The following is a 113,120-nucleotide window of genomic DNA, read 5'->3' as shown; positions in this document are numbered from 1 at the left end:
AAGGGCCTGGTCACCAAGAGCAGGAACCCCGCGTCCGCCGAGTCGGTCCTCAAACCGATGCCGGGACAGACCGCGGCGCCCGCGGTGACCGACTCCTCGGCCGACCACTCCAGCGCCTACATCACCAAGTTCGCCGCCCTGGTCACCGGCCGCGCGGAGAAGGACGTCGAGCATCTGGACGAGTGGCTCGAGAACTGGCAGCAGGCATGGTCGGACGCCTTCGCGGACCTGCGGGCCTGGTTCGAGGAGCCGGCCACCATGCCCCTGCTCCGGGAGGCCTTCCTCACCCACCTCGGGGACCCCGCCCAGGTCGACCACCGGCTGTCGCTGCTGTGGACCGCGCTGGACCCCCGGTACGTGGTGAGCGGACTGGGCCGGCAGCACGAGGCCCTCCCCGAGGGCGAGGAGGACCTGGCGGCCCGGTTCCCGTTGCAGCCCGACCACGCGCTGCCCTGGCACCACCTCATGCCGGACCTCGACCCGATGACGGAGAGCCAGGAGCGCCACCCCCTGATCGTGACGCAGTTGCGGCAGTACGTGGCGGACGCGGCGGCCGCCATGGTCACCTCGCGGCTCAACCGGCTTCTCACCCCACGCCTGGACGCCCTCATCGCCTACTACGAGGAGGCGGCCCGGCTCCTGCCCGCCGAGGACGACCTGCGTCCCCCGCGCCGGCCCCTCGACCCCGGGGACCCGCGCGACGACGGCGACGACGACCAGGGGCCCGCCGCCGGCACCGCCCCGGACGGCCCGGACGGCCCGGACGGTTCCGGGGGCCACGGCCGCCAGCCCATCGACGAACTGATCAGCGACTGGAGGAACGCCTGATGGCCGCCCCGCACCTGACGTTCCGTGCTCCCGACTCCGCCACCGTGCCCGACGGGCACGTCGCGGTCACGGGGCACCGGTCCTTCTGCCTCTACGAGCACGAGGGCCGCTATCCGCTGCCGGTCGTCACGCTCAGCCCGGACCACGAGCCCGGCAGCTCCTACCTCAGGGTCCAGCTGCCCGGACGGCTGAGGGTGTACAGCACCGCCGGCACCGAGCTGCCGCCCGGGCTCGCCAGGGCGCTGCAGGTGGCCTGGTCCTCCGACGGTGACGCCAGCCGGCCCGTGATCGGCGATCTCGACCTGGTGCGGGAGGCGGCGATCGAGACCGTGCTGGTCCACCTCGCCCCCCGGCCCCGCGACGCCGCTCCGCGCGCCTACGGCGAGTCGCTGTTCGTCGATGTGTTCTGGGAGGTCGACGTCCAGGGACCCGAAGGGCACACCACCGTCGGCAGCAGCGTCATGCTCGAGTTCGCCGCGCCGGGCGTGGCACCGGAGTCGGCGCCGATGGGTGAACCGGAGCCGGAGTACCTCCCGCTGCGTCCACCGTCGGCCGACCACTTCCACGAGTTCGTGGTCGTCGACTTCGGCACCACCGCCTCGACCGTCACCCTGCACAGCGAGGGCAAGGTGGAGCGGCACCGGATCGACCAGGACCAGTGCGCCACGCTGGGGAGGTTCCTGACCGAGCTGATCGCGGCCGGCACCGAAGGGGCGCCAGGTGCCGCCGGTCCCGGGCCGTTCCGGGACGTTCCCGCCGAGTGGCGGGACGCCGTCCTGCCCCTGCTCGACCGGAAGGTGACACTCCGCGGTGCCACCGAGGAGACGATGACCGGCCGTGAGGCCCTGGCCCTGGTGGACGAGGGCAACGAGGACGCCGTCTCGGCGCTCCAACTGGAGGTGGAGCAGGAGTTCTCCACGGGCAGCAGGGAACTGCGCGCCTGGCTGGCGCCCCTGCTGCACGCCGGCTACACCCGGACGACGGAGACACCGGCGCTCGGACTGCACGGACTGCGCCCGGTGCCGTTCGTGGGCGAGAACAGCCGGACGACGTTCGCCCCGCCCAGCTCGCTGGTGGAGGTCGAGGGCGCGGGCGGCGAGGAGGAGGCCGCTCTCCCGGAGAACCGCGCGTTCCAGCTCGGGGGCGGACCCACGGCGATCACCGGACTCAAGCGTCTGGTGACCCGGGTGAAGGTGCCGCCGGTACCGGGCAGCGACCTGTCCGCGATCCATCTGACCCAGCATCTGTACCTGCGGCTGGTCGAGGCCGCCGAACGGCTCACGGCGGACAAGTCCCGTCCCGGCAGCACCGTGCAGACCGTGATCGTCACCTACCCGACGACGGCCCTGCCCGAGGTACGGCAGCGGCTCGGCGAACTGGTCGGGAAGGCACTCGGCGCGCCCCTGGTCATCACCGCCTACGACGAGGGCCTCGCCGCCGGACTGTTCTTCGTCATGCGGGAGCTGGCGGGCAACCAGAACCTCGGCCTCGAGGCCCTGCGCGCCCGGTCGCGCAGGGTGACCCGGACCCTCCCACCGGACCCGGGGACCGGACAGAGCCGCACCCTGCCGGTGTCGCCGCCGACCTGGCAGCGCACCATGCTGGTCATCGACATCGGTGGCGGCACCACGGACATCGCGCTGCTGCAGCTGGACCTGATCGACACCACGCCCGAGCTCCCCGACGAGGAGCGGACGGTCTCGGGGCGCCGCTACCGGCTGGAGCCGCTGCTGCTCGCCTCCACCGGCCACGAACAGCTGGGCGGTGACCTGCTGACCCTCCAGGTCTTCTACTGGCTGAAGGCGGTGCTGATCGACGCGCTGCGCGACGACGCAGAGGACGACGGGGAGGCCGGACCCGGTCCCGCGCGGCGCACCCTGGCCGCACAGGTGGCCGACCAGGCCGCCCGCTGCCTGGAGACGATCGTCCACCCGGACGTCAAGGAGACGCTGGACAGCTATCTGCCGACGGCCTGGGACACCTCGCTGCCGGACCACGAACAGACCAAGGAGCGTGACCGCTTCCGCGATCTGTGGCGGCTGGCCGAGGAGAAGAAGCAGGCGCTCGGTGCGGACGGCGAACGCACCGTGGTGCTGGAACCCCACGAGGTCGCCACGATCGTCCAGGGCCCCCCGGAACGGCTGCGTACCCCGTCCAGGGCGATCCCCCTGGACTCCGCGCAGTTCGAGAAGCTGATGCTGCCGGTCCTCCAGCGGGCCGCCGAGATGGGTGCCGATCTGGTCCGTACGACGTTCGAACGCCAGCGGCAGAACAACGAGGAGGCCGCGAAGGAAGGCGGGGAGACCGGCCCGGAACCCGTGCTCGACCAGGTGGTGCTCTCCGGCCGGACCAGCAGCATGAAACTCGTGGGCAGCACGGTGACCGACGTGCTGTCACGGGCCGACTCGGGGACCCGGCTGAAGTTCGGCTGGGTGCCGACGGCCCTGTCCATCGAGACCGAGTACGCGAAGCAGGCGACGTCCCTCGGCGCGGCCTGGGCACACAACGTGCGCAACCGGTGGCGCGTGGGTGAGACGGTGCGCGGCAACGGCCGGGCCGCCCACCAGCGCATGACCGATCTCGACATCGAGACGCGCGGACTGTTCTCCAGCCTGCCCTGCGACCTCGGGCCCCTGGCCGCGGCGAAGCGCCCCGTGGTGCTGCTGCGGGCCGGCGAGCCGTTCGTGGAGCTGGACGAACGGGGCACGCTCGGGGTCAGGTCCCCCCGGTGGAACCTGCTGCCGAGGCAGGTCGAGCTGCACCGGATCACCTCCGCCTCGCGGTCCATCCAGTGGGGAACCTTCGATCTGGCGCTCGCGGCGCGACGCGAGCGCATCGACCTGTCGAAGCCCGTCTGGCATCCGCAGCGCGAGGACGGTGTGCGGTACCTCATCGAGGTGGACCAGGAGCTGAGGCCGCAGATCCTGCTCTGCAACGGCGATCCGCACTACTACGTGGACGGAACCCGCCCCCACCTGAGGCTCGCCGAACTCATCGACGGCGCCTTCTTCGACGCCGACCTGGGGCGCTGCCGGCTGCCCGGGCGTCTGTGCGTCACCACGGAGAGCGGCGGGCTCGCCGAGGTGTTCCCCCAGCCTCCGCCCGGCGGTGAGGACGACTACTTCGACCAGTCCTTCCACCCCGACGCGGACACCACCCAGCGCCCGGTTCCGGGCCGGATCGCGTTCCTTCCGGTGCCGCCCATCGGAGGGCAGTACGAGTTCCATCTGGACAATGGCGACGGCAACCCCAGGCGGCTCGACGTCCTGAGCGTGCCCGACGCCGCCACCCACGGCCGTCAGCGTCGCCACACCGCGACGCTGGACGCCCGCGGTCATCTGTCCGTCTACCGGGGGGAGGTGCCGTTCGCCCCCGCGCTGAACCTGCGCGACGTCGAACGCGAGGCCGGCCGCGTGCACCGGCGGGCGATGGACAGGGGCCGCCCCGACTTCATCGACGAGTGGAACCCCTTCACCGGAGCGCACTGATGAGCGAGATTCCTCCGCCCGCGGCGGCACCGCCCACCCTCGAAGAGGCGGTGTCCGGTTTCGAGGCCACGGTACGGGCCCTGCTGGCCCACGACTCGCGGTGCCGTGACGTCTTCATCGAGGCGCTCAAGGACTTCCACCGCGCCCTCGGCGCCAGCCCGGCGTACGACGCCAGGTTCGCCGGGGACCCGACGGACACACCCCGCTGGCATCTGGATTCGGCCGCCCTCACGCTGGGCTGGCTCATCCACAAGCTGCAGGAGGAACCACGGGCCGCCGCCCCACCGGCCGGGGAGCCGGAGGCGGCCGCCCTCCCCGTGCAGGAGGCGGTGACGGTCACCGACGCCTCCGAGGAAGGCACCGACGGTACGGGGGACCCACCGGCAGACACGGAGCGGACGGACCTGAAGGGGGAATCGACGGAGGACCGGACGGAGGACCCGAGGGAGGACCCGACGGAGGACCCGACGGAGGTGACGGACGACGCGGAGGGCCCCGGACACGGCGAAGAGGTCCGGCACACCGCCGGGAAGGCCGCCGGGCGCGGAGGCGGGGAAGCCGTGCCGTCCTCCGCGGACCGGCTGGTCGGGGCGCTGGCCGGGATCCACGCCGAGCTGATGAAGATCCCTCAGCTGGACTCGCCCATCGACGCCCTCGTCCCGAGGGGCGAGTCGAGCACACCGCCGCCGGCCACGGCGCACGACTACTGGCGCCAGTCGTACATGGCCCTGCTCCGGCTCCCGGACAGACAACGGCGCGAGTGGCACCTGAAGCTGACGGACGCCGCGCGCGGAGGCGGCGGCGCGGTCCACGTCCCGCGGGAAGACGCGCTCGACGATCCCGAGGTGCTCGTGCCCGAGCTGCCCGGTCACCACATCGAAGTGCGGCTCAGCCTCCGGCCGGAGCCCGAGAAGCCCCTGCCGTCCCGCATGGAGGACTACATCACCGAGGCCGCGGGACTGCGGGGCGCGTCGGCCGGTGCGGACCGCCGCTGGTGGGCGCTGCGGGCCCACCACGCGCTGAGGCTGGTCGGCCTGGACCCGTCGCTGGTGTTCCGCTGGAAGGGCTTCACCTACGCCGGGAGCGACGACTACTTCCGGAAGACACTGTGCGAGCACCTGTCCCTCTGGGCGACTTCCGCCGGCGCGCAGCTGGACGCCCGGAACAGGTTCAGGATGCTGCACGACCTCGACGGCGTGATCGGGTCCGTCCTGCATTCCACGCCCGCGGCGCATGACAGCTGGTGGTGGCGCTGGCGGGCCGCGCCCTGGCAGGCGATGGCCGATGCCGCCAGGAGCACGGGCGTCGACTTCCCCCGGAACGTACAGACGCTGACGGGCAGGCAACTGCGGGAGCGCACCGACGAACGCATGGATGTGAAGGGCCGCGCCGGGCCCTCGGTACCGGTCCTGCAATGGGTGCTGCTGGCACCGGCCCGCACCCACGAGGGGATCGGGATCGGAGCCGTCGTCATCAAACCCGAAACGGCGCGGGGAGCACGATGACCGCCGTCCACCCGTCCGTACGCGCCCGGTGGGCCCCCGCGCTACGGCTGCTGTCCCGGACCGCCGCCGGGCGCATGGGCGGGGCGACACCGCAGCTCGCCGCCGACATGGCGGCCCTCGACGCCGAGGACGCCCCGGTGCGCCTGGGTGTGCTGCGCCCCGGCCCCGACCCCGGGGTGGTCGGGCTGCTCACCGGAGACCTGGACGCCACGGGGGCGGCGGGGCCCGCTCGGGCCGAGGTGCTGCCGCTGTGCCACGTGACGGACGGGGGCCCCGCGCGGCTGTCGATCGGTCCCGGCCAGGCAACCGTGCTGGAACGACTGGCCGGTCAGGCCCGCGACCGGGAACTGCCCCCGGCCACCCGGGCCTGGCTGCGGACCTGCCGCCGGACGGGACAGCCCTGCTTCCCCGCGCCCGGCGACGACTTCGGCGGTCCGCGGGACGCGGCCCGGGCCTGGCGGCGCGTCCAGGACCTCGCGGCGCACACCATCCGGTCCGGCGCGACCGCGACGAGCGACGCGGAGGCCGTGGAACCGCTGTTCGCCGAGCCGGTGGTGCGGCGCGGCGGGCACACCGGGCGGGCCCTGCTCGGCGACGAGCCGGGGCGCGTCGAACTGGTGGACATCCCGGCCCGGCTGCCGGGCGACGGCGCCGACGCCTCGGGCGCCGTACGGCGGTTGGCCGGCGCGTGCCACGCCGTCCTGGTGCTCTTCCCGGCGGCCGACGTGTCCACCGGCCCCGGCCCGCGAGCGCGGCACGGGCGGACGGTGCCGGACCGGAACGGCACCGTGACCTGGCTGCGTGCCTGGGCCGAGGTCCTGCGGACCTACCCGAACGGGCCCGCCACCGTGTACCTGGCCCTGTCCCGTTCACCGTCCGACGCCGTGCCGATGCCGGAACTGGCCCAGTGGCTGAGCGGGCGGCTGCCCCTCGTACTGGGTACGCCAAAGGCCCGGCCCCGGGTGTACGCACTGGCCGTGGCCGAGGCGCAGCAGGTGACGCGTGTTCTGGCCCGGCCGGAGCACGGGCCGACGGCAGTGGTGGAACAGGCGCGTGCGCATCGGGGCGCCTGCGGTCTCGAAGGGCTGGCCGACGGCGTGGCCGCGCTGGTGCGGGAACGCGTCGGAAGGCTTCCCGGGCTGACCCTTCGGCGGCTGTCCGCCGCTTTCGACGACACCCGGATGATCTGCCGCGACACGGCGCTGTCGCCGGACGGCGCGCCGTCCGACGCCACGCGGCTGTGGCACTGCCTGGAGACCCACGCGGTGGGTCTTCTCGCCACCCGCGCGGCGCGTTCCACGGACCGGCGCACCGCGGTGGCTCCGCGGCAGCCGGAGGGCCGGTCCGAACGCCCACAGGAGGAACATCCATGACCATCGTGCTCAGTGTGCTGCTCGTCCTGAGCGTGGGCGTGATCGCCCTGCTCGCCCGCAGCCGCCCGCGCAGGGGTGGGAACACCGCCCAAAGGGCCGTGACCGAGCGGGACCGTGCCCGGCGGGACCGGGCCGAGGCCCTCGCACGCCTCACCGAGTCGACGCGGCAGGCGGACACCGCCCGCACCGACGCGGACGGCGCCCGGGCCGCCGTGAACGAGGCCCGGGCGGCGGCGGACCGGGCTCGCGCGCAGGAGAACGGGGCCCGTGCGGAGGCGGCCCGGGCCCGTGAGGAGGCGGATCTGGCGCGGGCGGAGGCCGCGCGTCTGCTGGCGGAGGCGCAGGACCTGCGGGCGCGGACCGCACAGGCACAGCAGGCGGCCCGGCACGAGGCGGAGGCCGCGCGCCGGGCCCGGGAAGAGGCCGAGGAGAGCCGCAGGGAAGCGGAGGAGAGTCGCAGAGAGGCCGAGGAGAGCCGCAAGGCAGCGGAGGAGACCCGCAGGGAGGCCGAAGAGACGCGCAAGGCTTTCGAACCCATGGACGACGATCCGGACTGGGTGCAGTCCGAGCTCGACGAGATGCGGCGGCTGGCGGCGGACGGTGGCGCGCTGCCGCCGCTCGCCGAAGCCGACCAGCCGACGTGGGGCATTCCCCAGCAACTCCCGCTCAGTCCCGACGCCACGACCGACAGCGTCCTGGACGGAGCGGACCTGGGCGCGCTCGTGGTCCGGGCCGCCTCGGTGTGCGGCGACGGGCACCGCAGACGCCAGCAGCACCGCCGGGACGCGGTGCTGCTGCGGTTGCCGGTGGGCATGGGGCAGCCGACCCTGTTGAGCGCCACCGCGGCGGGCGTCCCCGACGGGGCCTGGTCCCAGTCGGCGGCGGCGCACGCGTGCCGGGCGCTGCTCGCCCAGGTGCAGAACCACGCGGCTGTTCTCGGACCGTGGCTGCACGAGGACGCCGTGGCCGACATGCCGGGTCCGGTCGCGGCGCTGCGCCTGGCGCTGAACGACGTGGGCCAGGCGATCCGGGTCGAGGCGAAGGGCCGCGGCTGGGTCTCGGACCAGGGAAAGCCCGACGACCGCGCGGTCGGTGTGGCGCTCACGGGTCTGCTGTCGCCGCTCGGCGACCGCGGGGCGCGTACCCATCTGGCGTTCGGCGTGGGTGACGGTCTCGTGCTGCGGCTGCGTGGCCGCACCTGGTCGCAGGTGTTTCCGGTCGACGAGCCGGGCTTCGACGCGGCCGAACTGCTGCCCGTCCGAGGGGCACCGGTGCGCTGGGCCGCCGTGGACACCCGGGAGGGCGACCTGCTCGCGGTGTGCACCCGGCCCACCGCCCGGCTGTTGCTGCACGAGGTGACGGGAAGCTGGTTCGCCGAACGCTGGACGGCGGGGCAGCCCCGGCTGACCTCGTTCCTGCTGCAGGTGAACGCCCGGATCCGGGCGGCCGTCGAGGACCGGACGCTCGTCTGTGTCTGGGACCACGGGTACGCCACGGAGGCGGCCCGGGCACGTTCCGCGGCGGGCGGGCAGCGGTGACTTCCGGGCGGTTTCCCGGCTGTTCTCACCGGATCGCCGGGCCGTCCCCTCCCACGGGGCCGTCCACCCCGTACTTCAGACGCAGTTCGTCGGCCTCGGCGTAACGCCCGTCCCGGTCGAGGATCTCGCTGAGGGTCTCCGCCGCCGTACGGCTCGCGGCATGCACGGGCAGCCTGTTCTCCAGGCAGCGCTCGAACGTCGCGAGCCCTTCCTTCCCCAGGGCCACGGCATCCACGTACGACTCCAGGTCGGCGTGATAGCCGGCCAGGTTCATCAGGGAGACGGCCAGCCGGGAGCCGAACGCCTGGAAGTTGTCCTGCGCGAGCCTCCGCCGGATGCCGACCGCGCGGTTGCCGTGGGACAGGGCCGTACGGAGCCTGCCCGATCTGGCCAGGGCGCGGGCCAGTTCGCTGTGGGCCTGGCTCTGCTCGGGCTCCAGACCGTGGCGGTGCTTGACGAGCCCGTCCAGGATCCGCACGGATTCCCGGCCCGCGGTCACCGACTCCTCCAGCCGTTCCTCGGCGACGAGCAGCCCGCCCAGCAGGGTCAGGGTGCCCGCGAGATCGGCGAGGTACCGCGGCTGGTCCCGCTGGAGGACCCGGAAGAGCTCCACGGACTCGGAGGCCGCCGTGACGGCGTCGGTCCACCGCCCCGCGCGGTAGCGGATACCGGCGGCATTGCGCAGGGCGTAGGCGAGTTCCGGCCGTACGCCCGGTGCGTCACCGGCCGAGCGCAGCAGCCGCAGGGCCTCCTCCACGGTCTCGGACGCGGTGTCCGTCAGGTGGACCATCGCCTGGCACTCCGCGTGGGTGGCGAGCGCACGGCCCAGGTCCCGGGTGTGGGCCGCCGCGTTGCGCTCGACGAGACGGCGCCACACGGCCACCGCGCTGCCGCTCTCGCTCAGCGCCTTGTCGCGTCTGCCGGTGCGGCTGCTGAGCCGGGCCCGGCGCTCGTGCAGCCGGGCGAGTTCGGGGCCGGAAACGGCGTGCTCCGCGTCGTACTCGGTCAGCCGTTCGGCCAGTGCGTGGGCGCCCACCTCCAGGTCCACGCCGCGCTCGGCGGGAATCCGGGAGCGGACGAGCCGCAGCAGGTCCTCGTTGTCGGTGGCGAGGTCGGCCAGCGCGGACAGGACACCGCCGCCGGCGGCGATGGCCAGCCCGGGGTGTTCCTCCAGCAGGGGGTACAGCTGCCCGTGGGCCACGTGCGCCCACCGGCGGGAGACCTCGATCAGGGTGGTCAGGGCGCGCCGCGTCCACGGGGGCGGATCGCCGGTCGCCGCGTCGGGTGCGAGCAGTTTCGTCACGAACGTCTCGGCGGCCGGGTATACCGGGTACTCCAGGCCGTGCCCCGGGATGGTCAGGGCCAGGAAGTCCTCGCCGAGCCGATCGGGGTAGAGCGGTTCGAGGACCGGGTTGCCGCGGGAGCCGCCCCGGGGCCGGTAGGGCACCGGATAGCACAGGGCGTGGTCGTGGGTGAGGTCCTGGCTCTTGCTCGCTGACAGTCCCAGGCGCCGCAGCGCATCCTCCCCCTGGGCGTACGAGGGCAGTCCGCCGGTCAGTGTGGCCACGAACACGGCGATGTCCATGTGCCTCGACTCGGGGTTGCCGCGCCGGCGGTCGATCAGGCCCCAGTGCAGCCGCTCGCGCCCCAGCAGGTAGCGCGAGACGTCCAGGGGGTCCGAGGGCGCCTCGTCACCGTCGAGTTCGGCCAGCACGGAGACCAGCGCGGCCATGTGGATGGTCAGCACCAGGTCGTAGGCGGGCAGCCGCCAGTCGTGTCGGCGGGGCGTGCCGGGCGGGGTTCCCGGCGCGGGCGTCGAGGGACCGCCCGTGCCGTCCGGTGACCGTCCGAGGACGGCGGCGAAGCAGGCCCGGGCCAGCTCGAACTCCTTCGGGCGCTGCGCGGGCTCGGGGGAGTGCGGTCCGAGGCGCCAGGTGTCGCAGGTGACACCGTGCTCGGTGAAGAGGGTCTCGACGTTCTGCCACCAGACTCCGGGGTGCCGGGCCAGCAGCAGGATGCGTACCGGCGCGCCCTGGACCTTGTGCACCAGGTCCAGCAGCGTGACCAGGACGTCGGCGTTCCACCGGTCGGCGTAGTCGACGATGATCAGTACGCCGCGCGAACCGCTCACCCGCAGCGTGGCGCTCTCGCCGTCGGCGGTGACGCCCGGCAGCCGCTCGTCGGTGAAGGTGCCCGACCGGTCCGGTGCGGCCGGGTCGGGAGCGGCCCAGACGGCCCAGCCGTCCTCGCGCCAGGTCCGGGCGAGGTGGTCGGCGAAGCGTGTCTTGCCCTGGCCACCGCCGCCTTGCAGCAAGCGGATGCGGACGCGGCTCCCCTGGCCACGCCAATCCAGGAAGACGTCCTGTTCGTGTTCACGTCCGTGGAAGCCGACCACGCCGTTGCCGGCCTTGAGCAGCAGACTGGGCTGGGCGCGCGCGTCGGCGCCGCTGAGCGGGCTGCGGGCGCCGGGCCAGGGGACGAGACGGTAGGTGCCGCCGCTGCCGATCCGGACGTCGTGCCCGGCGACGATGACCACGCTGTGGTCCCTCGCGTCGATGCTGTTCCAGCGGGTGCCGCCGGCGCTCGTCCACTGGGTGCCACCGTGCGTGCCGCGGACGTGTCCGTCACCGGGGTCCGCAGTGAAGGCGCCCGCTCTGTCGTGGGTCAGCCGCGGGTGTTCCAGTAGATGTTCTCTCCTGCCACCGCGGCCTGGCCATTTCCCGAGACGCTCAAATTGTTCACGAGGGTGACGACCTTCGCGCGCTGGTCCGGATCGGGCAGTCCGGGTGCGAGGTTCTCCCGGATCAGCCGCAGCACCTCGTCACGGGTCTCGGGGCCGGGAGCGTCGCGCAGCAGGGCGTGGAACAGACCCCGCCAGTCCTCTTCCAGCTCGCTGCCGCGGAGCTCGGCCGCCGGGTCGGAACGCACCCGCTCCGCCTCGTCGGTGGCCTCGTCGAGAGCCGCCTGGATGACCCGGGCACGCCGGGGGTTCACCCGCTGCCACACATCCAGCACCGCGTCGCGCGACGCCGCCCAGGCGTCCCCCATGATCGCGGCCACCAAGGCCGTCGCGGCTGTCGTCACCAATGGATCCATGGAATCCCCACCCCCGAGTGATGCCTTCAATCGGAACATTAGCCCAATTCCTGTTCTATGAGCACTCTTTGACGGTTTGTTCTCAGGCAGCGACGCAGAAAAAGTCCGTTGCGGCCGGGCTGTTCGCCGACCGACAGTTGTCCCATGACGACAGCCACCCCCCTTCCGCCCGGCCTGACCGTGCGCCCGGCCACGCTCGACGACGCGGAGGCGGTGTGCGCGCTGCTCAACGAGGTCGATCTCATGGAGATCGGCCGGGCGGACACCGGGCTCGCCGAGGTCCGGGCGGACCTCATCCATCCCGAGGTGGACCTGGAGCGCGACTCGTGGCTCGTGTTCGAGGGCGAGCGGCTCGTCGCGTACGGGCTGGTGTGGGACGACTCCGGCGGTGAGCGGATCGACATGGACCACTACACGCTGCCCGGCCGGACACAGGCCGCCCTGCACCTGTTCGACCTGATGGAGGCCCGCGCCGCGCGGCGGGCGGCCGGCAACGGGGCCGAGCGGGCCGTGGTGCACCTGCACCTCAACATCGCGCCCACGATGGACCTGGACGCCCTTCGGGGGCGCGGGTGGCGGACGGTCCGTCGCTACAACGTGATGGAGCGGCCCCTCGACCGGGCCGCCGATAGGCTGCCGTCGCCGCCCGACGGCGTGACCCTGCGCCCATGCCTCGCCGAGTCCGACCGCAGACAGGCCCACGCGCTGCTCCAGCAGTCCATGGTCGACCACTTCGACTTCCAGCCGCGTACGTACGAACAGTGGCTGGACGACATCGACGGCGGCTCCGCCGACTGGTCGCTGGTCTGGATCGCGCACGTCGACGGCCTCGGCGACGCGGGCCTCCTGCGCAGCCACAACGAACGCGCCTCGATGGCATGGGTCGGCAACCTCGCCGTCCTGCGCGAGGCCCGCGGCAAGGGCCTCGGCAGTCTCCTCCTGCGGCACGCCTTCGGGCACTACGCGGCGCTGGGACGCGACCGGATCGGCCTCGGCGTGGACACCGACAACAGCAGCGGGGCCCTGGCGCTGTACGAACGGCACGGCATGACGCTCGACTACGCCGTGGACACGTGGGAGTTGGTCCGCCCCGTCGGGGACCGGTCCGTCAGCGGATAGTGGCAGGCCGTGTGGCGGCCGGGGACGTCTCCGTCAGACGGGGGCGTTCCACCGCGCACCGGTCCCGGGCGTACGGGCAGCGGGTGTGGAACGCGCAGCCGGCCGGCTTGTCCACCGGGTTCGGCACGCCGCCGGTGAGGACGACGCGCTCCCGGCGCTCCGTACCCGCGGCGGCCGTGCCGTCGTCGATGTCCGGTGCCGCCGACATGATCCGGGACGTCCTGGCCCGGGTGCGGGGGACGGAACCGTCCTGACGGCTCACCCCGAGGGCTCTGTTACGGTGACGAGCATGTCGAGCCCCGAGTCGGACAGGCGCCGGCCACCGGTCGTTCCGGTGGCTTCTTCCCGCGCGCGCTGAGGAGTTGAGGCCTCACGGCCTCTGACGATCCGTCAATTCCTTTGGGCTTCAGCTGTCCGCGCGTCGCCACCGGGCTGCCGTTCTCCGGCCTTCCTGTCCTTTCGACGCGGTGCGTGGAGTACTCATGCCCATCCCTCTCTATCTGCTCGGCCTGGCCGTCTTCGCCCAGGGGACGTCCGAGTTCATGCTCTCCGGTCTGGTACCGGACATCGCCGGTGATCTGCACGTGTCCATCTCGGCCGCCGGCGCGCTCACGTCGGCGTTCGCCGTGGGAATGATCGTCGGGGCGCCGCTGATGGCGATCATCGGTCTGCGCCGGCCCATGAAGCGGACGCTGCTGGTTTGCCTGGCCGCCTTCATGCTGGTGCACGTCATCGGCGCGCTCACCACCAGTTTCGCCGTCCTCCTGGCCACACGGGTGCTCGGAGCGCTCGCCAACGCCGGGTTCCTGGCGGTCGGCCTCACGGCGGCGACCGGCATGGTCGCGCCCCACCTCAAGGGGCGGGCCACGTCCGTCCTGCTCGGCGGGGTCACCCTGGCGTGCGTCGCGGGCGTCCCGGCCGGTGCCCTGCTCGGCCAGCTCTGGGGCTGGCGCGCGGCGTTCTGGGCGGTGGCCCTCGCCTGCGCACCGGCCCTGCTCGCCGTGGCGTGGTCGGTGCCGGACACCTCGCCGGACGACCCGGCCACGGCACACGCGCCCAGCGCCCGCCGCGAACTGAGGGTGCTGCGCGGGCCCCGGCTGCTGGTGACGCTGAGCGTGGGCGCGCTGGTGAACGCGGCGACCTTCTGCACGTTCACGTACCTCGCGCCGCTCGCCACCAGCGTGGCCGGGGTGGGGGAGGCGTGGGTGCCGGCCCTGCTGGCGCTGTTCGGCATCGGGTCGTTCGCCGGGGTCACCGTCGCCGGACGGCTGTCCGACGCCCGCCCGGCGCTGGTCCTCGTCCCGGGTGGACTCGCGCTGCTCGCCGGCTGGTCGCTGCTCGCGGCGGCGGCGGGCAACCCGGCGGTGGTGGTCGTTCTCGTGCTGGTCCAGGGGGCGCTCTCGTTCGGGGTCGGCTCGACCCTGATCACACGGGCGCTGTACGCGGCGACGGAAGCGCCCTCGCTGGGCGGCTCGTTCGCGACCGCGGCCTTCAACGTGGGCGCCGCCCTCGGCCCGGCCCTGGGCGGCCTCACCATCGGCGCGGGCCTCGGCTACCGCTCCGCGGTGTGGACGAGTGCCCTGCTCGTGGCGCTGGCGTTCACCGCGGCGGGCCTGGCCCGGGGGACCCGGGGCACGAGGGTGCTGAGCTGAAGGTGCCGACCTGACGAAGGGGCGGGCCGCCGGCGCGGTGTCCGGCGGCCCGCCCCGGGGAAGGCGGCCAGCGGCCGCCGGCTGACGCAGGAGGTGTCGAGGCGGTTACAGGCCGCCGCGGTCCCTCACCGCCGTGCCATCGGGCTTGCCGCGCCCCGGTCGCCTGGGCGCACCGCGCCCGTACGCCCGCCTCGGGCGCGTCACACCCGCCGTCTACACTCGTCCCGCAAACGGCTGTTCGACCCAAGGCCGCAGCAGCCGTCCTCCTCGATTCCGAAGGATGTCCGGCGCTTTGATACGGATCGATTCAGTCACCAAGCGATACCCGGACGGCACGGTGGCGGTCGACAGACTGTCGCTGGAGATACCGGACCGCTCGATCACCGTCCTCGTCGGACCCTCGGGCTGCGGGAAGACGACGACCCTCCGGATGATCAACAGAATGGTCGAGCCGAGCGAGGGCACGATCCTCGTCGACGGCGTCGACATCCAGAAGCAGCCGGTCAACACCCTGCGCCGGTCCATGGGTTACGTCATCCAGAACGCCGGCCTCTTCCAGCACCGCACCATCGCCGACAACATCGCGACGGTGCCCCGCCTGCTCGGCTGGAGCAAGCAGAAGGCGAGGGCGCGGGCCGCGGAGCTGATGGAGCGGGTCGGCCTCGACGCCTCCCTCGCCCAGCGGTACCCGTACCAGCTGTCGGGCGGTCAGCAGCAACGCGTCGGCGTGGCCCGGGCGCTGGCCGCCGACCCGCCGGTGCTGCTGATGGACGAGCCGTTCTCGGCCGTCGACCCCGTCGTCCGCAAGGGACTGCAGGAGGAACTCCTGCGGATCCAGGGTGAGTTGGGCAAGACAATCGTCTTCGTCACCCATGACATCGACGAGGCGATCCGGCTGGGCACCAAGGTCGCGGTGATGCGTACCGGCGGCCGTCTCGCGCAGTTCGCCGAACCGGCCGAGCTGCTCAGCGACCCGGCCGACGCGTTCGTCGAGGACTTCCTCGGCGACGGCCGCGGCATCCGGCGGCTGTCGTTCTTCCCCTCCGCGGGCCTGGAACTGCTCACCGGCCCGGTCGTCGCGACCGACGCCACCGCCGAGCAGGTCGCCGCCCGCGACACCGCCGGGGCGCCGTACCTCCTCGTCACCGACGGCGACGGCAAGCCGCTCGGCTGGAGCGAGCCGGGCGACCTGCCGGGCGTGGCACCGGAGCGACTCCTGTCGCACGGGCGGCCGTTCGTCGCCGGTCAGGACTCCCTGCGGGTGGCCCTCGACTGCGCGGTGCTGTCGCCGACCGGCTGGGCCGTCGCCGTGGACGGCGACGGAAGGGCCGTCGGCGTCGTCTCGCAGGAGACGATCGGCGAGGCCATCCGCGGCGCCCACGCGGCGGGCCGGACGGTCGGAGCCGCGAACGGGTCGGGAGACGGCGCGATCCGCCCGGAGGACAGCACGGACCGGAAGGCGGACCTCTCCGGATGAGCGGGTTCTTCGACATCCCCAGCGACCTCCAGCACAGCTACTTCGGGCTGATCGGGCTGCACCTGAGGGAGGCGCTGCTGCCGGTGCTGGCCGGACTGGTCCTCGCCCTGCCGATCGCCCAGCTGTGCGTACGGCTGCGCTGGCTGTACCCGCCCGTGCTGTGGGTGACGACCGTGATCTACGCGATCCCCTCGCTGGCCTTCTTCGTCGTCCTCATCGACTACACCGGCCAGACCGAGCTCACCGTGATGATCCCGCTGACCCTCTACAGCCTGGTGGTGCTCGTCCCCGCCATCGTGGACGCGGTCCGCTCGGTGCCGCGGGAGACCCTCGCCGCCGCCACGGCCATGGGGTTCGGGCCCCTGCGCCGGTACGTCCAGGTGCAGTTGCCGATCGCCGTGCCCGCGATCATCGCCGGACTGCGCGTGGCGACCGTGTCCAGCATCTCCCTCGTCAGCGTCGGCACGCTCATCGGCAACCAGGGCGCCCTCGGCAACCTGCTCGCGGACGCCATGTTCTACCACCGGCCCGAGCTCGCGGTGACCTCGGTGGTCACCACCGCCGTCCTGGCCATCCTGGTGGACGCCCTGCTGGTGCTCCTGCGCGTTCTGCTGACGCCGTGGATGCCGCGCCGCACGCCCACGAAACCGAAGGCCGAGCAGCCCGACCCGGCCGCCCTCGCCCTGGAGGACACGGCCCGGTGAACGTCCTGCACTTCGTCAACGCCTTCTTCAGCGACAGCGCCCACTGGCACGGCTACGACGGCATCCCCACCCGCGTGTGGGAGCACATCCAGTACTCGCTGCTCGCCCTCGTCATCGCAGCGGCGATCGGCCTTCCCGTCGGGCTGGTCACCGGGCACACCGGCCGGGGCGGCAACACCCTCGCGTTCATCGCGACCGCCGCCCGCGCCCTGCCGAGCTTCGGTCTGCTGGTGCTGCTGTTCGTGCTGATCGGGCTCGGCATGCTGCCCGTGATGATCCCGCTCGTCGTGCTCGCGATCCCGCCCATCCTCGTGACGACGTACGAAGCCGTGCGCTCGGTCGACCCCTCACCGGTCGACGCGGCCCGGGGCATGGGCATGCCGGAGAGCAGGGTGCTGTTCCAGGTCGAACTGCCCGAGGCGCTGCCGCTGATCCTGAGCGGCCTGCGCTCGGCCGCCATCCAGATCGTCTCGACGGCCACCATCGCCGCGTACGTCAGCTTCGGCGGGCTCGGCCGGTACATCGTGGACGGTCTCTACCAGCGCGACTACGAGAAGGTGGTCGGCGGCGCCACGCTGACGGCCCTGATGGCGCTGGCGACGCTCGCGGTGTTCTGGGCGGTGTCGCGGATCGCGGTGTCGCCGGGGGTGCGCAGGAGCGGCTGACGGGCGCGGCGGCGCCGTCCCGGCGAGGACCGTGTCAACAGGCGCACCAGCGGTCGCGGTTGCTCTACCGCCGTTACTCGGTTGCCGAAGCGAAACGGTGATCAGTCCGTACTTGACGCGATGTGATTGATCCGGCTGGATGGGAGCAGAAGCAAGAAGAAGTTTCCCGTGAGCCCCGCAAGTCCCGAAAGCCCCGCAGACCGCGCGAGCCCCGCACACTGTGCATACCCCGCCCCCTCAGCCCCGGAACGGAATCGTGACTTCTACCGCCCCCAGACGCAGGTCCCTCCGGAGGCACCCCGCTGCCGCCGCCGTCGCGCTCGCCGCCACCGCGGCCCTGCTGGCGGGCTGCGGTTCCTCCGACGACAAGGCCGACAACCCGCTGGACGACAAGGCCTCCGGCGGCACCGTCGTCGTGGGCTCCAACAACTTCACCGAGAGCATCCTGCTCGCCGACATCTACGGCGAGGCCCTGAAAGCCGAGGGCATCAAGGTCACGTACAAGCACAACATCGGCAGCCGCGAGACCACGTACGGGCTGCTGAAGAACGGCTCCGTCACGGTCCTGCCCGAATACAACGGCTCGCTGCTGGCGTACCTGGACCCGAAGGCGGAGCAGAAGTCGGCCGAGGCCGTGAACGCCGCCGTCCAGGCCAAGCTCGACTCCAAGCTGACGCTGCTGGAGTCGTCGCCCGCCGAGGACAAGGACTCCGTCACGGTCAACGCCGAGACAGCCAAGAAGTACGGCCTCACCACCGAGTCCACCCTCGCGGACCTCAAGGACGCCGCCCCCGACCTGGTCATCGGCGGCTCCCCCGAGTTCCAGACCCGTCATCAGGGCCTGAAGGGGCTGGAGGCGGAGTACGGACTGAAGTTCAAGTCCTTCAAGGCGCTCGACGCGGGCGGTCCGCTGACCCAGGCGGCGCTGAAGAAGAACACCGTGCAGGCCGCGGACATCTTCACCACGGACCCGACCATCACCAAGGAGAAGTTCGTGGTCCTGCAGGACCCGAAGAACCTCTTCGGGTTCGCCAACGTGACCCCGCTGGTCAACAAGTCCGACCTCCCCCAGAAGGGCGTCGACGCCCTCAACGCCGTCTCGGCGAAGCTCGACACCAAGACACTCCTGGACCTCGACTCCCAGGTCCAACTGGAGAACAAGGACCCCTTGGACGTGGCCAGGTCCTGGCTGAAGACGGCGGGCCTGAGCTAGTAGGACTCCGTTGGGTTGTTCTGGTTCTCAGGTGCTGGCTGGTGGTTGATGCTCTGGGCAGGGGACGGCGGCAGGTGGACGCGGAATCCACGAGCAAGCCGTCGACCCGGCAGCCCTGACGGTCGGCACCGGCCCCTACCGGCACTCAGCGGCAACGGCCACCCGGCACGAGAAGACCGGTGAGTTCGGCGATCACCTCCGCTGGACGGCTTGAAGTAGCGGTGGACGTTCCAAGTCATCCTGGCCTGCACAAAAGGCACGCTCACCTTGTCATGTCAGGACCCGACACAGCTTCTCAACACGGACGGAGGTGGCATGCCGGCCCAGCACCCCGGAATGCGGGGGCTGTTCCTCCTGGTGGAGACGGTCCCGTCAACCGCGGGGGGAATGCGACGCGCGCCAGGTCCGAAGGCCCGACGGGCGGCTGCCCGCGCCGTCGCCTCCGTGATGGGCGGCTGGTTCTGCTCATCGGCGACGGTGGTGCTGGCGCGGGACGCGTGAAGGATTCCGGGCACCGTCAGCCTGCCTGCCTGCCCGCCGCGCCCGATCGAGGCAGCCGCAGGGTGAAGACGGATCCGGCTCCGGGTGTGCTGGTGACGTCGACCGTTCCGCCATGGGCGCGTACGAGCTGGAGGACGATGGAAAGCCCCAGGCCGCTGCCTCCCGCGTGGCGGCTGCGTGACTTCTCGGCACGCCAGAACCGCTCGAAGAGCATGGGCAGGTCATCGGCGTCGATGCCGGTGCCGGTGTCGGCCACCTCGATGACGACATCCTCACCGTCCACGTACGACGAGATGGTGACGCTGCCGCCCCGCCCTGTGTGGCGTACCGCGTTGGACACCAGGTTGCCGACGGCCTGGCGCAGTCGCGCGGGGTCGGCGATGAGCTGGACGCCGTCCTCGCCGCCGACCGTCAGCCGGATTCCCGCGGCGTCCGACGCGACCCGGTGCGCGGCGGCCACGTGATGCAGAATGTCGCCGAGCCGTACGGCTTCGGGACGGATGCTCAGCTTGCCGGCGTCGGCCGCCGCCAGGTCCTGGAGGTCGTCGATGATGTGCTGCAGCAGCAGTGCCTCCTCCAACAGGGAGGAGACCAGAGCCGGGTTCGGCGTGGCGATGCCGTCCTCGGTGGCCTCCAGCCCGTTGCGGATGTTGGTGAGGGGGGTGCGCAGTTCGTGGGCGACATCGCTGACCATGACCTTGCGCTGCTCCTCAAGGCGCTCCCGGCGTTCGGACATCTCGTTGAACGCCTGCGCGAGGTAGCCGATCTCGTCCTTCGTGCTCACCGGCACGCGCCGGTGCGGTCCGCTCGGGTTGCGTGCGGCGTCCGTCAGCGCCCGCAACGGGCGTACGAGCCGGGAGGCGATCACAGCGGTCACGCCGACGGTGAGTACCAGTACCAGGCCGGTGACGCCGATGATGCGGGTGCGGTTTCGCGCGGAGAGGTCGAACAGCGGTGCGTCGGTGCCGCCGGGAGTGGAGAGGTACAGCAGAGCGGCCGGTGCCACGTAGGTGCGCAGCTGCGCGCGGCGGCTTTCGGCGACGCAGTCCTCTATGACGTCGGTGTACTTGTCGGGCAGTTTCGTGGCCAAGGAGAAACCCGGCTCGACCCTGACCGCGTACTGGGGAGGCAGCGGCAGGTCAGGGTGCCGGGCGGCCAGGCAGGCAGCGGTCATGGTGTTGAGGCGGGCGAGGGGTTCGCGTTCGGTGGCGGTGGGCTGCTCGAGCGGGAGGTAGCACGCGTCGGACCCGGCGAGTGCGACGGGGTTGAACTTGACGGCCGGACGACCACTTGGGCGGTCGACGCGTTGAGCGTTGATCCCCCGGTCGCGCAGGCAACGGACCTGTTTGTCCGCCCGCCGGCGCAGTAAGGAGCGCTCCGCTCCGGGCAGCTGATAGGGGCCCGTGGCACGGGGATCGATACCGTCGCCGCCGACCGGGGCGCCGCTGCCGTGCAGCAGCCCCTGGCCCGTGCGAAGCGGGTCAATGACCGCGGAGGCCGTCGAGGGCGGTGGTGCGGCGGAGGCGGCGGAGTCCGCTATCGGGCGGCGGTTCTTCGAGGTCAGGACGACACGGCGTCCGGTCCGTTCCGCCAGGTCGCGTACGAGTGGCTCCACCCCGTCCCAGTCGCGGTGAACGGCCGCGTATCCCAGCAGTCGGTCGTAGACACTGGCGTCGTCGGCAAGGACCTGGCCCTGTTCCTGCTGGATCGCCCGGGTGGTGGTCTGCACCGCCAGCCAGGCGGTGGCGCCGATCGAACACACGGCGACCAGCACCGAGGTGGCCATCAGCCGCGCCAGCACGCTCTTGCGCAGCGGCACCCCGCGGCGGGGGAGCCGTGACCCCTTACGGCGAGACATGGCCGCCGCTCTCCGCGTGCCCCGTCCGGCCGTCCGCCAGCTTGTATCCGACGCCGAAGACGGTCAGCAGGTGGACCGGCCTCCGCGGATCCGGTTCGATCTTCTTGCGGAGGTTTCCCACATGCACATCGATGATGCGGCCGCTGATGTAGCGGTCGGAGCCTCGGGTCATTTCCAGGAGTTGCTCTCGCCGGAACACCCGGCCGGGCTGACCGGCCATCACGGCCAGGAGAGCGAACTCGCCGGGGGTGCAGACAACCGGCTGCCCCGCCATGAAGACCTCGTGGCGGACCGGGTCCACGGTCAGCGGGCCGACGCTCAGGATGTGGCGGTCCGCCGACGTGGCCTGGCGGGGTCTGCGTAACAGGGTCCGGATCCGGGCCATCAGCTCGCGGGGACTGTACGGCTTGGTCATGTAGTCGTCGGCACCCAGATCGAGGCCGCGTAGGAGGTCCTCCTCGGTGGAGCGGGCGGTCAGCATCAGCACCGGAAGATCCGTCTCGTACCGGAGAATGCGACAGACCTGCAGTCCGTCGAGGAGCGGCAGCATCACGTCCAGGACCAGCAGGTCAGGCGGCCGACGGCGGACCTCGTCGAGCGCGGCGAACCCGTCATGGACCTCGCTGGCCGTGTGACCGGCGTGCTCCAGATACTGGCGGATCACCTCGGCCTGCTTCTTGTCGTCTTCGGCGATCAAGACGTGTGCGCACATGGGTCGACCATAAGCCGCGCTCAAACCGATCAGTCAGGATCCTGATGTCGGCCTGTCCAGATCTTCATATCTGCCGTTCATAGTTGCGGCCATGTCGAACCTCATCTGCGGGCTGTGGACAGCCCGGCCGCCGCGCCTGCCCGCTCTCGCCCTCTCCGCCTCGTTTGCCGCTCTCGCCCTGATCACCGGCTGTGGTGGCGCGGGGGCGGGCGATGACAGTGGCGACAAGTCCGGCGTCGCCTCGCTCGACGACCCTGGCGACAAGCCGGGGAAGGCCGGTTCAGCGGACGAGAAGGAAACTGCTTCCGGTTCAGAGGAGGGTGTTCAGCTCCGGCTGGACAGCTCACAAGACGAACAGCGACTCGTCAACAATGCCTACTCGGCCTGCCTGAAGAAGAACGGTGTGCCCACGTACTCGAAGACGGGAAACGTCGAGGACCCCGGACACGCATGGGTGTATCCCGAGACCAAGTCGCCCGCCATGCGCGATGCCGCGGAGGCCTGCAAGGCCAAGAAGCCTCTTCTGCCGCCGGAGCTGGTGAAGGAAAAGAACCCGCACTATATGGACGACTTCCGCGAGCAGATCAAGTGCTTGAACAAGCGAGGAGTCAAGGTCAAGGGCCTCCCGGACGGAAGCGGCTACAACTACGACGGCTCACTGCCTCCCGACTATGTCCAGATCGAGAATGAGTGCAAGCTGGAGGCGTTCAGTGACAGGAAGTAGCCGAGCAAGCAGGCGAGCACGTGGGGGAGTTGCCTCGGAACCCGGCGAAGGTACGCCCGCGAGGGGCCCGCGGCGGTGGGTACTCGCCCTTTCCGCCGTCGCTGTGGCTGCGGCAGGTGTCGGTGCCGCGGGGTGGGCCGCCCGGGACAGCGGGGCGGACACCGGGGCCAAGAAGACGACGAAAGTACATGCCGTCGCCGTGGCCAGAGCGGATCTGTCCCAGGAGATGGAGCTGAGCGGCACCCTGGGTTACGGAACCCCGCTCAGCGTGCAGGGATCCGCGAGCGGCAGCGTTACCTGGCTGCCCGCCCCAGGCGCCAAGATCGAGCGGAACGAGCAGCTCTACCGCGTGGACGACCGGCCGGTACTCGTGTTCTATGGCCGTACGCCCATGTTCCGCCGACTGGACACACGTGGCCTGGTGGGCCGCGACATCAAGGTGGTCGCCGACAATCTTCGGGCGCTCGGATACGACATCGGCTCCCAGCCGGGTGTGGGCAGCACAGTCAGAAGGGCCGCCGCACCCACATCCACAGCCGAGTCCAAGCCCTCGCCCCCCAAGGATGCGCCGACGGCGCCCGAAGCACAGGCCAGCGGTGCCCCCGGCGGGCCGCAGGATGAGCCCGACGCGCAGTCGTCAGCGGCCTCCGCCCCCGAGGAGACAAAGGTGAAAGAAGGGGATGGGGTGCTCACCGCGTCTCTCATGAACGCGATCAGGCGCTGGCAGACCGCCAGGGGCGTGGCAGCGACCGGCGTGCTCGACGCGGGCGACATCGTGGTGACCGAGGGCGCCGTTCGCGTCAGCTCCGTCAAAGCCAAGCTCGGGGCCGACGCCACCGCCGGCGACTTGCTGGCTCTCACCGCGACCACCAAGTCCGTGACCGTGCCGGTGGACGCCACCGACGTCGGCTCGGTCGAACAGGGCGCCAAGGTGACGATCAAGCTGCCCGACGGCTCGACGGCGCCCGGCAAGGTGTCGGGTATCGCCACCGTCGTCCAGCCCGAGGAAGGACCTGAGGGAGCCAACGGGCCGGCCAGGGTGACGGTGACCGTCTCGCTGGACAGGGCGGGCGCCGACAAGGTGGCGGACATCGACTCCGCCGCGGTCCAGGTGCAGTTCAACGGGCAGACCAAGAAGGACGTACTGGCTGTTCCGGTAGCCGCCCTGCTGGCTCTGTCCGAGGGCGGCTACGCGGTACAGGTCGAGAACGGACCGCTCCGGCCCGTCGAGTTGGGGATGTTCGCCAAGGGCATGGTCGAGATCACCGGAACAAGTGTCAAAGAGGGCACCAAGGTGGTGACGGCCTCGTGAGTCCTCCCGCGGCCCCGCCGGTACTGGCCGTACACAACGTGAGCATGGCCTACCCCGGCGGAGTCACCGCACTGGACGAGGTCTCACTCATCATCGGCGAAGGCGAACTGGTCGCCATCGTGGGCCCCTCGGGGTCGGGGAAATCGACCCTCCTCAACGTCATGGGCACGCTGGACCGGCCGACCCACGGCACCGTGGAAATCGTCGGCCACGACATCGCCGCGCTTTCCGACCGGCAGCTGTCCGCCCTGCGTGGCCGCTGGCTCGGCTTCGTCTTTCAGCAGTTCCATCTCACCGATGGGCTCAGCGCCGCCGAGAACGTGGCCACCGGGCTGCTCTACGCCGGGGTGAGCCGCCGCCGGCGGCGTCCGCTGGCCATCGAGGCACTGGGCCGGGTCGGGCTCGCGCACCGGGTCGACCACCTGCCCCACCAGCTCTCCGGGGGAGAGCGGCAGCGGGTCGCCATCGCCCGCGCCCTCGTCAACGAACCGTCCCTGGTCCTGGCCGACGAGCCCACCGGAGCCCTGGACACCGCCAACGGCAGGACGGTCCTGGAGCTGCTGACCAGGCTGAACGAAGAGGGGACCACCATCGCGATCATCACCCACGACCGGGACATCGCCGCACAGTTGCCCCGCCGAGTGGAGATCCTCGACGGCCGGATCGTGGCCGACAGACTGATGCGGAGCCACGCATGAGGGAAGCACCGACGCAGCACACCACCCGGGAAGGCAAGGGAAGCCGCCGCCAGCCCCGAGGCGGGTCTTCCGGCCGGCGGTCCCGCCACGGGGCCGACACGGCGGGTGGTGGAAACCGGATCGTCTCAGGTACCAGGCCCGTACGGCTGGCACCGCGCGACCTGCTGGGCCTCGGACTTCTCGGCATCCGTACCCGCAAGGTCAGGGCGGCGCTGTCCGCCCTGGGCATCTCGATCGGCATCGCCACCATGATCGTCGTGACGGGGATTCCCGCCTCCAGCCAGAAGGCGCTGATGGAGGAACTCGCGGCGCTGGGAACCAACACGCTGCAGGCCGTGCCGACGCCGGGAGCCGAGCCGCCGGTGCTCCTCCCCGAGGAGTCGGTGAACATGGTCAGCCGCATCGGACCTGTCACCGTCAGCAGCGCCGTCGCCAACACCCACGCCGTCGTACACCGCTCCGACCGCGTCGACGCCGGCGACTTCAGCGGCCTGACCGTCCTGGCCACCAAGCGCAATCTACTGCAGTCGGTCAACGGCGCAGTCGGATCAGGACAGTTCCTGAACGCCGCCACCGAGAAGCTCCCTACTGCCGTCCTGGGCTCCGTGGCCGCCTCCCGGCTCGGATTCTCCGAGCTGAACCCGGACGAGCCCGCCCCACAGATCTACATCAACAAGCGCTGGTTCACGGTGATCGGGATCCTGGACCCGGTGACGCTGGCGGCCGACATCGACCGTTCGGTGATGGTCGGCTGGGAGGCGGCCGGTGACCAGCTCCGGTTCGACGGACACCCCACGGTGATCTACGTCAAGGCCAGAGAGGAAGCAATCGAGGACGTCCGCAAGGTACTGCCCGCCACCATCAATCCGCAGCTGCCCGGTGTCGTGCAGGTCAGCCGCCCCTCCGATGCCCTGGCCGCGAAACGGGCCACCGAGAACACCTTCTCGGCCCTGTTCCTGGGACTCGCGGGAGTCGCTCTGCTGGTGGGCGGTATCGGGGTGGCTAACACCATGTTCATATCCGTCCTCGAACGCCGCCGCGAGATAGGGCTGCGTCGAGCCCTTGGCGCCAACCGGGGCCAGATCAGAGGCCAGTTCCTCACCGAGTCCGTCGCCCTCTCCTCCCTGGGCGGCCTGGCGGGGACGCTGCTGGGCAGCCTGGCCGTTCTCGGTTACGCCGGCTACCAGGGCTGGCCGCCGGTCATTCCCCTGAACGCGGTCGGCGGCGGATTCGCAGGTGCGGTTCTGGTCGGCATGGCCGCCGGCGTCTATCCGTCGATCCGTGCCTCCCGGCTGACCCCCACCGAGGCACTGGCAACCACCTGAGCGAAGCTGGCCCACGCCGACGTGCACGCCTGCCGGGGTACGTCCTGCACCTGCGTGACCAGCCCCCACGCTCACCCGCGCCCGACGAACACCCAGACGTACTGCCGCGGCGCCCAACTGCGGGCGGGGGATGTCGAATCTGGTGGGTCCGGGTTCACTTGCCAGGTCGGCGGGTGGGCCGCCGAGCAGGGCGAGAGACACCTCTCCGGGGCAGTCGAGGCCCGCCCCTCGCGCAAGGCGGAGAGCAAGCCTCGCCAAGCCGCCCCGGTACCGGCCTCCTCAGCTACGAAGGCAGTCACCCCCTCCTGGGACCAGGCGCGCAGCCGTTCGGGCGTGAGATCCCGCTGCGGATGCGCGGACCGGAAGACGGTCGCGGGCCCAGAGGGCAGACCTGCTGCCTCCAGTCCTTCGAGGAAGCCGCGCTGACGGGTCCGCCGAGGCGGGCGCGTCGTCGTCCTCGCGGACGAGGACGATCCGTCGATGCCCCAACTCGGTCAGATTGCCCACGACTTCACGCGTGGCTTCGACATAGTCCGCGCCGACCCATGCCACGCCCTCCAGTTCCTCGCGGCGGCCCAGGTGCACGACCGGGAAGCCGTCCTCGACCAGCCGCCTGAGCTCCGCCCGGGGTGTGTGCCGACCGATGAAGAGACAGCCGTCCGCGAGTCGGACCCGGCTCAGGGCGTCGGGACCCGTGGCCCCCGCGCCGCCGGTGCTCGACCCGGTGAACAGCAACAGGTCGTAGCCGAGCGCCGCCGCCTCGCGCTCCACGCCGACCAGGAAGGGGTATTACGAGTGCTGCACATCGGTGGGGAACGTGGCGGTGAAGCTGAAGACGCCGAGGAGGTTGTTGCGGGCGGCGGCCAGACGTCGGGCGGCAGGGTCGGGCACGTAGCCGAGGCTGCGGGCCGTCTCCAGGACCCGCTGCCGGGTCTCCTCGGAAATGATGCGTCCCTTGGCGTCGGGCTTCGGGGGAGAACACCAGGGACACGGTCGCCTGCGACACCCCCGCGAGCCGAGCCACCTCGGCCTGCCGGGGCCGCGATGTACGACCGGCCGGAGCGGGCGTACGTCCGGGCCGGGTTCCACTCGGCCGGCTGGGCCAGGCTCCAGGTCGAAAACGGCAGGCCGTGCTCGGTGGACTTGGCGATCTTCTTGATCTCGCGCCGCTCGGGCATACTGAACGTTCTGGGCCGACCGCCCTTGTACTTGGGGTAGAGCGAGTCGAAGCCGTCGGCGTTGAAGTTGTGGATCACATCCCGGACCCGGTCCGCACTGGTGAACGTCACCTCGGCGATCTTCGCCACCGGCATACCCTGCGCGGATAACAGCACCATCTGGGCCCGCCGCCAAGTCACCACCGAACCGGTGCCTCGGCGGACGATCCGCAGCAGTCGCTGACCCTCGTCGTCATCGCATTCTCGGACTCGTACCCGTTCTTCCACTTGCACAGCTTGGCGCAGACGCGCCACCCGGACGGCGCGTCAGATCACAAGAGGGCGAACGTCGCCGGGCCTCCCCGGGGCCTAGGCACGACCTATCTGACACGACGCTGCCGACCTCAAGCCTGCGCGTGGCCGTATCGCGCCCTGGTTGAGGTCAGGTCGGGTTCGCCGAACCGGGCACGCAGAAGATCGAATGCGTGGACTTTGTCCGCGCCGAACTTCTCCACGTGCGCGGCGTAGGAGTCGGCGGTGAGGAACGTAGGTGGTGTCGTCTTGCTGTGGAACTTGTCCGCGTACATGACCAGTTGCTCTTCGATGGTCTCGGCCAGATAGTCGGCCTCGGGTATGGCGAGCTTCTGTTCGCGGATGTCGTGCCGGGTAAGACCAACTCCCGTGTGGCAGGAGCAGAAGCGGCGCAGGCGCTCCGGGAAGCCCTCCTCTTGGAGGATCTGGTGGCCGAGGACGCCATGGCGGATGTAGTTGCGGTGATCGAGCCGACCGGCTTGGTCGTATAGCCGGTAGACGCCGATGTCGTGGAGCAGGGCGCCAACACGGACGAGGTCGGCGTCGAGGGGGAGGTCTGTCTGTGCCACAAGCTGTTCGGCGATGCCGCAGACGATTTCGCAGTGGGTGAAGACGAAGTCCAGCGCCTCATGCGATGGCGCGTACCGCTCGTGCAGCGCGCGTACCTCATTGACGGTCGGAAGGATCACTCCGGCAGCGTACCTTCCCACCCACAAGCGATCGGCCGCCCAGACAGCCAGCCGGGCGCCGCGCAAGGGGTACCCCCCCGGCGGTGACAATGGGCCGACGGTGAGGACAGACCGACCCGGTTCTGGCTGTCCGACCTGCCCGACGACACCCCGGTCGCCGATGGTCCGGCTGGCAAAGATCCGCTGGCGCATCGAGCATGACTACCGGGAACTCAAACACGGCCTGGGCCTGGACCACTTCGAAGGCCGCTCCTGGATGGGCTGGCACCATCGCGCCACCCTGGTCACCGCCGCCCACGCGTTCCTCACCGAGCAGCGGCTGACCCCAAAAGCCGACACACCGGACTCACCCTCTACCAGATCCTCGACACCCTCCAAGACCTGCTGAACTGCTGGACCGGCACCTGCATCACCTGCCACCAACCCCTGCCCAGAAGGGCCACACCAAGACCAAGACAGACCTAACGGAGTCCTACTAGCGCAACCAGCCCCCGCGCCCGCTCAGGGGCGCGGGGAACTGCGCGAGCAACCACGAACAACCGGCACTCCGCAGCAAACCGAACCTCCGATGGCGAACCCCGGAACTACGCCGGCCGGACCGAGCGGAGCTCGGCCCGCGCCCGCGCCGCCGCACCGACGGCCACCGCGTCGCCCCCCAGCCGCGCCGGCATCACCCGCAGCGGATGCCCGCTGACCGGAGGCTCGTCGGCCAGCACGGCCAGGAGCGGCCGCTCCAGCAGATCCCAGGAGCGACTGACGCCCCCGCCGATCACACACGTGGTGACGTCCAGCAGCCCCGCCGTGATCAGCAGCGCACGCGCCACCGCGGCACCCGCTGCCCCGTACACGGCGAGCGCCTCCGGGGCGCCCCGTCCCGCCGCCTGGGCGACCTGCTGGGCGGTGACGGTCCGTCCGGTCCGCTCGCCGTACCGCGCGGCGATCGCGCGGCCGGACGCGAGGGTCTCCAGATGGCCACGGCCACCGCATGTGCACGGCAGATCGCCGAAGCCCGGCACGTGCCCGATCTCGCCCGCCGCGCCGTGCGGCCCCTCGTACAGCGCGCCGTCCAGCCACAGCGCCCCGCCGACCCCGGTGCCGAGGGTCATCCCCAGCACATGCCGCTCACCCGCGACCGCACCGGCCGTCGCCTCACCGCGCAGGAACGCGTTCACGTCGTTGTCCAGGAACGCCGGCACCCCCAGCGCCCCCTCCAGCGCGTCCGTCACCGCGAAGCCGGCCCAGTCGCTGAAGGAGTCGGTGGCCGTCAGGATCCGCCCCGCCCGCGTGTCCACGAGTCCCGCCGCGCCCACCCCGACGCCCCGCAGCCGCGCACCCGTACGGTCGAGCAGGCGCCGCAGGGCGTCGAGCGCGGCGTCGACCATCGCCTGCCCGCCGTCGGCCGCGGGGGTCGGCACCCCGAGACGGTCGACGACGCCGAGGTCCTCCTTGCAGAGCACCACCTGGGTGGTCGTACCGCCGATGTCGACACCGGCGACCGCTTCGGGGGCTTGCGTCACGCGGTGGCCTCCGTTCCGCCGACGATGAGGAATGCCCGCCGTTCCCCGCGCCGGCGGCGCTGCACCACCGGATACGGCACGGGCACGGCCGCGACGAGCCGGCGCGTGTACTCGCTCCGCGGAGCCAGGAGGGTCGTCATGGTCGGTCCATGTTCCTCGACGCGCCCGTCCCGCAGAACGACGACACGCTGCGCGAACTGCTGAACGACGGCAAGGTCGTGGGAGACGAACAGACAGGCGAACCCGAGATCCCGCTGCAGCTCGGCGATCACGTCGAGGACCGTCCGCTGCACACTCACGCGCACGCGCTGCAGGCGGTCACCAAGAACCGACTCTGACGTCTCGGAGTGCCTGGTCGGGCCTGGACGGTCCGATGCCCCGCACGATCGCTCTGGTCGTGTGGGGGCGGTGCCGTCCGACGCCGGATCGGGTGCCCCAGGGCGCGCCTGCCGCTCGCCACGGCGGCCGCGTCGTGGCGAGCGGCTTTTCTCCGCCAGGAGGTGCCGAACCCGTCCCGGAGCGGTCAGCTACCGTCACGCGTCGCCGCTACGTCCTCGCGCAGGGCGGGAAGGTCGCCGTAGAGCGTGGTGCCGGGGCACTCGGTGGTGAGCCAGTCACGGTGACCGCTGATCATCTGGACGTTCTTGGTGACGCCGTTGACGGGGTTGACGAAGGTGACGGCGGCCTGGGGGTCGAGGCCGTGGTAGTCCGACAGCGCCGCGAGCAGTGTGGTCAGCGACTGGCGGGCCGCGGCGGTCGGGGCCTGGTTCTCGAAGGTGCCGAGTACGGCGATGCCGAGGTTGCCGGAGTTGAAGCCGGAGGTGTGGAAGGCGGTCACCATCTTCCCGTCGGCGTTGTGCGCCGGGATGCCGTCCGTGCCCGTGTAACGACCCTCGTAGATGAGGCCCGCCTCGTCGATGAGGAAGTGGTAGCCGATGTCGCCCCAGTCGTTGGTGATCGCGTGCAGGTAGTAGTACGCACGGATGGTGGCGGCCGGGTCCAGGTCCCCGTTGGCGCCCGCAGTGTGATGCACCGTCAGCGTTTGGGCCGGGTAGTAGGTCTGCGGGGAGTTCTCGGTGCCGTCCGCCTTGAAGCGGAGGGATTCGTCGGCGCCCCAGCCCGCCCGGGTGATGTACTCGATGCCCTGTAACGACGCGGTCCTGGAGGCCACGGAGACGTTGGCGGTCGGACCGTGGACCGTGTCGATGGCGGTGGAACGTACATGGGTCGCCCCGTCCGGCATCCTGAGTTCGTAACCGGCGGCCCCGCCGGTCGGCACCAGTACGCTCACGTTCTTCGCGGGTTGCCCGGTGTCCCCGTCCGCCCCGGCCGCGCAGACCGGCTTCAGCGTCCGCCACGCGCCTGCCCTGCCGTCCTGGGCGAGCAGTCTGATCGCGGCACCGCGGTGGGCCCCGGTCCAGGTGACCCCGACGTACTCGACGGGGAAGCCCGGCTTCGCGGACCGCGCTGCCGCGCCCGAGAACGTCTTCGCCCTGGTACGGGGCACACGCTCCTGGCGCGTCGTGGCCTTGGTGGGGGCGGCCGAGGCGAGAACCGGTACCGCGGCGGCGGCTCCGGCCGCGAGGCCGGCCGCTCCGAGGACGGTGCGACGGGTCATGGCGCGCTTCTTGTGACGCAAGGACAGATCCCTTCGAAGTGTTCATGACGCGGTGAACGTGCTGTCCGGAGTCCCGGTTACCGCGCACATGGCCGCGAGACCGGGCGAAGACATCGCCACCTTGTTTCTCACCTGTCATACGAGTGGAGCGTCAGGAACGGTTGCTATGAGCTGGAGCACACGCGTCGCCACTCGGGGGATCGGGGCGGGTGTGGCCGAAGTCCGCGGCGGACAGCGGGAGTTCACGGAGGACGGCCGATCGGCGGCGGCGGGCGGCACCGACGTCGTACCCGCCCGTGCCGCACCTGGTGTTGCCCCGAGCACCGGTCCGGCGCCGACGATCGCGAGCGTGGTCATGCGCTCATCTCGGTGCTCACGGTGAGGTGCTCCCAGTCGGTGAAGTCCCGGCGCAGGGAGTCGAGCTTGCCGTGGGCGACCTGGAGGGCGGCCTTGCCGAGGAGCAGCCGCAGCGGGGGCTCCTCGGCCTCGAGAGCGGCGGTGACGGCCGCGGCGGCGCGGGCCGGGTCGCCCGGCTGGTTGCCGTAGGTGGCCAGCGTTGCCGCGCGGCGACGGCCGGCTGTTTCGGCGTAGTCGTCGACGCGGATCGCGGACTGCTTCATCGACGGGCCGGACCAGTTCGTGCGGAAGGCTCCCGGTTCGACGATGGTCACCCCGATTCCCAGGGGCGCGACCTCGGCGGCCAGGGACTCCGACAGTCCTTCCAGGGCGAACTTGGTGGCGTGGTAGTAGCCCGTGGCACCGAACGCGGCCAGACCGCCGAGGGAGGAGACGTTGACGATGTGTCCGGCCCGCCGGGCCCGCATGCCCGGCAGCACGGCCTTGGTCATCGCGACGACGCCGAAGACGTTGGTCTCGAACAGCGCCCGCACCTCGGCGTCCTCGCCCTCCTCGATGGCGGCCAGGTATCCGTAACCGGCGTTGTTGACCAGCACGTCGAGCCGCCCGAAGACATCTTCGGCCCGCTTGACCGTGCCCTTGACCTGCTCGGGGTCCGTGACGTCCAGCGGCAGGGCCAGCGCCCGGTCGCCGTGGCCGTCGACGATGTCGGCGACCGTCCGCGGGTCGCGGGCGGTGACCGCCGCACGCCCTCCGCGTTCCAGGACATGGGTGGCCAGCGCACGGCCGAGTCCGGTGGAGCATCCCGTGATGAACCAGACCGGGGAAGAGGGGAGTGTCATGAAGAGCTCCTGTGAGCAGAGGTCAGTGGTGATTGCCGGTGGGGCCGTCGGGGCCCACTCGCGCCCTGCGGACGATGAACGCGTCAGGTCGGCGATGGCCTTCGCCGCGGCCTCGACGGCCGGGTCGTCGGTGACGTCGAGGAGAACCAGCCATGCGCCCGGCCGCTCGGCGGCACGCCGGCCGCGCTCAAGGTCCCGACTGCGAAGGTAGATGGTGTGACCTGCTGCGATGAGCCGTCGCGCCGTCTCGCAACCGAGTCCCTTGTCGCTCCGGTGATCGGCGTTCTCGTCATGCCTCCAGGTTCCAGCCGTGGCATGCCGTCAACCAGTGGCCTTCTCTTCCTGGGACTCGCGGTACCAGGCAGGCCGGTTGGTGGGCGGTGCACACTGGTCGGCATGGCGACAGCGGAATTCGGGAAGGCAGTGCGCCGCTGGCGCGACCGGGTCTCGCCGGAGGCTGTAGGCCTGCCGGCGGGCGGACAGCGACGCGCGGCCGGGCTGCGCCGTGAGGAACTGGCCATGCTCGCCGGGATCTCCGCCGACTACATCACCCGCCTCGAACAGGGCCGCGCGTCCAACCCCTCGGCCCAAGTGATCGAAGCCCTGGCCAGAGCCCTTCGGCTGTCGCGGACCGAGCGGGCACACCTGTTCCACCTGGCCGGACTGACCCCGCCCGGCCCGGAGACGGTGCCCGCCCACATCACCCCGAGCGTCCAGCGGATGCTGGACCGCCTGACCGGGACACCCGTGGCGGTCTATGACGCGGCCTGGACGCTGCTGGTGGCCAACCCGCCGTACGCGGCGTTGATGGGCGATCCGTCCGGATGGCGCGGCAACCAGCGCAACGCGGTGTGGCGCAACCTGATCGGCCCGGGCACCCGGGTCCGGCACACGCCGGCGTCCCGGCGTGCCCTGGAGGCCACCCTCGTCGCCGACCTGCGCTCGGCCGCCGCCCGGTATCCGGCCGATCAGCGGGTTCGGCGGCTGGTTGCCGAACTGCGGGCCAACAGCGACCGGTTCGGCGAACTGTGGGACTCCGGCGCGGTCGGCCACCACAAGAGCGCGCGTAAAACCATCGACCACCCGCACGCAGGTCCCGTGACACTGGAGTGCGACACACTCACCGTGGGCGGCAGCGACCAGCGCATCATGCTCTACACCGCCGAGCCCGGCACCGAGGACGCCGAACGCCTCGCCCTGGTCACCGTCCTCGGCACCCGGGCACTCACCGGGTAGCCGCCCCGCTCGACCCGGCGTCACACCATGGTGGCCTGCGATGCCGAGGAGGTGGCACAGGCAGGCGCGGCACTGCCAGGCGGAGGGTCTATGCGCCGGGCCGGAGTGAGGCCCAGAAGTCGGTGAGGGTTCGGGCGCCGGCGGCCGGGTCCTGGGTGAGCCACCAGTGTCCGAGGCCGTCCAGCCGTACGAGGCGGGCTCCCGCGCGGCGGGCGGCGCGGGCTCTCTGCTCGTCGGTGCCGACCGCGTGGTCCCGGGTGGCGAGCAGTGCCAGGCCGGGACGCTGTGCCGCCCGCTCCAGGTGATGGCCGAGCTCGGCCATCACCGGCTGCGCGGCCGACCGGTACAGTGCGAGCACCGCCCGGCCCATGTCCTCGTTGACGGCCGGGGCGACCTGCTCAGCCACCGTCCGGCTCATGCCCCGTTCCGCCAGGAAGGCGGCGAGCCTGGCCACCGGAGCGCCGAACAGCCCGGCGACGGCAGCCTCACCGTCCGGGCCCTGCCACCGCTGAGCGAGCTCGTGCCAGACATAGCCGGGGTCGAAGACACCGACCACGTCGCTCACCCAGCTGCGCACCAGATCCGGGCGGCTCATCGCGACATTCACCACATGCCCGCCGCCCCAGTCGTGACCGACGAGGTCGACCGGCTCTCCCAAACCCTCCAACTCGGCCACGAGCCAGGCCCGGTAGTCCTCGACCGTCGCCCCGAACCCGTCCGGCAAGGGCGCACCGAATCCCGGTGGTGAAAGGCACAGCGTGTCGGTACGAGGCAACGCGGCCAGCAGGGGCCGCCATACGGCGGCGGTCTCGGGGTTCCCGTGCACGAACACCGCGGGCGGCATCGCTCACGCTCCCATCGGCACGGTCGGCTGGAGCACCGATTCCACCAGAGCCTGGCTGCGCAGATGAGTGACCGCCTGGTATTCGGGATCCCGGATCATGCTCACGAACGCCCTGCGGTCCGGATAGCGCACCAGCGCCACCATGTCCCACGCCTGCCCGTCCTCGGCGACCAGGGCGCGCCCGCCCTCGCCCAGGTACTCCACCTGCACGCCGTACCGGGCGCTGATCCCGCCGCGGAGGGCTTCCGCGTAGCGCTGGTAGCTCTCGCGGCCGCCGTCCGGGCGGAAGCGCAGCAGGTTCAGCATCACCACCGGGCCGCCGGGGTCCTCGGCGAGCATGGTGTCCATGGCGCGATCGTCGATCTCGATCATTCCAGCCTCCTGGGTCGTCCGAGCCGTCGCCACCCTCACATACTTGTTGTTCGACACGCAAGTTTGTTTGGTAGACTCCACCGCATGGCCACCCCCCGCCGGACCCAGCGAGAACGCCGCGAAAACACCGAAGCGGCCCTGCTCAACGCCGCCGCGCAACTGGTCGTCGAGCAGGGGGTGCGCTCGCTGACCCTGGCGCGTGTCGGCGAACGCGCGGGCTACAGCCGCGGGATCGTCACCCATCATTTCGGCGCCAAACAGGCACTGCTGGAACGGCTGGCCCGCACCGCGCAGACCGGCTTCGTGCCCGGACTGAGCGGCCTGTCACCGGGCCTGGACCGTCTCCTCGGGCTCGTCGACGGTTACATCGGCGCCCTCGGTGAAGCCGGCCTGATGCACCGGGCGTTCCTGTCGCTGTGGGCGCAGGCCGCCACGGCGTCGGAACTGGCTCCCGTCTTCCGTGACCGCGACGAAGCCTTCCGTGCCGACCTGCGCGACGACGTCGCCGCCGGCATCGCCGACGGCGACGTACGCCCCGATGCCGACCCCGCCGAGGTGGCCGTCGCCGTCGTCGGACAACTGCGCGGCATCGGCCTGCAGAACCTGCTGACCCCCGAAGCCGTCCACACCGACACACTGCGCCACAGCGTCACCGACCACTGGCGGCGAGCCCTGCGCGCCCCCTGAGCCGTACACCATCCGCGCGAGCGGCGCCGGCAAGGCAGAACCGGTGCGGACGGTGACGCTGGTCACCGGCGACGAGGCCCTGCTGGACACGACCGGCAAGGTCACCGGGGTGCAGCGGGCGAAGGGCAGGAGCGGGTGCCCTCTCGGTCCGGGAGGTCGTTACCGGACACACCCGGGTGGTGCCCGGTAACGACGAACCGTGATTGACGCAGGGGAAGTTGGGCGTCCGTGACGGCCTCGCCCACACGGGCGCCTTCCCCAGGCCGATCACCACGGCCGTCGGCCGCACCGCGTACTCGACCAGCAAGCCGGCCGCAGGCCGAGGGCCTGCAGCGGACCGGTGAGGGCGGGTTGCTCCAGCAGCTGACCAAGCGGCTGCTGGAGTCCGCCCTGGAGGGCGTGCTGACCGACGTGGGACCGGTGGAGACAGCCGTGCCCCGCTCCGGCTACGGCTTGCGCGCCACCGCCCCGTACATCGCGATGTCCTCGTCCCGTATCCCCTGCTCGCCCGTTCCGTCCGGATGCCACTTGTGGACCTGGACGATCCCCGGCTCGGCCAGCTCCAGCCCCTCGAAGAACTCGTGCGCCTCGTCGATCGTGCGCAGCCGCATCGGCATGCCGCGGGCGGCGTACTCGCGGGCGACGCGGCCCACCTCCTCCGGCGCGAACTCGGCGGTGCCGATGGTCATCGCGAGGTAGCTCCCGGACGGCAGCGGCTCCAGCAGGCGGCGGACGATACCCACCGCGTCGTCCTCGTCCAGGACGAAGTGGACGATCGCGATCACGGTCAGCGCCACCGGCTTGCCCAGGTCGAGGGTCTCCCGGAACTCGGGGGAGTTCAGGACGGCCTCCGGGTCCTGGAAGTCGGCCTCGATGTACGCCGTCTTCCCCTCGGGCGTGCTGGACAGCAGCCCCTGGGACAGGGTGAGGACGATCGGGTCGTTGTCGACGTAGACGACCCGGGACTCGGGCGCCACCGACTGGGCGATCTCGTGGAGGTTGGGCGAGGTGGGGATGCCCGTGCCGATGTCGAGGAACTGGCGCATGCCCGCCTCCTCGGCGAGCCAGCGCACGGCGCGGTTCATCCAGTCACGGTTGGCGCGCATGTGGATCGGCAGCGCGGGCCACTCCGCCGCCATGGCGTCGCCCGCCTCCTTGTCGGCGGGGTAGTAGTCCTTGCCGCCGAGGATGTAGTCGTAGATGCGGGCCGAGTGCGCGTTCTCGGTGTCGATCCGGTCGGCCGGCCATCCGTTGTTGTCGGGCAAAGCCGTCCCTCCCATTCAAAGTTGCGGTTCTTCAGTGAACGCTCGGTAAAAACAAGGGGGTTCAGAGGAGGAAGTCGGCGTCACCCGCCTTCACGCCGGTCAGGAAGCTCATCATCTCGTGCGGGGTGAAGACGAGGGCGGGGCCGTCGGGGTCGGTGGACTGGCGGAGGGCGACGCGGCCGTCGGCGAGCTTCTTCACCTCGACGCAGGCACCGCCGGCGTCGTCGCTCCAGGGCTTGGACCAGCCGTGGGTGCCGAGGTCACGGGACGGCATTCCGTTGCGTATGGAGTCGTGCGAGACGCGGTGGTGTGTGGGGTGGTGCGTGTGGTGGTGCATTCAGAGCTCCTTGCGTAGGGCACCGAGGAGTGCCTCGGTCTTTCTGGCGGGCGCCGACTGGGCGCCCAACCGGTCCAGGGCCTCGCGGTAGACCACGACGTCGTCCGACTTGTCGAGGTACACCGCGCCGACCAGGCCGCTGAGGTAGACGATGTCGGGCAGTTCGGGCGCCCTGAACCGGAAGAGATGGAACGCCCCGGCCCGCATGGCGGGGTGGGGGCCGTTGCTGAACGGCATGATCTGCAAAGTCACGTTCGGTAGCCGGTTGACCTCGATCAGATGGTCCACCTGCTCCCGCATCACCTCGGAGCCACCGACCGGCCAGCGCAGGACCGTTTCGTCCATGACGATCCACACACGCGGCGGACTGGGGCGGGTGAGGAGCTCCTGGCGCCGCATGCGCAGCGCCACCCGGCGTTCGGTGTCCTCGGGCGCGGCGTGCGGGTTGCCGGCGCTCAGCAGGGCACGCGCGTACGCCTCGGTCTGCAGCAGCCCGTGCACGAACTCCGCCTCGTACGCGCGGATCTGCAGGGCCGCCTGCTCCAGGCTCAGATACGCGGCGAACCAGTCCGGCAGGACGTCACGGTAGGTGTGCCACCAGCCGCGCTTGTTGGCCTCACGGGCCGAACTCAGGAAGGTGTCGATCTCCTGCTGGTCCGTCACGCCGTACACCTGGAGCAGCTTCTCGACGTCCGGGAGCCGCAGCCGGGCGACCTTCGCGGCCTCCAGCCGGCGGATCGTGGAGTGGCTGACGCCGATCGCCTCGCCCGCCTGCTCGAACGTCATACCGGCCCGGGTGCGCAGCTCCTCCAGCTGCCTTCCGAGGATCATCCGCAGCACGGAGGGGGCACCGCCCCAGTCGGTCTCCGCGGTCACACCGTCACCCCCTCACGTTTTCACGCCGGGCCTGTCGGTCGCAGTCTGTCACGATCACCCGCCGACCGAGCCGAAGCATGCACCCAACAAATTGCAATTTTCAACTTGCCGGTTGCGAGCCGTTGTTGGCAGGTGCCACAGTGGTCGTACCGTCCACGGCCGGAGAACGAAGGTCCGAGCAGCCCCGTTGGGGGAGATGGAGCTGCACAGGGGCCTCGTCCGTGGTGCGGAACCGGCACCGAACCAGGTGCGTAGGCAGACGAAAGGCGAACGGCGATGGCTCCGCCCTCCCTCCCCCAGCCTTTGGGCCGATTGCCTGGCGAACCCCCGTGGGACGACGACCAGTCATGGCAGGACGACCGTGGTCCTGGCCGGTCGCCCGAGCACGCGTACGCCGGCACACCCGGACACCGCCGCAGATCCGAGATGTTCGGCCTGCCCGCGACGCCCGCCTCGGTGGGGCAGGCCCGGGAGCACGTGCGCGAGGTACTGGACGCGTGGGGCGCCGACCGCGAACTGTGCGACGACGCCGTCCTGGTGATCTCCGAACTCGTCACCAACGCGCTCACCCACACGGGAAGCGACCGCGTCGTGTGCCGGCTCGGCCTCGGCGGCACACGGCTGCGTGTCGAGGTCGAGGACCAGAACCGCGGCGGGTCGCTCCCCGAGCGGCGGCAGCCCGACGCCGACGACCAGAACGGGCGCGGGCTGCTGCTGGTCGGCGCGCTCTCCAGCGACTGGGGGGTCGGCGCGAGCGCCCACGGTTCGGGCAGCGTCGTCTGGGCCGAACTGGCCTGGCAGCCGGCCGGACCGGCCCCGGAGGCCGTCGGAGCTCCGTCCCGGGAGGCCGACCCGCCCGCACCGCGGGCCGAACTCCCGGGCCGCGCCGCCGAGTCCGCCTCGGGTGCCACCGCGGCCACGGAGGCGGAGACAGGTGCGCGAATCCCGAGAGGCGGGCTCCTCGACTGGGAGGCCGGGCGCGAACTCCGTGCGTCCGAGCCGCCCTCGAACGCGGTGCGGCCGGTGCCGGGCGCGGCCACGCCACCCCCGGACGGCAGCGGGCCCGCACGGGCGGCCGCGCTGACGGTCCCCGCGGCCCGCCGAGCGGCGGTCACGTCCCCCCACGTCACCCGGCCCGTCTCCCGCTCGGCCGAAGGGCATCTGCCTCATGGAACTCCGGCACACCCGTGACCTGCGGGCGCGCACTCCCTTCGTTCCCCCTCCGCGTGCCCCCCGGCCCGCGCGACTGACCCTGCCCGCCGGGCTGTCCGCCGTTCTCGGGTACGACGCGGTCGGGACCTCCCGGGAGCACGGTGAGCGGATCATGGAGTGCCTGCCCCGGGTGGGGTGCGTCTTCGCCGACGACGAGCGCTGGTGGTGGATCGTGCCCGCCGACTCCCACATCGGCGTCACCTGGCCGGCCGGCACCCGCTACGCAGTCGGCGCCCGCGTGGCCGAGCCGTCGTGGACACGCGCCCGGCCGGACACCCGGCCCGTCGGCCCGCGCCTGATCCACGCCCCCGACGGCGACTCGCCCTACACCCCGCCCATCCCGCTGTACTTCCTCACCTGCCGCCTCGCCGGCAGCACTCCGCACTGGTCACTGGGTTCCGTGAACTGACCGTTCCCGCCGTACTCTTGGGCCGTGAGCGAGAGGAACACGCCGGGGGAGCGGGGCCCTTGGCCGACGACGCGGCCGGGACGGACGGCACGGGCGACGGGGTTACGAGGGCCACGAGGGGCGAGCTGACCCACATCCCCGCCGTCCCACCGGCCACCCGCGTCATCGACTCCACCGGCGCGGGTGACGCCTTCGCCGCGGGCTACCTCTTCGCACGGAGGCCACGCAGGCCACGCGGCCACGTCTCCGGTGAGCCCCCGCGGCGGTGCGGCCTGTACGGCACCATCGCCGGCGCCCACGCCCACGCCTGCACCGTCCCGGCCACCTGACCGACCCCGTTCGGCGGGACGAACTCCTCGCCGGGGCGGCCGGGCCGGCCGCCTGACGTTCAGGGGCCGATCGCCTGACGGTTCAGGGGCCGATCGTCGCGTGGTGGGCAGTCGCCCGCTTCTGCGCCGCTTCCAGGACCGCCATGAGCACCATCGTGCTGGAGCGGCGGTCGCGGACGTCACAGAGGACAACCGGCGTGGAGGAGTCCAGGTCGAGGGCGTGACGTACCTCTTCGGGGGTGGCGTCACGGCGGCCGTCGAAGCAGTTGACGCCCACGGCGAAGGGGATCTCACGTGCCTCGAAGAAGTCGATCGAGGCGAAGCACGCCTCCAGCCGGCGCGTGTCCGCCAGGACGACGGCCCCCAGCGCACCGGCGGACAGGTCGTCCCACATGAACCAGAAACGGTCCTGACCGGGCGTGCCGAACAGGTAGAGCACCAGCTCGGGGGAGATGGTGATCCGCCCGAAGTCCATGGCGACGGTGGTGGTGGTCTTCTTCTCCACACCGGCCAGGTCGTCCACGCCGACGCTCGCGGTGGTGATCCGCTCCTCGGTCTCCAGCGGCGCCACCTCGCTCACCGAGCCCACCATGGTGGTCTTCCCCACGCCGAATCCGCCCGCGATGAGGATCTTCAAGGCGGTGGGCATGACCGGCTGGGAGCTGACGGATCTCATCCCGCACCCTCTCGACGTGTTCCGCGCCTGGCCGCTCGCTCGGCGCGGGCCGGGACTGGACAGTGATCCCCGCGCGTGGCGAGTCCGGACACCTCACGTGTCCTGCACGTAGCCGAACGGGGTCTCCTCGCGCGGCGCGGCGGACAGGTGCTGGCCGACCTGCTTGACGAGCGTGCCCATCTCGAAGGCCATCACCCCGACGTCCACCTCCTCGGAGGCGATGGCGGCGAGCCGCGCGCCCTGTCCCGCGGCGGTGACGAACAGGAACGCCCGCTCCATCTGGATGACGGTCTGCTGGACCTCGCCGCCGTGGAAGTGGCGCGCGACGCCCCGGGCGAGGCTGTGCATGCCCGAGCCGACGGCGGAGAGGTGCTCGGCGTCGCCCCGGCGTATGTCCTTGGACTTGCCGATGAGGAGGCCGTCCCCGGACAGTACGACGGCGCAGCGGATCTCCGGTATCCGTTCCACCAGTCCGTCCAGGAGCCAGTCCAGCTGGGGACCGGGTGGTACCTGCTCACTCATTCCTGCATGTTCCTCACGGTCGGTCGGCGCCGTGGGTGCGCCGGTCAGGTGGCGCGTCGGGGTGCGCCAAGTCGCGGGGGTGCCGGGGCCGCCGGTCAGCGGACGCCGGGGCCGCACGGTGGCGGCGGTGCTCCTCGGCCGTCGTCCGGAGCGGGGCCGCATGCCTCTCCGCGACCGGACTGGCTTCTTTGTGCCGCCTCCGCGCGCAGTTGCCGGGTGAGGCTGGTTCCCCGGGACCGCCGCGGCAGGACCGGGGGAGTGACCGGCGGACCGGAACGGCCCTGCGGGAAGCCCCCGGTGGACGCGCGGCCGGACCGGCCGGACTCACCGTCCTGCAGGGCGGCGGTGGCACCGGGTCCCGCGCCGAGTCCCGTGCCGGTGTCGGGCTCCGTGGCCGTGCCGGCGACCAGGTCCCCCGGCACGGTGAACGGCACGGCGAGCGATGACCGGAGATTCTGGCGGGAGGCGGACCGATGACGTGTCCGCCAGTCGCGGGTGCCTGGCATCTGATTCCTCGTACGACAGCGAAACACTGGTGATGGTTCGGGCGTGGCGCACCGTGCCCGTGATCCCCCGCGCGTGTGTTGACAGAGCCTTCGCACATGTCAGCGACCGGGTGAACCGTACCAGGCCGTCGGCCTGCCGTCAGCAGTCGCCTGGACGCAACTGACAGGGTGCGCACCGCAGTTGAGGGGCCGCCCGAAGCTGACGGAGGGTGATCACATCGAGGACTCCCCCGTCGGCGAGCCGCGCGCTCTTCGCGCTCCACCGAAGATTTCACCTGTGGGGGTATGTCGCGGATTCCGTGTGGAGTGGTGGAGTTCTTGTGGCGGTCGGCGTCTCCGGCCAGGGCTCCGGTCAGGCTGGCCCCACGGCGGAAGAAGCCCTGGTGGAGACCCCTGCGAGGTCGCTGGTCGTCCAGGTCTCCGTGGCGCTGACATGTGTGCGTGAGGCCCCGGATCGGACGCCGTGCCCGGCCGGTATGTGGAGGGTCGACGTCCGGTTGTGGATCTTGCCCTGGCGGCGATGGGCCGACCCTTGGCATGGTCCGACTGGTCGCTGACCTGGCATCTCGCGCGACACCGGGGGCCTGGACCGCCCGTTGCGCCCGCAGTGGCCCTGTGTCACCCCAACGGTCTGTCGGTGGTGTCGCTGCGTCAAGTCCCCGAAAACAGCGTGCGGTTAGGTCCCGTAATGGCTGAATCGAACCCCTGTGCGCACTTTTGGGGGTCCACAGGTCGAGACCTCTGTCATGACGCATGGCTGACGCACGTTATCTTGGCCGAAAATCAATGGCCTGCCAGTTCAAACATGGACAAGGAGTGCGAGCGTGAGGGGCGGTCAGCGCTCACCCCTCGTTACTGGCGAATCAGGGAGTGCATCCCTGGTGGTCGAGCCAGTCGCTCCCCTCGGCCAAACGTTCAGGACCGGTCCAACTCGGTCTGAAAGGTATCACAATGTGGACAACCGATCTTTCATATCTCACATTCTCGCGCCAGTCGCAACGGCTTGGGTTTCAGCCAAACCACCTAAACGATCTTGGCGTGGAGGGTCGATTTGTAGACCATATTGCCGTCGGCCAGCCCCTGCCAGGATGCACGGCCCGACGTACAGCCTCCGCGCCGCTCTGGGCGCGGTGAAGCGCGGAGAAGGGCTTGTCGTGGAACACGTCTTCACCACCCAGGACCACGAGGATCTGCGACAGCGCGTACGCGATTTTGCCGAGCGCGACGTGCGACCGCTCATACCCGAGATGGAAGCCTCCCGCACCGCGACGGTCGAACTGTCCCGGTTGATCGCCAAACAGGGCTGGATCGGAGCCACGATCGACCCGTCGTACGGCGGCATGGGTGCGGGTCACCTTGCCAAGACCATCATCATCGAGGAGCTGTCCCGGGTCAGTGGCGCGATGGGCGCCATGGTCCAGGCCTCCCAGTTGGGCGTCGCCAAGATTATTCACTTCGGCAACGAGCTCCAGAAGCGGCAGTGGCTGCCCCCGATAGCCGACGGGCAGATCCTGCCGACGATCGCCGTCACCGAGCCGGTGTCGGGCGGCTTCGTGACCGACATGGAGAGCACCGCCGTCCGGGACGGCGACGACTACGTACTGAACGGGCGCAAGGTCTTCGTCGGCAACAGCCACGTCGGGGATCTGCACGGCGTCGTGGTGCGCACCGGCCCCGGCTCCAAGGGGCTGACCGCGTTCCTCGTCGAATCGACCAGGCCGGGCTTCTCCCTCGCGCCGCAGGTGCCCTCCATGGGGCTGCACGGCTTCAGTTTCGGGGAGCTCATCTTCGACAACTGCCGCGTACCGGCGGTCAATCGCCTTGGCGAGGAGGGGCAGGGGCTCGCCGTCGCCTACTCATCGTCGGTGCTCTACGGCCGGCCCAACCTCACCGCGGTGTCCCTGGGGATCCACCAGGCCGTCTTCGAGGAGACCTCCAGCTACTGCCAGGAGGTGTTCCGGCGGAGCAAACCTCTCGGGCAACTGCCCAATGTCAAGCTCAAGCTGGGCAGGATGCTGCAGAGGCTGACGCTGGCCCGGCAGAGTGCCTACCTGGCCGCACACCTGCTGGACCAGGGGCGTCCCTGCGACGTCGAGCTCATGACCGCCAAGCTCTTCAACGTCGAGTCCTCCATCGAGTCGGCCCAGGAGGCCATGGAGATACACGCCGCCGCCGGGCTGTTCACCGACCGGCCCATCGAGCGGTACCTCCGCGACGCCCTCCACATCTACGCGCCCGCGGGCACGTCCGACATCCAGGCCCTGCGGCTGGGCGAGTTCGCCCTGGGCGAGAACAAGGGCCAGTGGTCCCAGCGCCTCGCCGACCTCGTACGCAACCCCCGCTCGGTCCCCCTGCGGACGCGACCGGAGGCCGTCGGGGAGCTCGTGTAGCGGCACGGCGAAAAGGCCGGACCATGGGGGACGGGCGGGGGATCCGGTTCAGAGGCAGATGAGCCGCGGGCACCACACACGTGCCCGCGGCTTCGCCGTGTCGCAGCCGGCCGTACTCCTTCGTCCCAGGAACACCAGCGGCCGCCCGGTCACATGCCGCGGCCCTCCGCCCGGGCCTGGATCCAGTCGGCCATCTCCTGGGCCATGCTCTTGATGATCTCCAGGCGCTGCCGGCCCCACGGCCGGGCCTCGGTGTCCACGACGCAGATCGTCCCGAGGTTGATGCCCTCAAGCGTGTCCGCCAGGGGCGCCCCCATGTAGGAGCGGATGCCGATCTCGTCCACGACCGGATTCCCGGCGAACCGCGGGTAGTCGCAGACGTCGTCGAGCACCAGCGCCGCCGTCCGCTTGACGGTGTGCGGGCAGAAGCCGTGGTCCAGACTCATCTCCCGGCCCACGGGAGGAGCCTGGTCCTGCACCGACCGCTGTTCCACGCTCACCGCCCCGGCGTCGGGCGTGTAGAGCCCCGCGAAGAACTGACGCCGGTGGTCGATGAAGTTCACCATCGCGAACGGCGCGTCGAGTTCCGTGGCGAGGCGGCGCGCGAACTCGTCGAACTCGGGCAGGGGAGTGCTCCCGATTCCGAGCTGGGCGAGCCGGGCGGCCCGGTGCGGGCCGGCCGGGTCCTCGGGGGTCAGCAGCAGGCGGTCGAGGGGCTCGTACGTGGAGTAGGGATCTGTGCTGTGCATGTGAACTCCGTTCGGGTGTCGGCTGGGTCGAGCAGGGATCAACGGAGCACGTTGGCCTCCTGCGCCCCGGAGCCGTAGGTCAGGCTGAGCAGGTGCTCGACGAGGGTGAGGAGCACGCCCGTGCTGGAGCTGCACTGCCGGGCGTCGCAGAAGACGACGGGCGCGTCGGACTTGAGGCCGATGGCCTGGCGCACCTCCTCGTCGGTGTACCTGTAGGCACCGTCGAACTCGTTCACCCCCACGACGAACGGGATTCCGCGCAGCTCGAAGAAGTCGACCGCGGGGAAGCACGCGTCGAGTCTGCGGGTGTCGGCGAGAACGACCGCTCCCAGCGCGCCGTCCGACAACTCGTCCCACATGAACCAGAACCTCTCCTGCCCGGGTGTGCCGAACAGGTAGAGGACGTGTTCCGAGTCGAGGGTGATCCGCCCGAAGTCCATCGCCACGGTGGTGGTGGACTTGTCCTCGACACCGTCGAGGCTGTCCGTGCGGGCGCTGATCGTGGTGATGACCTCTTCGGTGTTCAGGGGAGCGATCTCGCTGGCCGCCCCGACGAAGGTCGTCTTGCCGACCCCGAACCCCCCGGCTATGAGGATCTTCAGGGCGGTCGGGAAGTGGTCAGAGCCGCGCGCGAAGACCATCGAGCACCGCCTCCAAAGTCTCTCGGTTGGCGGCCGTCGCCGCCTCAATGACACGTGGCGCCCGTGCGGTGAGCGCCTCCTGCTGTACAAGGTCGGACAGAAGGACCTTGGTGACGGCGACCGGGAGTTTCATGAGGGCCGCCAGCTCGACCACCGACACGGGGGTACTGCACAGGCTGAGCACCGTGTCGTGGTCGGGGCCGAGGTCGGCGGCCGGCCGTACGCCGGTGGACATCACCAGGGTGAGCATGTCGAAGTGCGTCGAGGGCCGAGTGCGTCCGTTGCTGACGGTGAAGGGCCTGACCAGGCGTCCGGCCTCCTCGTCCAGGAACATCTCGTCCGGCTCGTCCGGCATGTTCAGTTCCCCGCCCCGGAGGACGTGATGGTCGGCCGGCGCGCGGGGGTCGCGAGGAACGGCTGCACGGCCCGGATCAGCATGCCCATCTCGTAGCCCAGCGTCTCCGTGTGCGTCGTCGCGTCCGCCGTGACCGCGAGCACGGCACCGTGGCCCGCGGAGGCCACGATGAGGATGCCGTTGTTCAGCTCCACCACGACCTGGCGGACGGCGCCGCCGCCGCCCAGGATCCGGTCCTGGCCGTAGGAACGGCCCAGTGAGTTGAGGCCGGACGCTATGGCGGCGAGTCGGTCGGCGTCGTCGCTGGCGAGATCGGCGTGGGCTTTCCTCAAGCCGTCGGAGGAGAGCAGCAGCACCTGCCGCGTACCCGGCACGGTCTTCTTCAGGTTCTCCAGCAGCCAGTCGACGTTCTGGCCGGTGGGGTGGCTATCGCTCACCATGGTGCGGTTCTTCTCCTTGAGATTGATACGAGACCCAACGCGAGTCGCCCCCCGGGCTCACGTCGGACGAGGTGCCGGCGAGGTTCATCCCCCGGTTGATCCCGGCCAGGAGGCCGGGGTTGAACCCGGGCTCCTCCGCGGCCTCGTCCTGCCGGGAGAGGGGGCCGTCCCGGAGCTCCGGCGCAAGGTGGCTCTGCGGGCGGCGCTGCGGCAGTACGGGCCTGGGCTGCTGGGACCCGTGCGGCGCGGGAATCCCGGCGCCGGCCGACCGGCCGTCATGCCGGGCCTCGAACCGGGACTGGGCCATCACGGGCCGGGGCGCCGCGGGCTGCGGAGCCACCGGCTGCTGCGGCTGCGGCTGGTGCCGCGGGGCAGCGGCCGGCGTGCCCGGCGCGGACGACGCGGCCCACGTCTGCTGCGGTGCGGCGGGCGCGGGCGCCGGACGGGGTTCGGCGGGCATCGCCTGGGCCGGTGCCTGGCCCTCCTCGGCGCCGAGGAGCTGGTGCGGGAGCACCAGGATGGCCTGAACGCCGCCGTAGATGTTCCCGGTCAGCTTGACCGCGATGCCGTGCCTGCGGGCCAGCGACGAGACGACGAAGAGGCCGATGCGTCCGTCGGCGAGCAGCGTGGCGATGTCGACGTGACCCGGGTCCGCCAGCAGGGCGTTGATGCGGTCCTGGTCGTGCTGCGGAATCCCGAGGCCCCGGTCCTCGACCTCCACGGCGATACCGGCCGTGACCCGCCGCGAGCGCAGCAGGATCTGGGTGTCCGGCTTGGAGAACGCCGTGGCGTTCTCGACGAGCTCGGCCAGGAGGTGGATGACGTCGGCGACCGCGTGACCGCGCAGCGTGCCCTCGATGGGCGGTACGAGCTTGACGCGCGAGTACTGCTCGACCTCGGCGATGGAGGAGCGCAGCACCTCGGTCAGCGTCACCGGGTTGGTCCACTGACGGCGGGAGACCGCGCCGCCGAGCACCGCGAGGTTCTCCGCGTGCCGCCGGATGCGGGTGGCCAGGTGGTCGATGCCGAAGATGCGCCGCAGCAGGTCCGGGTCCTCGACCTGGTTCTCCAGGTCGTCCAGCTCACGGATCATGCGATGGACCAGGGACTGCAGCCGGCGGGCCAGGTTGACGAAGACCTCGACCTTGTCGTGGCTGTCCTCGGAGGCGGCCTCGGTGAGCCGCGCCGCCTGGACCAGAGCCTCGCGGGCGTTGTGCTGCGCCTCGGCGAGCTCGTACACGAGCACTTCCCGCGGGTCCCCCGAGCGGGGGGCCGGGTGGGTGAACACCCGCGGATGGAGCTGCTCACCCCGTTCGAGCGCGGCGAGGGCCTCGTCGAGCGGCCACTTGCCGTTCGTGACGGTCTGACGCAACGAGGCGATCTGTCGCGACTCCCTGCGGGCCTGGGAGCGGGCGGAGGAAACGGCGGCGGCTATGCAGCCGCACCCGAGGGCGGCGGCACTCGCCACGATGCCCCAGGTGGTGGCGTCGACAGCGCCCTGCTTCAGGTGCAGGACGAGGGAGGTGACGGCGGCGGTCGCCGTCGCTCCCATGAGCGACACGGGGAGAACCGCAAGCCGGACCAGACGGGACCGCACCTCGGGGGAGGGCGCGGGCTCCGAAGAGGGGGACTTGCCGTGCCGGTTGCGGGGCGGAGGCGTCACAGGGGCCGGCCGACCGCGTTCCGGGTTTGTGTCATAGGGCGGGGGTTCAGGCATCGGAGTCCTCTCGATCAGCCAGTACGCGACAGAGTAGCGAAAGACGTCAACCATCTGACCAGCCGCTCAAGTTGCTCCTGGAAGGGATTTTCACTTGAACACGCATCAAAGGCCGCGAGGCCCGGACGTGGCTCCGTCGGCCCCTCACAGGGAGTCACCCGACGCTTCGTCATCGGGGCTGCCGACCGAGCAACTTCAGCCACGGGACCAGCGGTTCGGCCCCAGGCGAAAGTGCCGTCGCACACTGTGCACAGGGGCTACCTGTAACATTCACAGCGCGTCGACGGCCCGGTGGGTTGACCCGTGTTCCCAACTGTCCTGTAAGGCAGTCGCGTCGAGGCCCGGGAGATGTCTCCCGCGTGTGCCCGCCGCTCCTCGCGCCACGATCGGCGTCTCCCGTGAGGACACGTGTCACCGGAGCAAGAACTGCCTATGCTCTGGTCAAGATTTCGAATTTCGCGGAATGCTGGAGGGGCCAGGGTGGGGGACTTGGGTCCGGGCGGTGAGCGGTCCTTGCGGAGCGAGCTCGACCGGGGGATCGGCCACTACATGGCTTCGGTCGCGGAGCACCTGCTGACCGAAGGGCTGCCGGTGAGCAGCATCGCTGTCTACAGCGACTTCACGGACGAGGCACAGAGCCGCCATCAGAAGGACGTCGAGGGCGCGATCTACTTCACCAGCAGGTTCGAGAGAGCCCTGCTGGACGGCCCGGGGACCGCGCAGCTCCACTGGTGCGCGGTCTCCGGCTGGTGTCTGGTCCTCATCCACGGCACCCCGTACGCCGAGAGCCGGACCTTCCGCTGGCTCGGTGAAGGGCTGTGGCCCGTGCGGGAGGCCGTCGCACGCTTCGTCCTGACCATGCGGGCCGATCCCCGCAGCAAGAGCAGCGAGCGTCCGCTGTACCGCTCGCCGGGGGCGGACCTGGAAGGCCTCGCCGGCCGTCTGCGGATGTTCGTGCCCGAGGCGGGCTCCCCGGGCGAGGACGACTACCTGTACCGGTTCGCCCGGCGGCTCAGCGAGACCTACCGGGACCGGATCGGGGAGGCGCTGCTGGCGCCGCAGCAGGACAGGGTGAAGGTCGTGCTCGCCAGCGGTGAGTTAGCGGCGCTCCGGCTCATGTCGGACTTCGTCGAGGCCACCGAGGTCGTCTCCGAGGGCGGCTCCCGGGCGCTGCCTCCCGGGCCCGGCTCGCTCGCCCACCTGCTGGCGAACGACCTGACCCGGCGTGGTCAGCACAGCGACAACCCGCAGGACGCCGCGGACACCTACCGGGAGGCCCAGGACCGGGCCATCGCGGATCGCAACAGCCTTCAGCGCCTGCCCAGATGAACCCGTCCAGCCGAACCCGCGACCGGCCCTGGCCGACTGGCCCCGTCCGACTGGTCCGGTCCGACTGGCCCGTCCACTGGCCCCGGGGCCCGGGCGGCTGCCGGCAGGAATGCCGCCCGCCCCCGGCGTGCGCTCGGCTCAGCGCGAGCGGTACCGCATGTCACGGGGACTCACGCCGTACCGCTGGCGGAACGCCGTGCTCAGCGTGCTCGCCGAGGAGAAGCCCGAGGCGTGGGCCAGGTCCGTGATCGTCAGGTGCTCGCAGTCCGCGCACCGGAGACGGTCGCGGACCAGCCGCAGACGCTCCTCGCGGATCAGATCGCGCGGTGTGGTGCCCGCGCGCTGCAGGGCGAGCTGTATCTGGCGCAGCGACCAGCCCAGGGCGCGCGCCATCGACGTACCCGTGAGGCCGGGGTCACAGGCGTGCTCGCGCACGTAGCGGCGGACCATCGCCTCGACCTCGCCGAGGTGGCCCGGCGCGCCGGGCCGGTCGTCACCGGCGGCGAGCATGCGGACCAGTTCGACGACGCGGTCCGAGACGGCGTTGAACTGCGGGTCGGTGAGGTGGTGGCGCTCCTCGTACAGGTCGCTCAGCATGGAGCGCACGATCCGGCCGAGGCCCTTGGTCAGGTCGAGTCCTGTCGCCACCGGTGACTTGCGGTTCAGCGGGCCGTCCACCTCGTGGGCCGGGATGGTGAGGATGAACGCCTGGGTGTTCGCGTCCTGGAGACACTGGAAGGGCTCCCCGAACGTGACCAGCGTGCCGGTCCCCGGTGTGAGCCTGGCCTCCTGGCCGTCCTGCCGCAGCACGATCTCGCCGCGCAGGGGAAGCAGCAGACGGTAGTCCTCGTCGGGGTCCTGCCGCACCTGGTGGGGGGTCCGGCTGTACTCGATCTCGTCCGAGGCGTACTTGACGAGTTGATAGGCCCCGGTGCGCTGGCGGACGGCCTCGCCGCGGAAGTTGTCGGTGCGCGCGTACCTGAAGTCCATCCGCGGCTGGTACGTCCCGACGCGCTCGCGCCAGAAGTCGGCGCGCTCGCGAGGATTGACCTCTCCCGTGCTCCGCGACTCGACGGTGTAGCTTCCCGCGGGCAACGATCCCCCTCCGTGGTGATGGGTCCCGACGGTTTCGTACATGCTGTTCCGTACGGTTCGGCGTCGTCTTCCGTTCGCGTGCGCCGGCCGTTACCCAGGGAAACCCTAGTGGCGCCCGGTTGCCCTCGCACACCACCCGTGCGTCCCTCGGCAACTTCTCTGCGCGTCACGGAAAGTGCACGCGCCGTCGCACAACTACCGTCGACGGCTCTGCCCACTCACGCCACCCGCGGCGACTTGAGGACATGGCGACCTGTGGACGTGACGTAAGGACTTGTGACCTCATGACCGAGCCCATACCGGAGGCGGTGACCTGGGGCCTGGCCGCACTGCTGGTGGTCACTGCCGTGCTTCTGGTGCGTCAGCACGGGATCACCCGCCGGCAGCGCGGACGCGGCGCGGATCTCGCGGACGGACTGCGCGCCCGGGACGAGGCACTGCGCCACCTGCTCCTGGTCCGCCTGCCCGCCCTCGCGGACGCCCCCCACCAGCCCGCCCCCAGCCCCGTGGACTCCCGCCTCGCCGACACGGAGTTCGCGAAGGGCCTGGAAGAGATCCTCGTCCGCTTCTCCAGCGCCGTGGAGCACGCGCAGGTGCGCGCCGACCAGTCCGCGAAGGCCGCGCTGAAGGCGTCGATGCGTTCCATCCAGGCCCTCGCCAACGAGCAGCAGGTGTCCATCTCCGAGATGCAGGAACGGCACGACCGCCCCGACGTGCTGCGCGACCTGCTGGAGATCGACCACACCAACGCCCAGTTCGGCCGCCGCGCCCAGGCCATCGCCGTGCTGTGCGGCTCCTGGCCGGGGCGCCAGCGCGCGACCTCGCCGCTGGTCGAGGTCGTCCGCGGCGCGACGTCCCGCATCCGCGACTACCGCCGTGTCCGCGTCACCGGCGAGGTCGACGTCGCCGTGGAGAGCCGCGCGGTGGAGCCGGTCGTCCTCGCCGTCGCCGAACTCCTCGACAACGCGGCCCGCCACTCGCAACCGGCCACCCACGTCGAGGTCAACGTCCAGGTGGTGCACAACGGCGCGTGCGTGGTCGTCGACGACGCCGGCGTCGGCATGGACGGGCAGGCCGTCGAGCGCGCGGGCGAACTGCTCAGCGGGCGCCGCGCGGTGGACGTGACCCGCCTCGACGACCCGCCCCAGTTCGGCTTCGCCGTCATCGGGGTCCTCGCCCGGCGCTACGGCTTCAGCGTCTCCGTGGACACGCGCTCACCGTACGGCGGTGTCCGTGCCGTCGTGTTCGTGCCGTCGACCCTGCTGACCCACGTCGAGTCCACTGCCCCCGAGCCCGCGGTGACCGAGCCCGACGCGCCGCGCACGCGGGCTCCCGAGCCGGCCCCGGAGCCCGCTCCCGAGGCCGCCGCCTCCGCATCGCCCTCAGCCGCTCCCGCTCCCGAGCCCTCGCCCTCGCCCGAGCGCGAGTTCGAGCCGCGTCCGGCGGAGCCCGTGGGCACCACGGCTGGTGGTCTGCCGAAGCGCCGCCGCCGTACTCCCTCGAAGCCGGCTGCCGCTCCCTCCGAGTCCGCCACTTCCGCGTCCGCCTCCACCGCGGCGGAGGACGTTCCCGCCCGCTCGCCCGAGGAGAACGCCCGCATCATGGGCGCCTTCGCCCGCGGCACCCGCGTCGGCCGCGAGGCGGGGGAGCGCGCGGCCGACGAGGCGACGCGGGGGGACGCGCCGGCGGACCCGGTACGGCCCGGTCCCGAGCCGCGGGAGGACCGGTACGCGTTCTCGTGGGAGACCGCGCGCGAGGAGGAGCCCGTACGGGAGGCGCCGCGGTACGAGCCCGTGTGGGAGGTCCTCGAGAAGGAACCGGAGCCGGAGCGCGACACCGGAGCCCTACGACGGGACGAGCCCGCCCCACAAGAACCCGCTGAAGCCGCTACAGCCGCTGAAGCCGCGCACGCGACGCCCCAGGAAGACGAAGGGACACCCCACGCATGATCGAGCCCACGACCAACGAGCTGGGCTGGATGCTCGACGAGGTGCTGAAGGTGCCCGAGGCGCGGCACGCGATCCTGCTCTCCGCCGACGGCATGCTGCGCGCCCACTCCGCCCACATCGGCCGGGACGACGCCGAGCGGCTCGCCGCGGGGCTCGCCGGGGTGCAGTCCATCAGCCGGAGCACGGCCGAGTTCTGCGGCACCCCGGACACCCCGTGGCGGCAGACGCTGATCGAGTTCGGGCACGGCTTCGTCTTCCTCGTCGCCGCCGGTGAGGGCGCCTACCTCGCGGTGTCCACGGGCGCGCACGTGGACATGGAGGCCGTCACGTACCGCATGCACAAGCTGGTCGACCGGCTCGGCAAGGAGCTGACCAGCCCGGCCCGGGTGGACACCGGCAGCCGCGCATGACCCCCCGGCGCCGCCCCCCGGGACGACTGGTGAGGTCGTACGTCGTCACGGACGGCCGCGCCTTCCCGTCCCGCAACACCCTGGACCTGGTCACCATGGTGGTCACCGGAGAGGACCTTCCGGTCACCGGTCTCAGTCCGGAGAAGCGCCGGGTGGTGGAGCTGTGCCGGCCCGGCGCCCTGTCCGTCGCCGAGGTGGCCGGGCACCTGGCGCTGCCGGTCAGCGTCACCAAGGTGCTGGTCGCCGACCTCATGGACAGCGGCCACCTCGTCACCCGCGCCCCCTACGTCCCGGCGAACCCGGCGTCCAACATCCGCATTCTCGAGGAGGTCCTCGATGGGCTCCGCGCCCGCCTCTGACGCCCTGTCCGCCGTCTATCTGCGGCCCACCGTGAAGACGGCGGCCAAGCTGCTGGTCGTCGGCCACTTCGCGGTCGGCAAGACCACGTTCGTCGGCGCGCTGTCCGAGATCCGGCCGCTGCGCACGGAGGAGGTCATGACCCAGGCGGGTGCCCTGGTCGACGACCTGGCCGGCACGCGCGACAAGACGACCACCACGGTCGCCCTCGACTTCGGCCGGCTCACCCTCAGCGACCACCTGGTGCTGTACCTGTTCGGCACGCCCGGCCAGCAGCGCTTCACCGAACTGTGGCAGGACATGACGAGGGGCGCCCTCGGCGCGCTCGTCCTCGCCGACACCCGGCGGCTCGACCAGTCCTTCGACGTGATGGGCGTCCTGGAGGAGCTGGGACTGCCGTACGCGGTCGCCGTCAACCACTTCGACGGCACGCCCCTGCACGAGCTGGACGAGGTCCGAGAGGCCCTCGACCTGCTGCCCGAGACACCGCTCGTCCGCTGCGACGCCCGCGACCGGGAGTCGTCCACGCGGGCGCTGATCGCCCTCGTCGAGTACCTGCTCGGCCGCACCGGCACCAGCGAACGGGAGCACGCGTGACCTCCGTACCACCTGTACCGCCTGTCCCGCCCTCCGTACCGCCCCCGGGGTGCCCGGCCCACGAGCCCCTGTACGGCCCCGAGTTCGCCTCCGACCCCGGCGCCGTCTACCAGCGGCTGCGGGCCAAGGGACCGACCGCGCCGGTCGAACTCGCCCCCGGTGTCCGGGCCAGGCTCGTCACGTCGTACGCCGCCGCCCTGCACGTCCTGCGCAGCCCGGAGACCTTCGCCAAGGACCCGCGCCGGTGGAACGACCTCGCCGACGGCACCGTCCCCATGGACAGCCCGGTCGTGCCGATGATGATGTACCGGCCCAACGCCCTGTTCACCGACGGCGAGGAGCACCGCCGGCTGCGCGGCGCCATCACCGACAGCCTGGCCCGCGTGGAGCCGAACACGCTGCGCGAGTACGTCGAGCGCAGCGCCGACACGCTCATCGACCGGTTCGCGCCGAGGGGGGAGGCGGACCTGCTCGGTGAGTACGCGCAGGTCCTGCCGCTGCTCGTGTTCAACCGCCTCTTCGGCTGCCCGGCGGACTACGGGGTGCGGCTGGTCGAGGGCATGTCCGGGATCTTCGACGGGGTGGACGCCGAGAAGGCCAACGAGCTGCTGACGAACACGCTGATCGAACTGGTCGAACTGAAACGGGCCCGACCCGGTCATGACGTGACGTCCTGGCTGCTGGCGCATCCGGCGCGGCTCGCGGACGACGAGATGGTCCACAGCCTCGTCGTGCTCATGGGCGCGGGCACCGAGCCGCAGCAGAACCTGATCGCCAACAGTCTGCGGCTGCTGCTGTCCGACGACCGGTTCGCGGGCAGTCTCTCCGGGGGGAGCCTGCCGGTGGAGGACTCCCTCGACGAGGTGCTGTGGACGGACCCGCCCATAGCCAACTACGCGGTGCACTACCCCAAGCACGACGTGATGTACGAGGGCACGCTGCTCAGGGCGGGCGATCCGCTCGTCGTCAGTCTCGCCGCCGCCAACACCGATCCGGCACTGGCGTCCGATCAGCGGGCGGGCAATCGTGCCCACTTGGCGTGGAGCGCCGGCCCGCACAACTGCCCGGCGCAGAGCGAGGCGCGGCTGATCGCGGCGGTGGCGGTGGAGAAGCTCCTCGACCGTCTGCCCGACGTCGAACTCGTCGTCTCCGTGGAGGAGTTGGAGTGGAGGCCCGGCCCCTTCCACCGGGCGCTCGCCGCGCTGCCGGTGACGTTTCCGGCGGCCGCGGCGGCCGCGCCGTCCTCGGACGACGCGCCGGCGACCCGGAGCCGGCCGGCGGCGGGCCCGTACGGCTCGGCCGCGGAGTACACGCTTCCGTCGTCCGAGGTGGGGCGCCGGAGCGCGAGTGGGTGGGGGCGGTTGCTGGCGTGGTGGCGGGGGGAGTGACGGGGCTTGGGCGGGGGTTTCCTCGCCCCCGCCGCCCCTACCCGTCCCATCCTGTCCTTCGGGGGCTGCGCCCCCAGACCCCCGCATAGGCCTGACGGCCTCGTCCTCAAACGCCGGACGGGCTGGATATGCCTGGCCTCGGCTGAACCCCAAGCCCCAGCCGGTCAAAGCCCAGCACGGCCTCGCCCCCCGCCAGCAACCCGCGCGCTCCAGCCCGGCCCGCACGCTCCAGCCCCGCCGCGCACCCTTCAGCCCCTCCGGCGTTTGAGGATCGGGGGTCCGGGGGCCGGCCCCCCGAAACGGGTCCGGGGCGGAGCCCCGAAAGGACGGGGGTCCAGGGGGCGCAGCCCCCTCGGCCGGGGTCGAAGGGGCAGCGCCCCCTGAGGACGGGACGGGTAGGGGTGGCGGGGGCGAGGAAAGCCCGGCTCAGCCCAGACGGAGAACCCCCGGCTCAGCCCAGACGGAGAACCCCCGGCTCAGCCCAGACGGACCGGCAGGTGGCGGTGGCCGTTGGAGATGAAGGAGTCCACGTGGCCCAACTCCTCCTCCGCCGCCGCGAGTTCCAGGGACGGGAACCGCTCGAAGAGCGCCGGCAGCGCGATCCTGGCCTCCAGACGGCCCAGCGGAGCGCCGAGGCAGTGGTGCACGCCGTACCCGAACGCCAGATGCTCCTTGTCGGCCCGCGTGACGTCGAAGACGTCCGCGTCCCCACCGTGCCGCCCGGGATCCCGCCCGGCAGCGGCGTACGCGGCCAGGATCGGTTCGCCCTTGCGGATCACCATGCCCTCCGGACCGCCGAGTTCACCGAGGGCGAGGTCCTCCACGGCGTACCGCAGCGGCAGGCTGGCGACGGGGGCGTCGCGCCGCAGGGTCTCCTCCACGACGTCGTCCCAGGAGGCCCGCCCCGACCGCACGTGCGCGAGCTGCTCGGGATGGGTGAGCAGGGCGTGGATCGCGTTGTCGAGGAGGTTGACCGTGGTCTCGTGCCCGGCGCTGATCAGCAGCACCAGGGTGTCCAGCAGTTCCTGCTCGCTGAGCCGGCTACCGCCCTTCTCGTCGCGGGCCGCTATCAGGCCGCTGGTCAGGTCGTCGCCCGGCGACTTCCGCTTGGCGGCCACGAGTTCGCCCAGCACGGTGTACAGGCGTTCGTAGGCGGCGGTCATCTCGCCCGGCTCGGCCGAGGTGTCGAAGACGCGGTCCACCAGCTCCCGCAGCTCGGGGCCGTTCTCGTCCGGCACGCCGAACAACTCGCTGATCACCCGGATCGGCAGCGGATAGCACAGCTCCTCGCGCAGGTCGACACGTCCGGCGCGGCGCCCGGCCTCCTCGATGGTGTCGAGCAGTTCCTTGGTGATCTCCTCGATGCGGGGCTGGAGCGCGGTCGTACGGCGTGCGGTGAAGGCCTTGGAGACGAGGAGGCGGAGGCGTTTGTGCTCGCCGCCGTACGCGGTGAACATGTTCCGCACGGCGACCCACGTGAACAGCGGCCACTCCGGGGTGATCCGGCCGTCGGCGAACCGCGGCCAGTGCCGCCGGGGGTCCTTCGACACCCGGGGATCGGTCAGCAGCCGCTTCAGCAGGTCGGTGCTGCTGACCGCCCACGCCTCGACCTCGCCGGGGAGTTCGACCCGGGTCACCGGCCCCCTCGCCCGGATCCGGGCGGCCTCACCGTGGATGTCACGGCCGGTCGCGTCAATCGCTAAGGGGGTTGGCTGTCCCATCGGGGCCTCCCGGGCACTCGAACCGTCGATACGGTCCGTCACGCTATGCCACCGCAGGGTTGCCGGCGAGATCGCATGGGGAGCGCTGCGTATGAGCGCAACTTCCCTGCGCGCGCCGACAACTGCCGTGCGCGCCGCGACAAGCCGGCGGCCCCAGGCGCTCCTTACGCTCGAAGAACCCTCCGTAAGGCCGGTGAGCGCGATGACGGACCGCAGGGTTCCGCGGTGGATGTCCCCCCACAGCGCCGAGGTGCGCACCGTGCCCGCCGGCTGCTGGTGGGACGCGGTGCGTGTGCCGGCCGCGCCGGGCGTCCGGGCGCTGGCCCTGCTCGGCGACAGGACCGGCGCGGTCATCAGGGACGGCTACGGCGGCATTCTCTACTGGCTGGTCCCGCCCGGTGAAACGGTGGGCCGGCACTTGACGGGCATCCAGGTCCTCGGGCACGGCAGCCATGTGGCCGTCCCGCCCGCACGCCGTACGAAGGGTCCCGGCCTGTACTGGCAGGTCCCCCTGGTGTACGGCCGCGAGTGCACGGACCCGGCCCGCCTCCACGCGGCCCTGTCGGCGGCCCTCTCCAGCGGGCCCGCCCGCTGACTACCCTGTCGTGCCGCGGGCCCACGTACGACATCCCCGTGCCCGGCTTCCGGCCGTGGGCCGCGAGGTCGGTACGGGGATGCGGTGGGGGGACGGGCTACGGGGTGGCGGCGGGGGACGCCTGGTCGCGATGGCGGCGCAGCAGGTGCCGCTTCTTGCGCGGTTCCTGGTCCGGCAGCCAGCCGAAGGCCATCACGCTGCCGGTGAGGCCGAGCACCAGCCCGATCACGAACCCTCCGATGTTGGAGGTGAGCCAGCTGCCGACCGAGAGCAGCGCGCCGATGATCGAGTAGAACAGCCGCTGTGAGGGGTTGAACATGATCAGCAGCCCGGAGATCATCATCACGGTGGGGATCAGGTACCCGGCGAGCCCCTGCATGCCGATGTGCAGGATGACCGGAAGGGGTGCCTTCATGGTCACCAGGATCTCGGCGCCGCCCAGGGTGAGCAGCAGCCCGCCCGCGAAGGGACGGTGCCCCCTCCACTCGCGGAAGCGGTTCACTGCGGGCAGCCCTTGTCGCCGAACCTCATGTGCAGGTCGGGCAGCTTGAAGACGGCGGCGGTGGCGGCGTAGTTGTGCTGGTACAGGTCGGTGATGACGACCTTGTCCGCCTGCTGGCCGTAGACGCCCTTGGGGCCCTTCTGGTCGACCTTGTCGAAGGTGCTGGAGTCGCGGCCGATCTCGATGTTGTTGAACGCCGCGTCGCCCTTGATCTCGTCCGAGTCGATGGCGAGGTTCTTCACGCTCACCGGCTTGGACCCGCCGCCGGCGGTGAGGACGAGCTTGATGCCGCCGAGGTCGACACTCTGGCAGAGGTTCTTCAGCTTGCCCTTCTTCACGACCGAGGTGACGACGAGGACCTGGCCGCCGGTCTCACCCTGGTTGGGGCTGTCCGGGATCATCTCGTCCAGCGAGCCGTACTGCGCGAACCCGTCGCCGTCGAGCCTGTCGGCCGTGACCACGAACGGCATGCCGGAGATGGCGAACTGGACGCCGAGAGCACCCTCGGCGGTGAGGATCATCAGAGCCGCGGTGAGCGCGGTGGCCGGCACGGCCATCACGGCGGCGCGGCGGGCACGGACCCGCCCGCGTCTGCCGGATCTCTCGGGGGTGGAATCGTTGGACGCCGTGGCGTCCGTGGGTGAGGCCATGTCTGCTCCCTGGGCACTCTCAACGCGATAGGCAGGAACTCAGGCGGCACGTTGTCCTGGCGCGGACAGCGCTTGCGGCGCCTGCCCCGTGCCTCCCGACAGCACAGGAGCTTGATTGCTACGCCGCAGTAGCCAGCCAGGAAGTTACCCGTGGTTACATTCAAGGGTCAAGGTACTTGTGGCAAAGGGATGTTGGTTGTGTCCTACCTGTGAAGAGGGGGAGCGCTCTCACCTCGGCATTCGTCGTTTTCTTTCAACGTCCGCTGGCGTGAGTGATCTTGACGCTGCGTCAGTAACCTATGTGACACTCCATCAACTTGGCTGCGATGCCTTGACGTTGGCTCTTCTCCAGGTCTACAACTCTCCCTGGTTTCCCCCGGATCCGTTGGCGCCGGATCCGTCGCGCAGCGCTTTCGACATCCCGAGCTGCGCATTCCGTCGCAGTCACCATCCCCCTCCACGGCACCGGCACGGTCGCCTTCCCTCCCTCTTGGGTCGTGTCCGGCCGCTCGGCTGCCGCTGCCGGCCCGTCGCGTACGGAGAAGGCGTCACGGGCCGGCAGCGGTGCGCCACATCGCCGTGCCCCCTTTCGCGCGCACCGAGTGCACCGAGTGCACCGCCGCGCGCACCCACCCGCAGCCCTCACTTCGAGAAGAGGCACCCCCATGCGTACGAAGTCCCTCATGGCCCTCGCCGGCACCGCCACCGCTCTCGTGCTGGCGGTCGGCGCCACCCCCGCCTCCGCCGCCGACACCGTCCTGACCACCGGCAGCGCGGGCGGCGACGCCGTCGCGGTCGGCGACGAGCTCAGCGCGTCGCTCGCCTCCGGCACCACCGCCAACTTCTACTCCAGCGCCACCGGCACCAGCGGCGTCTCCTGCGCCACCTCGACGTTCAAGGCCGACGTCACGGCCAACCCGGCGGCGCCCGGCACGGCCACCGAGTCGGTCAAGGAGCACACCTTCAGCAACTGCACCAGCAACGTCGTCGGCGTCCTCGGTGTCACCAGAGTCACCGTCGACAACCTGCCCTACACGGCCGCCGTGTCCTCGGACGGCGCCGTCTCCGTGACCCCGCGCGCGGGCTCGGTCATCCAGACCACCGTGGTCCTGCGCACCCTGCTCGGCAGCATCAACTGCGTCTACCAGTCGGCCGGCATCAGCGGCACGTCGAACAACGACGACAACAGCATCAACTTCACGGCCCAGGCGTTCACGAAGACCTCGGGCTCGTCCCTGTGCTTCAGCACCGGCTACTTCACGGCGAAGTACGCGCCCGTCACCGACACCACCCAGGGCGGCGCGACGGTCTTCACCAACTGAGTCACCAACCGAGTCACCAACCGAGCCGGCGGATGCGTCACCGGCTCGGGGCGCCTGTTCGGCTCACCGGCCCCTGAGCCGGCGCGACACCAGGGCGGCGCCCGCGGCGAGCACCAGGGCCGCGGCGCCGCCCCCCGCGATCAGCGACATCGACGGGCCCGAGTCGTCGCGCGTCGCCGAGGACACCGGGCTGCCCGGCACCGCCGTCCGGTCCGCGGAACCAGCGCCCTCCGCCCGCCCGCCGGCGGCGCCGCCGGCCTCCGCGGTACCGGTGGCGGTCCCGGTCGGCTCGACGGACGGACTCTTCCCGGCGCCCGTGCCGGACGACTCGCTCCGGCCGCCCCCGTCCTTCCCGTCCTTCCCGTCCTTCCCGGCCTTCTCGGTCTTCGGGAACACCACGTCCGAGCACGAGTAGTACGTGTCCACCGTGCTGGTGTTCTGCCAGATCGTGTACAGCACCTGGTGCCCGGACCGGTCGGACGGCAGCTTCGCCGAGAAGTGGTACGCGCCGTCCGTCAGCGGCGGGTCCTTGATCTCGGCGAACGGCTCCGCCGGCAGGTCGGACCAGGTGAGCGGCTTGCCGGGGTCGTAGCCCGGCTTCGTCAGATACAGCTTGAAGGTCCCCGTGTGCGGGATCGTCGACGCGTAGGTGAGGTTCAGCTTCGCGCCGGGCGACAGGCGGGTCGAGGGCCAGTCCGCTCGGGCCAGATCGAGGCCCTTGTAGGCGGGCAGGCCCCCGCTGCACAGCCTGCCGTCCGGGATCGTCTGCCGGTCACGGCCGTTCACGCCCGCCACCCGCAGGTTGTCCCAGGCCGTGAACGGGGCCCCGTTCGCCGCCACGGCCGCCTTGCACGCCGCGGACCTCGCCTGCGCCCCGCCCTGGGGCGAGCACGCCGACACCCGGCTCACCGGGTCGGTCGGCGCGCCGTGCGCCCAGGCCGGAGCGGCGGCCCACGTCGTGAGCAGCAGCGGGGCCGTGACGGCGACAGCGGCCGTGAGCGCGGTGCGGCACGCGGGGGGACGGTGCGGCGCGTTCGTGCGAATCCGATGTTTGCGGTCCATCCGGTGGACCCTCCTCGGCCGTCGACAGGGGCGGTGCACCCCGCGGGTGATGGCGCGGTGCACCGGTTCGTACGAGCCACCGCACGCGCGCGTTCAACACCGTCCGCCGTCCCCTCACGCAGGTCCGCGGGTGGGACCGGAACCCGCACCAAAGGGGAGCCACCAGACCTATGACCGGCCAATGGCCGGGCGACGAGGGTGAGTTCCCCGTCCGATCGAGGGTTTTCCCCGTATTCACGTGGCCGGGCCGCTGCCTATCGTTCCAGCCACAGCTGACCCACAGGTAACCCCGAAGAGGTCCGCTCACGCCAGGCCCGGCCCGTAACGCCGCACCTTTCCTGCACCCCCCGCCGCTTCGACGACGAAGCGTTCCCCCGCCGCTCCCCGCTGTCCGGAGCCGGCCACGAAAGGCAAGCCCTTGCGTACCTTCTCCTCCCGTCCCGCGAGACGGAAGCTCATAGCCGTCGCCGCCGTCTCCGCGGCCCTGATGGCCGGCATGACCACCACCGTCGCCGCGGCCCAGGCGCCCGCGGGGAAGACCGCCCCCGCCGCCGGCACCGCCCCCGCGCTCGCCGGGCCCGCCGAGGCCGCGCCCTCCGTTCCCGCCGAACGCCTCATCGTCGGCTACAAGTCGGGCGCCGCCGAGGCCAAGTCCAACAAGGCCGCCTCCGCCGACGCCGAGGCCAAGGGCAAGGAGGCCGGCGAGGACCTCGGCTTCCAGCGCCGCCTCGGCTCCGGCGCCGCCCTCATCGACCTGGGCGACGACCTCACCGCGAAGGACGTCTCCGACGTCATCGCCGAGTACCAGGCGGACCCGCAGGTCGCCTACGTCTCCCCGGACCGCCTCAACACGCCGCAGGCCGACCCGAACGACACCGAGTACGCCAAGCAGTGGGACCTCTTCGAGTCCACCGCGGGCATGCGCGTGCCGGGCGCCTGGGACGTCGCCACCGGCAGCGGCGTGACCGTCGCCGTCATCGACACCGGCTACGTCACCCACTCCGACCTCGCCGCGAACATCGTCGGCGGTTACGACTTCATCGCCGACACCGCGGTCTCCGTCGACGGCAACGGCCGCGACAGCAACCCGGCCGACCCGGGCGACTGGTACAACGCGAACGAGTGCGGCTCCGGCATCCCGGCCAGTGACTCCTCCTGGCACGGCACGCACGTCGCGGGCACGATCGCCGCGGTCACCAACAACAGCAAGGGCATCGCGGGCATCGCGTACGGCGCGAAGATCTCCCCGGTGCGCGTGCTCGGCAAGTGCGGCGGCTACGACTCCGACATCATCGACGCCATCACCTGGGCGTCCGGCGGCACCGTCTCCGGTGTCCCCGCCAACACCAACGTCGCCAAGGTCATCAACATGAGCCTCGGCGGTGGCGGAGCGTGCACCTCCGCCACCCAGAGCGCCATCAACGGCGCCGTGAACCGCGGCACCGCCGTCGTCGTCGCCGCGGGCAACAGCAACGACAACGCCGCCAACTACTCCCCGGCGAGCTGCTCCAACGTCATCACGGTCGCCGCGACCAACCGCTCCGGCGCCAGGGCCTCGTACTCCAACTACGGCTCCATCGTCGACATCGCGGCCCCCGGCGGCCAGACCAGCACCGGCACCGCGAACGGCATCCTGTCCACGCTGAACGCGGGCGCGAAGACGCCGACCACGGAGTCCTACGAGTACTACCAGGGCACCAGCATGGCCACCCCGCACATCGCGGGCCTGGCCGCGCTGATGAAGTCGGCGAACTCCTCGCTCACTCCCGCCCAGATCGAGTCGGCGATCAAGTCCAACGCCCGTGCCCTGCCCGGAGCGTGCTCGGGCGGCTGCGGCGCGGGGCTCGCCGACGCGGCCAAGACGGTGCAGGCGGTGAGCGGGTCCGGCGGCTCCACGGGGGGCACCACCTTCACCAGCACCTCCGCGGTCTCGATCCCGGACAACGGCGCGGCCGTCGAGTCCCCGATCACCGTCAGCGGCCGCAGCGGCAACGCGCCCTCCGCCCTCCCGGTCGGCGTCGACATCACCCACACCTACCGCGGTGACCTGGTGATCGACCTGGTCGCCCCGGACGGTTCGACGTACCGGCTGAAGGCCGCCAGCAACTCGGACTCCGCGGACAACGTCACCACCACCTACACGGTCAACGCGTCCGCCGAGACCGCGAACGGCACCTGGAAGCTGCGCGTCCAGGACACGGCAGCGCAGGACACCGGCACGATCAACAGCTGGAAGCTGACGTTCTGATCGGCCGGGCCGACTGATCCACCCCGGGTCCCGCCGACCAACAGGACCCGGGGTCTTCCGACCGCCACCCCCCACATGAAGCGGCCGGCCGGTGCGAGCGGGCACCGGCCGGCCGTTAGCGTAGGCGCATGGAGAGTGACGGGGCCCCAGAGCCCGCCCGAGCGAAGTGTCCCGGCTGCGGCGGATCCCAGGTCCGTACGGTCGAGGAGACCTGCGCCGACCCGGAGTCCGTACGCAGCGGCCTGTCCGACCGGCTGGCGAGGCAACCCGGCGTGGCGTCCCGCGGCGACTCCTGGCTGCACTTCGTCGAGGGCGCGCTGATGACCGGCGTGGGCGCCGGCCTCGCGTACAGCGGAGTGCAGGGCGGCAAGCCGCTCTACACGATCGGCGGTTCGCTGCTGGCGGTGCTGCTGCTCGCCGGCACCGTCGTCGTGATCCGCAGCGAGGCACGCGTGCGCGGTGTCGTGGCGGCGGGGGAGGACCGCGCCGGGGAACTGTGGCGTTCGGCGTGCCACTGCTCTGCCTGCGGGTCGGTGTTCTACCCCGGCGGCACCCCCTGGCAGGGCACCCTGACAGCCGAGCAGTTCCAGAAGTACCTGTGGACCGAGGCGGGTTACGGCGATCAGCTGGAGCAGAAGGTCAAGGACGTGGACCTGCCTCCCGGTATCCCGGTACACCAGGCGGGAGGCGGCGGCCATGCCTGACGCCCCCGTCATCCACAGCGCCGATCCGGCGTCCTTCCCGCACAGCGTCCTGGCCGAGCGCCACCCCGCGCTCATCCGCAAGGTGCGGGACGCCTTCCCGTACGGCCCGGCACAGCACCGGGCGCTCGACGCACTGCTGAGGAGCGCGGTCGAGGGCGCGATCGAACCCCTGGACGGCGACGCCTGGTGGGACGCGTGGGGCGTGGACGCGTACGTGGGCCGGTCCTGGTTCGAGGTGCCGTTCCTTTGGTCGGAGAGCTACTTCTACCGCAGGCTGCTGCTCGCGGTCGGCTACTTCGGGTCCGGGCCGTGGCAGGGCGTCGATCCGTTCCGCCCGTTCAAGCTCGCCGAGCTCGACACACCGGAGGCGGCACAGGAGATCGCCGCGCTCGACCGGCTGGACGGCCGGCCCGTCGAGGAACAGCGCCGGGCCCTGCTGCACGGCTCGCTGTGGGGCAACCGGGCCGACCTCGGCTTCCGCATCCAGTCCGGCGACGAGAAGTCCGCGACCCCCGAACTCGTGGCGGACGACAGCGAGTCGCTGTGGCCCCTGCTGACCGGAGGCACCCTGGCCGTCGTCGCCGACAACGCGGGCCGCGAACTCATCCCCGACCTGCTGCTCGTCGACCACCTCCTCCGGCACGACCGCATCGGGCGGGCCGTCCTGCACCTCAAGCCGTACCCGTACTACGTCTCCGACGCCACGACCGCCGACGTCGTCGACGCCGTACGCCACCTGGTGGCCGCCGAGGCGCCCGCCGGCCGGCGCCTGTGGTCCGCCCTGACCGACGGCCGCCTCCTGCTCCGCGCCCACGCCTTCTCCTGCGGCCCGCTGCCGTACGCCGACATCCCCGGCGACCTCCGCGAGGAGTTCGCGGAAGCGGACCTCACGATCATGAAGGGCGACCTCAACTACCGCCGCCTGGTGGGCGACCGCCTGTGGCCGCCGACCACCCCGTTCGCGACACCGACGGCGTACTTCCCCGGCCCGGTGGCGGCCCTGCGCACCCTCAAGTCGGACGTGATCACCGGCCTCGACGCGCGCACGGAGTCGGCTCTCGACGCCGCGGAGGGCCGGCGGTGGCGAACGAGCGGGACGCACGCGCTGATCCAGGTGAGGCCGTGAGCCACCGCGGCCTCGGAACCGGTGACGACAGGCCCTAGGGGTCCTGACCGGAGCGCAGGAAGTCCTCCACGACGCGGAGCAGGTCCAGGGGCGCCTCATCCATCGCGTAGTGCCCTGCACACCGAAGTTCGAAGAGCTCCCCGCGCGGGTACCAGCGCATCCAGGTCTCCCGCATCAGCCCGGCCGGCAGCGCTGGGTCGAGACCTCCCGTCACCGCCAGTGCCGGTACCGGGGCGCCCTCGACCTCGGCGTGGAAGTCCTCCCCGGCCCATGAGTCCAGCCAGGCGCGGAACGCCTTCCGGTCGCTGACCGCCAGGGAGCGGGCGACCATCCGGTCCAGCCAGGTCTCGTGGCGGCGGCCGCCCGTGGTGACGTCGATGATGGTGTGCCGGTCGGGGCGAAGACGGTCTCGTACAGGCTCGTGCCGAGCAGCCGCTCCAGGCGGGCCACCAGATCCGCCACACCCGGTGTGTCCCGGGCGAGTTCGGCGTCGGTCTCGGCGAGTACGGCGGTCAGGTGGGCGATCAGCGGGACGTCGGTGAGGCGTTCGAGCCGGTCGGGCAGGATCACCGGCCCGTTGGGGGCTCTCCACCCAGGTCCACCGCTGGAGCTGCTCGAGCGGGAACGGCTCCCGCATCGGCCCGTACGGCCCCATGCCGCCCTGCTCGCACGGCCCGGCGCAGACGGGGAGCAGTTCGAAGACGGCCTCGACCACCGCGGCGATCCTCGTCTCGTCGTTGTCGTCGTCGGTCTCCGGTTCGCAGAACACGTTGTGGTGCACGAGCCTGCCGACCTCGCTGGTGGACGCCGCGGTGTGCACGTCCCGCTCGACGCGGCGGACCGTGCTCTTGTCCAGCGCGGTGCACACCTCGTCGTGTACGTAGTGCCTACCAGGACATCGGGCGGAGGGGTGGCGGGTGGGCGCACCACCATGAAGTCGAAGACGGGTTGCTGCACGCTCGAGTCGGCCATCGTGTCCCCCAAGTACGGCTGTCACTCGGCTCTCCTGGCGCCGGACACTAGGGGCGCGGACCCTGGCGACGCCTCGGGGGCGACCTCGGGGATATCCCTGGGGAGGGCGGCGGCGTGACGAGAACTCTCCGCCGTGCGGACGCCCGTACACCCGCCCTTCGAGGAAAGACTCACCCAGCACCCCCGTTCACGCGATCGTGTGATCATGTGCCGCCCCGAGGATGCCCGTTGAGGGCCACGGGTAGGGCCCGGCCATGACGCAGCCGTTCGAACTCCCGCACTTCTACCTGCCGTACCCCGCGCGGCTGAATCCCCACCTGGAGGAGGCCCGCGCCCACTCCACCGCGTGGGCGCGGGACATGGGCATGCTGGAGGGCTCCGGCATCTGGGAGCAGTCCGACCTGGACGCGCACGACTACGGGCTGCTCTGCGCGTACACGCACCCCGACTGCGACGGCCCGGCACTCTCGCTCATCACCGACTGGTACGTGTGGGTCTTCTTCTTCGACGACCACTTCCTGGAGACCTTCAAGCGCAGCCAGGACCGCGCCGGCGGCAAGGCCTACCTCGACCGCCTCCCTCTCTTCATGCCGCTGGACCTCACGGCGGACGTCCCCGAGCCGCACAACCCCGTCGAGGCGGGTCTGGCGGACCTGTGGGCCCGCACCGTGCCGTCGATGTCCATGGACTGGCGCGGACGCTTCGCCCTCGCCACCGAGCACCTGCTGAACGAGTCGCTGTGGGAGCTGTCCAACATCAACGAAGGGCGGATCGCCAACCCCGTCGAGTACATCGAGATGCGCCGCAAGGTGGGCGGCGCCCCCTGGTCGGCGGGGCTCGTGGAGTACGCGACCGCCGAGGTCCCGGCGGCCGTGGCCGGGTCGAGGCCGCTGAGGGTGCTGATGGAGACGTTCTCGGACGCCGTCCACCTGCGCAACGACCTGTTCTCCTACCAGCGGGAGGTCGAGGACGAGGGCGAGCTCAGCAACGGCGTCCTCGTCCTGGAGACCTTCTTCGGCTGTACGACCCAGGAAGCGGCCGAGACCGTCAACGACGTCCTCACCTCCCGGCTCCACCAGTTCGAGCACACGGCGCTCACCGAAGTCCCCGCCCTGGCCGTGGAGAAGGGACTCACCCCGGTGGAGGCCGCCGCCGTCGCCGCGTACACGAAGGGCCTGCAGGACTGGCAGTCGGGCGGCCACGAATGGCACATGCGGTCCAGCCGGTACATGAACGGCAGCGTCACACGCGGACCCCTGGACCTCGGCGGCGCGGTGCTGTCCGGTCCGGCGACGGTCCGCCGGGCGGGGTTCGGCACCTCCGCGTGCGACATGGGCACGCTCCTCGCCGAGGCCGCGGCGCAGCGGCTGCGGAGCCACACCCACGTGCCGTTCCAGAAGACCGGCCCGTCCCTGCTGCCCGACTTCCACATGCCGTTCCAGGTCCGCCTCAACCCCCACCTGGACGGCGCCCGGCAGCGCCTCGTGCCCTGGATGCACCGCACCGGCATGCTGAGCGAGGGCGTCTGGGACGAGGACAAGCTGGCCGCCGCCGACCTGCCCCTGTGCTCGGCCGGCCTCGACCCGGACGGCACGCCCGAGGCACTCGACCTCAGCTCCCGGTGGCTGGCCTGGGGGACGTACGCCGACGACTACTACCCGCTCGTCTTCGGCGCCCGCCGCGACCTCGCCGCGGCCAAGCTGTGCACCGAGCGGCTGTCCGCCTGCATGCCCCTCGGCGGCGAGCCGCCCCTCGTCCCCGCGAACGGCATGGAGCGCGGCCTCACCGACCTCTGGCGGCGCACCACTGCCCAGATGGCCGAGGCCGATCGCCAGGCCATGAAGGCGGCGGTGAACGTCATGACCGAGAGCTGGCTGTGGGAACTGGCCAACCAGATCCACCACCGCGTCCCGGACCCCGTCGACTACCTGGAGATGCGCCGCGCCACCTTCGGCTCCGACCTCACCCTCCGCATGTGCCGCATGGGTCACGGCCCCGCCGTCCCGCCGGAGGTCTACCGCAGCGGCCCGGTCCGCTCGCTGGAGACCGCGGCCATGGACTACGCGTGCCTCGTCAACGACTGCTTCTCGTACCAGAAGGAGATCGAGTACGAGGGCGAGGTCCACAACGGCATCCTCGTCGTCCAGACCTTCTTCGGCTGCGACTACCCGACCGCGCTGGGTGTCGTCCACGACCTGATGACCCAGCGCATGCGGCAGTTCGAGCACGTGGCGAAGAACGAACTCCCCGTGGTCTACGAGGACTTCGACCTCTCCGCCGAGGCCCGCGCCACCATGGAGGGATATGTGACGGAGCTGCGGAACTGGATGTCCGGCATCCTGCACTGGCACCGCAACGTCCGCCGCTACGACGCCGCCTCCCTCGCCCGCCGCGCCCACGGCTTCCTCCCGGACCGGGCACCGGCGCTGCCGTTCACGTGGGAGCCGCAGCCCGTCGCGCTCTGACCGCCAGGCCCGTTCCCGGTCCCACGCCGGGACCGGGAACGGGATTTTCCGGTTCCCTTTGGAACTTTTGCAACTTCTCATGCGGAAGCGGGTATTCAGGGAACTTTTGATGATGTGCCGGGGGTCTACTGAGGCAAGGGGAACAAACACGAGAACACGGGGGTGTTCAAACCTTGACCGACATCATCGAAAGGATCACCGACCGCATCACCGAGGAGGAGGCGCTCGCCGCGGGGGAGCTGGCGCCGTACGTGACACCGCTGCCCGTCCCGCCCGTCCTGCGGCCGGAGTCCGGCGACGTGCTGCGTGAGACCGAGATCGCGCTGCGCCCCACCTGGGTGCGGCTCCACCCGCAGCTGCCCCCGACCCTCATGTGGGGGTACGAGGGTCAGGTGCCGGGCCCGACCATCGAGGTGCGGCGCGGGCAGCGCGTCCGCATCGCCTGGACCAACCGCATCCCGAAGGGCAGCGAGTACCCGGTCACCGCGGTCGAGGTGCCCGTCCGCGCCCAGGGCACCCCGCCCGCCACCACCGAGCCCGGCCGCGGGGGCGCCGAGCCCGACAAGAACGTGGCGGCGCTGCCCGCCTGGTCGGTGACCCACCTGCACGGCGCCCAGACGGGCGGAGGCAACGACGGCTGGGCGGACAACGCGGTGGGCTTCGGCGACGCCCAGCTCTCCGAGTACCCGAACGACCACCAGGCGGTCCAGTGGTGGTACCACGACCACGCCATGAACATCACCAGGTGGAACGTGTACACGGGCCTGTACGGCACGTATCTCGTCCGCGACGACGAGGAGGACGCGCTCCACCTGCCCTGCGGGGAGCGGGAGATCCCGCTGATGCTCGCCGACCGGAACCTGGACACGGACGAGGACGGCCGTCTCAACGGCCGCCTGCTGCACAAGACGGTCCGCGTCCAGGAGCGGAACCCGGAGACGGGCAAGCCGGTCTCGCTGCCCTTCACCGGCCCGTACACGACGGTCAACGGCCGTATCTGGCCCTACGCCGACGTGGACGCCGCCTGGTACCGCTTCCGCCTGGTCAACGCGTCGAACGCGCGCATCTACAACCTGGTCCTGGTCGACGAGGACGACAATCCGGTGCCCGGGGTGATGCACCAGATCGGCAGCGACGGCGGACTGCTGCCCCGCCCCGTGCCGATCGACTTCACCGGCGATCTGCCCGTGCTGAGCGCAGCCCCGGCCGAGCGGTTCGACCTGCTCGTCGACTTCCGCGCGCTCGCCGGCCGGAGGCTGCGGCTGGTCAACAAGGGCCGAGGGCAGGCACCCGGCGTGCCCGACCCGGTGAACGACGTGCGGTACCCGGAGGTCATGGAGTTCCGTGTCCGCGACACCTGCGAGGAGGACACCTTCGAACTCCCGGAGATCCTCTCCGGCTCCTTCCGCTCCCTGACCCACGACACGGAGCACGGCCACCGCATGATCGTGCTGACCGCCCCCGGCACCAGGGGCGGTGGCGGTCACCTGGAGATCTGGGAGATGACCGAGGTCAAGAACGCCGGTGAGATCCAGGTCCCCACGGACGGCATCATCCAGATCACCGGTCCGGACGGCGCCACGAAGACGTACCGCCGCACGGCACGCACCTTCAACGACGCACTCGGCTTCACCATCGCCGAGGGCGCCCACGAGCAGTGGAGCTTCCTCAACCTCGCCCCGCCGCCGGTCGTGCACCCCATGCACATCCACCTGGCGGACTTCCAGCTGCTGGGGCGCGACGCGTACGACGTCTCCGGTTTCGACCCGGCGATCGGCGGCACGGTGAGGCCGATCAGGTTCAGGCCGGACACGCCCGTTCCCCTCGCACCCAACGAGCGCGGCCACAAGGACGTGTTCCAGGTGCCGGGGAACCAGATGCTGCGCGTGATGGGCCGCTTCGACGGGGCGTACGGCCGGTTCATGTACCACTGTCACCTGCTCGAGCACGAGGACATGGGCATGATGCGGCCCTTCGTCGTCCTGCCCGGGGAGGCCCTGAGGTTCGACCACGGCACGGGCCACGGCGACCACTAGGGGCACACGTTCGTAGGCCCGGGCCGCGCTGTGGCGCGCGGCCCGGGCCGTCGCGCGTCGTGCGCGACTCAAACCCTCCGGGCGGGCGCACCGGACGCGTTGGTCCAGCGTCAGTCTCACTCTTTCGTGGATCGTCGCGCCGTCGTGCGCCGGGTAGAGCTCCTCCCGGAGGAGATCGACTGATGGAACACACCGTGTTGCGACCCAAGCCCCTGCCCGGCCAGGAGCCCGGCGGCGCCGACCCGGCCGACCCGGCCGACGCGTCAGGCCCCGCCCGGCGCCCGCACGCCGCACCCCGGCGGGGGAAGCGGCTCACCACCCCGCTTCTCGCCGCGCTCGCCGCCACGGTCCTGGTCCTGACGGGTGTCGGGCTCGGCACCGTCGGCGCCACCGTCACCGGCATGGGCGAGCGGGCGGAGACGAACCAGCGGGCGGGGGGCGCGGCCGGTGAGCCCGGCCTGCGGAGGGGCACTCATCCGCACCCGGGCCACTCCACGCCCTTGTCCGGCGCCCCCAAGTCCCTCACGGGACGGAGCGGTTCGGCTCCCACCCCCGGGCGGCCCACCCTGGGCGTCGAGGTCGCCGACTCCACCGGAGGCACCGGCGCGCTCGTCGTCGGCGTCCACGTGCCCGGGCCCGCCTACACCGCGGGCCTCGTCCGCGGCGACGTGGTGCTGGCCTTCGGCGGCACCCGCGTCACCCGGGCCGCCGACCTCGCACGCGCCGTCGCCTCCGCGGCCCCCGGCAGACCGGCCGGAATCACGGTGCGGCACGCGAACGGCGTCCGACAGCAGATGACCACGGTCCCCGCTGTCGTCACCTGACCCCGACGGGAGGGACCGCGCCCTGTCGACGGCCCTCGGCCTGCGGCACGATGAGCCTCATGTTGAGTACCCTCCTCGCCTTCCTCGGCGCCTGCACACTCATCGCCGCCTCTCCCGGCCCCAGCACCGTACTGATCATCAAGCAGTCGCTGCGCGGCAGGCGCTCCGGATTCCTGACGGTGCTCGGCAACGAGACGGGCGTCTTCGTCTGGGGAGTCGTCGCCGCGTGCGGCCTCACCGCGCTGCTCGCCGCGTCGGAGCTGGCGTACGACGTCATGCGCATCGCGGGCGCGGTGGTCCTCGTCGTCTTCGGTGTCCAGACGCTGCGCCAGGCGCGCCGCGCCGAGGGACACGAGCAGACCACGTGGGAGGGCTCCGAGCAGAGCGGCTGGGCCTCGTACCGGGGCGGGCTGCTGCTCAACCTCGCCAACCCCAAGGCCGCGATCTTCGCGATGTCGTTCCTGCCGCAGTTCGTGCCCGAGGGCGCCCCGCACCTGCCCACCATGATCGGGCTCGCGGCGCTCTGGGCGGTCTACGAGACCGGCTACTACAGCACGTACGTGTGGTTCGTGGGCCGCATGAGGGCCGTGCTGTCCCGCAGCGGTGTGCGCCGGCGTCTGGAACAGGTCTCCGGGGGCGTCCTGCTGCTCCTCGGCGCCCGGCTGGCCCTGGAGAGCTGACGGGAGAGCCGACGGGAGATCTGACGGGAGGTGCCGACGCCACGCCGCAATTGGCTCGCGCACGCTGCGGCGGAGGGGCAGGATGCTGCCCGTGGACCCTGGGGAGACTCCGGACGCACGGAGGAATCGATGACCGGCACGCCCGCACCCTTCACCGCCGACGACTACACGGCCCGCATGCGGCGCGCGGCCCGGGCCGCCGGTGAGGCCGGCCTGGACGGCGTCCTGATCGCGCCCGGGCCCGACCTGGTGTGGCTGACGGGATACAGACCGCCGGAGACGGAGCGACTGACCCTGCTCGTGCTCCGGCCCGACGAGGACCCCGTGCTCGTCGTCCCGGTCCTGGAGGCGCCGGACGCGGCGAAGGCGGCCCCCATGCTGACCCTGCGCGACTGGACGGACGGCAGCGACCCCTACGAGACGGCCACCGGCCTCCTCCACCGCACCGGACGCGCCGGCCGCTTCGGCGTCAGCGACAACGCCTGGGCCATGCACCTGCTCGGCCTGCAGCACCGGCTGCCGGACACGGCCTACGTGTCCCTCAGCGAGGCCCTGCCGATGCTGCGGGCCGTCAAGGACGCGGCGGAGCTGGAGCGGCTGGCGGCCGCGGGCGCGGCCGCGGACGCGGCCTACGAGGAGATCCGGAAGGTGCGCTTCGCCGGGCGGCGGGAGACCGAGGTCGCCGCCGATCTCGCCGGCCTGCTGCGGCAGCACGGGCACTCCCAGGTCGACTTCACGATCGTCGCCTCGGGGCCCAACGGCGCCAACCCCCACCACGAGGCGGCCGACCGCGTCATCGAGCGCGGCGACATGGTCGTCCTGGACTTCGGCGGCCTGAAGCACGGCTACGGATCCGACACCTCCCGCACCGTCCACGTCGGCGAACCGGACGCCGAGGAGCGCAGGGTGCACGACATCGTGCGCGCGGCCCAGGAGGAGGGCTTCCGGGCGGTCCGGCCGGGCGCCGCCTGCCAGGACGTGGACCGGGCGGCCCGAGCCGTGATCACCGAGGCCGGCTACGGCGACCGCTTCATCCACCGCACCGGCCACGGCATCGGCGTCACCACGCACGAGCCGCCCTACATGGTCGAGGGCGAGGAACAGCCCCTGGTGCCCGGCATGTGCTTCTCCGTGGAGCCCGGGATCTACCTGCCCGGCCGTTTCGGGGTGCGTATCGAGGACATCGTGACGGTGACCGAGGACGGAGGACGCCGCCTCAACACCACGGCGCGCGAGATGGCGATAGTCGACTGACGCGTACGGTGTGCCCGGTCGCCCGCCGGTCACGCCGTACCGGCCGAGCAACCAGGAGCCCCCGACCCCACGACGGATGACGACGGCGCGACCCATGACCCAGGCACCGACCCCCACCGCGGACACCGTCCGCCAATTGGCCCGTTCCCTGCTGCCGGGCGCCGGCGGACCCGATGTGCGACCCGTCACCGAGGGCGGCGGGCACTCCACCTGGTGGGTCGGCGGCCGCCATGTGCTGCGGCTCGCCCCGGACCGGGACTCCGCCGTACGTCAGCGGCGCGAGCTGCGGCTGCGCGACCTGGTCCGCCCGCACCTCTCCGTCGCCGTCCCGGTGAGTGTCGCCCAGGGCGAGTGGGCGGCCGGTCTGACGTACACGCTCGACACACGGCTGACGGGCGGCAGCGCCGAGGACCACGACGTCTCCGCCGTCGGTGAGGACGACCTGGCCGGGCTCCTCACCGGGCTGCGCGAGGTGCTCGCCCGGCAGGCCGAGGGGCTCGGCGTACCGCGCACCGCGCCACGCTCGCTGGAGGCGCTGCGCAGAGCCGCCGTACGCGCCGCCCAGCACCTCGCCCTGGCCGACGAGTTCGATCCCGCGCGGCTCGCCCAGCTCACCCCGCCCGCCGCCGCCCAGCTCACCGCGTCCGCGCCCGTCCTCGTCCACCACGGACTGCGGGGAGATCACCTCGTGGTGACCGCCGACGGGCGGGTGCGCGGCGTCCTCGGCTGGAGCGGCGCGGTGGTCGGCGACCCCGCCGAGGACATCGCCGGCCTCGCCCACGCCGTGGGCTCCCCGGCCGCGGTGCGCGCCGCCACGCTCGCCGGGTACGGCGCCCGCCCCTGTCTGCGCGGCCTGTGGCTGGCCCGCTGCGACACGGTGATCCGCCTCTCCGAACGTGTCCAGGGCCGCGCGGCGGGCCCGCTCCCGCCGCTGCGGGAGCGGCTGCGCAGGGCGTGGGAGCCGATCCTGCTGGAGCGGGTCACGGAGCTGCGGGACGGAGTGGACGAGACGCTCTAGCGGGCCCCGCTCCCCGCTCGGGTCTCACTCCTGCGTCAGCACCACGCACGACTCACCGGGCACGCTCAGCACCCCGTCCGGCCCGGGTGCCCGCACCGGCTCCCACGCGGCCAGCACGCGTGCCTGGCGCGCGCCGAGCGGGATCTTCGCCGGCTCCTTGCCGAGGTTGACCGCCACCCGGACGTCACCACGGCGGAACGCGAACCAGCGGGCGTCCTCGTCGCAGGCGACCTTGGTGTCGGCGAGGTCGGGGTCCGTGAGGTCGGGGTGGGCGTGGCGCAGCGCGATGAGTTCCCGGTACCAGGCGAGCACGCGCGCGTGGGGCTCGCGCTCCGGCTCGGACCAGTCGAGACAGGAACGGTCGCGGGTGGCCGGGTCCTGCGGGTCGGGGACGTCTTCCTCGGCCCAGCCGTGCGCCGCGAACTCACGGCGCCTGCCGCCCCGTACCGCCTCGGCGAGCTCCGGGTCGGTGTGGTCGGTGAAGAACTGCCAGGGCGTGCCCGCCGCCCACTCCTCGCCCATGAACAGCATCGGCGTGAAGGGTCCCGTGAGGACCAGAGCGGCGGCGCAGGCCAGCAGCCCGGGGGAGAGGGAGGCCGCAAGGCGGTCGCCCTGGGCCCGGTTGCCGACCTGGTCGTGGGTCTGCGTGTAGCCGACCAGCCGGTGCCCCGCGACGCGCGCACGGTCCAGCGGACGGCCGTGCCGGCGGCCCCGGAACGTCGAGTACGTGCCGTCGTGGAAGAAGCCGCCCATGAGTGTCTTCGTCAGGGCCGCGAAGGGGGCGCGGGCGAAGTCCTCGTAGTAGCCCTGGTCCTCGCCCGTGAGGGTGGTGTGGAGCGCGTGGTGGAAGTCGTCGTTCCACTGGGCGTGCACCCCGAGGCCGCCCTGGGCGCGGGGGGTGATGACCCGGGGGTCGTTCAGGTCGGACTCGGCGATCAGGAACAGCGGCCGCTCCAGCTCGGCGGCGAGTTCGTCGACCGCCGTCGAGAGCTCCTCCAGGAAGTGGCACGCGCGCGTGTCCTTCAGCGCGTGCACGGCGTCGAGGCGCAGCCCGTCGAGGCGGTAGTCGCGCAGCCAGGCCAGCGCGCTGCCGAGCAGATACGCCCGCACCTCGTCCGAGCCCGGCGCGTCCAGGTTCACGGCGGCGCCCCAGGGCGTGTGGTGCGTGTCGGTGAAGTACGGGCCGAACACGGGCAGGTAGTTGCCGGAGGGGCCCAGGTGGTTGTGCACGACGTCGAGGACGACGCCGAGGCCCAGCTCGTGCGCCCGGTCCACGAAGCGTTTCAGTGCCTCGGGGCCGCCGTACGGCTCGTGCACGGCCCACAGCGACACCCCCTCGTACCCCCAGCCGTGCACCCCGGGAAACGGGCACAGCGGCATCAACTGCACGTGCGTGATGCCCAGTTCGGCCAGGTGCCCGAGCCGCTCGGCCGCCGCGTCCAGGGTGCCCTCACGCGTGTACGTGCCCACGTGCAGCTCGTACAGCACGGCGCCCGGCAGAGCGCGTCCCGCCCACGGCACGCGCCACGCGTACCGCTCGTGGTCGACGACCGCGCTCCTCCCGTCCGGGCCGTCCGGCTGGCGGCGCGAGCGCGGATCGGGCAGGACCGGGCCGTCGTCGAGCGCGAACCCGTACCGTGTCCCGTCCACCGCCTCCGCCTCGCCCGACCACCATCCCTCGCGCTCCGGATCGCGCTCCAACGCGCGCGTGGAGTCCTCGCAATGGAGCGTCACCCGGTCGGCCTGCGGTGCCCACACCTCGAACTGCACGGACGGCTTCCCTTCAGCGGCTGATCGTCAGGTAGCCCGTCCATGGTCCTCCAGAGACGATCATTTCGCTCCCTGATCGGGCCATTCGCCCTGCGGGACAACCCCGTTGCCGGTGGCGGCCGTTTCCCCGATTTCTGGACACCCCGGCCCTGCTGCCCGACAATCACCAGCGTGACGTCGTCCTTCGAGTTCAACACGTACCCCGCGCGCCTCTCCGACGCGGAGCGCGAACGGGCGCTGAAGGTGCTCCGTGACGGCGTCGCCCTCGGACGTCTCTCCCACGACACGTTCGTGCGGCGCATGGAGCTGGCGCTCGTCGCCCGCCGCTCCGACGAACTCGCCGCGCTCACCGCCGACCTGCCCACCGAAAGCCGCTGGTCCCGGCTGGTGTTCGGCACCGTCGAGGCGGTCTCCGGCTTCACCGTGCGGTTGCGCCGGGCCTGGCAGGCCGAGCGGCTGCCCAAGCTGCTGCTGCCCCACCCGGGCGGCGGCCACCCCCTGCGCATAGGCCGCGACCCCGCCAACGGGCTGCGCCTGAGCCATGAGACCGTCTCCCGCGTGCACGCCGAACTCAGGCGTCAGGGCGGGCTGTGGGTGCTGCGCGACCTCGGTTCGACGAACGGCACGACGGTGAACGGGCGCCGTGTCATCGGCGCGGCCGTCGTCCGCGACGGCGATGAGGTGAGCTTCGGGCAGATGGCGTTCCGGCTCGCCTCGGGCTGATCCCCAGGGTCCGCGCCGGACCGGTCGCGGACTCCCGATCAAAGCTCTGGCCTGGGGGTTACTCAGCGAGTTACTGGCATTCCCTTACCCTCCGCGGTGTTGACGTACCTCCGGAAACCGTGACTGACTGTGCGTACGCCATGCACAACAGGTGAACCGACGGCGTCACGGAGTGGAGGTGTGCCCTGCCGCCACTGCTCCGTTACCCGACCGTCGACGAACTGGCCGCCCGCGCCGCCGCCCTCGTGGCCCGGCACCCCCGGGACGCCGCACTGCGCCGCGTGGGGACCTCACGGGCGGGTACGCCCCTGTGGCTGCTCTCCGTCGGCCACGGCAGTCGGCACGCCCTCGTCGTCGCCGGCCCCCACGCCAACGAACCCGTGGGCGGCGGCACGGTCCTGCGCCTGGCGGAACGGGCCCTCGCCGACCCCCGCCTGTGCGAGGGCGCCGACACCACCTGGAACCTGCTGCTGTGCCTGGACCCGGACGGCTCCCGCCGCAACGAGGGCTGGCTGGCGGGCCCGTACACACTGCGGAACTACTTCCGCGGGTTCTTCCGCCCGGGCTTCCTGGAGCAGCCCGAGTGGCTCCCCGAGGGCGCGGACGGGGCCGTCCTGCCGGAGACCCGCGCCCTGCTCGACGTCCAGGACGAGCTGCGGCCCTTCTTCCAGTGCTCCCTGCACGGCGTGGACGTCGGCGGCGCCTTCGTCGAGCTGACCCGCGACCTGCCCGGCCTCTCGCGGCGCGTCGCGCAGACCGCTGCACGCCTCGGCATCCCCCGCGAACTCGGCCCGTACGACACCCTGTACTGGCCGACGCTCGGCCCCGCCGTGTACCGCATCCCACCGCCGCGCCGGGGCGACCTGGCCGCCGCCATCACCGAGGCGGCCGTCGAGTCCACCTGGTACCACCCGCACCCGTACGGGACGGTCACCGCGATCGTCGAGGCTCCCATGTGGGGCGTGTCGGCGGTCGAGGACGACCGGCCGCCCGCGGACGCCGACGCGGCGCTCCGCGCCATCAGCCGCACCCTGCGCCGCGACACGGCCCTCCTGGAGGGCATCCTCGCGCGTGTACGCCCCTCGGTGAGCACCGGCCCCGACGCCGCCCGCCTCCTCGCGCCCGTGGACGACTACGTACTGGTCGGCCCCGGCATCGCCGACTCCTGGGACCCGGACACCTGCGGCGCCGCCCCGCGCCCGCTGCCGCCGCTCGACACGGCCCGCCTGACGGCCCTCGCCATCTCGGCCCGCCGGGTGGCCCTGCGCACCGCGGGACTGCTGCACCAGCTCGTGACCCGCGCCGGTCAGGACCCGGCGGGGGCCCTGCCCGACCTCGACCGGCTCATCGACGAGTGGTGCGCCGACTACCGGGACGGCTACGGGGCACGGTGGATCCCGGTCGCGCGCCAGGTGGAGTACCAGTCGCGCGTGGTCGTCGCCGCCTTCGAACTGGCCGGGCGGCACACACACGCGGACTCCCATTCGGGTGAGCCGGACTGGGGTTCGCAGCCCGCCGTGCCGATTCACAGGGAATGACGCACCACACCCCGCACACGGTACGCACCGCCCTGCCGGCCGCCCTTGGCCTCCTCGCCGTCCTCGCCCTCGGCGCGACCCCGGCCCGGTCCGCACCACAGGAGAACGTCCCCGGCAACTGGCTCTACGTCACGGTCACCAAGGGCGAGACCGCCCGGTCCGGCGAGATGCGGGACACGATGCTGCTCTGCGACCCGCCCCAGGGCCACCGGCACGCCGCCCGCGCCTGCCAGGAGCTCGGAGAGGCCGGCGGCGACATCGCCCGCATCCCGCCCAGGAACGTCTTCTGCCCGATGATCCACGCCCCGGTCACCGCGTCGGCGCGCGGTCAGTGGGACGGCAGGACGGTCGCGTACACGAAGACGTTCCCCAACGCCTGTGTGATGGAGGCGACCACGGGCGCGGTGTTCGCGCTCTCGGAGCCCGCCCAGGGGACACGCCCGGTGAAGAAGACGCCCGCCACGCGTGCGCGGCCCGCCCTCGGGCGCCCGCACCCGCGCGCGTACGACGGTGTGGCCACCTGACCCGCGCGCGTACCGACGGTGCGGGTGCCTCACTCACCGCGGTCCCGCGCGTGCAGGGCAGCCGCCACCACCGTGCGGGACTGGTGCTCGACCTGGTTCTCCAAGGGCACCCAACGGGCCTTGAAGCGCTCCGCGAAGGCATCGCTCCACTGGGCGACGAGCTCTTCGAGGCGCGGCGCGGCCCGGTCGTCGGCCTCGCTCAGGACCCGCAGCAGCATCGCCGCCGCCCGCAACGGCAGCCGGCGCCCGAACGCGTCCACACTGCCCACGTACGCCATCGAGGTGTCCGGCGGCTGCCCCCGCACCCAGTCCGCCGCCAGCCCCGGCACCAGGTCCAGCGCCCACTTCGCGGCGCGCAGCAGCGGCCCGTCCGGGCCGGGAAGCCGGGGGCGTGCCTCGGTGAGGATCCGCTCCACCTGACGCGCGTCCCGCAGCAGCCGCCGGGCCAGGTCCCGCAGGGCCGCGGCCGGGGCCGGGTGCGGGCTGGGGTCGTCCACCAGGTCGCTCGCCCACATCGGCACCTCGACGACCGCGGTCAGTCCGCCGTGGCGGTGGGCGTGGTACCAGGTGCTGTGCCGGGCGTCGTCCGGCAGGCTCGGGTACGCCGAGTCGGCACCCGGCTCGGGCATCACGTGGATGCCCGGCCCCGAGGCGGGCCAGCCGGCCGCGTCGGAGGCGCTCGTCTCCACCGGTATGTTCAGCTCTGCCGCGGACTTGGCGAACGGCTCGGCGAGCCCGGGGATGTCCCTGGTGAGCTGCACCCAGCTGCCGCCGAGATCGGTGCCGTGCAGGGTCACCTGGAGGTAGGGCCGCAGTTCGTCGATGAGCCCGGTGAGCGCGCGGGTCTCGGGCGGCAGCCGGTCGGGGGGCAGCAGGGACGGCGACCACTCGGGCTGCTCGGGCCCGGCGGGACGGAAGAACCCGAGGTGGTAGTCGAAGAGGGTGCGCGGCGCCGGGGTGACGTGCAGGCTCGCCCCGTCCGGGTCGGCGCACAGCAGGAGGTGCCAGGAGGTGTCGGCCCGTAACTCCGGCTCGTGCAGCACCCGTTCGGCGAGGGACAGCAGGGTCGGGCCGCCCGTCGGCTCGTTGGCATGGGCACCGGCGACGACCAGCACCGCGCGCGGCTCGTGGCCCACGGACAGCAGGTGCAGGGGGCGTCCCCCGCGCGAGCGGCCGACCTGTCTCAGGGCGCACAGAGCGGGACGGCGGGTCGCCAGCGCCCGGGCGGACGACTCGAGTTCCCCCACGGTCAAGTAGCGCAGATCCGGCAGCAGACTCACCCCCCGTTCCGACCGCCTGATGTCGCATTCCGCAGTACTCCACGGACCTGAATCGGTGTCAAGGAGGTCGGAGGGGCGGCTCCACGGGGCGCTCGGGAGCACGCGCCGCTCACGGGGAGCAGTAGTACCGCGACGCGGGGCGCCGTCCGGGCCGCCCCCCCCGGCAGCACTAGTCGTATACACGTTCGAGCAGCGCCACCGGCAGCCGCTCGAAGAGTTCCGCCACCCGCACGTCCCCCGTGAACGTGCGCCCCTCGGTGAGCACGTCGGCCCACCGGCCCGGAGGCAGCGCCAGCCGGGTGTCACGCCAGCCGCCCGCGTCGGCCAGCCGCAGCGACAGCCGGGTGACGGCCGTGACGACCTCAGCGGAGCGCGCGAAGGCGACACAGTGCGCCGCGCCCGGCCCCTCGGCGGTCAGCGGCTCGTACGTCGCCGTCTCACCGAAGGCACCCGGCCGCCGCCCGCGCAGCCGCAGGGCCGCCGTAGTGACGCCGGACTTCTCCGAGGGCCGCTCCTGGGGCGCGAACGGCTCCCGGTTGTCCGGGTCCACCAGCGCCCGGTACTCGCCCTCCGTGCCCTGGTAGACGTCCGGCACGCCCGGCATGGTCAGGTGGACCAGGGCGGCGCCCAGGACGTTCGCCCGCACAGGGGGCTCCAGGTCGCTCCTAAGGGCGTGCACGCGGGTGCCTTCGCCCGGGCCCCGCGCCACGAAGTCGGCCACCGCCCGCTCGTAGGAGGGGTCCTGCTCTGTCCAGGAGGTGTGCAGCCCGGCCTCCCGGACGTGCTTCAGCAGTGCCCCCTGGAGGCGCTCCCCGGCCGCGGGGCCCAGCCCGAACGCCGTCTGCCAGGCGGCCCACGCCAGCTGCGCGTCGGGCATGCCGGGCCCCTCCCGGGTCACCTCGGCCAGCGTGTCGGCCCACCGCTGCGGGCACTCGGTGAGCACGGCGATCGCGGCACGCACGTCGGCGCTGCGCTTGGTGTCGTGCGTCGACAGGACGGTGCCCATGGTGGGCCAGTCGCGCTGCACGCGCGCGCAGTAGGCGTGGAAGACCTCCGGAGCGACGGCCGGGCTGCCGGGGTCACCGCCCACCTCGTTCGCCGACAGCAGCGGCACGTAGCGGTAGAACGCCGTGTCCTCCACGGACTTGGCCCGCAGCGCGGACGCCGTCTGCGCGAACCGGGTCCGGAACTCCACACCCCGGGGCCCCTCACCGGCCCGCCCCAGCACCAGGTCCCGCACGGTGTCGACGGCCCGCGACTCCTCCGGCACCGTGAAGACCGCGCGTGCCTCGGCCGCGGCCTCCTCGGTGACGACCAGGGAGGCGTCCTGGGAGGCGTACGGCCGGTACACCTCCAGGCGCACCAGCAGCTCGACGAGTGCCGTGCGCAGCGCCCAGGGGGCGTGGTCGCGCAGGGTGGGGTCGGGCGAACGGTCGCACAACCGGTGCGCGGCGCGCGTGAGCCGCTCGACCTCCGTGGCCAGTTCGTGGTTCAGCACCTTGTACGCCGCGCGCCGCGCCGTCGACTCCCAGTGGCCGCCCCGGTCGGTCTGCGGGGCGGCGAACCGCCGGTACTGGCCGAGGAGTTCACCGGCCCCCGCCGGGTCCGTGAACAGGCCGTCCACGTGCCGGAGCGCGTCGTACCCGGTGGTGCCCGCGACCGGCCAGGCGGCGGGCAGCGGCTCGCCCTCCGCGAGGATCTTCTCCACGACCGTCCAGCACCCGCCCGTCGCCTCGTGCAGCCGCCGCAGATACCCGTCGGGATCGGCGAGCCCGTCGGGATGGTCGACGCGCAGACCCTCGACGACGCCCTCGTCGAGCAGCTGAAGGATCTTGGCGTGCGTCGCGGTGAACACCTCCGGGTCCTCGACCCGCACCCCGATCAGCTCCGAAATGCTGAAGAACCGCCGGTAGTTGAGCTCGGTACGGGCCAGCCGCCACCACACCGGCCGGTACCACTGGGCGTCCAGGAGCTGCGGCAGGGGCAGCTCCTGAGTGCCCTCGCGCAGCGGGAACACATGGTCGTAGTAGCGCAGCTCCTTGCCGTCGACGACGAACCGGTCGATCTCCTGGCCGAGCGGACCGCCCAGCACCGGCAGCAGCACCTGCCCGCCCTGGGCGGCCCAGTCGATGTCGAACCACCGCGCGTACGGCGACTCGGGGCCCTCCCGGAGTACCTCCCACAGCGGCCGGTTGTGCCGGGGTGCCATCGCCATGTGGTTCGGCACGATGTCCACGACCAGCCCGAGCCCGTGGGCCCGCGCCGTGCGCGCCAGCGACCTGAGCCCCTCCTCGCCCCCGAGTTCGCCCCGCACGCGCGCGTGGTCCACCACGTCGTACCCGTGCGCCGAGCCGGGCACGGCCTCCAGCACCGGCGACAGATGCAGATGCGACACCCCGAGCGAGGCCAGATACGGCACGGCCGCCTCCGCCGCCGCGAAGGGGAACCCCGGCTGCAGCTGGAGGCGGTAGGTGGACAGGGGCGCGCTGGCTGACGTCATGAGACCTACGTACCCCCTCGGCACCGGAACCTGCGCCCCCACCGCGACCCTCCCCCCAAGGGCCTACGCCGGCCGCTGCAGCACGGTCAGGCTCCGGTCCACCAGTGTCAGACGGTCTCCCGCCTGCACCTTGGCCCCCGTCTCCGGTGAGACGGCGTCGGGCCGGGACGTGTCGACGACGACCTGCCACTGGCGGCCATGGTTGACCGGGACCACGAAGTCCAGCGCCTTGGGGGAGGCGTTGAACATCAGCAGGAACGAGTCGTCGGTGATGCGCTCGCCGCGGGCGTCCGGCTCGGAGATCGCGTTGCCGTTGAGGAAGACGGTCAGCGCCGACGCCTGGGCCGAGTCCCAGTCGGCCTGTGTCATCTCCTCGCCCGCCGGGGTGAACCAGGCGATGTCCGAGAGGTCGTCGTGGGTGCCCTCGACGGGGCGCCCGTGGAAGAAGCGGCGGCGCCGGAACACCGGGTGGTCCCTGCGCAGCCACACCATGGAGCGCGTGAAGGCGAGCAGGTCGCCGAAGACGCCGCCGTCCTCGTCCGGCCACGGCACCCAGGACAGCTCGTTGTCCTGGCAGTACGCGTTGTTGTTGCCGTTCTGCGTGCGCGCGAACTCGTCGCCGTGGCTGAGCATCGGAACGCCCTGCGACAGCATCAGCGTGGCGATGAAGTTGCGCATCTGGCGGGCGCGCAGGTCCAGCACCTCCGGGTCGTCCGTCTCGCCCTCCGCGCCGCAGTTCCAGGAGCGGTTGTGGCTCTCCCCGTCGCGGTTGTCCTCGCCGTTGGCGTGGTTGTGCTTGTCGTTGTACGCGACCAGATCGTGCAGGGTGAAACCGTCGTGGCAGGTCACGAAGTTGATCGAGGCCAGCGGGCGGCGGCCGTCGTCCTGGTACAGGTCCGAGGAGCCCGTGAGCCGCCCCGCGAACTCCGCCAGCGTGCGCGGCTCGCCCCGCCACAGGTCCCGTACCGTGTCCCGGTACTTGCCGTTCCACTCCGTCCACAGCGGCGGGAAGTTGCCCACCTGGTAGCCGCCCTCGCCGACGTCCCACGGCTCGGCGATCAGCTTCACCTGGGAGACCACCGGGTCCTGCTGCACGAGGTCGAAGAACGACGACAGCCGGTCCACCTCGTGGAACTGCCGCGCCAGAGTCGCCGCCAGGTCGAAGCGGAAACCGTCCACGTGCATCTCGGTCACCCAGTAGCGCAGCGAGTCCATGATCAGCTGCAGCACGTGCGGCGAGCGCATGAGCAGGGAGTTCCCGGTGCCCGTGGTGTCCATGTAGTAGCGCGGGTCGTCCGTGAGCCGGTAGTACGACGGGTTGTCCAGGCCCTTGAAGGAGAGCGTGGGGCCCAGGTGGTTGCCCTCGGCGGTGTGGTTGTAGACCACGTCGAGGATGACCTCGATCCCCGCCTCGTGCAGCGCCCGCACCGCCGACTTGAACTCCAGCACCTGCTGCCCGCGGTCGCCCCAGGACGCGTACGCGTTGTGCGGGGCGAAGAAGCCGATCGTGTTGTAGCCCCAGTAGTTGTTCAGGCCCATGTCCACCAGGCGGTGGTCGTTCACGAACTGGTGCACCGGCATCAGCTCCAGCGCCGTGACGCCCAGCTCGGTCAGGTGCTCGATGATCGCCGGGTGCGCCAGCGCCGCGTACGTGCCGCGCAGCTCCTCCGGCAGCCCCGGGTGCCGCATGGTCAGGCCCTTCACATGGGCCTCGTAGATCACCGTGTGGTGGTACTCGGTGCGCGGCCGCCGGTCGTCGCCCCAGTCGAAGTACGGGTTGACCACGACCGAGGCCATCGTGTGGGGCGCCGAGTCGAGGTCGTTGCGCCGGTCGGGCTCGTCGAAGTGGTAGCCGTACACCTCCTCGCCCCACGTGATGGATCCGCTGATCGCCCGCGCGTACGGGTCGAGGAGCAGCTTCGCGGAGTTGCAGCGCAGCCCGCGCTCCGGCGCGTACGGCCCGTGCACACGGAAGCCGTAGCGCTGCCCGGGCATGATTCCGGGCAGGTACGCGTGCCGTACGAACGCGTCCGTCTCCCGCAGCTCGACCGCCGTCTCCGAGCCGTCGTCGTGCAGAAGGCACAGCTCGACTCGGTCGGCGGCCTCCGAGAAGACCGCGAAGTTGGTGCCGGCGCCGTCGTACGTGGCACCGAGTGGATACGCCTGTCCAGGCCAGACCTGCATGGATACGACTCTTCCAGTTACGCCGCGCCCTGGGGGGCGACTCCCAGACGAGTCTCCCCCAAACTGATGGAACCACCCATGACTTACGTCCCTCTTACTGTTCGACCGGCGCACACGGGGTGCGCCGAACAAGCGGTACCCAGAGATCCTCTGGTGAGACAAGGGGAGTAGGGGGAATTGTGCGGAAGATAGTGCGCCGCCATCTGGGCAAGGTGGTGGCGGGCGCCGGTATCGCGGTGGCGGGGACCGCCGTGATGGTCGGGATCACACTGCCGGGGTCGGTCTCGGCCGACGAGTCCGGCGGCACCGGCCAGGCCGCCCAGCAGGCGGGACAGGGCCAGGCAGAGGGCCAGGCGGCTGTGCAGCCCGGCGTCGTGGAGGAGGCTCCCGACGAGGGCGACAAGGGCATCGGCCTCGACCCGCTCACCGACGACGAGATGAAGCGCGTCGAGAAGATCGCGCTGAACCGGACGCTGTTCAACAGCAGCGAGAACGCCGACGGCGAGCGCGGCCCGGAGCGCGTCAGCGTCGAGCTCGCCGAGCCGAACGAGGACGAACTGGACGACCCGAACGCGCCCCGCCGCGCGGACGTCAGGTTCTACGACTACAAGGACGACACGCTCGTCACCAAGACCGTCAACCTCGACACCGGCAAGGTCGAGACGACGGACACCCGGCGCGGAGTGCAGCCGCCGTTCAGCACGGGCGAGACGGCCGAGGCCGCGCAGCTGCTGATCTCCAGCCCGGTCGGAGCCGGTCTGAAGGCCGACTACAAGGACGCCACCGGCAAGGAACTCACCTCGTCCGACCAGCTGGTCGTCGCCGGCATGGTCTTCCGCGCGGAGGCGGGCACCAAGCCCGACACCCTCGCCAAGTGCGGCGAGCAGCGCTGCGTGCGGCTGTTCACCAAGGTCAAGAACGGGCCCTGGATCGACACCCGCGAGCTGATCATCAACCTGAGCACCCGCAAGGTCGCCAAGCTCGGCTGACCCGGGTATCTCCACTCCTCTCACTTTCCGGACTTTCCTGCTCTGTGCAGGCTCTTCGCAAAGGGAACACTTCCTCATGCGCGTCAACAGAAGCACCCGTGCCCGCACCGGTGCGGCGGTCGGCCTGACGGCGACCGCCCTGGCCGCCGGACTCACCACGGCCGCGGGCCCGGCCACCGCCCAGCCCAAGGCCGCCCCCGCCGTGACCTGGGACTGCAGCGAGGCCTACCGGATCGAGCAGAAGCTCGCCTCCGGCACCACCTGGCGGATGTGCTGGCGTCACGACGCCGACGCCGGGATCATCCTGGAGGACATCTCGTACCAGCCGCCGGGCGAGACCAAGCCGATCAAGGTCCTCACCAACGCCAGGCTCGGCCAGATCCACGTGCCGTACGACGACGGCAATGCCGAGTACGACGACCTGACGGGCTTCAACTTCGGCCAGGGCCAGGTGAACCTGAAGGCGTCCGAGTGCCCCGGCGGCACCATCAAGACCGTGAAGGTCCCGGGCGCCTTCTGGTCGGAGTCCGAGAACGTCAAGGGCCTGTGCACCACGACCCGTTCGCGTGGCCACGCCTACCGCCTGCAGGCCAACTACAACAAGGTCTACCAGGAACAGGGCAAGGACCTGCTCGTCTACGGCGTCAACAAGGTCGGCTGGTACGAGTACATGACCGAGTGGCGCTTCCAGGACGACGGCACGATCAACATGAACGTCGGCGCGACCGGCAGCCTCGCGCCCCTCGACTACGACGCCGGTGACGGCCGCGGCTGGCCGATCGGCAACGGCAACGCCGCGAAGGCCACCAGCCACAGCCACAACGTCTTCTGGCGGCTCAACTTCGCCCTCGACGGCTCCTCCAAGAACCGCATCGAGCAGTACGACTCCGTGGTCAGCGCGCCCGCGGGCCCCAACGAGGGCCCCACCAACAAGACCACCCGCACCAAGGTCACCAAGGAACTCGCCGGTGACGCCAAGAACATGCGCTGGTGGCGCGTGGTCAGCGCGACCGGCAAGAACAAGGACGGTCACGCCCGCTCCTACGAGATAGTCCCCGGCGCCACGCAGAAGTACCCGGGCCGCAGCTACACCAAGCACGACATCTACTTCACCGACTACAAGAAGTGCGAGCAGTTCGCCAGCCACAACCTCGGCAACTGTGCCGCGGGGGCCGGCAAGTCGGTCGACAAGTGGGTCAACGGGGAGACCCTCAAGCACCCGATCACCTGGGTCAACGTGGGCTTCCACCACATCGCCCGGGACGAGGACCAGGAGCCCATGCCGGTCCACTGGCAGGGCTTCTCGATCGTTCCGCGTGACGTCACGGCCCAGAACCCGCTCACTCCGGCCGACCTCGCGGACGTGAACGGCATCCCGCGGAACCCGTAGTCGGGAATTCGACCTGTCCATCCGGCTGCACCGCCCGACGCTCCCGGAGTACCCTTCCTTGATCGTTGAGTAGGGGTGGAGCTCGGGGGAGCGGAAGGCGGTGCGTGGGTGGGCTCGGGAGGGCTGGAGCTGCCTCCTGGTGACGACGGTCACGAGGGGGGCTCCACGGATGTCCCACCCGGCGCGGTGTCCCTGGCACGGCCGATGGAGATGGGTTCCATCGGGCCGGAACTGGACTGGAACGCCGACGCCTGGAGCGAGGTGCGCACGCGCGCCCAGCGGGCCGGCCGCGCCTACATCTGGCTGAACCTCGTCGAACAGCGGCTGCGCGCGGTCGTGGCCGCTGTTCTGCGTCCCATCTACGAACCCGTCCACGGCGACGACTGGGTGGTCGCCGCCGCGGGCCCCGCCGGTCAGGAGTGGGTGCAGCGCGCGGTCGCCGTACGCGAGGTCAGCCGCCGCAAGGGCTACCTGCTGGACCCCGCCGACGACAACGTGCTGAGTTTCCTCACCCTGCCGCAGCTGCGCGAGCTGATGGTCCAGCACTGGCCGTGCTTCGAGCCGTACGTCGACGAGCGGCGCGACGTGGAACTGGCCCTGGACGAGCTGGAGGTCACCCGGAACGTCGTCTCCCGCAACCGCGCCCTGTCCGAGGCGGTCCTGGCCCAGGCCGAACGCGCCTCGGCCCGGCTGCTGGCGATCCTCGGCGCGGGCAGCGACGTGCCGTCCGCGCGGCGGCTGCCCGTCGACGCCGTGGAGTCCCTGGTCGGCGACCGGTACGCGGACGTCGTGGGTGTGCACCCCGACCGGGTGCGGCTGCTGCGGCAGTTCCCGGCGGAGGACCTGTTCGGCGGGGCCCGGCGGCTGGACGCCATCGGGATAGGGCTCAACCTGCTGGTGCAGAACTTCTCCGGCCGAAGACTCGTACGGCTCGCGGAGGCGGGCTGCCGGGTACGGCTGCTGTTCCTGAACCCGGCGTCCAGCGCGGTGAAGCGGCGCGAGCGTGAACTCGGCATAAAGCGCGGCGAGATGAGCCGCGCGGTCGAGATGAACATCCTGCACATGCGCCGCGTGCGCTCCAGACTGCGCGACCCGGGCGCCTTCGAGATCCAGGTCTTCGACGAGACACCCCGCTTCACGGCGTACCTCGTGGACGGCGACGGCTCGGACGGCACAGCGGTCGTCCAGACGTATCTGCGCCGCACCCGCGGCATGGAGGCCCCGGTGCTCGTCCTGCGCGGTGGCCGGCGGCTCCTCAAGCCGGACGAGGCGGGCGAGGGCGGGCTCTTCGAGACGTACCGCGAGGAGTTCGAACTGGCCTGGGCGGACTCCCGGCCGGTGTCGTGACGCGGCCCGGCCCCTGCGGCGGCGCCCGTCGGCACCTCCACAAGCGGAACGCGGTCCTCGGATTGTCAGTGGCCCATGGGAGGGTGGAGGCCACTGGGGGAAAGCACCACCGAGAAGGGGGGCCACCATGGGCTGGCACCGGGAGCTGCTGATCGGCTTCGACCTGGAGACGACCGGGACGGATCCGCGCGAGGCGCGCATCGTCACGGCGGCGGTCGTCGAGCTGAGGGACGACCACACGCTCGGCCGCAGGGAGTGGCTCGCCGACCCGGGCGTGGAGATCCCCGCCGACGCGGTCGCGGTGCACGGCATCAGCAACGAGCGCGCGGCGGCCGAGGGCAGCCCGGCCGACCAGGTCGCCGACGCGGTCGCGGACGTCCTCGTCACGTACTGGAGGACGGGAGTGCCGGTCGTCGCGTACAACGCCGCCTTCGACCTCACCCTGCTCTCCGCCGAGCTCCGCCGCCACGGCCTGCCGTCGCTGCGCGAGCGCCTCGGCGGCATCGACCCGGCGCCCGTCATCGACCCGTACACGATCGACCGCTCCGTGGACCGCTACCGCCGCGGCAAGCGGAACCTCGAAGCGGTCTGCGCGGAGTACGGCGTCGCGCTCACCTCCGCCCACGACGCCACGGCCGACGCCCTCGCCGCGGCCCGGCTCGCCCGCGCCATAGCCGAGCGCCACCCGAAGATCGCGGCTCTCGGCCCGGCGGAGCTGCACCGCCGCCAGATCGAGTGGTACGCGGCGTGGGCGGCCGACTTCCAGGCCTTCCTGCGCGGCAAGGGCGACGCGGCCGCGGTGGTGGACGGCTCCTGGCCGCTGCGGGAGCCGGCCGACGAGCCGGTGCTCTAAGTCCCGTCGGCCAGGCTCGGGGGAACGGCCGGCGATGGGCCGGACCCGGGGCTTCGCCACCCGGGCGCGCAGCGCGCCGACGGACTCGGTGGCCCTTTCGGGTGCGTGGTCGATCAGGCCCTGGTGGATGTCGTACTCGGGTATGCGGGTTCCTGTTCGCCGAGGTGGGGCGGGGCGGAGGCGCGGCGGGCCGTGGCGGGATCGGCCGCGGCTCGTGCCCGGCGTTCGACGGCCTGGCCCCAGTAGGTGCCGGTGACCATCAGGGCCGCGCCGAGGCCGGTGAGGAGAGTGAAGCGTTCGCCGCCGAGGGCGACCCCCACAGCGGCGGCCCAGATCGGTTCGGTACCCAGGAGCAGGCTCGCGCGGCTGGCGGACGTGCGCTGCACCGCCCAGGTCTGCGCGAGGAAGGCGAACACGCTGCAGAACAGGGCGAGGTAGAGCAACTGGAGCCAGGTGGCCGAGTCGGCGCGTGCCAGAGTCGGCAGGTCGCGGGCGGCAAGCGGCAGGAACAGGACCGTGCCGACGACCGTCTGCACCGTCGTCAGGTGCAGGGGCCGCACCGCCCGGCCCGCGGTGAGCCGCCCGACGAGCGCCACGTGCGCCGCCCGCACCACCGCGGCGCCGAGCATCAGCAGATCGCCGCTGCGGGGCGCGTGGAAGCCGTTGCCGGACATGAGGAGCCCGACGGCCACCACGCAGACCCCGGCGGCCAGGAAGAAGCGGGGAGGCAGACCGCCGGGGTGGCCCGAGCGGTCCAGGAGAGGGGTGAGGACGATGGTCAGGCTGATGATCAGTCCGGCGTTGGCGGCGCTCGTGTGGGCGACGCCGTAGGTCTCGACGAGCAGGACGGCGGCCTGGGTGGCACCGAGCGGCAGCCCGGCCCGCACCTCCTGCCGGGTCCAGAGCCGCCGGCCGCGGCGGACCGCGACGAGACCGAGACAGGCGAGCGCGGACAGCGCGTACCGCGCGAACAGGACCAGCAGGACGGGGAGGGCCGCGGTGGCGGTCTGGGCGGACAGATAGCTGGAGCCCCAGACGACGGCGACCAGGAGAAGTACCACGTCGGTACGGCGGGCGTCGGACACGCCCTCACGGTGCCGCACGACCGTACCTGTAGCCCAGGGCCACTTTCTAAAAAGATCATTCAGTTTTCCTACACTGTCGGCATGGACGAGAGACAGCTGAGGATCCTGCGCGAGCTGGGCGAACTCGGCAGTGTCACCGCGGTCGCCGAGGCGCTGCTCGTGACGCCGTCGGCGATCTCCCAGCAACTGCGCCTGCTGCAGCGCTCGATCCCCGTCCCGCTCACCGAGCGGGACGGGCGGCGGCTGGTGCTCACCGAGGCGGGGCAGGCGCTGGCGGGCGCGGCCGTCGAGGTGGAGAGCGCGCTGGCGCGGGCGCGGCACACCGTGGACGAGTTCCTTCAGGTGCCCGACGGCGAGGTCTCGGTGGCCGCCTTCCACAGCGCGGCCACGGCGTTCTTCCCCCTGCTGCTGCGCGGCCTCGGCGGACCGGGCGCACCGCGTGTGGCGCTCGCCGACGAGGACGTCGTCCAGGACGAGTTCCCGCGGCTCACCCGGGAGTACGACGTCGTGCTCGCCCACCGGCTCGACCACACCCCGCCGTGGCCGCGCACGGTGACCACGACGACGCTGCTGCGCGAACCGCTCGACGTGGCGATGCCCGTCGACCACCCGTTGGCGGGGAAGCGGCGGCTGTCACCGAAGGACGTGGCCGACGAGCCCTGGATCACCGTGCACGACGGCTTCCCGGTGCTCGCGACCATCGAGGCCATCGCCGCGGCGGCGGGTCGGCGGCTCCGCCTCGCCCACCGCATCAACGAGTTCGCGGTGGTCGCCGAGGCCGTGGCGGCCGGGGGAGGGCTCGCGCTCATGCCGCGCTGGACCATGCCCCCGCACCCCGCGCTGACCCTCAGACCGCTCAGCGGCGTCCAGGCCCGGCGGCACATCGACGCGCTCCACCGCCCCGAACGCACCGCCCGCAGGGCCGTCCGCACGGTCCTGGCCGAACTCCGCCGCGCCGCCACCACGATCCGCGAGCGGGACGGGCGGGACACCGCGGAGCCGTGACGGGCGCCATCTCGGAGACGGGGGTCACCTCGAAGTCGGGCGCGCCTCAGAACGGATACCACCGCACCGACGCGTCCCCGGCCCGCAGCGACGCCACCCGGCGCTCGAACTCGGCCAGCGCCTTGGGGTTGGTCGGGGCGTGCTGGGCGACCCAGGCGCAACTGGCGGTCTCGCGGGCGCCCCGGAGGACGGCACACCCCTCCCACTCCCGTACGTCCCAGCCGTAAGCCGCCGTGAACGAGTCGTACGCCTCCGCCGCGAGCCCGTAGCGGTCGCGGGAGAGGGCCATGACGACCAGGTCGTGCTCGCGCAGATCGGCGGAGAAGGTCTCCAGGTCGACCAGGACGGGACCCTCGGGGCCGACGTGGACGTTGCGGGGGAGGGCGTCGCCGTGGATCGGGCCGGACGGCAGGTGGGGGACGAGCGCGGCGGCGGACGCGGCGAAGCCGTCGCGGCGCTCGCGCAGGTAGTCGGCGTCCGCCGGGTCGATCGCGTCGCCCGCGAGACGCAGCCAGCGCTCCACACCGTCCAGCAGTTCGCGGCGGGGAAGAGCGAAGGGCGGCTCGGGCAGCGCGTGCACCCACCGCAGCAGTTCGGCCAGATCGCGGGGCTCGGCGGGGCGTACGGCGTCGGGCAGCCGCCGCCACAGCGTCACCGGATGCCCCTCCACCGACAGCGGCTCGGGCTCGGCGGCGCGCACGGCCGGCACGCCCGCCTCGGCGAGCCAGAGCGCGACGTCCAGCTCGCGGCGCGCACGGTCGAGGAGTTCCGCACCGCGCCCCACCTTGACCACCAGGTCACCGGTGGCGAACACCGCGTTCTCACCCAGCGCGAGCAGCTTCGGGGACCGCCCCAGCCCCGCCTCGGCGAGGACCGCCCGCGCCCGTGCCTCGTCCATCCGTCGCCTCCGTCGTTCCGCCATGTCGATCGTGTCGGCCGTGGCCGCCCGCGCGCGGCCCGCGCGGCGCCCGTCGCCGGCGTCGCGGGCCGTCGCGTTTGCGCCATCCCCCGGTCAGTGTCGCATTCGCACAGGTCGGGCCGTCCGCGCGGTCCCTTGACGACCTGACTGTCCCTCAGCACCATGACGCCAGGCCGCCCGGGCGGCCGGACCCCCACGAGCCGCCCAGAGGAGCCGATTGCAGTGGCATTGGCGACCGAGCCGAGGCGACCACCACGGCCCCGCCCGCCGAAGCGCGGGCGCCGTCCGGGCCGGGACGGCCGCGCCCTCGACCACGGCGCCTGGTTCCTCGTCCTGCCCGCGCTGCTGCCCATCCTGTTCCTGAGCGTCGGACCGCTGCTGTACGGGATCGTCCTGGCCTTCACCGACGCCCAGTCGGGACGCACCGAGCCCACCCAGTGGATCGGGACGCTCAACTTCCAGGACCTGCTCCACGACACGCTGTTCTGGGAGTCGTTCCGCATCGGCCTGCTGTGGGCGGTCGGCGTGACCGTGCCGCAGTTCCTGCTGGCGCTCGGGCTCGCCCTGCTGCTGAACCAGGACCTGCGCCTGCGATGGCTGGCCCGTGCCCTCGCGATCGTCCCGTGGGCGATGCCCGAGGTGGTCGTCGGCGTCATGTGGCGACTCGTCTACAACCCGGACGCGGGCGTCCTCAACGAGACCCTCCGCGACCTCGGGCTCGGCGACGGCCGTGACTGGCTGAGCGGGCTGGCGACCGCCCTGCCCGCGGTCATCGTGGTCGGCGTCTGGGCGGGCATGCCGCAGACCACGGTCGCCCTGCTCGCGGGACTGCAGAACACCCCGCGCGAACTCCACGAGGCGGCGGCGATGGACGGCGCCGGAGCCTGGCGCCGCTTCCACACGGTCACCTGGCCGGCGCTCAGACCGGTGGCGCTCGCCATCACGGCGCTGAACCTCATCTGGAACTTCAACTCCTTCGCCCTCGTGTACGTGCTCACGAACGGCGGGCCCGGTGGCCGCACCCGGCTGCCGATGCTGTTCGCGTACGAAGAGGCCTTCCGCTACGGGCAGTTCGGGTACGCGGCGGCGATGGGATGCGTGATGGTGGCGGTGATCTCGGTGGTTCTCGCGCTCCATCTCGTCGGCCGGCTGAGGGGAGGTGAGGAGCGTTGAGGACCCGGAGGACCGTCCGTGCGGGCCAGTACCTCGCCCTGCTCGCCTATCTCGTGTTCCTCGCCTTTCCCTTCCTCTGGCTGGTCTCCACCGCCTTCAAGCCGCCGCGCGAACTGGGCAGCCTGCATCCCACCTGGATTCCGGAGAACCCCACGCTCGCCAACTTCCGGCAGGCCTTCGACGAGCAGCCGCTGCTGGACGCCCTGCTGAACTCCCTGGTCGCGGCGGTCGGGGCGGCGGTCGTCGCGGTGCTGATCGCGACGCCGACGGCGTACGTCATGGCCCGGCACCGCGGCCCGCTCGCGCGGGCGGCCACCGGCTGGGTGGTGGTCAGCCAGGCCTTCCCGTTCGTGCTGGTGATCATTCCGCTGTTCCTGGTGCTGAAGAACCTCCGGCTGATCAACTCCGTCCCGGGACTGGTCATGGTGTACGTCGTGTGGGCGCTGCCGTTCGCGCTGTGGATGCTCGTCGGGTACGTACGGGCCGTGCCGCCCGAGCTGGAGGAGGCGGCGGCGGTGGACGGCGCGGGACGGGTGCGGACGCTGGTGTCGGTCACGGCGCCGCTGCTCGCGCCCGGCATCGTGGCGACGGCCCTGTTCGCCTTCATCACCGCCTGGAACGAGTTCTTCTTCGCGCTCGTGCTGCTCAAGAGCCCGGAGAAGCAGACCCTGCCGGTCGTCCTCACCCACTTCATCGGCGACGAGGGCGCCGCGGACCTCGGACCGCTCGCCGCCGCGGCCGTCCTCGCGACCCTGCCCTCCCTGCTGCTCTTCGCGGTCATCCAGAAGCGGATCACGGGCGGCATGCTGGCCGGGGCGGTGAAGAGCTGATGCGGGTACGGGTGCTGGCCGCTGTTCTCCTCATGCTCCTCGCGGGCTGCTCGTCGGGCGGCGGGCGCGACGACGGCCGGATCACGCTGCGCTTCCAGTCCCTCGCCTGGCAGCAGGAGTCCGTGGCGGCCAACAAGGAACTGGTGAAGGAGTGGAACGCGACGCACCCCGACGTCCGGGTCGAGTACGTCCAGGGCAGCTGGGACGGCGTCCACGACCAGCTGCTCACCTCCTTCGAGGGCGGTGAGGCACCCGACATCATCCATGACGCCTCCGACGACCTGGCCGACTTCGCGTACGGCGGCTATCTCGCCGACCTGACCGGCCTGCTGCCCGAGCGGTTGAAGGCCGGCATCCCGCGGCGGAGCTGGGAGACGACGACGTTCGGCGACGGCGTCTACGGCGTGCCGTTCCTCCAGGAGCCGCGGGTGCTCGTCGCCAACGCCACCTGGCTGAAGGAAGCGGGCGTACGCGTCCCGACCCCCGAGAAGCCGTGGACCTGGGACGAGTTCCGCGCCGTGGCCAAGGAGCTGAGCGGCAAGGGCAGGTACGGCGTCGCCTGGCCGCTCAAGGAGCCCGTCTCCGCCACCCTCAACCTCTCCCTCTCCTCCGGCGGCCGGATGTTCCAGCGGGACGCCGACGGCAAGGTGGAGATCCGCTTCGACGACGCCGACGCGGTCGTCCCACGCACCGTGCACGACCAGGTGAACACCGACCGCAGCGCGTCCGGCAGCACGCTCGGCATGGGGGGCTCCGACACCCTGCCCGGTTTCTTCGGCGGCCGGTACGCGATGGTCCCGCTCGGGTTCTCGTACCGTCAGCAGATCGTGCAGCAGGCGCCCGAGGGCTTCGACTGGCAGGTGCTGCCCGCCCCGGCCGGTGCCGACGGGCTCGCCCAGGGCGTCAGCCCGCAGACGCTCTCGATCGCCGAGGACAGCCCGCACAAGCGGGAAGCCGCCGCATTCATCGACTTCATGCTCCGGCCCGAGAACATGGTCCGTCTCGCGCTCGGCGACTGGATGCTGCCGACCGGCACCGAGGCGCTCAAGGACCCGGCTCTGCGCACGCGGAAGCACGACTGGGCCACCGGTACGGCCCTCGCCGCCCACCTCCGTTCGGCGCCCGCCCAGTCCGTGCGCGGCTACCCGGAGTGGAAGGACAAGGTAGCCACCCCCGCTCTCCAGGAGTACTACAGCGGCGCGATCGGTCTGCACGAGCTGCGGGAACGGCTCGTCGAGGACGGCAACCTGGTGCTGGCGCGCTATCAGCGCTGAGAACCCGTCACCGACGACGGGTAACCGAGTTGCACGAGACGTCTCGTCTCGCTTAGGGTCATGACCTCACACATCGCCATGTTCTCCATCGCCGCCCACGGCCACGTGAACCCCAGCCTCGAAGTGATCCGCGAGCTCGTCGCGCGCGGCCACCGGGTGACGTACGCGATCCCGCCGGTGTTCGCGGAGAAGGTCGCCGAGACCGGCGCCGAGCCCAAGGTGTGGCACTCGACGCTGCCGTCCCCCGACGACGACCCCTCGGCGTGGGGCAGCACGCTCCTGGACAACGTCGAGCCCTTCCTGGACGACGCCATCCAGGCCTTACCCCAGCTGATCAAGGCGTACGAGGGCGACGAGCCCGACCTCGTCCTGCACGACATCGCGTCCTACCCGGCCCGCGTCCTCGCCCACCGCTGGGGCGTCAGGGCGGTCTCGCTCTCGCCGAACCTGGTCGCCTGGGACGGCTACGAGCAGGAGGTCCTCGAGTCCATGTGGGCCGAACCGAGGAAGACCGAGCGCGGCCGGGCCTACTACGCCCGCTTCCAGGCATGGCTGGAGGAGAACGGGATCACGGAGCACCCCGACCGTTTCGCCGGCCGTCCCGCCCGCTCGATCGTCCTGATCCCGAAGGCGCTCCAGCCGAACGCCGACCGGGTCGACGAGGCCGTGCACAGCTTCGTCGGCGCCTGCCAGGGGGACCGTACGGCGGAGGGCGACTGGCGGCGGCCGGCCGGCGCGGAGAAGGTCCTGCTCGTCTCCCTCGGCTCGGCCTTCACCAAGCAGCACGCCTTCTACCGCGAGTGCGTGCGGGCCTTCGGCGACCTGCCCGGCTGGCACATGGTGCTCCAGGTCGGCAAGCACGTGGACCCGGCAGAGCTCGGGCCGGTTCCGGAGAACGTCGAAGTGCGCGACTGGGTACCGCAGTTGGCGGTCCTGCGGCAGGCCGACGCGTTCATCACGCACGCGGGCGCCGGCGGCAGCCAGGAGGGGCTCGCCACAGGGACGCCGATGGTCGCCGTACCGCAGGCCGTCGACCAGTTCGGCAACGCGGACATGCTCCAGTCGCTGGGGGTCGCGCGGCATGTGCCGATGGAGGAGGCGACGGCGGAGGCGTTGCGTGAGGCCGTGCTGTCCCTCGTGGGCGACCCCGAGGTGGCCCGGCGGCTGGAGGCGATCCGGGAGCAGATGGCGGGGGAGGGGGGTACGCGGCGGGCGGCGGACCTGATCGAAGCGGAACTCGCGCGGCGGTGAGCCGGAAGGGTGACGCGGGGTGTGAGGTTGTTTGTGTAACGCTCGGGTAACGTCAGGTCCGCCTGGCGGGTCCATGGACTCGGTTGCAGGGTTCGACCGTTACCCCCTGTGAAAGGTTGCGCGGCCCGCTTCTTGTTCCTCGCGTGAACGCTTCCCAAGCTGGGGGTGAACTCCCGTCGAACGCACTCCCGTCGAACGCCAGGAAGTCGCCCATGCGCCGAGACATACCCGACCTCGCCGAGGTACGCCGTATCACCGAGAAGAAGCGCGACGCGTGGTGGACCGTGTTGCTCGTCGACCCGGTCGCCACACCGCTGGTGCGGCTCACCGCGAAGTACACGAGGATCACGCCCAACCAGCTGACCTGGGGCGCCTTCCTGCTCGGCCTGGTCTCGGCGGCCTGCTTCGCGCTCGGTGACTGGCGCTGGCTGATCGCCGGGGCCGTCGTCTACCACCTGAGCTTCGTCCTCGACTGCATGGACGGCAAGGTCGCCCGGCTCACCGGACAGGGCTCCGTGTTCGGCGCCTGGCTGGACTTCGTCTTCGACCGCGTCCGGGTGGCGGTGTGCGCCGTCGCGCTGATGGCGGGCCAGTACCAGCGCACCGACGACGCCCTCTACATCTGGCTGGCGGCCGCCGTCATCGGCCTGGACGCGCTGCGCTACATCAACTCCCTGGAGACGTTCAAGATCCGCCACTCGATGCGCAGACAGATCAAGGCCCGGCTGCGGGAGGCGCGCCACGCGGAGAACGACCGCCAACTCGCCTTCATGGAAGACCTGTTGCGCAAGAACCCCGAGGCCGGCCTGGAGCCGGACCCGCGGGGAGCGGTCGGCGCGGGTGCGGACGGGCCGACGGACGGCCCGCACCAGCAGGCGCGGGTCATCGATCTGCAGCAGGAGTTCCGCCGGCGCTTCCCCACGTATCTGCGCGTACGGTCCTTCCTGCTGCGCCACCGCGTCCGCGCCCATCTGATCAGCGGCATCGAGTTCCAGATGGGCGTCTTCATCGTCGGGCCCCTGCTCGATGCGGTGGCCGGAGCGACGATCGCCTCCGGTGCCCTGCTGCTGGTCTTCGAACTGGCCATCATCTACAAGCTGTTGCTCTCCACCCGCGACTTCACCCGCACCATCGACTCCTTCGACCGCGAGGAGGTGAGCAGGGCGGCCTAGACCGTCCACCCGGGTCTGCTCGGCACCTGCGGTGACCGCCCCACGAGACAGCGACGTCCTGCCGGGGTACCAGGACATACGGCAGCGGCCGGGGCGCGCACCGCGCCCCGGCCACGTACGTGTGCCCTGGTTGTCGGCGACCGACGGTCAGACGCCGACCTTCTGGTCCTCCACGGCCGGCGGCGGAGGCGGGGACACGGGCTCGGGGGACTCGTCGTGGGTGAGGTCCGGGAGGCGGTGGAGCCACTTCGGCAGGTACCAGTTGCGTTCACCCAGCAGGGCCATCGCCGCCGGGAGCAGCACACCGCGGATGATCGTCGCGTCGATGAGGACCGCGGCCGCGAGGCCCACGCCCATCTGTTTCATGGACTGCATGGACAGCGTCCCGAAGATCGCGAACACGGCGACCATGATGACCGCGGCGCTGGTGACGACCCCGGCCGTGGTGACCACACCGTGCTGGATCGCGTCCTTCGTCGTACGGCCCTTCAGCCGTGCCTCACGGATCCGCGAGACCACGAACACGTGGTAGTCCATCGACAGGCCGAACAGGATCACGAACAGGAACAGCGGTAGCCAGGTGATGATGGCGCCGACGCCCTCCGCGCCCACCAGCGAGGCGCCCCAGCCGTGCTGGAAGACGGCGACGAGGATGCCGTACGCGGCGCCGACCGACAGCAGGTTCAGCACGATCGACGTGACCGCGATCGTCAGCGAGCGGAACGACAGCAGCATCAGTGCGAAGGCGAAGACCACCACGAAGGCGAAGACCGGCACGACGGCCCCGGCCAGCTGGTCGTTGAAGTCCTTCGACCCGGCGACCTGTCCGGTGATCGGGGCCTGGACGCCGTCGACCGCGCCGAGTGTGGCGGGCCGTACCTCGTCGCGCAGCTTGTCCAGGCTCTCACCGGCCCTGTCCAGGTCCGAGCCGCCCACCAGCGGCACGTACACGAACGCCAGGTTCCGCGCGTCGTGCACCTTGACCTCGACCGGCCCGCGCGAGGCGCCCGAACTGATCGCCCGCTCGCGGAAGTCGGCGAGCGCGGACTTCACCTCGGGGGCGTTGATGTCCTTCGCCCTGACGACCACCTCGGCCGGTTCCGAGCCGCCCGGGAAGGCCTCGTTGAGCCGGTTGTACGTCTGCACGATGGGCAGCGAGTCGCCGAACTCCTGGTCCAGGGTGAGCTGCTGCGTCTTCATGCCGAGCGCCGGCGCCGCGACGGCGAGCAGCGCGCCGGTCGCGACGACGACGGAGACGACCGGCTTGGCGAGCACCCCCTTGAGGACGGCCGACCAGAACCGGCTGCCGCTGTTGCCCGCGGTGCCGCGGCGCCCGAGGAACGGAAGACGGCCCTTCTCGACCCGCTCGCCGAGCAGTGACAGCAGCGCCGGCAGCACGGTCACGGAACCGACCATGGCCACCGCCACGACCATCAGCGAAGCCAGACCCATCGCCTCGAACTCGGCCAGCCCGGTGAACAGCATGCCCGCCATCGCCACGCACACCGTGACACCGGAGACGACGATCGCCCGGCCGCTGGTCGCGGCGGCGATCCTGAGAGCCGTCTGCGCGTCCTTGCCGGCGGCACGCTCCTCGCGCTCGCGGCGCAGGTAGAACAGGCAGTAGTCGACGCCGACGGCCAGACCGACCAGCAGCATCACCGAGTTGGCGGTGTCGCTCATCGGCATGACGTGGCTGACGACTCCCATCAGACCCATCGTCGCCATGATCGCGGTGACCGCCAGCAGTACCGGCAGCACCGCCGCGACCAGCGCGCCGAAGGCGATGAGCAGAATGCCGAGGGCCACCGGCACCGCGGAGTACTCGGCCTTCTGGAAGTCGTCCCCGTACGCGTCGGCGAACGTCTTCATCATGCTGGCGCCGCCGATCTCCTCGATCCGCAGCGCCTCGTGGTCCTCCTGGACGCCTTCGACGGCCTTCAGAACGGGCTCCACCCGCTCGCCCGCCGTGTCGGAGTCGCCGCGCATGTCGAACTGCACCAGCGCGCTGCGCCCGTCCTCGGAGATGGTCCGCGTGTCGTACGGCGACGTCACGTCCGTGACCCTGCCGGTGCCCTCGACCGCCTTCATGACCGCCTCGACGGCCTGGCGGAACTCGGCGTCCGTCGCCTTCAGCCCCTCGTCCCTGGACTGGAGCAGGACGGTCTCGCTCGCGGGCTCCTCGATCCCGGCGTCCTCGATGATCCTGGCGGCGGTGTGCGTCTCGCCCTTGAGCTGGTCACTGTCCTTGACGTCGACCCGGCCCGCCGCCGAACCGGCCCCCATCGCCAGGACGACGAACAGGACCCAGATACCCACGGCCGCCCAACGGTGCCGGGCGCTCCAGCCCCCGGCCCGTGCGGCGATTCCCCGCACCCTTGTCTCTCCGTTCCCCATGACGGGCCGGCCCCCTCGTTCGCGGTGACGGCCCCCTGCCGTCACCTTTCGTTCGAAGGTATGGGCCGGATAAGGGCATCTCTTCGTGCTGCCCGGTGAACCGCGGACCGCGCCACTCATCCCCTCGGACACCGCCGCCTCCCCATCCGGGAGGACCCGGGGCCCTTACACGTACTTCGTGTTCTCAGGGTGGTGGCTCGGGGCAGGCGATCCGGAAGCCGCGGTTCGGAAGCCACGGTTCGCAAGCCGTGGCTCGGAAGCAGTGGCTCGGAAGCCGCGGTTCGCAAGCCGCCGCTCGCAAGCCGCCGCTCGGAGCCCGTGGCTCGGCTGCCGGGCGGGCCAGCGGCCGTATGGTGTGCGGATGACGACGTACGCGGCGCTGCTGCGCGGCATCAACGTGGGCGGCAGCAAGAAGGTCCCGATGGCCGACCTGCGCACGCTCCTGACGGGCCTCGGCCACACCGATGTGGCCACCTACCTGCAGAGCGGCAACGCGGTGTTCACCACGGACGCCGGCGACGAGGACACCCTCGCCGAAGCCATCACGCGGGCCATCGAGAAGCACTTCGGGTTCACCGTCGGCGTCCTGGTGCGCGACCACACCTACCTGAAGGCCGTACGGGACGCGTGCCCCTTCCCGGCCGCCGACCTGCAGCCCAAGCAGCTCCACGTCACCTACCTCTCGGCCCCGGTCGACGCCGGCCGCTTCGCCTCCATCGACCAGCAGGCCTTCCTCCCCGAGGAGTTCCGCCTCGGCGACCGCGCCCTCTACCTCTACGCGCCCGAGGGCCTGGGCCGTTCCAAGCTGGCCGATGCCCTGTCGAAACCACGACTCCTCAAGGGCCTGACGGCGACCAGCCGCAACTGGAACACGGTCGTCAAGCTGGTGGAGATGACCGCGCCCGACTGACGGTCACCGTGGCTCCCGCCGCGGGCGTTGGCCGATTCGCTTCCCACAGCGGCGGCCGGCTTGACACGGTAGGACCATGACAAGCACCGACCCCCGCATCCCGGCAGCCGCCAACTCCCCTGACGAGGCGGGCAATTCGGCAGGACAGTCCACGGGGCAGCCGACGGGACAACCGACAGCGCCCGCCGGCCGTGTGAGTGCCGCGCAGGCCATGCGTGGCGCGGCGGCCCAGCTCGCCGAACTGCTCGGCACCACCCCCGACTCCGTCTCCGCCCTCCGGCCGGCACAGGACGGCTGGACGGCGGACGTGGAGGTCGTCGAACTGGAACGGGTCCCCGACACCATGACGGTCATGGCGACCTACCGCGTCACCCTGGACCTCCAGGGCCAACTCCTCGGCTACGAAAGGGTGCGCCGCTACGCCCGCGGCCAACTCGACCGGGGACGCTAGGTCTTCACACACCGCCAGGCCTTCACACTTCCTCCACGGAAATGTTGCCCTGCGAGCTGACACGGATCGCCGCCGCTCCCGTACCTCACAGTGGCACGGCGCCCCTCCGTCGCCGGTGCCGTACCGACCGCGTACGGCACCACCAGGGCAACAACGGCGTCCGGTGCCAGTCCGAGAGCGAGCCCAGCGAGAGGACCCGGACCGTGACCGTGATGACACAGGCAGGCGGGGCACAACCCGCCGTCACCTCGAGCGGTTCGGGGACCGCCGGCCTCTTCGACATCCTCGAACTCATCCTGGACCGGGGGCTCGTCATCGACGTGTTCGTCCGGGTCTCCCTCGTCGGCATCGAGATCCTCAAGATCGACGTCCGGATCGTCATCGCGAGCGTGGACACCTACCTCCGCTTCGCCGAGGCCTGCAACCGCCTCGACCTGGAGGCCGGCCGCAAGGCACCCGCCCGGCTCACCGACATCGTCGGCGACATGGTCGAGAGCGGTGCCCGGGGCAAGACCAGCGGGGTGATCGGCGGCGCCATCGACGCGATCGGCGACGTCTTCGACCGCGACAAGGACGACGAGCGGTGAGCGGCGCCCAAACCACCGGCTCCCCGGCGGGAACCGAACCGGCGGCCCCCCTCTACGTCTACGCCATCACCGGCTCCGACCACCCCCTGAACCTCGACGGCCTGCGGGCCGTGGGCGAGGCGGGCGGCACCCCCACCGCGCTGGCCCACACCGGGCTCGCCGCCGTCGTCAGCCCCGCGCCCCCCGACCTGCGCCCCAAGCGCCGTGACCTCGCCGCCCACCAGGCCGTGCAGGAACGGCTGATGGCCGACGGCGCGGTCCTGCCGATGAGGTTCGGCCTGCTCGCCCCGGACGACACGGCCCTCAGGACGGCCCTTGAGCAGCAGGGCGAGGAGTACGCCCGCAGACTCACCGAACTGCACGGCACCACCGAGTTCAACCTCAAGGCCGCACGCTCCCAGGACGACCTGCTGCGCGAGGTGCTCACCGAGTCCGACGACGCCCGCCGCCTCAACGAGCTCACCCGCGACGGCAACGGCACCTACGAGGACCGTGTCGCCCTCGGCGAGCTGGTGGCCCGTCAGGTCGACGCCCGCCAGCGGCTGCTGGCCGACCAGGTCGTCGGGCAGCTGTCCGGCCTGGCCCGCGCCAGCGTCGTGGCCGCCCCGGCACAGGACGACTTCCTCAACGTCTCCTTCCTCGTCGAACGCGCCCGCGCCCACGAGTTCACCGAGGCAGGACAGAAGCTGGCCCACGACTACGGCGAGGCCTACGACTTCCGGCTGCGCGGCCCCCTGCCCCCCTACAGCTTCGCGGCCTGACCCATGGGCCTGCTGACCGGCATCCTCACCCTCCCCTTCGCGCCGGTGCGCGCCACCCTCTGGGCCGCCGAGCAGCTGCGGTACGCCGCCGAAGAGCAGTACTACGACCCGGCTCCTGTCCGACGGGCGCTGGTCGAACTGGAGCGCGCCCTGCTGGAGGGACGCATCGACGAGGACGAGTACGACCGCCGGGAGGACGAACTGCTCGACCGGCTCGACGAGATCACCGCGCGGAGACGGGCCCCACGACCATGACGCACCCGGCAACAGGCGGACTCACCGGAGCATCCCGCCCCCTTCCCTCCCTGTACGAACCGCCCGGCGGTCAGGCGCCCTCCCTCGCCGACATCCTCGAACGGGTCCTGGACAAGGGAGTGGTGATCGCGGGCGACATCCGCATCAACCTGCTCGACATCGAACTGCTCACCATCAAGCTGCGGCTGCTGGTGGCGTCCGTCGACAAGGCGAAGGAGATGGGCATCGACTGGTGGGAACACGACCCCTCCCTCTCGTCCCGGGCCACCGCCCCGGACCGGTCCCTCGCGAAAAAACCCGACGAGTCCCTCGCCGAGGAGAACGAACGCCTGCGCGCCGAGATCGCCGCGCTGCGGGCCGCGACAGGAGATCTGCCCCATGACTGACACGGACACACGCACGGACACCGACACACGCACGGACACCCCTGCCTCCGCCCGAACCGAGATCGTCTACGCCTACGCCGTGCTGCGCCGCACCCCGGAGGCCGCGCGTGCGGTCGCGGATCTGCGAGGGGTCGCGGGCGAGCCGATACACCTGCTGGACATCACGGACGGCTCCCCCGACGGCACCCCGGGGCTCGCCGCAGCCGTGGGGCCCGTTCCCGCCGCGGACTTCGAGGAGGCGCCCCTCAAGGCCAACCTGGAGGACCTGAGCTGGCTGGAGACCACGGCCCGCGCCCACCACGCCGTCGTCGCCCCGCTCACCGGGCGCGGCATCGCCGTGCTGCCGCTGCGCCTGGTCACCGTCTACCGCGACGAGGACCGCGTACGGCAGGCCCTGGACGCCCGCCGGGACGACTTCCTGCCCCTGCTGGACCGCGTCACGGGCCACGTGGAACTCGGCGTCAAGATCTACGCCGCCCCCGACAGCGCACCACCCGAGCAGGAGTCGGACCAGGACAAACGCCTCGGCATCGGCCGCGCCTACCTGGCCGGACGCCGTCGGCGCAGGCGCACCGCCGAGGACGCCTGGCAGGCGGCCGCCCGGGCCGCCGCCCACATCTCCGATACCGCCGGGTCCCTGGCCGCCGACCGCGTGGCCCACCGCCCCCAGAGCGGCGACCTCGCCGGTCCGGCTCCCGGCCCCAACGTCAGCAACGACGCCTACCTCGTCGCCGAGGGCCGCGTGGAGGACTTCCGCGCCCGTGTCCTCGCGGCGGCCGAGGAGTTCCCCGGCGTCCAGGTGGACGTGACCGGCCCCTGGGCCCCGTACTCCTTCGCCCTTCCCCCGGAGCCCGTCGCGTGAGTACCACGACCGTCACCCCGCACACCGACCGCCCCGTCGCCCTCATCGACCTCCTCGACCGGCTCCTCCAGGGCGGTGTCGTCATCACCGGCGACCTCGTCCTGTCCATCGCCGACGTCGACCTCGTCCGCATCGACCTCCGCGCGGTCATCGCCCCCGTGGCCGCCCGGCTGCTGTGAGGCCCCCCATGCCGCCGCCACCACCGCCGCGGGCCCACGCCGCCCAGCGCCTGTCGACCGACCCCGACACCGTCGAGCGCGACCTCGTCAAACTCGTCCTGACCGTCGTGGAACTCCTCCGCCAGCTCATGGAACGCCAGGCACTCCACCGCGTCGACAAGGGCGACCTGACGGAGGAGCAGGAAGAACGCGTCGGCCTGACCCTGATGCTCCTCCACGACCGCATGCGGGACCTCTGCGCGCGCTACGACCTGCGGCTGGAGGACCTCAACCTCGACCTGGGACCACTGGGGACACTGCTGCCGCCGGCCAGCTGAACGGTGCGCACCCCGTCGAGAGTGTACGAGCGGACCTCGTCCGGAGCCCTGAGCCGCGGGTCGTCGTACAGCTGCCGCCACTCCTCCTCGCAGCGGGCGGCGGCGACGGCGTCGGCCAGGGCGAGGTCCGCCTCAGTGAGCACGGCGTCGCTCTCGGGCAGCGTGTCCCCGCCCCACTCGTCCCAGGGGAGCACCTCGACCCCGTTGAGCGCGGCGAGGTCCCGCAGCAGATTGCCGCGGACGTACCACAGTCCCTTGAGGCTCTCGATCGAGCTCACCCCGAACGTCCGCGGATCGGTCCGCCCCTCCCGGCACATCCGCCAGGCGTCCCCGGCGACCAGGAAGCGGTCGCGGGGGACGTCCAGTGGGTCGAAGGGCACGTCGTAGACGTCGATGAGCTGGGGGTCGACCAGTCGCCAGCTCCCGTCCGGCAGGCGGTACTCGGTCACCCAGTGGTCGTCGTGCCAGCCGTCGACGAAGTACGTGGCGAAGCCGCACCGGATGCGGGCGGCGGTGCCCGTGGCCCGCAGCAGCGAGCACAGCAGCAGCGCGAAGTCCCGGCAGGTGCCGACGAACCGCTCGCCGGGTTCGCGGCGCTCGGTGAGGGGCCGGTCGGAGCGCTCCCGCACGAGGCGCAGCAACTCGGTCATGTAGCGGGACTCGGCGTCCTGACGCGTTCGGTCCTCGGGGACGGCGTAGCCGAACCGCTCGCCCTCTCCCCGATGGATGATCAGGTTCCGGGTCAGGACGGCCAGTTCGGTGATGTCGCCCGGAAGCCCGTCGACAGGCCCGGGGTCACTGAACGGCGTCTGCCTGAGGTAGAAGTCCATGCCCGGCACGCTCGGCCTTCCCCCTGGGGCAAGGTCAACCGCTGTGCGAGGCTCGTCCCATGCGCTACATCATCATCGGAGCGGGGGCCGTCGGCGGCGCGATCGGCGGGCGGCTCGCGGGCTCCGGACACGAGGTCGTCCTGGTGGCGAGGGGCTCGCACCACGCGGCGCTGCGGGACGGCGGCCTGCGGCTCAGGGTGCCGGACGGCGAGTACACCCATCGCCTGCCCACCGTCGACGGACCGGACACGCTCGGCGAACTGAGGGCGGACGACGTCCTCGTGCTCGCCGTGAAGACCCAGGACAGCGAGGCCGCGCTGGAGGCGTGGGGCCCCGCGCCGGTGGCGGGCGGAGGCACGGCCGCCCAGCGGCTGCCGCTGGTCTGCGCGCAGAACGGCGTGGAGAGCCAGCGCATGGCCCTGCGCCGCTTCCGGCGGGTGTACGGGATGTGCGTCTGGCTGCCGGCGACCCACGTCGAACCCGGGCTCGTCTCCGCCGCCGGCACCCCGCTCACCGGCGTCCTGCACCTCGGCCGCTTTCCGCACGGCACCGACGAGACCGCCCGGCTGATCGCCGCGGACCTGGAGAAGTCGCACTTCGAGGCACCGGTCGTGCCCGACGTGGCGCGCTGGCAGTACGCCAAGCTGCTGGGCAACCTCAACAACGCGCTGGAGGCCGTCGTCGGACCCGTCCACGGCGAGGAGGCCGTGGCGTTGCTGGAGCGCGTACGGGCCGAGGGCGTGGCCGTGCTCGACGCGGCCGGGATCGCGTACACGGGAGCGGCGGAGCAGCGGGAGGTCCGCGGCGACAAGATCACTCTGGTGCCGCTCGACGGCTCCCCGCGCGGCGGCGGCTCCTCCTGGCAGTCGCTGACGCGCGGCACCGGCACCATCGAGGCCGACTACCTCAACGGCGAGATCGCGCTGCTGGGGCGTCTGCACGGCGTACCGACACCGCTGAACGACCTGTTGCAGCGCCTGGCGAACACGTTCGCGCGCGAGCGCCGGGAGGCGGGGTCGCTACCGGTCGCGGAGCTCGTGCGTCTCGCCGACGAGGCTGTCGCGTTTGTTCAAGAGGACTGACGGCGGGGTTCCCTAGCGTGGGGCGCATGAGTGATGCGCAGGGGAACAACCCGTACAAGAACGTCTACCCGTACATGGTCGAATGCGCCGCTGAGGCCGCCCGTGTCGCCCGGGGCGTCACGGCGGCGCACCTGTCGGCGCCCACCCACTGCCCCGACTGGGACGTCCGCGCCCTGGTCAACCACTGGGTCCTCTACACCTCGCACGGCCTGGAGCACCGCGCCCTGCGCAAGCCGCTCCCCGAGGAGCTGACCTCGCGCGACTTCACCGCCGAGGCCGACTGGGCCCGGGCGTACGCCGACCAGCTGGACCGTGCCGTCGCCGCCTGGGACGACCCGGCCGTGTGGGAGGGCGAGGTCGACCTCGGGATGGCCATCGTGCCCGCCGCCGACATCGCCCAGATGGTGGTGAAGGAGATGGCGGTCCACGGCTGGGACGTCGCCACCGCCACCGGCCAGGACATCCACCTCTCCGAGGGCGCGGCCCGGCTGATCCTGGAGGTGGTCGAGACCCACGCCGAGCTGTACCGCCAGTACGACGGCTTCGCCGACCCCGTCCCCGTCCCGGACGACGCCCCGGTCTTCGAACGGGCCCTGGCACTGAGCGGCCGGGACCCGCGACAGACAGCCGTCACGCCGTCCTAGGCGGTGCTCCGCCACTCCTCTTCGAGGATGCTGAAGAGCAGGGAGTCCCGCCAGCCGTCGCGGATCAACCGGGTGTGGCGGAGGTGTCCCTCGTGCGTCATGCCGAGCTTCGCCAGCACCCGGGCGGAGCCGGTGTTCCGCGGGTCGCAGGTGGCGTGGATACGGTGGAGCCCCAGCTCGTCGAAACCGTACGCGAGAAGCCGTCGTCCGATCTCTGTCGCCACGCCTTGTCCCCACAGCCGCGGGTGCACGATGTAGGCGATCTCGCCCTGACGCTGAACCTCACTGCGGACATGCAGTTCACCCATGCCCACGACATCCTGTCCAAGGCGGGCGGCGAAGGGAAACCGGCGCTGAGGGGTGTCCGACCACGCGCTGACCGCCCCTTCCACGAAGTGCCTTGTCTCGTCCTCCGTGTTCGGCCCCCACGGCTGATGGCGACACGCCTCCGGGAGGCACGCCCATGAGTGAACGGCCGGCCAGTCCTCCGAAACGATCCTGCTCAGGGTCACCGGGCGCCGGCTCATGGGGCTCAGGCTCCCACGGCTGCCAGCGCCGGCCGGCGGGCCGCCTCGTACCGTTCCAGTACCACCCGCGCCACCTCCGGCGCCGCCCCCAGCACCTCCGCCAGCACGTCCGCCTCACCCGCGCCCCGCGCGATGCGGTCCGGCAGGAAGCCGGGGGCCAGGACGTACGGGGCGACAGCGACCCGGCCGCAGCCGAGAGCACGCAGTTCACGGACCGCGTCCTGAGTGCGGGGAAGGGATGCGGAGGCGAACGCAGGCCGCACGGCGCACCAACCGGTGTGCCGCCACTCCCGCGCGATTTCTGCGATCACTGCGATCGCCTCCGGGTCGGTGGACCCCGCCGAGGCCAGCACGACCCCGGTCGAGGACTTGTCGGCGGGGGTCAGCCCCGCCTCGTACAGCCGCCGTTCCAGCGCAGCCAAGAGCAGCGGCGACGGGCCGAGCACCGCCGCCTGGCGGATGCGCAGCCGCGCCGGCGCCTCCCGCAGTACGGCGGGGATGTCCGCCTTCGCGTGGAACGCGCGCGTCAGCAGCAACGGCAGGGCGACCACGTCACGGACGCCCTCCGCCGCAAGGGACTCCAGGACCCCCTGCACCGACGGGATGTTGAAGTCCAGGAAGCCGGTCTCCACGCGCAGCCCGGGACGCAGCGCGCGCACGCGCCGGACCAGGGCGTGCACGGTCGCGGCGTGCCGCGGGTCGCGGCTGCCGTGGGCGACGACGAGAAGTACCGGACGAGGCATGGGAGTTCAGCTCTTCACGAGGAGGCCGCGGCTGCGCAGGACCCACCGCTCCAGCGGGCTGAAGATCAGCAGGTCGATGGCGATGCCGACGAACAGGATGAGCAGGATGGCCTCGAACACCATGGCCATGTCGCTGGCCGTGCGGCCGTTCTCCAGGAGCTGGCCGAGGCCCACGCCCAGGTCGGGGAACTGGGCGATGATCTCCGCGGCCATCAGCGAGCGCCACGAGAAGGCCCAGCCCTGCTTGAGGCCCGCCACATAGCCGGGCAGCGCGGCCGGCAGCGTGATGTGCCAGACGCCCTTGACGCCCGTCGCGCCCATCGTGCGGCCCGCCCGCAGGAACAGCGGCGGCACCTGGTCGACACCGGACACCAGGCCGTTGGCGATGGACGGAACCGCGCCGAGCAGGATCACCGCGTACATCATCGAGTTGTTCAGGCCCAGCCAGATCACCGCCGGCGGCACCCACGCCACCGACGGCAGCGACTGCAGACCGGACAGGATCGGGCCGATGGCCGCGCGCACGAACCTCACCCGCGCCACCAGCAGACCCAGCGGGGTGCCGATCAGCAGCGCGAAGAAGAAGCCCAGCAGACCGCGCGAGACACTCGTCCAGATGTAGCCGAGCAGCTCGCCCTGCAGCCAGGCCTCCTTGAACGCGCTCCCCACGGCGCCCGGCGAGGGCAGCTTGGTCGGGTCGTCCACGACCGGGTAGAGCAGGGACCAGGCCACGAGGACCACCGCGATCGCGATGACCGGCGGAAGGACCTTGTTGACGAGGGTCTGCCGGAGCGGGGGACGGCCGGTGGCCGTGGTCTCCAGCGCGTCGAGGCCCGCCTCGATGCTCCCGGCGTCCTGGGCCGGCTTCGACTCAGTGCTGGCCATGACGGCGGATCTCCCCACGCAGTACATCGGTGATCTCAAGGGACAGTTCGGCCACGGGCGCGTCCTCGATGCGGCGCGGCTGCGGGATGCCGACCTCCCACTGGCGTGCGATCCGGCCAGGCCGGGACGACAGCAGGATGACCCGCTGGGCGAGCCGCACCGCCTCGCGCACGTTGTGCGTCACGAACAGGACGGACACACCCGTCTCCGCCCAGATACGGGTCAGCTCGTCGTGCAGCACGTCCCGCGTGATGGCGTCCAGCGCCGCGAACGGCTCGTCCATCAGCAGCAGGTTGCTCTCCTGCGCCAGCGCGCGGGCCAGTGCCACCCGCTGCCGCATGCCGCCCGACAGCTCGTGGACGCGCTTGCCGTGCGCGCCCTTCAGCCGGACCAGTTCGAGCAGCTCCTCGGCCCTGGCGCGCCGCTCGGGCTTGGGCACACCCCTGAGCTTCAGGGCGAGTTCGATGTTCTTGCCCGCGGTCAGCCACGGGAACAGGGCGTGCTCCTGGAACATCAGGGCGGGGCGCCCGTCCGTCGTGATGGAGCCCGTGGTGGGCTGGTCCAGCCCCGCCACCAGGTTCAGCAGCGTGGACTTGCCGCAGCCCGAGGCCCCCAGGAGGGTGACGAACTCGCCCGGAGCGACATCGATGCTGATGTCGTCCAGGACGAGCTGCTGCCCGCCGGGTGTCGCGAAGGACTTCGAGACATGCTCAAGGCGTGCCGCGTGCTCGACCGACTCGGCGGCCTTGGCGGGAGCGGTGGTCGTGGCCATGGTCGTCACCTCCTGGGAACTCGTGGGCTTTGCGTCAGCTGGTGCCGAGACCGGCGGCGTCGACCGTGCTCTCGCCCTCGGCCCTGAGGACCTTGTTGAGGAGCGTGAGGTCGTAGATGCCCTTCAGGTCGGGCTTCTGCAGCAGACCGGCTTTGACCGCGTGCTCCGCCTCGGTGCTGAGGGTGGAGGCCAGCGGGTCGTCGAGGAACGTGATCGACTTCCAGGCCGGGTCCAGGACGTCGGGGGGCAGCGCCTTGCCGGAGTCCGTCTCCAGTTGCTTGTTGGCCGAGGCCTTCGCCGCGTCCGGGTTGGCGTTGATCCACTTGTTGGTCTCGACCGACGCCTTCAGGACCGCCTCGACGGCCTTCGGGTGCTCCTTGAGGAAGCTCTGCCGCACGATGATGTTCGTGATCACGAACTTCTCGTCCGGCCACAGCGACGCCTCGTCGAGCAGCACCTTGCCGCCCTCGGCGACCAGCTTGGACGCGGTCGGCTCCGGCACCCACGCGCCGTCGACGGAACCGGACTTGTAGGCGTCCGGGGTGATCTTGTTGTCCGTACGGACGACCGTGACGTCGCCCTTGCCGCTCTCCGCGTCGACCTTCCAGCCCTGGTCGGCGGCCCAGTTGAGGAACGCCACGTCCTGCGTGTTGCCCAGCTGGGGCGTGGCGATCTTCTTGCCCCTGACGTCCTTGAGGGACTTGATCTTCTCCGGGTTGACGACCAGCTTCACACCACCCGACGCCGAACCACCGATGATCTTCAGGTTCCTGCCGTCCGACTTGACGTAGCCGTTGATCGCCGGGGAGGGGCCGATCCAGCCGATGTCGATGGAACCCGAGTTGAGGGCCTCGATCTCGGACGGACCGGCGTTGAAGACGGCGTACTTGGCCTCGGTGGCACCGAGCTCCTTCTGGAAGAAGCCCTTCTGGCTGCCCACCAGCGCAGTCGCGTGGGTCAGGTTGCCGAAGTAGCCGATCCTCACGGCGTCGAGACCGTCGATCTTCTCGGCGCCGGCGGCGACCTTCGCGGTGTCGTCCTTCTTCGCCTGGGAGCCGTAGCCGCAGGCGGCGAGAGCGAGGAGCGGGAGAGCGGCGCTGACCGCGAGTGCGCGGCGGACGGCGGTTCTGGCTGGCACGGGAGGGTTTCCTCTCGGGGGCCCGGTGGTCACGGTCTCTCAGGCCGTGGCCGGGACGTCGGCGGGTTTTCGTCTACGGCGGCGGGGGGTGAGGGCGCGCGAGCGGCGTCCGTCCGTCAGCGCACACATCGCGGTACTCCGCCCTGCCCGGCCCCGAGGGCGCCGCTACCGACACGGCCGCCCTCCTTCGCGAACGTCGAGTAGGCGTCGGTGGACTTCATGTCAGAAGTCCCACCCGTCGTCCTCGGCCTCGTCCTTGACGGGCTCCGGGGACGCGAACGACTCGCCGACCATGCCCGCGGTGAGCGTGGTGCCGTCGTTCGGGTCGATCAGGATGAACGAGCCGGTGCGCCGGGAGTCGGCGTACGAGTCGACGGGCAGCGGCTCCGCGGTGCGGATCTTCACCCGGCCGATGTCGTTCGCGACGAGCTGTCCCGGGTGCGGGTGCAGGGACAGGTCGTCGAGCGTGAGTCGGGACGGGATGTCCTTGACGATCGCCTTGACCGTGCGGGTGCCGTGCTTGAGCAGGACGCGGTGGCCCACCGTCAGCGCGGCGTCGGCGACGTGACAGACGGTCGCCTCGATGTCCTGCGTGGTCGCGGGCGCGTCCTTGCTCGGCACGATCAGGTCGCCGCGCGAGATGTCGATGTCGTCCTCCAGCAGGAGGGTCACCGACTGCGGCGTCCACGCCTCGTCGACCGGCTTGCCCAGCAGGTCGATGCCCGCGACCTTGGTCGTACGGCCGGAGGGCAGCACCGTCACCGGGTCGCCCACCCGGAAGGAGCCGGCCGCGATCTGCCCCGCGTACCCCCGGTAGTCCGGGAGCTCGGCGGTCTGCGGGCGGATCACGTACTGCACGGGCAGCCGGGCGTGGCAGTGCGCCAGGTCGTGGCTGACCGGCACGGTCTCCAGGTGCTCCAGCACTGTCGGGCCGCCGTACCAGTCCATGTTCGCCGACGGCTCCACCACGTTGTCACCGGCCAGCGCCGAGATCGGGATGGCGGTGACCTCGGGCACGCCCAGCTCGGTCGCGTACGCCGTGAACTCCTCGGCGATGTGCGCGAACACCTGCTCCTCGTACGCGACGAGGTCCATCTTGTTCACGGCCAGGACCACGTGCGGGACGCGCAGCAGCGCGGCGATCGCGGCGTGGCGGCGGGTCTGCTCGACGACACCGTTGCGGGCGTCCACGAGGATCACCGTCAGCTCGGCGGTGGAGGCACCCGTCACCATGTTGCGGGTGTACTGCACGTGGCCGGGTGTGTCGGCGAGGATGAACCGGCGCCTGGGTGTGGCGAAGTAGCGGTACGCCACGTCGATCGTGATGCCCTGCTCGCGCTCGGCCCGCAGACCGTCGGTCAGCAGGGCCAGGTCGGGGGTGTCCTGGCCACGGTTGCGGGAGGCGTGCTCGACGGCCTCCAGCTGGTCGGCGAGGACCGA

The 113,120-nt window shown here is 71.6% G+C and carries 103 protein-coding genes and 8 pseudogenes (1 of these 111 running past the window's edge); 66 read left to right on the top strand and 45 right to left on the bottom strand.

Annotated features, from left to right (window positions below):
- The 5 genes in view from ACZ49J_RS38235 to ACZ49J_RS38215 are tightly spaced (each overlapping or abutting the next) and all read left to right on the top strand, a layout consistent with a single transcriptional unit that may run on beyond the window.
- Window positions 1–828: the 3' portion of a hypothetical protein gene (locus tag ACZ49J_RS38235; RefSeq protein ID WP_467455301.1), read on the top strand. Its footprint begins 1,929 nt before the window's first position; the window shows 828 of its 2,757 coding nt (coding positions 1,930–2,757); its start codon lies beyond the left edge, outside the window; the stop codon is at window positions 826–828.
- Complete coding sequence (locus ACZ49J_RS38230) at window positions 828–4,316, top strand: hypothetical protein (RefSeq protein WP_467455302.1); 3,489 nt, start codon at window positions 828–830, stop codon at window positions 4,314–4,316. The genes ACZ49J_RS38235 and ACZ49J_RS38230 overlap by 1 nt, the downstream gene beginning before the upstream one ends.
- Window positions 4,316–5,821 carry a hypothetical protein gene (locus ACZ49J_RS38225; RefSeq protein ID WP_467455304.1) on the top strand — a complete coding sequence of 502 codons (1,506 nt, stop codon included), beginning with the start codon at window positions 4,316–4,318 and terminating at the stop codon, window positions 5,819–5,821. Before ACZ49J_RS38230 ends, ACZ49J_RS38225 begins: the two co-directional genes overlap by 1 nt.
- Window positions 5,818–7,194 (top strand): hypothetical protein, encoded by a 1,377-nt coding sequence (locus ACZ49J_RS38220; RefSeq protein ID WP_467455305.1) that lies wholly within the window; start codon window positions 5,818–5,820, stop codon window positions 7,192–7,194. The genes ACZ49J_RS38225 and ACZ49J_RS38220 overlap by 4 nt, the downstream gene beginning before the upstream one ends.
- Window positions 7,191–8,732 (top strand): hypothetical protein, encoded by a 1,542-nt coding sequence (locus tag ACZ49J_RS38215; RefSeq protein ID WP_467455306.1) that lies wholly within the window; start codon window positions 7,191–7,193, stop codon window positions 8,730–8,732. The genes ACZ49J_RS38220 and ACZ49J_RS38215 overlap by 4 nt, the downstream gene beginning before the upstream one ends.
- A gap of 25 nt (window positions 8,733–8,757) precedes the next feature.
- On the opposite strand, the gene ACZ49J_RS38210 is transcribed toward ACZ49J_RS38215, so the two are convergent.
- On the bottom strand, window positions 8,758–11,268 hold the full coding sequence (locus ACZ49J_RS38210) for a hypothetical protein (protein WP_467455307.1): 2,511 nt from the start codon (window positions 11,266–11,268) through the stop codon (window positions 8,758–8,760).
- A 128-nt stretch (window positions 11,269–11,396) separates the two neighbouring features.
- On the bottom strand, window positions 11,397–11,816 hold the full coding sequence (locus tag ACZ49J_RS38205; protein WP_468351741.1) for a hypothetical protein: 420 nt from the start codon (window positions 11,814–11,816) through the stop codon (window positions 11,397–11,399).
- A 156-nt stretch (window positions 11,817–11,972) separates the two neighbouring features.
- Between ACZ49J_RS38205 and ACZ49J_RS38200 the strand changes: the two genes are divergently transcribed.
- Window positions 11,973–12,947 carry a GNAT family N-acetyltransferase gene (locus tag ACZ49J_RS38200; protein WP_467455309.1) on the top strand — a complete coding sequence of 325 codons (975 nt, stop codon included), beginning with the start codon at window positions 11,973–11,975 and terminating at the stop codon, window positions 12,945–12,947.
- On the opposite strand, the gene ACZ49J_RS38195 is transcribed toward ACZ49J_RS38200, so the two are convergent.
- Complete coding sequence (locus tag ACZ49J_RS38195; protein ID WP_467455310.1) at window positions 12,937–13,209, bottom strand: oligopeptide/dipeptide ABC transporter ATP-binding protein; 273 nt, start codon at window positions 13,207–13,209, stop codon at window positions 12,937–12,939. The two genes, ACZ49J_RS38200 and ACZ49J_RS38195, sit on opposite strands and share 11 nt — an antisense overlap.
- Window positions 13,210–13,429: 220 nt before the next feature.
- Here ACZ49J_RS38195 and ACZ49J_RS38190 point away from each other — a divergent pair, with 220 nt between their 5' ends.
- From ACZ49J_RS38190 to ACZ49J_RS38165, 6 genes are all read left to right on the top strand, one after another.
- Window positions 13,430–14,599, top strand: coding sequence for a Cmx/CmrA family chloramphenicol efflux MFS transporter (locus ACZ49J_RS38190; protein WP_467455311.1), 1,170 nt, complete (start codon window positions 13,430–13,432; stop codon window positions 14,597–14,599).
- Between the two features lie 292 nt (window positions 14,600–14,891).
- The gene (locus ACZ49J_RS38185; RefSeq protein ID WP_467455432.1) at window positions 14,892–16,076 is read left to right on the top strand and encodes an ABC transporter ATP-binding protein; all 1,185 of its coding nucleotides are present in this window, start codon (window positions 14,892–14,894) and stop codon (window positions 16,074–16,076) included.
- On the top strand, window positions 16,073–16,780 hold the full coding sequence (locus ACZ49J_RS38180) for an ABC transporter permease (RefSeq protein WP_467455312.1): 708 nt from the start codon (window positions 16,073–16,075) through the stop codon (window positions 16,778–16,780). Before ACZ49J_RS38185 ends, ACZ49J_RS38180 begins: the two co-directional genes overlap by 4 nt.
- Window positions 16,777–17,445, top strand: coding sequence for an ABC transporter permease (locus ACZ49J_RS38175; protein ID WP_467455313.1), 669 nt, complete (start codon window positions 16,777–16,779; stop codon window positions 17,443–17,445). Before ACZ49J_RS38180 ends, ACZ49J_RS38175 begins: the two co-directional genes overlap by 4 nt.
- A gap of 256 nt (window positions 17,446–17,701) precedes the next feature.
- Entirely contained in the window at window positions 17,702–18,658 is a 957-nt protein-coding gene (locus ACZ49J_RS38170) for an ABC transporter substrate-binding protein (RefSeq protein WP_467455314.1), read from the top strand.
- A 267-nt stretch (window positions 18,659–18,925) separates the two neighbouring features.
- The gene (locus tag ACZ49J_RS38165) at window positions 18,926–19,159 is read left to right on the top strand and encodes a thiolase C-terminal domain-containing protein (RefSeq protein ID WP_467455315.1); all 234 of its coding nucleotides are present in this window, start codon (window positions 18,926–18,928) and stop codon (window positions 19,157–19,159) included.
- A 16-nt stretch (window positions 19,160–19,175) separates the two neighbouring features.
- Here ACZ49J_RS38165 and ACZ49J_RS38160 read toward each other — a convergent pair whose 3' ends face one another.
- Window positions 19,176–21,017, bottom strand: a complete 1,842-nt coding sequence (locus ACZ49J_RS38160; RefSeq protein WP_467455316.1) for a HAMP domain-containing sensor histidine kinase — start codon at window positions 21,015–21,017, stop codon at window positions 19,176–19,178.
- Entirely contained in the window at window positions 21,004–21,729 is a 726-nt protein-coding gene (locus tag ACZ49J_RS38155) for a response regulator transcription factor (RefSeq protein ID WP_467455318.1), read from the bottom strand. Before ACZ49J_RS38155 ends, ACZ49J_RS38160 begins: the two co-directional genes overlap by 14 nt.
- Before the next feature lie 91 nt (window positions 21,730–21,820).
- Between ACZ49J_RS38155 and ACZ49J_RS38150 the strand changes: the two genes are divergently transcribed.
- The 4 genes from ACZ49J_RS38150 (at window position 21,821) to ACZ49J_RS38135 (ending at window position 25,788) form a co-directional block, all read left to right on the top strand.
- Window positions 21,821–22,453 carry a hypothetical protein gene (locus tag ACZ49J_RS38150; RefSeq protein WP_467455319.1) on the top strand — a complete coding sequence of 211 codons (633 nt, stop codon included), beginning with the start codon at window positions 21,821–21,823 and terminating at the stop codon, window positions 22,451–22,453.
- A gap of 199 nt (window positions 22,454–22,652) precedes the next feature.
- The gene (locus ACZ49J_RS38145; RefSeq protein ID WP_467455320.1) at window positions 22,653–23,765 is read left to right on the top strand and encodes an efflux RND transporter periplasmic adaptor subunit; all 1,113 of its coding nucleotides are present in this window, start codon (window positions 22,653–22,655) and stop codon (window positions 23,763–23,765) included.
- Between the two features lie 44 nt (window positions 23,766–23,809).
- Window positions 23,810–24,463: an ABC transporter ATP-binding protein gene (locus ACZ49J_RS38140; protein WP_467455433.1), complete on the top strand. Its 654-nt coding sequence runs from the start codon at window positions 23,810–23,812 to the stop codon at window positions 24,461–24,463.
- On the top strand, window positions 24,460–25,788 hold the full coding sequence (locus ACZ49J_RS38135; protein ID WP_467455321.1) for an ABC transporter permease: 1,329 nt from the start codon (window positions 24,460–24,462) through the stop codon (window positions 25,786–25,788). Before ACZ49J_RS38140 ends, ACZ49J_RS38135 begins: the two co-directional genes overlap by 4 nt.
- 93 nt (window positions 25,789–25,881) lie before the next feature.
- Here ACZ49J_RS38135 and ACZ49J_RS38130 read toward each other — a convergent pair.
- From ACZ49J_RS38130 to ACZ49J_RS38120, 3 genes and pseudogenes are all read right to left on the bottom strand, one after another.
- Window positions 25,882–26,812, bottom strand: a pseudogene (locus ACZ49J_RS38130) (LacI family DNA-binding transcriptional regulator); the annotation flags it as partial.
- A 61-nt stretch (window positions 26,813–26,873) separates the two neighbouring features.
- Window positions 26,874–27,233: pseudogene (locus tag ACZ49J_RS38125) on the bottom strand (helix-turn-helix domain-containing protein); the annotation flags it as partial.
- Window positions 27,234–27,349: 116 nt separating this feature from the next.
- Complete coding sequence (locus tag ACZ49J_RS38120; RefSeq protein WP_467455323.1) at window positions 27,350–27,946, bottom strand: HD domain-containing protein; 597 nt, start codon at window positions 27,944–27,946, stop codon at window positions 27,350–27,352.
- A gap of 111 nt (window positions 27,947–28,057) precedes the next feature.
- Here ACZ49J_RS38120 and ACZ49J_RS38115 point away from each other — a divergent pair.
- Window positions 28,058–28,334: pseudogene (locus ACZ49J_RS38115) on the top strand (transposase); the annotation flags it as partial.
- Window positions 28,335–28,530: 196 nt separating this feature from the next.
- Here ACZ49J_RS38115 and ACZ49J_RS38110 read toward each other — a convergent pair.
- From ACZ49J_RS38110 to ACZ49J_RS38090, 5 genes and pseudogenes are all read right to left on the bottom strand, one after another.
- Window positions 28,531–29,463, bottom strand: coding sequence for an ROK family protein (locus ACZ49J_RS38110; RefSeq protein ID WP_467455324.1), 933 nt, complete (start codon window positions 29,461–29,463; stop codon window positions 28,531–28,533).
- A pseudogene (locus ACZ49J_RS38105) lies at window positions 29,460–29,762 on the bottom strand (glutathione ABC transporter ATP-binding protein); the annotation flags it as partial. The pseudogene ACZ49J_RS38105 and the gene ACZ49J_RS38110, both read right to left, overlap by 4 nt.
- 35 nt (window positions 29,763–29,797) lie before the next feature.
- A pseudogene (locus tag ACZ49J_RS38100) lies at window positions 29,798–29,965 on the bottom strand (IS200/IS605 family accessory protein TnpB-related protein); the annotation flags it as partial.
- A 21-nt stretch (window positions 29,966–29,986) separates the two neighbouring features.
- Window positions 29,987–31,081 carry a peptidoglycan recognition protein family protein gene (locus ACZ49J_RS38095; protein WP_467455325.1) on the bottom strand — a complete coding sequence of 365 codons (1,095 nt, stop codon included), beginning with the start codon at window positions 31,079–31,081 and terminating at the stop codon, window positions 29,987–29,989.
- Window positions 31,082–31,434: 353 nt separating this feature from the next.
- Entirely contained in the window at window positions 31,435–32,280 is an 846-nt protein-coding gene (locus ACZ49J_RS38090; protein WP_467455327.1) for an oxidoreductase, read from the bottom strand.
- 396 nt (window positions 32,281–32,676) lie between these two features.
- Between ACZ49J_RS38090 and ACZ49J_RS38085 the strand changes: the two genes are divergently transcribed.
- The gene (locus ACZ49J_RS38085; RefSeq protein WP_467455328.1) at window positions 32,677–33,516 is read left to right on the top strand and encodes a helix-turn-helix transcriptional regulator; all 840 of its coding nucleotides are present in this window, start codon (window positions 32,677–32,679) and stop codon (window positions 33,514–33,516) included.
- Between the two features lie 88 nt (window positions 33,517–33,604).
- Here the strand turns inward: ACZ49J_RS38085 and ACZ49J_RS38080 are convergent, their stop codons facing one another.
- Together ACZ49J_RS38080 and ACZ49J_RS38075 are read right to left on the bottom strand one after the other, a co-directional pair.
- On the bottom strand, window positions 33,605–34,360 hold the full coding sequence (locus ACZ49J_RS38080; protein ID WP_467455330.1) for an alpha/beta fold hydrolase: 756 nt from the start codon (window positions 34,358–34,360) through the stop codon (window positions 33,605–33,607).
- A gap of 3 nt (window positions 34,361–34,363) precedes the next feature.
- Complete coding sequence (locus ACZ49J_RS38075; RefSeq protein WP_467455331.1) at window positions 34,364–34,732, bottom strand: DUF1330 domain-containing protein; 369 nt, start codon at window positions 34,730–34,732, stop codon at window positions 34,364–34,366.
- 84 nt (window positions 34,733–34,816) lie between these two features.
- On the opposite strand from ACZ49J_RS38075, the gene ACZ49J_RS38070 reads away from it, so the two are divergent.
- Together ACZ49J_RS38070 and ACZ49J_RS38065 are read left to right on the top strand one after the other, a co-directional pair.
- Entirely contained in the window at window positions 34,817–35,419 is a 603-nt protein-coding gene (locus ACZ49J_RS38070) for a TetR/AcrR family transcriptional regulator (RefSeq protein ID WP_467455332.1), read from the top strand.
- A 309-nt stretch (window positions 35,420–35,728) separates the two neighbouring features.
- Window positions 35,729–35,872: pseudogene (locus tag ACZ49J_RS38065) on the top strand (IS256 family transposase); the annotation flags it as partial.
- Here ACZ49J_RS38065 and ACZ49J_RS38060 read toward each other — a convergent pair.
- From ACZ49J_RS38060 to ACZ49J_RS38050, 3 genes are read right to left on the bottom strand one after another with little or no spacing between them, the layout of a single operon-like run.
- Window positions 35,866–36,699, bottom strand: a complete 834-nt coding sequence (locus ACZ49J_RS38060; RefSeq protein ID WP_467455334.1) for an SAM-dependent methyltransferase — start codon at window positions 36,697–36,699, stop codon at window positions 35,866–35,868. The pseudogene ACZ49J_RS38065 and the gene ACZ49J_RS38060 overlap by 7 nt on opposite strands.
- Window positions 36,700–36,745: 46 nt before the next feature.
- Window positions 36,746–37,021 (bottom strand): DUF397 domain-containing protein, encoded by a 276-nt coding sequence (locus ACZ49J_RS38055; RefSeq protein WP_467455336.1) that lies wholly within the window; start codon window positions 37,019–37,021, stop codon window positions 36,746–36,748.
- Window positions 37,022–37,897 carry a helix-turn-helix domain-containing protein gene (locus ACZ49J_RS38050; protein WP_467455337.1) on the bottom strand — a complete coding sequence of 292 codons (876 nt, stop codon included), beginning with the start codon at window positions 37,895–37,897 and terminating at the stop codon, window positions 37,022–37,024.
- Window positions 37,898–38,209: 312 nt separating this feature from the next.
- On the opposite strand from ACZ49J_RS38050, the gene ACZ49J_RS38045 reads away from it, so the two are divergent.
- From ACZ49J_RS38045 to ACZ49J_RS38035, 3 genes are read left to right on the top strand one after another with little or no spacing between them, the layout of a single operon-like run.
- Window positions 38,210–39,088, top strand: a complete 879-nt coding sequence (locus tag ACZ49J_RS38045; RefSeq protein WP_467455338.1) for an ATP-binding protein — start codon at window positions 38,210–38,212, stop codon at window positions 39,086–39,088.
- A complete protein-coding gene (locus ACZ49J_RS38040; protein WP_467455339.1) occupies window positions 39,066–39,518 on the top strand; it encodes a hypothetical protein in 453 nt (150 codons plus the stop codon). The genes ACZ49J_RS38045 and ACZ49J_RS38040 overlap by 23 nt, the downstream gene beginning before the upstream one ends.
- 59 nt (window positions 39,519–39,577) lie before the next feature.
- Entirely contained in the window at window positions 39,578–39,847 is a 270-nt protein-coding gene (locus tag ACZ49J_RS38035) for a PfkB family carbohydrate kinase (RefSeq protein WP_467455340.1), read from the top strand.
- Between the two features lie 82 nt (window positions 39,848–39,929).
- On the opposite strand, the gene ACZ49J_RS38030 is transcribed toward ACZ49J_RS38035, so the two are convergent.
- Together ACZ49J_RS38030 and ACZ49J_RS38025 are read right to left on the bottom strand one after the other, a co-directional pair.
- Window positions 39,930–40,523, bottom strand: a complete 594-nt coding sequence (locus ACZ49J_RS38030) for a GTP-binding protein (protein WP_467455341.1) — start codon at window positions 40,521–40,523, stop codon at window positions 39,930–39,932.
- Window positions 40,524–40,616: 93 nt separating this feature from the next.
- On the bottom strand, window positions 40,617–41,045 hold the full coding sequence (locus ACZ49J_RS38025; protein WP_467455342.1) for a roadblock/LC7 domain-containing protein: 429 nt from the start codon (window positions 41,043–41,045) through the stop codon (window positions 40,617–40,619).
- A gap of 1,660 nt (window positions 41,046–42,705) precedes the next feature.
- On the opposite strand from ACZ49J_RS38025, the gene ACZ49J_RS38020 reads away from it, so the two are divergent.
- Entirely contained in the window at window positions 42,706–43,941 is a 1,236-nt protein-coding gene (locus ACZ49J_RS38020) for an acyl-CoA dehydrogenase family protein (protein ID WP_467455435.1), read from the top strand.
- 149 nt (window positions 43,942–44,090) lie between these two features.
- Here the strand turns inward: ACZ49J_RS38020 and ACZ49J_RS38015 are convergent, their stop codons facing one another.
- From ACZ49J_RS38015 to ACZ49J_RS37995, 5 genes are read right to left on the bottom strand one after another with little or no spacing between them, the layout of a single operon-like run.
- The gene (locus ACZ49J_RS38015; protein ID WP_467455343.1) at window positions 44,091–44,690 is read right to left on the bottom strand and encodes a GAF domain-containing protein; all 600 of its coding nucleotides are present in this window, start codon (window positions 44,688–44,690) and stop codon (window positions 44,091–44,093) included.
- Between the two features lie 38 nt (window positions 44,691–44,728).
- Window positions 44,729–45,331 (bottom strand): GTP-binding protein, encoded by a 603-nt coding sequence (locus tag ACZ49J_RS38010; RefSeq protein WP_467455344.1) that lies wholly within the window; start codon window positions 45,329–45,331, stop codon window positions 44,729–44,731.
- Window positions 45,309–45,686: a DUF742 domain-containing protein gene (locus ACZ49J_RS38005; RefSeq protein WP_467455345.1), complete on the bottom strand. Its 378-nt coding sequence runs from the start codon at window positions 45,684–45,686 to the stop codon at window positions 45,309–45,311. Before ACZ49J_RS38005 ends, ACZ49J_RS38010 begins: the two co-directional genes overlap by 23 nt.
- Before the next feature lie 2 nt (window positions 45,687–45,688).
- Window positions 45,689–46,126, bottom strand: coding sequence for a roadblock/LC7 domain-containing protein (locus tag ACZ49J_RS38000; protein WP_152776243.1), 438 nt, complete (start codon window positions 46,124–46,126; stop codon window positions 45,689–45,691).
- Window positions 46,113–47,678, bottom strand: coding sequence for a sensor histidine kinase (locus tag ACZ49J_RS37995; RefSeq protein WP_467455436.1), 1,566 nt, complete (start codon window positions 47,676–47,678; stop codon window positions 46,113–46,115). The genes ACZ49J_RS38000 and ACZ49J_RS37995 overlap by 14 nt, the downstream gene beginning before the upstream one ends.
- 645 nt (window positions 47,679–48,323) lie before the next feature.
- Here ACZ49J_RS37995 and ACZ49J_RS37990 point away from each other — a divergent pair.
- Entirely contained in the window at window positions 48,324–49,172 is an 849-nt protein-coding gene (locus ACZ49J_RS37990) for a hypothetical protein (RefSeq protein WP_467455347.1), read from the top strand.
- 138 nt (window positions 49,173–49,310) lie between these two features.
- Here the strand turns inward: ACZ49J_RS37990 and ACZ49J_RS37985 are convergent, their stop codons facing one another.
- Entirely contained in the window at window positions 49,311–50,267 is a 957-nt protein-coding gene (locus ACZ49J_RS37985) for an AraC family transcriptional regulator (protein WP_467455349.1), read from the bottom strand.
- Window positions 50,268–50,551: 284 nt separating this feature from the next.
- Between ACZ49J_RS37985 and ACZ49J_RS37980 the strand changes: the two genes are divergently transcribed.
- From ACZ49J_RS37980 to ACZ49J_RS37955, 6 genes and pseudogenes are all read left to right on the top strand, one after another.
- A complete protein-coding gene (locus ACZ49J_RS37980) occupies window positions 50,552–52,216 on the top strand; it encodes an ATP-binding protein (protein ID WP_467455350.1) in 1,665 nt (554 codons plus the stop codon).
- Window positions 52,213–52,626, top strand: a complete 414-nt coding sequence (locus ACZ49J_RS37975; protein WP_467455351.1) for a roadblock/LC7 domain-containing protein — start codon at window positions 52,213–52,215, stop codon at window positions 52,624–52,626. The genes ACZ49J_RS37980 and ACZ49J_RS37975 overlap by 4 nt, the downstream gene beginning before the upstream one ends.
- Window positions 52,623–52,985: a DUF742 domain-containing protein gene (locus ACZ49J_RS37970; protein WP_467455352.1), complete on the top strand. Its 363-nt coding sequence runs from the start codon at window positions 52,623–52,625 to the stop codon at window positions 52,983–52,985. Before ACZ49J_RS37975 ends, ACZ49J_RS37970 begins: the two co-directional genes overlap by 4 nt.
- Window positions 52,963–53,580 carry a GTP-binding protein gene (locus ACZ49J_RS37965; protein WP_467455353.1) on the top strand — a complete coding sequence of 206 codons (618 nt, stop codon included), beginning with the start codon at window positions 52,963–52,965 and terminating at the stop codon, window positions 53,578–53,580. Before ACZ49J_RS37970 ends, ACZ49J_RS37965 begins: the two co-directional genes overlap by 23 nt.
- Entirely contained in the window at window positions 53,577–54,968 is a 1,392-nt protein-coding gene (locus ACZ49J_RS37960; protein WP_467455354.1) for a cytochrome P450, read from the top strand. The genes ACZ49J_RS37965 and ACZ49J_RS37960 overlap by 4 nt, the downstream gene beginning before the upstream one ends.
- Window positions 54,919–55,093 (top strand): annotated as a pseudogene (locus ACZ49J_RS37955) (cobyrinate a,c-diamide synthase); the annotation flags it as partial. The gene ACZ49J_RS37960 and the pseudogene ACZ49J_RS37955, both read left to right, overlap by 50 nt.
- A gap of 351 nt (window positions 55,094–55,444) precedes the next feature.
- Here ACZ49J_RS37955 and ACZ49J_RS37950 read toward each other — a convergent pair.
- The gene (locus ACZ49J_RS37950) at window positions 55,445–56,689 is read right to left on the bottom strand and encodes a cytochrome P450 family protein (protein WP_467455355.1); all 1,245 of its coding nucleotides are present in this window, start codon (window positions 56,687–56,689) and stop codon (window positions 55,445–55,447) included.
- Between the two features lie 229 nt (window positions 56,690–56,918).
- On the opposite strand from ACZ49J_RS37950, the gene ACZ49J_RS37945 reads away from it, so the two are divergent.
- The gene (locus ACZ49J_RS37945) at window positions 56,919–57,284 is read left to right on the top strand and encodes a bifunctional DNA primase/polymerase (protein WP_467455357.1); all 366 of its coding nucleotides are present in this window, start codon (window positions 56,919–56,921) and stop codon (window positions 57,282–57,284) included.
- A gap of 97 nt (window positions 57,285–57,381) precedes the next feature.
- On the opposite strand, the gene ACZ49J_RS37940 is transcribed toward ACZ49J_RS37945, so the two are convergent.
- Window positions 57,382–57,786: a DUF6114 domain-containing protein gene (locus tag ACZ49J_RS37940; protein ID WP_467455359.1), complete on the bottom strand. Its 405-nt coding sequence runs from the start codon at window positions 57,784–57,786 to the stop codon at window positions 57,382–57,384.
- Window positions 57,783–58,436 (bottom strand): DUF6230 family protein, encoded by a 654-nt coding sequence (locus tag ACZ49J_RS37935; RefSeq protein WP_467455360.1) that lies wholly within the window; start codon window positions 58,434–58,436, stop codon window positions 57,783–57,785. Before ACZ49J_RS37935 ends, ACZ49J_RS37940 begins: the two co-directional genes overlap by 4 nt.
- Window positions 58,437–59,101: 665 nt before the next feature.
- Here ACZ49J_RS37935 and ACZ49J_RS37930 point away from each other — a divergent pair.
- Complete coding sequence (locus ACZ49J_RS37930; protein ID WP_467455361.1) at window positions 59,102–59,758, top strand: Tat pathway signal sequence domain protein; 657 nt, start codon at window positions 59,102–59,104, stop codon at window positions 59,756–59,758.
- A gap of 63 nt (window positions 59,759–59,821) precedes the next feature.
- Here the strand turns inward: ACZ49J_RS37930 and ACZ49J_RS37925 are convergent, their stop codons facing one another.
- Window positions 59,822–60,820 carry a lytic polysaccharide monooxygenase gene (locus tag ACZ49J_RS37925; protein WP_467455363.1) on the bottom strand — a complete coding sequence of 333 codons (999 nt, stop codon included), beginning with the start codon at window positions 60,818–60,820 and terminating at the stop codon, window positions 59,822–59,824.
- 487 nt (window positions 60,821–61,307) lie between these two features.
- Here ACZ49J_RS37925 and ACZ49J_RS37920 point away from each other — a divergent pair, with 487 nt between their 5' ends.
- The 3 genes from ACZ49J_RS37920 (at window position 61,308) to ACZ49J_RS37910 (ending at window position 64,898) form a co-directional block, all read left to right on the top strand.
- Window positions 61,308–63,068, top strand: a complete 1,761-nt coding sequence (locus ACZ49J_RS37920; RefSeq protein ID WP_467455437.1) for a S8 family peptidase — start codon at window positions 61,308–61,310, stop codon at window positions 63,066–63,068.
- A 128-nt stretch (window positions 63,069–63,196) separates the two neighbouring features.
- Complete coding sequence (locus tag ACZ49J_RS37915; protein ID WP_467455364.1) at window positions 63,197–63,772, top strand: hypothetical protein; 576 nt, start codon at window positions 63,197–63,199, stop codon at window positions 63,770–63,772.
- Window positions 63,765–64,898 carry a damage-control phosphatase ARMT1 family protein gene (locus ACZ49J_RS37910; RefSeq protein WP_467455365.1) on the top strand — a complete coding sequence of 378 codons (1,134 nt, stop codon included), beginning with the start codon at window positions 63,765–63,767 and terminating at the stop codon, window positions 64,896–64,898. The genes ACZ49J_RS37915 and ACZ49J_RS37910 overlap by 8 nt, the downstream gene beginning before the upstream one ends.
- Before the next feature lie 34 nt (window positions 64,899–64,932).
- On the opposite strand, the gene ACZ49J_RS37905 is transcribed toward ACZ49J_RS37910, so the two are convergent.
- Entirely contained in the window at window positions 64,933–65,766 is an 834-nt protein-coding gene (locus tag ACZ49J_RS37905) for an alpha/beta fold hydrolase (RefSeq protein WP_467455367.1), read from the bottom strand.
- Window positions 65,767–66,124: 358 nt separating this feature from the next.
- Here ACZ49J_RS37905 and cyc2 point away from each other — a divergent pair, with 358 nt between their 5' ends.
- The 6 genes from cyc2 (at window position 66,125) to ACZ49J_RS37875 (ending at window position 74,147) form a co-directional block, all read left to right on the top strand.
- Window positions 66,125–68,335, top strand: a complete 2,211-nt coding sequence (gene cyc2, locus ACZ49J_RS37900; protein ID WP_467455368.1) for a germacradienol/geosmin synthase Cyc2 — start codon at window positions 66,125–66,127, stop codon at window positions 68,333–68,335.
- 173 nt (window positions 68,336–68,508) lie between these two features.
- On the top strand, window positions 68,509–70,371 hold the full coding sequence (gene phsA, locus ACZ49J_RS37895) for an O-aminophenol oxidase PhsA (protein ID WP_467455370.1): 1,863 nt from the start codon (window positions 68,509–68,511) through the stop codon (window positions 70,369–70,371).
- Window positions 70,372–70,553: 182 nt separating this feature from the next.
- Window positions 70,554–71,195: a PDZ domain-containing protein gene (locus ACZ49J_RS37890; RefSeq protein WP_467455372.1), complete on the top strand. Its 642-nt coding sequence runs from the start codon at window positions 70,554–70,556 to the stop codon at window positions 71,193–71,195.
- A 59-nt stretch (window positions 71,196–71,254) separates the two neighbouring features.
- Window positions 71,255–71,875, top strand: a complete 621-nt coding sequence (locus tag ACZ49J_RS37885) for a LysE family translocator (protein ID WP_467455373.1) — start codon at window positions 71,255–71,257, stop codon at window positions 71,873–71,875.
- Between the two features lie 129 nt (window positions 71,876–72,004).
- Entirely contained in the window at window positions 72,005–73,129 is a 1,125-nt protein-coding gene (locus ACZ49J_RS37880) for an aminopeptidase P family protein (protein ID WP_467455375.1), read from the top strand.
- Window positions 73,130–73,223: 94 nt separating this feature from the next.
- A complete protein-coding gene (locus ACZ49J_RS37875; RefSeq protein ID WP_467455377.1) occupies window positions 73,224–74,147 on the top strand; it encodes an aminoglycoside phosphotransferase family protein in 924 nt (307 codons plus the stop codon).
- A gap of 24 nt (window positions 74,148–74,171) precedes the next feature.
- Here the strand turns inward: ACZ49J_RS37875 and treZ are convergent, their stop codons facing one another.
- Entirely contained in the window at window positions 74,172–75,917 is a 1,746-nt protein-coding gene (treZ, locus tag ACZ49J_RS37870; RefSeq protein WP_467455379.1) for a malto-oligosyltrehalose trehalohydrolase, read from the bottom strand.
- Window positions 75,918–76,088: 171 nt separating this feature from the next.
- Here treZ and ACZ49J_RS37865 point away from each other — a divergent pair, with 171 nt between their 5' ends.
- From ACZ49J_RS37865 to ACZ49J_RS37855, 3 genes are all read left to right on the top strand, one after another.
- Window positions 76,089–76,640 carry an FHA domain-containing protein gene (locus tag ACZ49J_RS37865; protein WP_467455380.1) on the top strand — a complete coding sequence of 184 codons (552 nt, stop codon included), beginning with the start codon at window positions 76,089–76,091 and terminating at the stop codon, window positions 76,638–76,640.
- A 185-nt stretch (window positions 76,641–76,825) separates the two neighbouring features.
- Complete coding sequence (locus ACZ49J_RS37860) at window positions 76,826–78,178, top strand: M14 family zinc carboxypeptidase (RefSeq protein ID WP_467455439.1); 1,353 nt, start codon at window positions 76,826–76,828, stop codon at window positions 78,176–78,178.
- Entirely contained in the window at window positions 78,175–78,702 is a 528-nt protein-coding gene (locus ACZ49J_RS37855; RefSeq protein ID WP_467455382.1) for an SSI family serine proteinase inhibitor, read from the top strand. The genes ACZ49J_RS37860 and ACZ49J_RS37855 overlap by 4 nt, the downstream gene beginning before the upstream one ends.
- Window positions 78,703–78,731: 29 nt before the next feature.
- Here ACZ49J_RS37855 and ACZ49J_RS37850 read toward each other — a convergent pair whose 3' ends face one another.
- The 3 genes from ACZ49J_RS37850 to glgX all read right to left on the bottom strand — a co-directional run bounded on the left by ACZ49J_RS37850 (window position 78,732) and on the right by glgX (window position 84,666).
- Window positions 78,732–79,982 (bottom strand): M14 family zinc carboxypeptidase, encoded by a 1,251-nt coding sequence (locus tag ACZ49J_RS37850; protein WP_467455383.1) that lies wholly within the window; start codon window positions 79,980–79,982, stop codon window positions 78,732–78,734.
- A 169-nt stretch (window positions 79,983–80,151) separates the two neighbouring features.
- Entirely contained in the window at window positions 80,152–82,482 is a 2,331-nt protein-coding gene (treY, locus tag ACZ49J_RS37845; RefSeq protein WP_467455384.1) for a malto-oligosyltrehalose synthase, read from the bottom strand.
- Window positions 82,483–82,545: 63 nt separating this feature from the next.
- Complete coding sequence (gene glgX / locus ACZ49J_RS37840) at window positions 82,546–84,666, bottom strand: glycogen debranching protein GlgX (RefSeq protein WP_467455386.1); 2,121 nt, start codon at window positions 84,664–84,666, stop codon at window positions 82,546–82,548.
- A 179-nt stretch (window positions 84,667–84,845) separates the two neighbouring features.
- On the opposite strand from glgX, the gene ACZ49J_RS37835 reads away from it, so the two are divergent.
- The 4 genes from ACZ49J_RS37835 (at window position 84,846) to ACZ49J_RS37820 (ending at window position 89,245) form a co-directional block, all read left to right on the top strand.
- A complete protein-coding gene (locus tag ACZ49J_RS37835; RefSeq protein ID WP_467455387.1) occupies window positions 84,846–85,655 on the top strand; it encodes a Tat pathway signal sequence domain protein in 810 nt (269 codons plus the stop codon).
- Window positions 85,656–85,731: 76 nt separating this feature from the next.
- Complete coding sequence (locus ACZ49J_RS37830; protein ID WP_467455389.1) at window positions 85,732–87,045, top strand: copper amine oxidase; 1,314 nt, start codon at window positions 85,732–85,734, stop codon at window positions 87,043–87,045.
- 108 nt (window positions 87,046–87,153) lie between these two features.
- Window positions 87,154–88,392, top strand: coding sequence for an SAV2148 family HEPN domain-containing protein (locus ACZ49J_RS37825; protein WP_467455391.1), 1,239 nt, complete (start codon window positions 87,154–87,156; stop codon window positions 88,390–88,392).
- Window positions 88,393–88,519: 127 nt separating this feature from the next.
- Window positions 88,520–89,245: an exonuclease domain-containing protein gene (locus tag ACZ49J_RS37820; protein ID WP_467455392.1), complete on the top strand. Its 726-nt coding sequence runs from the start codon at window positions 88,520–88,522 to the stop codon at window positions 89,243–89,245.
- 113 nt (window positions 89,246–89,358) lie between these two features.
- Here the strand turns inward: ACZ49J_RS37820 and ACZ49J_RS37815 are convergent, their stop codons facing one another.
- Window positions 89,359–90,330, bottom strand: coding sequence for a DMT family transporter (locus tag ACZ49J_RS37815; protein ID WP_467455394.1), 972 nt, complete (start codon window positions 90,328–90,330; stop codon window positions 89,359–89,361).
- An 81-nt stretch (window positions 90,331–90,411) separates the two neighbouring features.
- On the opposite strand from ACZ49J_RS37815, the gene ACZ49J_RS37810 reads away from it, so the two are divergent.
- Window positions 90,412–91,335: a LysR family transcriptional regulator gene (locus ACZ49J_RS37810; RefSeq protein ID WP_467455396.1), complete on the top strand. Its 924-nt coding sequence runs from the start codon at window positions 90,412–90,414 to the stop codon at window positions 91,333–91,335.
- 46 nt (window positions 91,336–91,381) lie between these two features.
- On the opposite strand, the gene ACZ49J_RS37805 is transcribed toward ACZ49J_RS37810, so the two are convergent.
- Window positions 91,382–92,233: a phosphotransferase enzyme family protein gene (locus ACZ49J_RS37805; protein WP_467455398.1), complete on the bottom strand. Its 852-nt coding sequence runs from the start codon at window positions 92,231–92,233 to the stop codon at window positions 91,382–91,384.
- A gap of 243 nt (window positions 92,234–92,476) precedes the next feature.
- On the opposite strand from ACZ49J_RS37805, the gene ACZ49J_RS37800 reads away from it, so the two are divergent.
- The 5 genes and pseudogenes from ACZ49J_RS37800 to ACZ49J_RS37780 all read left to right on the top strand — a co-directional run bounded on the left by ACZ49J_RS37800 (window position 92,477) and on the right by ACZ49J_RS37780 (window position 97,954).
- Window positions 92,477–93,427, top strand: coding sequence for a carbohydrate ABC transporter permease (locus ACZ49J_RS37800; protein ID WP_467455400.1), 951 nt, complete (start codon window positions 92,477–92,479; stop codon window positions 93,425–93,427).
- Window positions 93,424–94,257, top strand: coding sequence for a carbohydrate ABC transporter permease (locus tag ACZ49J_RS37795; RefSeq protein ID WP_467455402.1), 834 nt, complete (start codon window positions 93,424–93,426; stop codon window positions 94,255–94,257). The genes ACZ49J_RS37800 and ACZ49J_RS37795 overlap by 4 nt, the downstream gene beginning before the upstream one ends.
- Window positions 94,257–95,531 (top strand): ABC transporter substrate-binding protein, encoded by a 1,275-nt coding sequence (locus tag ACZ49J_RS37790; protein ID WP_467455403.1) that lies wholly within the window; start codon window positions 94,257–94,259, stop codon window positions 95,529–95,531. The genes ACZ49J_RS37795 and ACZ49J_RS37790 overlap by 1 nt, the downstream gene beginning before the upstream one ends.
- Window positions 95,528–96,782: pseudogene (gene mgt, locus ACZ49J_RS37785) on the top strand (macrolide-inactivating glycosyltransferase). The gene ACZ49J_RS37790 and the pseudogene mgt overlap by 4 nt, the downstream one beginning before the upstream one ends.
- Window positions 96,783–96,994: 212 nt before the next feature.
- On the top strand, window positions 96,995–97,954 hold the full coding sequence (locus ACZ49J_RS37780) for a CDP-alcohol phosphatidyltransferase family protein (protein WP_467455404.1): 960 nt from the start codon (window positions 96,995–96,997) through the stop codon (window positions 97,952–97,954).
- A 147-nt stretch (window positions 97,955–98,101) separates the two neighbouring features.
- On the opposite strand, the gene ACZ49J_RS37775 is transcribed toward ACZ49J_RS37780, so the two are convergent.
- Window positions 98,102–100,351, bottom strand: coding sequence for an MMPL family transporter (locus tag ACZ49J_RS37775; RefSeq protein WP_467455406.1), 2,250 nt, complete (start codon window positions 100,349–100,351; stop codon window positions 98,102–98,104).
- A 361-nt stretch (window positions 100,352–100,712) separates the two neighbouring features.
- Between ACZ49J_RS37775 and ACZ49J_RS37770 the strand changes: the two genes are divergently transcribed.
- The 9 genes from ACZ49J_RS37770 (at window position 100,713) to ACZ49J_RS37730 (ending at window position 105,059) form a co-directional block, all read left to right on the top strand.
- A complete protein-coding gene (locus ACZ49J_RS37770; RefSeq protein WP_467455407.1) occupies window positions 100,713–101,261 on the top strand; it encodes a DUF1697 domain-containing protein in 549 nt (182 codons plus the stop codon).
- Between the two features lie 76 nt (window positions 101,262–101,337).
- Window positions 101,338–101,712: a gas vesicle protein GvpO gene (locus ACZ49J_RS37765; protein ID WP_467455408.1), complete on the top strand. Its 375-nt coding sequence runs from the start codon at window positions 101,338–101,340 to the stop codon at window positions 101,710–101,712.
- Between the two features lie 212 nt (window positions 101,713–101,924).
- A complete protein-coding gene (gene gvpJ, locus ACZ49J_RS37760) occupies window positions 101,925–102,299 on the top strand; it encodes a gas vesicle protein GvpJ (RefSeq protein ID WP_467455441.1) in 375 nt (124 codons plus the stop codon).
- On the top strand, window positions 102,296–103,060 hold the full coding sequence (locus ACZ49J_RS37755) for a GvpL/GvpF family gas vesicle protein (protein WP_467455410.1): 765 nt from the start codon (window positions 102,296–102,298) through the stop codon (window positions 103,058–103,060). The genes gvpJ (ACZ49J_RS37760) and ACZ49J_RS37755 overlap by 4 nt, the downstream gene beginning before the upstream one ends.
- A gap of 3 nt (window positions 103,061–103,063) precedes the next feature.
- On the top strand, window positions 103,064–103,315 hold the full coding sequence (locus ACZ49J_RS37750; protein WP_467455411.1) for a gas vesicle protein GvpG: 252 nt from the start codon (window positions 103,064–103,066) through the stop codon (window positions 103,313–103,315).
- On the top strand, window positions 103,312–103,701 hold the full coding sequence (gvpJ, locus tag ACZ49J_RS37745; protein ID WP_467455413.1) for a gas vesicle protein GvpJ: 390 nt from the start codon (window positions 103,312–103,314) through the stop codon (window positions 103,699–103,701). The genes ACZ49J_RS37750 and gvpJ (ACZ49J_RS37745) overlap by 4 nt, the downstream gene beginning before the upstream one ends.
- Complete coding sequence (locus tag ACZ49J_RS37740) at window positions 103,694–104,563, top strand: GvpL/GvpF family gas vesicle protein (protein ID WP_467455414.1); 870 nt, start codon at window positions 103,694–103,696, stop codon at window positions 104,561–104,563. The genes gvpJ (ACZ49J_RS37745) and ACZ49J_RS37740 overlap by 8 nt, the downstream gene beginning before the upstream one ends.
- Window positions 104,560–104,742: a gas vesicle protein gene (locus ACZ49J_RS37735; protein ID WP_467455416.1), complete on the top strand. Its 183-nt coding sequence runs from the start codon at window positions 104,560–104,562 to the stop codon at window positions 104,740–104,742. The genes ACZ49J_RS37740 and ACZ49J_RS37735 overlap by 4 nt, the downstream gene beginning before the upstream one ends.
- A complete protein-coding gene (locus ACZ49J_RS37730; RefSeq protein WP_467455417.1) occupies window positions 104,739–105,059 on the top strand; it encodes a gas vesicle protein K in 321 nt (106 codons plus the stop codon). Before ACZ49J_RS37735 ends, ACZ49J_RS37730 begins: the two co-directional genes overlap by 4 nt.
- On the opposite strand, the gene ACZ49J_RS37725 is transcribed toward ACZ49J_RS37730, so the two are convergent.
- Window positions 104,987–105,889: a transglutaminase-like domain-containing protein gene (locus tag ACZ49J_RS37725; protein WP_467455418.1), complete on the bottom strand. Its 903-nt coding sequence runs from the start codon at window positions 105,887–105,889 to the stop codon at window positions 104,987–104,989. The two genes, ACZ49J_RS37730 and ACZ49J_RS37725, sit on opposite strands and share 73 nt — an antisense overlap.
- A gap of 59 nt (window positions 105,890–105,948) precedes the next feature.
- Between ACZ49J_RS37725 and ACZ49J_RS37720 the strand changes: the two genes are divergently transcribed.
- Window positions 105,949–106,971, top strand: a complete 1,023-nt coding sequence (locus ACZ49J_RS37720; RefSeq protein ID WP_467455419.1) for a ketopantoate reductase family protein — start codon at window positions 105,949–105,951, stop codon at window positions 106,969–106,971.
- Window positions 106,972–106,997: 26 nt separating this feature from the next.
- Entirely contained in the window at window positions 106,998–107,615 is a 618-nt protein-coding gene (locus tag ACZ49J_RS37715) for a TIGR03086 family metal-binding protein (RefSeq protein ID WP_467455420.1), read from the top strand.
- Here ACZ49J_RS37715 and ACZ49J_RS37710 read toward each other — a convergent pair.
- The 6 genes from ACZ49J_RS37710 to ACZ49J_RS37685 all read right to left on the bottom strand — a co-directional run.
- Window positions 107,612–108,142, bottom strand: a complete 531-nt coding sequence (locus ACZ49J_RS37710) for a GNAT family N-acetyltransferase (RefSeq protein ID WP_467455421.1) — start codon at window positions 108,140–108,142, stop codon at window positions 107,612–107,614. The two genes, ACZ49J_RS37715 and ACZ49J_RS37710, sit on opposite strands and share 4 nt — an antisense overlap.
- 5 nt (window positions 108,143–108,147) lie before the next feature.
- Window positions 108,148–108,885 (bottom strand): sirohydrochlorin chelatase, encoded by a 738-nt coding sequence (locus tag ACZ49J_RS37705; protein WP_467455423.1) that lies wholly within the window; start codon window positions 108,883–108,885, stop codon window positions 108,148–108,150.
- Window positions 108,886–108,891: 6 nt separating this feature from the next.
- The gene (locus tag ACZ49J_RS37700) at window positions 108,892–109,770 is read right to left on the bottom strand and encodes an ABC transporter permease (protein ID WP_467455424.1); all 879 of its coding nucleotides are present in this window, start codon (window positions 109,768–109,770) and stop codon (window positions 108,892–108,894) included.
- Window positions 109,757–110,542, bottom strand: coding sequence for an ABC transporter ATP-binding protein (locus ACZ49J_RS37695; RefSeq protein WP_467455425.1), 786 nt, complete (start codon window positions 110,540–110,542; stop codon window positions 109,757–109,759). The genes ACZ49J_RS37700 and ACZ49J_RS37695 overlap by 14 nt, the downstream gene beginning before the upstream one ends.
- Window positions 110,543–110,576: 34 nt before the next feature.
- On the bottom strand, window positions 110,577–111,680 hold the full coding sequence (locus ACZ49J_RS37690) for an aliphatic sulfonate ABC transporter substrate-binding protein (RefSeq protein ID WP_467455427.1): 1,104 nt from the start codon (window positions 111,678–111,680) through the stop codon (window positions 110,577–110,579).
- A 222-nt stretch (window positions 111,681–111,902) separates the two neighbouring features.
- On the bottom strand, window positions 111,903–113,120 hold a 1,218-nt coding region (locus ACZ49J_RS37685; protein ID WP_467455429.1), incomplete at its 5' end, for a sulfate adenylyltransferase subunit 1.

The organism is Streptomyces sp. NPDC030840 (assembly GCF_055572015.1).
The sequence above is the reverse complement of the archived record's forward strand: the minus strand, read 5'-3'. Positions and strand labels throughout refer to the sequence as shown.

Coding starts and splice junctions, on each gene's coding strand:
- ACZ49J_RS37725 (WP_467455418.1), bottom strand. CDS start 105,889: ATGGACTTCTACCTCAGGCAGACGCCGTTCAGTGACCCCGGGCCTGTC.
- ACZ49J_RS38150 (WP_467455319.1), top strand. CDS start 21,821: ATGTCGAACCTCATCTGCGGGCTGTGGACAGCCCGGCCGCCGCGCCTG.
- ACZ49J_RS38010 (WP_467455344.1), bottom strand. CDS start 45,331: ATGGTCTTCGCGCGCGGCTCTGACCACTTCCCGACCGCCCTGAAGATC.
- ACZ49J_RS38200 (WP_467455309.1), top strand. CDS start 11,973: ATGACGACAGCCACCCCCCTTCCGCCCGGCCTGACCGTGCGCCCGGCC.
- ACZ49J_RS37775 (WP_467455406.1), bottom strand. CDS start 100,351: ATGGGGAACGGAGAGACAAGGGTGCGGGGAATCGCCGCACGGGCCGGG.
- ACZ49J_RS37705 (WP_467455423.1), bottom strand. CDS start 108,885: ATGCCTCGTCCGGTACTTCTCGTCGTCGCCCACGGCAGCCGCGACCCG.
- ACZ49J_RS37750 (WP_467455411.1), top strand. CDS start 103,064: ATGGGCCTGCTGACCGGCATCCTCACCCTCCCCTTCGCGCCGGTGCGC.
- ACZ49J_RS38085 (WP_467455328.1), top strand. CDS start 32,677: ATGGCGACAGCGGAATTCGGGAAGGCAGTGCGCCGCTGGCGCGACCGG.
- ACZ49J_RS38080 (WP_467455330.1), bottom strand. CDS start 34,360: ATGCCGCCCGCGGTGTTCGTGCACGGGAACCCCGAGACCGCCGCCGTA.
- ACZ49J_RS38000 (WP_152776243.1), bottom strand. CDS start 46,126: ATGGTGAGCGATAGCCACCCCACCGGCCAGAACGTCGACTGGCTGCTG.
- ACZ49J_RS37720 (WP_467455419.1), top strand. CDS start 105,949: ATGCGCTACATCATCATCGGAGCGGGGGCCGTCGGCGGCGCGATCGGC.
- ACZ49J_RS37970 (WP_467455352.1), top strand. CDS start 52,623: ATGACCCCCCGGCGCCGCCCCCCGGGACGACTGGTGAGGTCGTACGTC.
- ACZ49J_RS37995 (WP_467455436.1), bottom strand. CDS start 47,678: ATGGGAGCGACGGCGACCGCCGCCGTCACCTCCCTCGTCCTGCACCTG.
- ACZ49J_RS37810 (WP_467455396.1), top strand. CDS start 90,412: ATGGACGAGAGACAGCTGAGGATCCTGCGCGAGCTGGGCGAACTCGGC.
- ACZ49J_RS37710 (WP_467455421.1), bottom strand. CDS start 108,142: ATGAGCCGGCGCCCGGTGACCCTGAGCAGGATCGTTTCGGAGGACTGG.
- ACZ49J_RS37700 (WP_467455424.1), bottom strand. CDS start 109,770: ATGGCCAGCACTGAGTCGAAGCCGGCCCAGGACGCCGGGAGCATCGAG.
- ACZ49J_RS38030 (WP_467455341.1), bottom strand. CDS start 40,523: ATGAGATCCGTCAGCTCCCAGCCGGTCATGCCCACCGCCTTGAAGATC.
- gvpJ (WP_467455441.1), top strand. CDS start 101,925: ATGACACAGGCAGGCGGGGCACAACCCGCCGTCACCTCGAGCGGTTCG.
- gvpJ (WP_467455413.1), top strand. CDS start 103,312: ATGACGCACCCGGCAACAGGCGGACTCACCGGAGCATCCCGCCCCCTT.
- ACZ49J_RS37950 (WP_467455355.1), bottom strand. CDS start 56,689: ATGGGACAGCCAACCCCCTTAGCGATTGACGCGACCGGCCGTGACATC.
- ACZ49J_RS38140 (WP_467455433.1), top strand. CDS start 23,810: ATGGCCTACCCCGGCGGAGTCACCGCACTGGACGAGGTCTCACTCATC.
- ACZ49J_RS37770 (WP_467455407.1), top strand. CDS start 100,713: ATGACGACGTACGCGGCGCTGCTGCGCGGCATCAACGTGGGCGGCAGC.
- ACZ49J_RS37910 (WP_467455365.1), top strand. CDS start 63,765: ATGCCTGACGCCCCCGTCATCCACAGCGCCGATCCGGCGTCCTTCCCG.
- ACZ49J_RS38040 (WP_467455339.1), top strand. CDS start 39,066: ATGGAACTCCGGCACACCCGTGACCTGCGGGCGCGCACTCCCTTCGTT.
- ACZ49J_RS37830 (WP_467455389.1), top strand. CDS start 85,732: ATGCGCGTCAACAGAAGCACCCGTGCCCGCACCGGTGCGGCGGTCGGC.
- ACZ49J_RS37885 (WP_467455373.1), top strand. CDS start 71,255: ATGTTGAGTACCCTCCTCGCCTTCCTCGGCGCCTGCACACTCATCGCC.
- ACZ49J_RS38005 (WP_467455345.1), bottom strand. CDS start 45,686: ATGCCGGACGAGCCGGACGAGATGTTCCTGGACGAGGAGGCCGGACGC.
- ACZ49J_RS38095 (WP_467455325.1), bottom strand. CDS start 31,081: ATGACCCGTCGCACCGTCCTCGGAGCGGCCGGCCTCGCGGCCGGAGCC.
- ACZ49J_RS37965 (WP_467455353.1), top strand. CDS start 52,963: ATGGGCTCCGCGCCCGCCTCTGACGCCCTGTCCGCCGTCTATCTGCGG.
- cyc2 (WP_467455368.1), top strand. CDS start 66,125: ATGACGCAGCCGTTCGAACTCCCGCACTTCTACCTGCCGTACCCCGCG.
- ACZ49J_RS37920 (WP_467455437.1), top strand. CDS start 61,308: ATGGCCGGCATGACCACCACCGTCGCCGCGGCCCAGGCGCCCGCGGGG.
- ACZ49J_RS38070 (WP_467455332.1), top strand. CDS start 34,817: ATGGCCACCCCCCGCCGGACCCAGCGAGAACGCCGCGAAAACACCGAA.
- ACZ49J_RS38060 (WP_467455334.1), bottom strand. CDS start 36,699: ATGGGAGGGACGGCTTTGCCCGACAACAACGGATGGCCGGCCGACCGG.
- ACZ49J_RS38160 (WP_467455316.1), bottom strand. CDS start 21,017: ATGTCTCGCCGTAAGGGGTCACGGCTCCCCCGCCGCGGGGTGCCGCTG.
- ACZ49J_RS38220 (WP_467455305.1), top strand. CDS start 5,818: ATGACCGCCGTCCACCCGTCCGTACGCGCCCGGTGGGCCCCCGCGCTA.
- ACZ49J_RS38055 (WP_467455336.1), bottom strand. CDS start 37,021: ATGCACCACCACACGCACCACCCCACACACCACCGCGTCTCGCACGAC.
- ACZ49J_RS37805 (WP_467455398.1), bottom strand. CDS start 92,233: ATGGACGAGGCACGGGCGCGGGCGGTCCTCGCCGAGGCGGGGCTGGGG.
- ACZ49J_RS37715 (WP_467455420.1), top strand. CDS start 106,998: ATGAGTGATGCGCAGGGGAACAACCCGTACAAGAACGTCTACCCGTAC.
- ACZ49J_RS37880 (WP_467455375.1), top strand. CDS start 72,005: ATGACCGGCACGCCCGCACCCTTCACCGCCGACGACTACACGGCCCGC.
- ACZ49J_RS37975 (WP_467455351.1), top strand. CDS start 52,213: ATGATCGAGCCCACGACCAACGAGCTGGGCTGGATGCTCGACGAGGTG.
- ACZ49J_RS37820 (WP_467455392.1), top strand. CDS start 88,520: ATGGGCTGGCACCGGGAGCTGCTGATCGGCTTCGACCTGGAGACGACC.
- ACZ49J_RS38090 (WP_467455327.1), bottom strand. CDS start 32,280: ATGACACTCCCCTCTTCCCCGGTCTGGTTCATCACGGGATGCTCCACC.
- ACZ49J_RS38135 (WP_467455321.1), top strand. CDS start 24,460: ATGAGGGAAGCACCGACGCAGCACACCACCCGGGAAGGCAAGGGAAGC.
- ACZ49J_RS37925 (WP_467455363.1), bottom strand. CDS start 60,820: ATGGACCGCAAACATCGGATTCGCACGAACGCGCCGCACCGTCCCCCC.
- ACZ49J_RS38155 (WP_467455318.1), bottom strand. CDS start 21,729: ATGTGCGCACACGTCTTGATCGCCGAAGACGACAAGAAGCAGGCCGAG.
- glgX (WP_467455386.1), bottom strand. CDS start 84,666: ATGCAGGTCTGGCCTGGACAGGCGTATCCACTCGGTGCCACGTACGAC.
- ACZ49J_RS37780 (WP_467455404.1), top strand. CDS start 96,995: ATGCGCCGAGACATACCCGACCTCGCCGAGGTACGCCGTATCACCGAG.
- ACZ49J_RS37765 (WP_467455408.1), top strand. CDS start 101,338: ATGACAAGCACCGACCCCCGCATCCCGGCAGCCGCCAACTCCCCTGAC.
- ACZ49J_RS38225 (WP_467455304.1), top strand. CDS start 4,316: ATGAGCGAGATTCCTCCGCCCGCGGCGGCACCGCCCACCCTCGAAGAG.
- ACZ49J_RS37695 (WP_467455425.1), bottom strand. CDS start 110,542: ATGGCCACGACCACCGCTCCCGCCAAGGCCGCCGAGTCGGTCGAGCAC.
- treY (WP_467455384.1), bottom strand. CDS start 82,482: ATGACGTCAGCCAGCGCGCCCCTGTCCACCTACCGCCTCCAGCTGCAG.
- ACZ49J_RS37935 (WP_467455360.1), bottom strand. CDS start 58,436: ATGGCCTCACCCACGGACGCCACGGCGTCCAACGATTCCACCCCCGAG.
- ACZ49J_RS37915 (WP_467455364.1), top strand. CDS start 63,197: ATGGAGAGTGACGGGGCCCCAGAGCCCGCCCGAGCGAAGTGTCCCGGC.
- ACZ49J_RS38015 (WP_467455343.1), bottom strand. CDS start 44,690: ATGCACAGCACAGATCCCTACTCCACGTACGAGCCCCTCGACCGCCTG.
- ACZ49J_RS37945 (WP_467455357.1), top strand. CDS start 56,919: ATGTCCCCCCACAGCGCCGAGGTGCGCACCGTGCCCGCCGGCTGCTGG.
- ACZ49J_RS37930 (WP_467455361.1), top strand. CDS start 59,102: ATGCGTACGAAGTCCCTCATGGCCCTCGCCGGCACCGCCACCGCTCTC.
- ACZ49J_RS38180 (WP_467455312.1), top strand. CDS start 16,073: ATGAGCGGGTTCTTCGACATCCCCAGCGACCTCCAGCACAGCTACTTC.
- ACZ49J_RS38190 (WP_467455311.1), top strand. CDS start 13,430: ATGCCCATCCCTCTCTATCTGCTCGGCCTGGCCGTCTTCGCCCAGGGG.
- ACZ49J_RS37890 (WP_467455372.1), top strand. CDS start 70,554: ATGGAACACACCGTGTTGCGACCCAAGCCCCTGCCCGGCCAGGAGCCC.
- ACZ49J_RS38215 (WP_467455306.1), top strand. CDS start 7,191: ATGACCATCGTGCTCAGTGTGCTGCTCGTCCTGAGCGTGGGCGTGATC.
- ACZ49J_RS38025 (WP_467455342.1), bottom strand. CDS start 41,045: ATGAGTGAGCAGGTACCACCCGGTCCCCAGCTGGACTGGCTCCTGGAC.
- ACZ49J_RS37980 (WP_467455350.1), top strand. CDS start 50,552: ATGACCGAGCCCATACCGGAGGCGGTGACCTGGGGCCTGGCCGCACTG.
- ACZ49J_RS38230 (WP_467455302.1), top strand. CDS start 828: ATGGCCGCCCCGCACCTGACGTTCCGTGCTCCCGACTCCGCCACCGTG.
- ACZ49J_RS37790 (WP_467455403.1), top strand. CDS start 94,257: ATGCGGGTACGGGTGCTGGCCGCTGTTCTCCTCATGCTCCTCGCGGGC.
- ACZ49J_RS38075 (WP_467455331.1), bottom strand. CDS start 34,732: ATGATCGAGATCGACGATCGCGCCATGGACACCATGCTCGCCGAGGAC.
- ACZ49J_RS37740 (WP_467455414.1), top strand. CDS start 103,694: ATGACTGACACGGACACACGCACGGACACCGACACACGCACGGACACC.
- ACZ49J_RS37855 (WP_467455382.1), top strand. CDS start 78,175: ATGACGCACCACACCCCGCACACGGTACGCACCGCCCTGCCGGCCGCC.
- ACZ49J_RS37875 (WP_467455377.1), top strand. CDS start 73,224: ATGACCCAGGCACCGACCCCCACCGCGGACACCGTCCGCCAATTGGCC.